Origin of the sequence: Brachybacterium sp. (assembly GCF_036379615.1) — a bacterium.
Classification (GTDB): Bacteria; Actinomycetota; Actinomycetes; order Actinomycetales; family Dermabacteraceae; genus Brachybacterium.
Genome location: NZ_DASVGJ010000069.1, coordinates 56,852 through 147,051 on the forward strand (window position 1 = coordinate 56,852; position 90,200 = coordinate 147,051).

Sequence of the window (90,200 nt, forward strand, 5' to 3'; positions counted from 1 at the left end):
GACGAGCTGCTGGAAGTAGCGCACGATCCGCTCCGTCTCGTTCCCGAACCGGCCGTCGACGGCGAGGTTGTAGCCGCGCTCGCGCATCTGCCGCTGCCACTTCATGAGCCCGTTGGAGCGCCAGCGGCCTCCGACCTTGACCACGTCGGCGGGCACTGCGGTGTTCAGCCCCATGCCCGACACCGACGTCTTCGGACCGTCGGCGGGCCCGTAGAAGAACATGGCACCCTTCCGGCGCGGGAGCGGGAACGCGGGAGCCTTCGCCGCCGGCTTGAGCGAGGGCTTGGGCTTCGGGGCCGGGACGCTGGTCCCGCCCGAGGGGATCGACGGGATCGCCACTCCCCCGCCCTTCATCGTCTGGTAGGTGTCCGCGCCCGGGATCCCGTCGGCGGCGAGGCCCTTCGACCGCTGCCAGGACTTGATCGCGGCCATGGTCTTCGGACCCAGATCCCCGTCGACCTTGATGCCACCGACGGTCTCCTGGGCGAGCTTCACCATGCCCTCGGTGACGCCGTAGAACGGGTGCAGGGTGCCGTCGACCGTGTCGTGCGTGCGCTCGTTCTCCGCGACGAACACGCCGTCGGCGAAGCTGCCGCCCTGGCCTCGCCACGAGGTGTTGAACCCGACGCACCAGAACCGCTTGCCGGAGGTGCGCACCACGATTTCGACGTGCTTCCCGCCGCGGAAGGTCATGATGTCGCCGACGCGCACGTCCGACTTCCCCACGGACCAGCGGCCGCGCGCGCGGCCCCAGACGCGGTAGTCCGGGACCCAGGCGGTGCGGGGGCCGTAGATGCCGACGTCGAGCCCGGCCTGCGCCATGACCCAGGTGACACCGATCGCGCACCAGGGCACGCCGTTCATGCCGTACCACCTGCCGTACTTCGTGATGTTCGAGCCCCGGGGGTGCTCCGCGGGCGACCGCGACACCTCTCCCTGGGCGACGTCGACGACCCGTGCGATCTGGATTTCACGGTTGCTGGACATGGTGACTCCTTCCGCCCGGGATCCGGGCATGAAAAAGCCCCCGGACCGTGTGGTCTCGAGGGCTGTAAGGGGATCGTGCAGGGTCAGGTGAATGCGAGGTCGTCGGCCATGGTGGTGCTCCTGTCTCCCCGGTGTGGGGGTGTTCGGTAGGCTCGTGCGCATGAGAGACGACATGACCGACCTGCTCGGGACTCGCGCCATGACCCTCACCCCGGAGCAGTGCGAGGAGTATGAGGATGAAGCGCTGGCGTACTTCATTGGTGATCCGGACGCCAACGACGAGGGCCTGCACGCGATCCTGGACCGCATACAGGCCCGGTGAAGCCCATGCCGTGCGCAGTGGATCCGGGATGAGAGCGTCGGAGCGGCCCGCTTCCAGTGCGGCCGTAAACTAGGAAAATGCCGCCACCGCCTGAACCTTTGTCAGTTGCCGACCTAGACGCGACGGTTACGGGCCGCCATTCCATTGGTGTGTCGTATGAGCGTCCCCGCAACCAGGACGCCTTGATGGCTCTGTTGCGCAACGGAGGTCTTTCTCTTCCGCCGCAGCCGGTTTGGACCGGTGACACGACGAACTGGACGGCCGACCCGTTCAGTGACCGGAACTGGAGGTTTCAGCACCACACACTCCGATGGCTGAACCCGCTGCGATGGGCTGCGCTAGAGGGCGACAACGAAGCCCGCGCAGAATGGATCCGAATCGTCCGCTCATGGGGCGAGGCGAACGTGCCCGCGTCCGCGTCCAAGTCGGACTTCGCATGGAAGGACATGGCCGACGGCAACCGCGCAATCCAGCTGGCCCTCGGCATCCCCTTCGTTAGCGGTGATGACGACTGGTTCGTGGAGTTGCTCGAATATCATCGCGACTGGCTCATGGACGAGTCGCACATTGTGGGCAAGAACCACGGTCTCCATCAGCATCAGGGCCTAATCGTTCTCGGCGCGGGGCTCCGGGACGTCTCCGCGATCGAGACCGCAGTTGCGCGGATGCGGGAGCAGTTCAAGTCGTCGTTCGACCATCAGGGAACGAACGATGAAGGGTCAGTCGCGTACCACCAGCTGAATCTTGCGTGGTGGAGACGGGGCTGGGAGCGCGCCGAGTTGGAGGGTTTCACCGCGCCCGAGGATGTCCGCGAGCGTCTCGCCGCCGCTGGTCGCGTTCTGGCGCATGTCGCCATGCCCAACGGCGCTTTGCCACAGATCGGCGACTCCCCTCGTGTACGCGCGCGGAGGGGGTACTCAGCCGCGTCGGATTTCGTCGCATCCAACGGCGAAGAAGGTGATGCGCCAGCCGAGCACGCCGCGGTCTTTGACGGCGGGTTCATCACGAGCCGTAGCGGGTGGGGTCAGGAGCGGCCTCTGCCGGATGAGTCCCATGCGGTGATCCGACACGGGGTCGAGCTTGGCGCGCACTCTCACCGCGACCGTGGGAGCATCCACATCTATTCAGCCGGACAGCCATGGCTTGTCGACTCAGGATTCCACAGCTATCAGAGGGACGCGCCCGAGCCGGAGTACCTCAAATCTCGCGAAGCCCACAACGTTGCTTTCCTAGTTGGAGCGAGACACATCTCCAACGCCCCGGTCGAGCTCGCTAGCCACAGCATCTCCGAGGACGCTCACGACTTCAGTCTGAAGGACCACGGATACGGGACTGCCGATGTTCGCCGTCGGATTATCTATCTCCCCGGCCCCGACTGCTGGATCGTTATCGACTCAGCCGATCCCGCAGTCGGTCAGCAAATCAGGCAACATTGGCACGTTGAGCCGGACTTGCAGGTCCGCATGCTCGATAACGGGTACCGCTTGGTCGGCCAAACATCCGAACTCCTCATGTACTGGCTGGGCCGGGGGTCAACATTGCGGCGAGACGTCGCGGCGGAATCTTCGCTAGATGGGTGGATCGGTACGAAGTGGAAGACGATGCGGCCGAGCACGCGACTCGTCGCCGAATCCAGCCTCCAGCGACCACGCCTAGTCACACTCATCGCACCTCGGCGCAGCGTGCCACTCGGGATCGTGAGCAGCTACGTCACGTCCATCGGCGACGTATCGGTGACGGTGGTGCGCGGCCAGGACGAGTGGCGAATACGGACTTTCGGTGATGGCCTGACGGTGCGCCAGCAATAGTCTGCGTCGAGGTGGCCATCGTGGTGCTCCGTTCGCCCGGTGTGCGGGCATGAGGAGGGCCGCTCTCGGTAGAGCGACCCGAGGGGTGTTGCAGTCAGTCGATGCGGGTGCCGTTGATCCAGACACCATCCGGGGCGGCGAATTCGATTCGGCCACCCGTGACCGAGACAACCTGCGAATTCATGAGGACTGACGCGGTGTGGACACCGTCAGCGACCACTACCTCGATGTCGTGGCCGAGTGTCCGGAGCCATGCCTGCTGGCCACTCGTGGTGCGGGCGTGAAGGATCGCGTCGCCCGGCCCGGCATACACGCGACCCGATGCGTTGATCCTGTCGCCGCCGAACAGCCCGATCCCACCCGGAGCGACGGACGGCATGTCCGCGATCCAGTCGATAGGGGCACCGAGCGCGGCGACGCCCGCTGCGGAGTGGAACGCCGCGCCGGGCTGACCCTCGAACGCCTCTTGAGCGATCTCGATTCGGTCGCCGTCGGGGTCTCCCACGACGATCGGTTCGGTGGACACGTCGATGCGGTCAGCCGATACCGGCGTGTCGTTCCACCCGCCCACGGCGGGGCCAGGGTCCTCGTCGGGCACCACGGTCGGTTCTGGAATGACAGGCGGCTGAGTTTCTTCCTCCACGGTGGGATCTCCTTCGGGTCAGAGCAGCTGCGCTTCGGCTAGGATCGGGACCTTGCCCAGTGACGAGTCGATCTTGATTCGGGCGGACCATTCGCCCCGCTGTGCCCTCGCCCCCATGATGTCGACGTAGAAGTCGAGGTTGCTGCCTCTCGTCGAGAACGCGACCGGCTGAGAACCCATCCCCTCCGACTGGATTACGGCCGTGTTGTTCAGCGTGAATGCGTTGCCGCGCATGAACAGGGTCGTTCGCGTCTCAGCGGCCTGTGCCCCGGTCAGATGGATGCGAGCAAGCCAGTCGAGACTCACCCGGTACTCGACATTGTCCGAGGGGGCGCGGAAACGGAATCGGACCGTGGAGCCGGAAGGAATGTCTGCGTCCGGGATCCAGTTCGAGGGGATCGTGTCGCGGGAGGCGAGCCACGTCTTCGACGTCACGCCCTGGTCGCGGTAGCTGTCGTGCGCGATCAGCCCGGTCTCGTCGATGTCGCCGAGCACCTGGCCGTGGCCGAGCGAAATGACTCCGCCGCTGTTGGTGCTCATCGGGGTGTTCCCTGTGGGCAGGCCACCGTAGTTCGCACTCAATGCTGCGCCCCACCGCGCCGCGATTCCGATGTCGTTGCCGGTCCCGGTGTTCGATGAGGTGAGGTACACCTGGGACTGGTAGTTGGAGCGGATTCCGTACCGCTTCCCGCTGAAGTCGCAGCCAGAGACTCGCACGATCGAGCCGTAGTCCGCGAGGAACCCACGGGTCTCCCCAAGGGGTCCGCCGGCATCTGGTGTGCACGCGAGGTTGGTTGCGAACATCATCGGCCCCGATGCGCGGAACTCGAAGGACCGCTCCCCCGGGGTGTCGTTCACGGTCGAGACCATGTTCTCGAGCTGGAGTTGCCCAAGGACTCGATCTACGGTCATCGTGCGCACGCGGTACAGATCGCGCTCAGCAGTGGCCCCACCGACCGTGATGATTCCGTTCGCGATCTTGTTCGCGATTCTCGCGTCCTCCGGGTATTCGCCGGGGTGGAGGATGATGCGGTGATGGTGGGTCAGCCGTACGTGGTCCGGGATCTGCTGAGCGGCGTAGGTGATGGTGCGGTACGGGTTAGATTCCGTGCCGTCGCCGGTCTCGTTGTCACCGCTAGGGGATACCCAGTGCTCGACGCTCTGGGATGACGCGATCCCGGTCTCCTCCGGCGTCGCGAGGTGTGCCATTACAGCCGGCGGGAGCACGCCCTCAGCGGTGGCTCCGACGAGCTTGTCGAAGGTCGACATGGGTTCCCCTTTCGGGCATAGGAAAGGCCCCGACGATGCCGGGGCCGGACAGTCGTGAATGGGTCAGTGCGGGATGGTTTCTTCATCCACGTCGTACAGGTCGAAGCCGCCGTCGAACGCGTCCTCGGGAGCGGTTAGCGCGTCTGTCAGCGCCGCCTCATCTCCGCCACCCTCCCGGTACACCTTCGCGAGCGACTTGATCTGCTCCGGGATCGCGGCGAGGTTCGCCCGCCGCTCCTGCTCGTTCAGAATCGATCTGCGATGTTCATCTAGCGCTTCATCTGACCAGGTTCGATACGCGTCCATGGTTGTGCTCCTGTCAGGCTGCCGAGCCGGGTGGGATCGCTGGCGCGAAGTCATCAGTGGGGAATGTGAGAGAGGCGTAGAACGTCATGAGTGAGCTGCCGTTGTAGAGCGTCACCTGCCCGCTCCCGCCGACGATGCGCACACGGCCGACCGTGCCTCCGTTCTCGGCAGGAACCATCGGGAGGTGACCGCGTTCGGGTCGAAGTCCTGCCGGCATGTAATTGCCGAGGTGGAGGAAGGATGATCCGCTGGGCCATTCGCTGACGCGCACGCCGTAGAAAGTCGTGGTCACCATCCGACCCACACGAGAGGAAACGACCGAGCCCGTGGTGATCTCAGGGAAGAGGGCTGTGATGTTGCGGGGTCCGCTCTTGTACTCGAGCGCGGCGAGACGTGCTTCGATCCCGTTATCCACGGTGTCGTACAGGCCTGGCACCGCAGTCTCGACGAGGGCACCGAACCCGCCACCGTCGCCCTTCCGCGCGACCAGGCCCCAGTCGGTTGCCGAGCCGCCGGGCTCGCCCGTGCTACCGGCCGTGAGCCTCGCCCACGAGTCACCGCCGTGGGTCACCACATCGTTGATCCGGTAGACGCGGTCGAGCTCCCACGCACCGACATAGGACATGCCCTCCATGCCCTCGATCTGCGCAGCCAGATCGGTAGCGCTGGCGCGAGCCTCAGCACGCGTGAACCCGAGCAGAGCATCAGTCGACGCGCCCAGCATCCGCATCTCCTGCACACCCGACGCGCTGATCTGGTCGCCCCTCGCAGGTATCACCACGCCATTCGGCAGTGTGTTTGCCATTACTCCTCCTCCAGCGGGTCAGATGCCCATGCTTCCCACGTGTCCGGCTGCTGCCGCTGTCCCCACGTTTGCCACTGCTGCCCCGCCATCGCAGAACCCCAGTCCTGCCAGTCGACACGGTTCTTCGACACGGAGACAGGCCGCACCGCGACCGCATGGCTCATCGCCATGTCGGCATCGACCGACCGGGAATCAGCGACGACCAGACCCCGCACCGTGAGGTAGGTGACGTGGTCGTCCTGCACCTCGACCATGTCGCCGAGCTGCAATCCCGGCACAGCGATCAAAGCGATGCTGGACAACACCGGCTGCTGCACCGTGAGCCGTGCGCCCGCGAAGTCCGCCGTGTACTGCGCCTGCTCGGCGTCCTGGATCCACCACCCCGCATCGATCTGATGCTCTGGAGCTGTGGCCGGTCCGGCCTGGGCGCTGTAGGTGATCCGGTCGATGAGCGTCACCCGGGCCTTGCCGCGAATGATCGGCAGATCCTGGTTCCGGCGCGCAAGGAACAGGGACGAGGACATGCGCTCCGATGGTGTCCGCTGCTGCGCCGTTTCCGACCCGGTCCACTGCACCCACCGCTTGAACGCGCGGTCGGTGACTCGCTCGATGCTCATCAGCAGCGAGCCTCTGGTCTGCGCCCATACCTCCACGTCGTCATCCTCCGTGACGATCCCTCCATACCAGGAGCCGATGCCGAAGTTGTAGTCCCGGAAGTTGTCGCCGACTCTCCCCAGGATCAGGTCGGGCATGATCCAGATTTCGTCGTCAGGCACGCTGAGCCAGTCCTCGAGCATGTCGCCGGGCTGCAGCGTCGCGCCGTTGCCCTGCCACAGGTCGATGCTGGTGCGCCAGGACATTGACACGGCGGGGTCACGCCACTTCACGGACACGCGCGACTTCACAGAGGACTGCTCGTGGGACCACGAGAATCCGCTCTCTTCGATGTCGTCCGCGCTGGTGAGCGTCGCGGCCGTCGCTCGATCCTCGAGGCGCGCCAGGTCCCACCAACGCAAGACGCCCGTCTCGTCGATCCAGTACGTGGCGCACTCCGCTTCGCACTGGGCCTTCAGCAGGTCCACGCAGTTTTCACCCTCGATGGATGGACGCACTCGCAGCGTGTTCCGGTTCGCGGAGCGCGGGTAGAGCACCGCATTCGGGGCCCAGCCGGTCAGGGTGCCGAGCTGACCGGGCGCGGCGACCATGAATCCACCGCCCCGGCCCTGACCCCAGATCCGTGCCTCGTGCATCTCCCCAGACGTGAGCCCCGCCGCGACCGCCACCACTTCCGTGACCACGTTGCTGCCCGACCGGATCGTGCACCTGATCGACGTTGCCGACACGTACTCCACCACCGCATACAGGAGCCCGTTCACGCGCGGAACCGACGCGGCGGTGACGTAGTCACCCCCGGGGTTCCGTAGCCGCAGGAACGCATGATTGTCGGTCCACGACAGCCGCAGCCGTGCCTCGCCAGCATGCACATCGAGGTACATCGTCCCCGGCGAGGACTGCTGGCTGGCCTGGGTCATCGCCGTGAGCTCCACCCCACCACGACCCGCGATCGTGTACCCACCGCCTTGCAGCGTGTACGTGGCATCCACGTCAGCAGCAGCAAGACCCCACTGGGAAAGCGCCCAGTACGGGTACCCACCCTCGCCGAACCGGTTGCTGGTGTCGACGTAGCCGCGCTCGGGCCACATCGTGCCCTGCGCCGGCACGCTCAGCATCACGTAGTTCGTCAGCGGCGGAGTCGAGTACCAGCCGCAGTGCCGCAAGACCATGTCCGTGATCGACAGCGTCTGCATCGACACGTACCGCGGCAGAACAGCTTCCTGCGTGTGCGGCATGATCCCCATGACCGCATCCCACGAAATCGTGCGGTCGAGAGACTGGTACTTGTCCGCCGCCTCGAGCACAACCTCGCGGGACGAGGTGCCACCGTCGACCGATGTCACGCGGCCCTGCCGCAGCACGGACACCATTCCCGCGCCGGTGTCCATCGACACCGATGCCGGTGACTCCGGGACCGGCGGCCACTGCGAATCCCGATCCCACGGAGTGACAACGGCCGCCGCAACGTCCGGCCCCTCGGTCGTAGTCAGAGTGACGGTCGCTGCGGTCAGTGAGCCCGACGCGAGAGGATCAGGCAGCTCACGATCCACGGACATCGATTCAACGTCCACACCGCGGCCAGCAATCGTCGCCGCCACTCTCGGGGTGTAGATGTCACGTCGCGAGATTCCCTGCTGCATGTCATCCCACCTCCGTGATCGTTACGCTGATCGATCCGTATGCGTCGTCCTGGCTGATCACCGTCAGCGCCTCAGAGAGGCCATGGACGACGGATGCGGGGCATCCCCGGCCGGGGCGGTCCACAGCGGACTCGCCCCACGAAACGACAGGCCGCGCGTACTGCATCCCGCCCGCGAGGTGGAGCTCTACGTACGCCGCTCCGGGAGGCGGGGTCAGTGTCGCCTGGTGCCATCCCCAGCCGAGATGCGCGGTCGCCTCGTCCGCCCAGTTCGTGATCGACGTGCCGGCGGCGTCGCGCCAGAACCCTCGAAAGTGCTGCCCACCGATCGACCAGGCCCCCACCGTCACGAGCTCTCCGGCGCGCACTGGCACCATCTCGTACGCGCCATGAGCGGATCCGACACGCACCACGGACTCCGCTACCACAGACCTCGCGACCGTCCCGTCCGGGAGCTGCACGAGCCCCGCATCGGTGGCATTCGCGGGCGTAGAGCCCCATCCCGAAGCTTGCGGCGACAGCATGTTCCCGGCCACAGCATCGGCCGGGTACCACATCAGCGAGTCGTTCGACTGCGCAACCGCGACCAGCCCGTGTGTGTCTCGCGAGCCGATGAGGCTGAAGGACACGTCCCACTCGCGGCGACCCACAGGGCCGAGCATTGCCTTCCGCTTCCCACCCATCGTGCGCGAGAAGCGGGCGGGGCGGTCTGTCCCAGTAGACAAACCGCCCCGGTACGACAGCTCGACCAGAGCGCCAGGGGTGCCGAGGTAACCGATCACCACTTCCCTCCCATCGATCGTCGAGTCTGAGCCCCGGCCGCCGCGAGATGCCCCGCTTGACGGCCGCCGATCCGTAGCGGCCGCTTCTCGATCGCGTCGGCAAGGCGCTCGATCGCCTCATCGGAGATTCCGACCTCGTCATCCCGACCGCCGCCGGCGCGCTGTTCGGCGAACCCTTCGGACAGCAAGTCCCACTGGGCTCCGGTGAACACCGGCTCCGGGCGATTCGAGAGGTTGACCGCGGTGCCGCCCGGGGGCAGCCATCCGCCGTCGTCGTAAATCCCGCCCTCGCTGAACCCGACGTGTACGTGGTTGTAGTGCCCACGCTTCGTCGCGCCCGACGTGTCCGCCATGCGGCCCGAGCGTCGCCACTGCCGATGCCCTGCCGGGCTGTACAGCAGCTCCGTCGGCTGGAGGCCGTGCATGGCGTTGAAGAACGCCATCATCTGCGGCGTCGGACCCGAACTGTTGGAGAAGTCCATCGCCCTGCCCTGCGCGTGCAGCGACAAAGACCCGGACCCGGCGGTGCGAGCACCCGGGCGGCGGAAGCTCGTCATCGTCAGCCCGTAGGACGACGCGACCTGCTGCGCATAGCTCAGCGACCGCGATCCACCAGGTGGCGGCGGACCAACGTCCCCGCCACCGAATGCGCCCGTGATAGATCCGATGACACCGTCCAGCAGCTGCTTGCCGCTGGCCTTCGCCACGTCGGTGACGAGCCCGGCTGCGGGAATGTTCCCGATCACCGCGTCGAACACCCTCGTGAACTTGCTCATCGGATCCGAGATGGCCTCAGCGACGAAGTCGACGCCCTCGAGCACCTTGTCGAGCGCATCGCCCGCGAGACCCTTCGCGCCCCGCCAGGCATCACCGAAGATGCCGCCCCCGGCGAACCCGCCCTGCATGAGCGACGCGAACCCGATGCCGCGCCGCCCAGCAGCGTTCGCCGCCAGGAACGCCGCACGGTCCGCCGCCGTGCGCAGACCCTCAGAGACGAGGACACCCTCACCGCGCCGCAGCGGCACGAGCTGGTCGTCCCCGTCGCTCATCCGGGACATGCCCGGCAGGATGCCGCCGCCCCAGAACCCGGACGGCAAGGACACCTCGTCGAGCGTCTTCACGCCGAGCTTGCCCGCGACCTTGTTGAAGTTCTTGATGAGAGCGTCATTCACGACGGTCTCGACCACGAACCGGATCGGAGCCTTGGCCGCTTCCTGGATGCCCTCCCACGCCGTCTTCACGCTGTCCTTCATCGTGGAGAACGCATCACCGATCCCGTCGGTGACGGTGTCGAAGATGGGCTTGACCGTGTCTCGGAACCAGGTCACCACCGGGTTGATGATGTTGTCCTTGATGAAGGTCCACGCCGTCTGGAGCGCGTCGCGCATGACGTTGAATCCGGTCTTGATGCTGTCGAGCACCGAGCTGATCAGCGGCCAGGCCGTGTTCTGGAACCAGGACACGACGGGCTGGATCACGCTGTCGCGGATGAACGCCCACGCTGCCGCCAGGGCATCGCGGAGGATCCCGAATCCGGTTTGGATCGCGGCGATGGTCCGCTGGATTAACGGCCACGCCGTCCCCATGAACCACTGGACAACCGCGTCGATAGCGGCGCGGATCCCCGCCCAGACCGGTGCGAGCACGTTCTGCCAGAGCCAGACCGCGGCGGCAGCGACCGCGTCCCAGGCGGCCTTGAGGAGCGGCCACGCGGTCCCGGTGAACCAGTTCACGACCGCACCAATCGCGGCCATGATCCCGTCCCACGCGGGCTTGATCACGGTGTTGTAGAGCCACATCGCGACGGGCGCGAGGATCTTCTCCCAGTACCAGACGAGGAGGTCGACGTACGTCATGACGATCGCGGCCGCCACGGCGATCGCGACCTTGATGCCGTTCCACACCGGGACGAGGACGTTCTGCCAGAGCCACATCGCGGCCCCGGCGACGGCGTTCCACGCACCGACGATGCCGGGCACGAGCGTGCCCGTCACCCAGGTGCCGACGGCCCCGATGGCGGCCTTGATCCCGTCCCATGCGCCCTTGACGCTGTTCCACAGGCTCACGGCCGTGTCGGCGACCCACGCGAACGCGCCAGGCAGCTGGTCGGCGACCCACTGGAGCGCCACGGTCAATGCCCCGGCGACGACGTCGGCGACCCCCGCGAGGACGTCAGCGAGCCACCCGATGACGGGTGTCAGCTTCTCGACTGCCCACAGGACGCCTTCGAGGAGCACCCCGACGAGCGCCCACACTGGCTCGAGGATCGCGACGAACACGTCCAGCAGCGGCTCGAGCACGGAGGCCAGGAGCCCCAGCAGCGACTCGACGAGCGGCATCACCGCGGCGACGAGCCCGGCGAACACCTCGCCGAGCTTCGCGAGGATCGGTGCGAGCATCTCGCCGATCTGCGTGATCAGCGGCGCGATGGCGTCGACGACCATCCCGAACACCGGCAGCAGCGTCTCGAGCAGGGTCGCGAGGATCCCGCTCAGGACGCCCACGAAGGTACCGGCGACGGGGATCAGTGCCCCGAGCACGTCGAGGAGCGCCCCGCCGAGGGAGCCGACGAGCTTCCCGATGGCCTCGCCGATGATCGGCAGGGACGGGGCGAGCGCCTGGAACACGAGCGACAGGGGCGAGAGGTTCGCCCACGCGTCGAGCAGCGCGGGACCCAGATCCTTGAACCCATCGACGAGCGGGGTCAGGAATCCGCCGATGGCGCTCCAGTCGATGTTCCCGAAGAGGTCGGACACCGCGGTCCATGCGTCGCGGACCGTGAAGGCGAGCGCGACGAGGGGCGAGTCCTCCTCGACGCCTTCGGCCCACTTCGAGGGGTCGAAGTTGCCGGTGGCGAGCACCTCACCGATGCCGCCCACGGAGTCCGTCAGGGTGGTCACCCACTCGAGTGCCGCGCCCGCGGCGGCCTGCATCCCGGGCGTGATCGACTCGATGAGCGGACTGATCGCGCTCGTCGCCTGGTCGATGACGCCGGTGATCGCCGAGAAGAACGGACCGAACAGGGGGTAGACCCCGGCCATCGCCTCCGCGCCGAAGCGCGACAGGGCCGCGCCCATGTTCTTGAACGCGCCGGTAGTGGTGTTGCCACCCTCGAGGGCTGCGCCCTCCATGGACGACATCGCGGCCAGGAAGTCGTCGGTGCCGACCTTGCCGGCCGCGCCGAGCTTGTAGACCTCCTCGGCGGTGACGCCCATGGTGTCGGCCAGCAGGGACACGATCGGGATGCCGGCGTCGCCGAGCTGCGCGAACACGTCACCCTGGGCCTTGCCCGAGGTGGCGACCTTGTTGAAGATCGACCCCATGCCGGCCATGTCGGTGCCCGCGATCGTTGCGGCGTCGCCGACGAGCCGCAGGTACGACTCGAGCTCCTTGCCGGGCTTGATGCCGGCGGCGGTCGCGGCCGCGGCCGTGGTCGCCGCCTCGTCCATTCCGAACGCGGTGCCGCGCACGGACGCCAGGGCGTTGTCCATGATCGAGCCCACGTCCTCGGCAGAGTTGCCGAGGCCTCGCAGCTTCGCTTCCGCGTTCTCGATGGACGAGAGGCGACCGAAGCCCTTCACCAGCGACGTCGCGAGGACACCGCCGGCGGCGATCCCGACGCCGATCGCGGACTTCTTCAGCAGGGACCCGAGACGGTTCGAGAACCCCTTCCCAGCACGATCAGCGGCCTTCTCGCTGGTCTTCTGGTCCGGGAAGATCTCTTCCTTGGTCTTCTGGCTGATGCCCTTGGTGACGGGGATGATTTCGACGAATGCCCGGGCGAGCTCGATATCGGCCACGGTTCACCCCCGTCCTGGTATTCAGTTGTCAGAGGTCGCGGAGAGTCATTCGCTCGCCGGACTGTTCTCGTGCTTCTCGTTCGGCGACTCGCGCGTGGTAGCGCTTCTTCGCCTCTGTGTTCCGGGCCTCGCGCGCCTCGCGTTCGCGCTTGCCGACGGGGAGCTCCCAGGCCTTGGGCTTGTCGCCCTTCTTGCCGGAGAGCGACCATCCGAGCTGTCGGATCGTGAGGTCGACCTGGGCAAGGGCTTGGAACTCTTCAGTCACGGCGTTCGCCCCACCGAGCTCCCTGCCCACGGCGCATGCCGCGGGCAGGTGCTCGACGAGTGCGGCCACCAGGCCGGGCCGGATCTTCCTCGCGTACATGTCGGCGAGGTCGATCTGGTAGTACCGCCAGAGGTCGGCGATCAGCGCGGTCCGGTGGAACGTCGCGAAGTACGCGAGGCCGATCAGTTTCCCGAGTTCTGAACCTTCTGCATCTGCTCGAGCAGCGCGGTCAGGAATGCCTCAGCCTCCGAGTAGGGCACGCGAGTGCCCACGCGGTGGCGGGCCTTGAACACGTCCCACTGCGCCCCGCCGAGGAGGCGGACGGCAGCGGAGACCTGCTTGCCCTGCTCGAGGTCGAGGACGAAGTCGACGTCGTCGATCGCCTCGCGCTCGATGGTGTAGGTGTCGCCGTTCCAGTCGAGCGTGACCTCATCGGCGAGGACTCGCACGTTCCGGATCTTCTTCGCCTCGGGGGCGGCTTCCTTGCGGTCGGCGGGTGCCTTCGCGCCCGTACTCTTCGCGCGCTGCGTGGTGTTGGTGGTCTTGGTCGTCTTTGCGGCCATGGTCTGGGGCTCCCTTCAGGTTGGCTCCGGGCAGGTTTGGGAAGGGGCGCGACGGGAGGGAGCCACCCCCGCCGCGCCCCAGTCAGAGGGGGTCGGTCAGACGCCCGCCCCGGCGACGGCTTCGACGTACGCCGGGTGGTTGGTGATGATGTACGCGTCGCCACGGATGGCGAGCGTCATCTGGTGGGTCGTGGGATCCGCGTGGGAGTGCGAGACGCTGCCGCGGTCGGTGATGCTGACCAGGGGCGCGACGTAGTACTTCACGACGTCGTACGCCACGGACTTCACGACGGCCGCACCCTCGATGGCGCTCATGGCACCCGGGAGGTCGATCCGTGCAGCACCAGCGCCGGCGGACACCGGATCGCTCGCGCCGTAGAACATCTTGGCGACGAGCGGGGTGTCCTCCATCGCGGTGAACTGGAACGACTTGCTGGACCCGGTGACGGGGAACGCCACCGCGGTGCCGCCCTGCCAGGCGATGATTTCGCCCGAGTCGACGGACACCTCGATCGAGACGCCGTCCTCGTTGATCCATCCCACGTCGTGCAGGAGCGGGTCGATCGCGTCGTCGAGCCCCTGCGGGAGGGTGAACGCGTCACCCTTGAACCCGAACAGGACGGCCGAGTCCTCGCCGCCGTAGATCTTGATGTTGTCGAGGTTCTTCGCCATGTCGCTCAGCCCTTCCGCCGGGCGTCCGGCTTGGTCGTGGCTGCCGGCGCGTCAGTCGCTCCGGCGGCGGTGGGGACGTCGCCCGCGGCGGGCTCGTCCTTGGGGATGTCGGCGTTGCCCGGGATCGCCTCCGGGACGGTCTCGCCGCTCGCGGTGGCGGTCGAGTCCTCGACCTTCACGCCAGCGCCGAGCGCGACCAGCAGTCGCGCGTCTCCGGGGGCGACGTCCACGACGTCACCGGCCTTGTACTTCCTGTCTCCGACCTCGCGAGTGTCCGCGAGCTTGACCTTCACACCCATGGGGGTGCCTCCTCCTCTATCGAGAGACCCCGCGGACGCGGAGCCTGATCATTGCGGTCGCCCTATGGACGTCGGGGAACCGCGGGTCTGGTTGAGCGGCGATGCCGCCCGGGTTGCCGGTATCGAGCACCTGCCAGCCGTCGAGCTGTCCGCCCTCGAGGGCCAGCACCTCGTTGATCGCGTCGCCGACGATGCGTTCCGCGACGGTGGGGCGTGTGGGATGCCAGCCCGCGAGGTCGATGCGCACGTCCTCGGTGAGGCGCGTGCGTCCCCCTCCGGTGCGGGCCAGCTGGAGGAATCCGGCGGTGGGCCACGGTGCGGGCAGACGGAGTCCCGCGTCGATGGCGAGACGGGCGGCCAGGTGAGCGCGCACGAGCTCGAGGGTGTCCGGGAACCGGGTCAGCTCCCCCATGGGTCACCCCTTCCCGGCGTCGATGGCGCGCGACAGCGTCCCGTACTGGGCCTGGTTGCGGTCGGCTTCCTCCGTGGTGGTGGCGACGCGTGCGCGAGTGCGGTCGAAGCCGTCCCACACGCGCGCGTCGACGCCAGGTCCCGCGGCGGTCGCGATCCGGTCTGCACGCTTCTGAAGGTCTGCTCGCACGCCCGGGGAGCGGAGCAGCTGGGCGACGCCCTTCTTGTTCAGCTGCCACTTGATGCGTCCACGCGCCATGTCAGCGCACCTCCCACTTCGTGAGGACCAGCTGCACGTGCGAGAGCGCACCGGTCGGAGACCGCCACCGCTGCCCGTCGGCCGCGAGCCCGAACACGCCCGCGCCGACGACCTCGACGCGCGCCGACTGCGGCACGGCACGGCGTCCTCGAGCGAGGAACGTGCCCGTGACCTCCACGGCGTATGCGCCGGCGTCGACTTCGCCGGGACCGGGCTCGAACAGCCCGCTGAGCTCGAACACGGCCGCAGGGTTGTCCCAGTCGTCGTACTGCGTGCCACGCTCGACGAACACGCCGGGCACGGTGACGGTGGCCTTGTCGCTGGCCCACGACACCGGGCTCACGGCGCAGCCTCGAGCCGGTATGCGTTGATCGTCGCCAGGTCCCGGTCGAGCAGGGACAGGCCACCGGAGACGCCGATCTGGGTCTGGGACCAGGTGATCGCCACTTGGCCGGCCTGCTCCCGGATCGCGCCCTTGGGAGACGCGAGCGCGAGCACGGACACCTGCACGACGACGGCCGCGAGGTCCGGCACCTCCTTGAGGTGGTAGCCGTGCTCGACGTCGACTTCGATGCGGTGCGGTCCGTTCGAGAGCGTCCCGGCCCAGATCGCTCCGGACTCGTCCCAGGCGAAGTCACGCACGGCCCGGCCGTCCACACGGACGGCGGTCACGGCGCGTAGCCGCCCGGAGGGGACGAGCACGTCGAGACGCCCGCCGCCGTAGTGATCAGTGACGGTGATGGTGTCGCGCACGACCGGAGCGATGTGCCAGCCGCAGTGCCGGCGGACGGCGGCCGAGGCTCCGTCCATGAGGAGCTTCAGCCGAGGATCGTCCGACTCGACGTCGTCGGCCCACTCGCTGATCGTCTCCGCGCCCGCGAGGGGCGGGAGCAGCACGAGGTCGCTGGGCGGCTCGACTATCTCCACGACGTCACCCCCGCCCGGCTACTTGTTCGCGACGGTGCGTCGCTGCTTGTTGGCCGGGGTCCGAGCCTTCCGGGCGGCCGGCTTGTCCTCGGTCTTCTCGTCCTCGTCAGCGGCAGTCTCGGGGGCCGGGGCGGCCACGCCGGGGAGCTTGATCCCCAGCGCGGCCGCTTCGTCCCTGCGCACCCGGATGCCGTTGACGACGACGGTCACGTCGTCGCCCGCCATGCTCAGGCCGCGGCTTCGCCGAGGATGAGCAGCCGGGACGGCTTCCAGATGACCTGCTCCGCGCGCAGCTCCGCGCGGACGTAGGTCATGTTCCGCTGGGCGTAGTCCTTGTGCTGGTTGAACGCCAGCACGGACAGGCCCTCGACGTCGAGCAGAGCGATCTGCTTGAAGTCGCCGAGGATGAACTGCCCCTCCGGGACGCGCTCCGACTCGACGATCGGGCGACCCCACAGGGTGCCGGGGCCGGACCCGAACGGGCCCTGGCCGTAGAACCGGCCGTCGGCGTCCTGGAGCAGGTCGACCTCAGCGGCGTCGATGGGGTTCAGCACGATCGCCTGGACGGTGCCGCCGGGGAGGCGGGTGATCCGGGTGATCGCGCGACGGATCGCCTTGACCTTCTCGATGAAGTCCGCGCCGAGCGCGTACTCCACCTCCTGCACACCGGTGGTGTGCAGCAGGCCCTTCGGCTCACCGTTAGTGCCGGTGCCGTTGAGCAGCTTGTCCTCGATGAGGGAGTCCAGCGAGTAGCCGAGCTCCTGATTCATGTACGACGCGAACGCCGGGGCGTCGGCCAGGAGCTGGTTGGTGACGTCGTAGCCGTCCGCGTAGGTGTACGGCTTGGCGTCGGCCATGTTGGTGCTCAGGCCGGAGGTCGGCTTGAGTGCCGCATCGTCGGTGCCGGAGGTGGCCTCCGGGACGATCGCGGCGTTCCGCTCGACGCTGATGATCTGCACGTACTCGAACGCGCCCGCGGCGGTGCCCCGGCTGATCAGGTCGAGGAAGGTCAGCCGGTTCCGGTCGACCTGGTCGATCGTCGGGAACCGGGTCGGCTGCACGTGCGCGACCGGCGAGGTGAGCGCCTTCGTGCCGAAGTGCTCCTCGAGGGTGCCGACCTTGACCTTCCCGATGTTCACGGGAGAGCCGGAGCCGACACCGGTCGGGAACTGCTTCTGGAACGCGCCGTACGCGGCCGACTTCGTGAACCGTTCGCCGAACGAGCGGGCGGCCTTCACGCCCGACTCGTCGGAGTCGCCGCCCTGGTCGCCGTCACCGACGGTGCCGGGCTCGTCGCCGAGGCCGGCGAGACGGTCGAGCGACGCGCGGGACTTCTGCGCGGCCTCGATCTTCTTGTCGAGCTCGCCGACCTCCGCGATCTTCGCATCGATCTGCGAGACCTCGTCGTCGGTGAGTTCGCGGCCGTCGGCCTTTGCCTTCGCCGCGATGTCCTGTGCCGCCTTGAGCGCGGCGGCGCGCTGCTGCTTGAGGTTCATGTCCTCAGTCCCCTTCCGGGTCGTCGTGGTTGATTCCTGCGAGTTCGAGGAGGGTGAGTCGCCGCGCCGCCGCGCCCGGGTCGGCCTCCGACTTGCGGGTTTCCTGGCCCGCCTCGTCGTTACCGCCCGCCGTTCCGTCGGACTTCTCGGGGGGATCGGCCAGGGTGATCGCCTGGTCGATCGCATCGCGCACTCCTCGCAGTGCGTCGATGGTCTTGGTGGGCAGCTCGCGTCCATCGCGGACGGCCGCCGTCATCTGCTCAGCCATGCCCTTCACGGCGAGCACTTCGGTCTCCTGGTTCGCCCCGATGGGCACCACGGACACCTCGTAGAGCTTCAGCTCGCGCAGCTCGTACACGTCGTCGCCGTCGCGCTCAGCCATCGCGGCGTCGAGCACGTCGAACGCGAACGACATCTGCGAGACGCGGCCGGCCTTGAGCAGCCGGTACACCTGCGCGGCCTTCGGGGACTCCAGGTCGAGTTCGGCGCGGACCTTCAGCCCGTGCTCGTCCTCGGAAGCCTCGACGACGTGGCCGATGTTGTAGTCCGGGTCCTGCATGTTGTGGCCCCAGAGGACCGGCAGCGCGAGCCCGGAGGCGTCCCACTCCTTGAGGGACTCCGCGAACGCGCCCTTGACGACGACGTCGCCGTAGGAGTCGACGTTCCCGAACACCGAGGCGTAGGCCTCGAACTGTCCGTCCTTGAGTCCGGCGTCGCCACCGGCCTTGACACCGACGAGCGGCATGTTCTTGAACCGCATGAGCGGCCTCCTGTTCTCTCAGGTCTCGGGGGTGATGACGAGGCCGCACTGGCATCCCGCGACTTCATCCGGGCCGCCGTCGGCGTCGCCCGGCCACTTCATGCCGTTCGAGAACCGCTCGTCGATGCCGACGGTCTGCCCGCTCATCGCGGCGTGCGAATCGCGGGGGTCACCGGATCGAGTCACCCAGGTCTTCGTGGCCTTCGACCCGAGGTTCTGTTTCGCCGCTTCGTGCTGCGCGAACGATCCGACGGCCGTGACGAGCGCACCCGCCGCGGCGATCGAGCGTGCGTTCACCGCGGTGTCGAACACCCCGTCGGGGGGCTCGTCGGCGGTGACCGCGGCCTCGAGCTGCTCGTGCGTCGCGGAGTTGATCCACTTCGCGCGGGCGGCCATGACCTTCTCGAGGTATGCGAGGGTCCGGGCGACCGAGTAGCGGGCGTCGTCCCGGAGCCGGAGCGCGGTCGTCGCGCCGATCGTGGACGACAGCGCGATCGCGGCGTCGTACAGGTCGGCGGCGAGCTCTCCGTCCCACCGTTCGGCGTCCCACCAGTCGTCGGACCCACCGTCGATGAGCGGCGAGACCGCGAGCCGCTGTCGGTCGAAGTGCCGGCGCAGCAGTGCGGCGAAGGCAGCCCGGTCGCTGGCGTCTCCCCCGACTTCATCGGCCTTTGTCTCGACCTGCCGCCCCGGCACGGTCACTCCCGAGCCCTTCGGAGGCGGGGCCGAGTCCGTGGGCGAGGCCTGCCCACCGACGAGGACGTTCAGGGGCGTGATCAGCTCATCCCCACCGTCTACCGCCGGTAGATTCATGCGGGCACGGGCCTCGTTGCGGGTCATCCACGGCGCGCCCGTACTCGTCTGAAGCTGGGATCCCTGCTCCTCGAAGCTGCCACGCATCTTCGCCTGCACGTTGGCCTCGATGTAGAGACCGTCGCCGGGCTCGAGCATGGACACGAGCCGCCCGATCACCTGCTCCGTGCCGCTGATGTACGGGCCGAGGTTGATCGACCAGAGCATCGTGCGGAACGCGTTCAGGTTCGCGAACGTCCCCTCCCGCGACCCGACCATCTCGGGGGCGATGTGGTACGCCGCGGAGACCTCGACGTCGGTGAGCTTGCGCGACTCGACGTCCGACACGTCCTTGGGGCTGATGCCCGTCAGGGGCCGGTACGTCATCCCGTCTTCGAGCAGCAGCATGGACCCCGCCCGGGTCCCTCCCTGCTTGAAGCCGCGCAGGCCCGACAGGAACCGGTTCCGCGCCTCGCTGTTCGGCCACTTCGTGTCGCGCTCGACGACGCCGCCGAAGGCGGGGCCGCGCTCGAACAGCTCCGAGCGGTAGGCGGCCTCCTTCAGCCACTCGTCGATGGGGACGCGCAGCGACTCGAGGGGCGAGCTGCCCTTCCCGCTGGAGCGCGGCGAGTAGCCGACGTCGACGAGGAAGTCACCGGGGTCGCGCTCCGTGGTGCGGCCCTGCGCGTCGATCAGCACCACGGCCTTGAGCCGGTGGAGCCGGTCGAGCTTCGGACGCCACGTGTGCGCGGGGAGGCGCACGAGGCGCGGCCCCTCGTCGGTCTGCACGACCTCGATCGCGAAGCGGTCGAAGATCAGCCCGTCGAGCACGACCGCTTCCCAGAACCGGAACGGCGTTTCCGTGGGGTCGGTGCTGGGCCATGCGAGCACGTCGGAGACCGCCCCGTCACGGACCCGCTCCCGGTCGGTGTCGGCGACGCGCCTGTACACGTGCCAGGGCAGGGACGCGATGTGCCGCGCGATGAACGTGGTCACCTTCCGCACGCTGGGGTGCGCGGCGAACACGCGGTCGACGGTCATGTCCGCGACGTCGGTCCAGTCCGACAGCGGGACGCCCGGGTCCGGGGTCAGCACGCCGTCGACGGTGGAGAACGGGACCATGGTGGGCTGGTCGGTCAGCGCCGGACCGTAGTCCGCCGGCCACACGAAACGGCTCACGGGATCACCGCCGCCCACACGATCGAGGACGTCGCGACGACGACCGGTCCCGGCAGGTCAGCCTCACCGTCGGCGGCGAGCGCTCGCGCGTCCCGCAGGGACACGGAGTCCGCGGACACGTCGACGAGCACCCCGTGGAGGGTCACGCCGTCCAGATGGAGGTTGACCGCCTGGCCCCGATGGATCTTCAGCAGACGCACAGCGCCACCTCCTTCGTTCACACGACCGCGACGTCGTAGTCCTCGTACGCGGACGATTCGTCTTCTTGGGGTCGCAGCACGTCCCACACCGCACCGGACGCGGCCATGAGGACCGCGCAGCCGTACGGGGATCCCGTCGCTGACCACATCCATGCGTCACCACCCGCCATGGGGCGGGTGACGACCGTTCCGGCCACGAGGTCCAGGACCGGCGAGGGCCGGTGCCAGAGCCGTGCCGGCTGGTCCTTGTTCGTCTCGTCCTCGTCAGCGTCCGGTTCCCAGTTGTGGGCCACGACCGCGTCGAACAGCACGCCGCACGCGCTTCCGAGGTTCGCGCCGCCCCAGTCGATGACCTCGACGCCTTCCATCGCCTCGAGGTCGTCAGCGACGGACACGACGGCCGCACCGCGTCGTCGCGCGACGACGCGTAGCTGCTGCCCGGGCTTGACCCGCTCCTTGAACCACGCCGTGATCCACGACGTGCCCGGCCGGGCCGCGATCGGCTCGACGTGAACGTCCCCGTCGTCCCGATACCCCGCGGCGACGATGTACGAGTTCGCGCGGTCCGGCTCGACCTCGACACAGAACGTCACGGGGTTCCCGTTCGCGATCGCGCTCGCCCGGTCCTGCCCGGCGAGCCACGACCCATCGGGGAACACGCTCTCGGTCGCGCCGTCGTTCCACTGGCACAGGCACTCCGTGCGGTACACCCACTCCGGATCCGTGGTCGCGGCCGACGCGAGCGCGCGGTGCATCTCGACGTGCCCGTAGCTGGGGTTCGCGTCCAGCCAGCCCTCGAGGTCGTGCACGTCGCATCCCGGCGGTGCCGACCACTCGAACCAGCCGAGCGCCGCGTCACCCTTCGTGATGTCGTCGTCCGGGGCGTTCTCGTCCTCGACCGTGGCCGAGAGGATGTCCGCGACACCCTCAGCGGCCCGCACGATCCCGTCCGGGTCGCCCAGATCGCGGTGCGCCATGAGCCGCAGATGCCGCAGCACGATCGACGCCGCGTCGCCCGCGTTGGACATCCCCACGATCAGGGCGTCCGGCCGGGCCATCGTCGTCTTCGTGACCGCGGACCATGCGTCCCAGGTCGAGTGCTCGCGCAGCTCGTCCAGGAGGATCAGATCGCCGGAGAGGCCACGCCCGCCCCGGCGCGTCGCCGGCTGCACGCGGTACCGCTCCCCCGTCTCGAGGACGAGCGCCTTCTTCCCGTTCGAGCGGTGCACGGCCTTGATCAGATCCGCGAGCTCGTCGACGCCCTCCGCGAGGTCGACCGCGCCGTCCCACACCTCTTCCGAGATGTCGAGGTTCTGCGCCGTGCCGATCACCAGGCCCGAGCCGCGGACGTACATCGTCCACAGCGCGAGCACCTGCGACAGCGTCGACTTCCCGTTCTGCCTCGCGACGGACAGCATCACGGTCCGGAACCGCAGCCCGCCTTCCTCCCGCAGCTCGAGCGCGTGGATCAGGAACCACTGCTGCCAGGGGTACAGGCGGATGCCCAGCAGATCGTGAGCGAAGTCGATCACCGCGAAGCCGAGGGACGTCTCTGCCGTCAGCTCCCGCAGCGGGGGCGTGAAGATCCGCGGCTCAGCAGAGCCGAACCGCTTACGTGCCGGTGCGGCCCGCTTGCTCCGCACGGAGGACCGAGAGCTTGCCACCCTTGGCCTCCTTCCGCTCAGGCAGAACCGACCGGCCGGCGACCGTCAGTCCCAGCTCGCGGGCGGTCTTCACGTACAGCCCTTCGGTCACGTTGTCGAAGCGCCCGTCGATGTACGGGAAGTCCACGTCGTCCATCCGCTCAGCCATGCGCAGCAGGACCGTCGCCGTGCCCTCGTCCATGTCCGTGATGACGTGCGCGGCCCGCGCGGCCCGGATCGCCTCGACGGTCGCGTCGACCACCGAGCTCGCGACGCCGTCGTCCGCGTCCAGGGAGTTGAAGCGGTCGACCGCGTCCTGGTCGTCGTTGCTCAGCGCCATGCCCAGCCCCCTTCCACTCCGAGTAGATGCGGCGGCATGCGCGCGCGCACGCGCGAGGACCCGGTGCAGGGTGCAGGAGAGAGAGAGCCCTACCCGAACCCCACACTCGGGCACACGCTCGGGTCAGGAATCCGACCCCCCTCCTCCCCGAGGGGAGAGGGTGGGGAGGGATCACCGGCCCGAGCGTCGAGCGATCACCAGTCCCGTGACGGTTCGCCGAGCGCGAGCTTGGCGTGCACTTCGTCGGCGGGCTTGTTCGATCGTCTCCGGTTGCATCCGTGGTGTGAGGCGCGGAGGTTGGAGCGATCCATGCGTAGGTGCGGGTATTCGGACCAGGTCTTCGCGTGGTCGGCTTCGAAGGCTCCGTCCGGGATCGGCTTCCCGGGTCGGTGTCGGAGTCGGTAGTCGATGGGGTGTGAGCAGAGCCAGCAGGGTGCGGATGCTTGTTCGCATTCGGCGCGGAAGGTGCGGATGAGTGCTTTGTACCGTTGGTCGTCGCGCGTGATGTGGACGGGGGGTCCGTTCATGGTCACCCCCGGGCATGAGTGCGGCCCGCCCGCTTGTTGAGCGGGCGGGCCGTGTTCCCCACCAGCGGACACACTTCCGCCACTGCGCTTGAGTATGTCACATCGGAGACGGTGCGTCTTGCATTCGTGGACGGTGGTGTGGGTCTCGTGGGTCTGGGGTGTGGGGGCTGGGGTCTGGGGTCTACCTCCAGGGGTGGGGTCTACCCCTTCGGTTCGTGGGTCTGGGGTCTACCTCTGGAATCCCGGGGGCTGGGGTCTACCCCCTGGGATTTGGGGTCTACCTTCGCGGGGCTGGGGTCTGGGGTCTACGTGCTGCGAGGCGGTATACGTCGTCGAGGGCGTAGAGGGTGCGGCCTTGCTGGTCCTCGCCCTGGCGGGCGAGCTTCCCGCGCGCGGCCCAGGTGCGGATCAGTGCGGGCTTGACCCGGGCGGCGTGGGCTGCGGCGAGCGTGTCGACGAGGCGGGGCATGGTCAGTCGATCACCACCGTCTCGCGGTCTCGCGTGATCGCGCTGATCCGGTCGATGGTCGTGACGTCCCGTCCGTCGCCGATCATCTGTCGGTATCCGTCGATCACGACCACGTCGGCTTGGGCGTGGTCGACCATGCCGGCGCGGATGGACGTGAACGTCGCGGCGATCTTGGTGCGCTCGTCGCGCAGCCACTGCCCGCCGTTGAAGAACGACCAGCGGTATCCGGTGGGGTCTCCCCCGCTGACGGTGTAGGCGTGGTCGAGCAGCTGGGCGTGTGCGTGCTTCGCCTGCGTGAGGGACGGGGACACGACGAGCACGGATCGGCCGGCGGTGAGGTCTTCGAGGATCCCGCGCGTGATGTAGCGGTTCATGGTGTCAGTCCCTTCCGGCGTGGAATGTCTGGGCGGCGCGGCCGTCTCGATACCCGCGCGTGTAGGCGCTCGCGCCACGCCCGATGGCGAGCACGTACGCGCTCTCTGCCCGGTCGGCGCGGCGGTCGAGGACCGCGGAGTATCCGGCCCAGAGCGCGACGAGGAGCCACGCGGCGACGGCGTCCCAGTTGCTCGAGAGGATCGCGAGGACGGCCGCGGTGATGAGTGCGACGGCGATGACGGCGTACATGCCGATGCGGATGACCTTCATGTCGTCCCGTCCTTCCGGCCCTGGATCGCGTCGCGCACCTCGTCGCGGCTGTGGCGCGCGGCCCAGTCGGTGAGGGCGTCGGCGATCGCGCGGGCGTCTCCGATGGGGAGGTGCAGCGTGACGCTGGTCAGTCCGGAGAGGTGCGCGGCGCGGGTGCGCTGCTTGAGCGTGGCGGCGATGTCGGCGACGCTCGTGCGGCGGTGCTTCGCGGCCTGCTCCTGGATGAACGCGGTCGCGGCGGCGGTCTTCCCTGCCCGGCGGGTCACAGGATCGCTCCCCAGATCGCGGCGAGCGCCCACACGCCGAGGGAGCCGACGATCCCGATGACGAGGGCGACGATCGCGAAGCCGAGGGCGAGGCCGGCGAAGTGGCCGGGTCCCTTCCGGGTGGGCTTGGGTCGGTGGGGCGGGTAGCTGTTGTCGTGCTGCATGGTGGTCTCCTGTTCAGCGGCGGGTGCGGCCGCGGGGGGTCTTGGCCTGGTAGCGGTCGCCGATGCGGGCGAGCTCGCGGGCGGCGTTGTTCTTGATCGCGATGGCGGGGTTCTCGACGGGTGCGCCGCGCGCGTCTTGGACGAGGACGCCGTGCTCGCTGACTTTCGCGGTCGCTGCGCGGAGGTCGGCGGTGATGGCGCAGTACGCCTCGAGGCCGGGCCCGATCTTCCGGGCGATGGAGTCGTCGCCGGCGTCGCGGTGCGCGTCGACGACTTCGCCCCAGATCGCGGCGACGTCTTTGGGCATGTCCTTCGGGGGGTCGAGCTCAGTGGTCACGGTGCCTCCAGGGGTTCAGGGTTGGGCGTGGTGACGTTCCCGAGCGCGGCGAGGGCCTGCTCAGTCGTGACCATGCCGGCCGAGACGGCTATGGCGATCGCGGCGGTCCGGCGCATGAGCCCGACCGTGAACCTCGCGTAGTCCAGCGCCTCGCCCCGGGTCGCGAAGTCGCGGCGGATCACTTCGGTGTCCGGGTCGGCATCGAGCTCCGCCCGGAGAATGGCGGGGGTGGCCGGTGAGCGGCGGGCGGCGTAGTACACGTCGACGTACCAGCGCCGACCCTGGTCTCGCCAGTCCTCCGAGCCCGCCCACACGGAGGCGCGGATGCGCGAGTCGGTGATGCTCATGCGCCCATCACCCCGATCCCGCTCATGGGGCGTGCGCCGAGGCTGCTGCCCGTGGAGTCGATGCGGTCGAGCTGCTCCGCGCCGCGGTCTGGGTGCCAGCCGGGGTCGATCCCGCCGAACAGCTCGTCGGCGACGCGCGACCCGAACTCGACCATGCCGGGGTCGTTCGTGACCGTGAACCACTCCGCGCGCTTGTTCTCGTTGAGGTTCGCGCTCGAGAGGATCACGAAGTCGTGAGCGCCGCCGCGGACGATGACGTTCTTCGCGTGAGTGCGGGTCGTGCGGATCGCATCGAGCCCGAACACGTCCTCGAGCACCGCGGCGTACGACGTGCCATCCATCGCGTTGTTGCCCCGGTTGTTGCGGAAGCTGACGTCGAGCACGAGCCGGAACGAGGTGATGAGGTCCGAGGTGATGAACCGGTTCAGCACCTCCATGTCGTACAGCCCAGCGGACCAGGTTTCGACGGTCACTTCCGAGGGGCCGGCGGTGTCGAGGAGCACGAGGATCAGGTCGAGGAGCGAGAAGTCTCCGGTGGTGCGCCAGAACTCGAACCACGACGCGTCGGGCTCCCGTTGTACGTCCTCGAGGAACGGGCCGAGGGCGAGGCGCGCCGAGTTGGTGCGCAGCATGCGGTTGCGGCGGCGCGCGGGGTCGACCTTCACGCGGTGCCCGGCCGAGGCGACGGGCTGGGTCGCACGGTGTGTGCCCGTGCCCTGCACGTCGCCTGCCTGGCCGAGCTTCCCCGCGGGGTCGACGTTGAGGGGCAGCTGGTCGGCGTCACGGAAGTGTGCGCGGGTCGCGGGGTCCCAGTGCTCAGAACGGCGGGTCGTCATGGCGGGCACCCCCTGCCCCGTATCCGAGCTCGGCGGGCTGCGCGCCGCCCTGCGTGGTCGCCCCGGCGGCCGGGGCCGGCGGTGCGGCCTGCCCGGCGCGGCCCGTGCCGGTCGGCTGCTGGTCGCGGTCCCTCTTCGGCCATGCCTTCGGTGTCCCGTCGGCGCGGAGCTTGAGGGTCTGCCCGGGCGTGCCGTCGCGGCGCGTGTACGAGTCCATGTACAGCATCCCGGTCACGCGGATCAGTGCCCCGGACTCGATCGCGAGGTCGGCGGTGTGCTCAGCGGCCTTGCCCCACCACTCGATGGTCAGCCAGGTCTCGTGCTCCTTGAGCCAGCCGCCGACGCCGTCGGGCTTGTCCTGCGACCAGACGCCGCGGACCGAGCAGACGCCGGTCCCGTCGTTGAGGAACCGCAGCTCCGGCTCGCCGCCGGTCCGGGCGACGACCGTGACGATCGGGGCCTTCATGCCTGACCCTCCGCACGGCCGGTGTCGGCGTCGGCGATGAACGCCGCGATGTCGACCATGTCCTGTACGCCGACCATGGGCACGGACGTGCCGGGAGCGAACAGCGAGGACAGCACTCCTCCACCGCTGCCGGTGCGCGGTGAGCGCCGAGACTCGAGGATCCGCACGGCCTGCTCGAGCGCGGCGACCCGCTCGCGCTGGAACTCGTCGAGGTGGAAGCCGGCGGCGTCGATCGCGTCCGCGGCCTCACCCGCGACCTTCGCGATCTTCTCGACGAAGCCGTCGGTGTCCGGGATGACGCGGACGTGCACGTGCCCGACCGTGGTCTTCCCGTCGTCCTCGTCCGGGTCGGCCGTGATGCTGTCATCGTCGGTCTCGTCGGCCTCGTCGGCCTCGTCGGCCGGCTCGTCGGCGTCCGACCCGGCGAAGTCGTCGGCGGTCACGCCGAGGCCCGGCAGGTTGTCGGAGTAGAGCACGAACCCCGCGGTCTTCGTGTGGTCGTCAGCGAGCACGCCGCCCACGCGCCAGGAGCCGCTCTCATCCTTGACCAGGTCGGCGACCCGGTACTCACGACCGATGCCGAGGCGGGGCGCGCCGTCCGCGAAGTCACGCGGCTCGTCGAACGTGAGCGACGACCCGGCGGGCAGCGCCTCGAGCGCGTCCGCGATCGCGAGTGCGTCGTCCTGGTCGACGTCGAGGCCGATCCGAGCGAGGTCGCGGGAGTACATGAACCCGTGCACTTCGTGGTTCCACGGCAGCGAGTCGGCTCCCCCGTCATGCTTCAGCACGTCACCGGGTCGAAGGTAGGTCGGCGCGCTGTCGTCGAGGGTGCTGGCGTCGAAGTCGTGCGGCATCGTCCAGCCGTCCGGGACGGTGACGGTGTCACCCCTCCCTGCGTCCTCGAGGCGGGCGAGGCGGGCGTCGTAGTCGTTGGTGGTCATGGTGGGGGCTCCGTTCAGCGCCGGGCGGCGCGGGTCGTGCGGATGAGTAGTGCGGTCAGGGCGGCACCTGCGAGGAGGTGTCGTCCGTCGATCGGCCCGCCGGGCGGGTCGGTGATGATCGCGAGGGCGATGCCCATCGCGAGCAGGGCGAGGATCAGGTCGAGCAGCGGGACCGTTTCGTCTCGTGTTCGTAGACGGTCAGGGCACGCGGAAGACTGCGCAGTGCGCGCGCGATCCTCCCGGGTGTGCGTCATGCGAGGTCTTCCGCGAGTGCAGCGAGCGCCTCGGCGAGCGCGCCGAGGGTTTCCCTGTCCAGCGGCTCGTCAGGTGCGGTGATCTGCGCACCCTGTTCGGTGCCGTCTTCGTCGGTGACGGTCACGAGGTTGATCGTGACGTCTCCGGGAAGGTGGAACACCCTCGCGTCAGCGGTAGGCATGGTGACTCCGTTCGTGGGGGTGGGTCGCATGGTGGGTTCTGACTCCTTCGTCATCGTCTACTAATCATAGACGGTGCGTCAATCTTTGGCGTGTCGCGGCTCGCCGCCCATATGGGGACGGCGATGTCGCCGACCGTCCATTCCGAGCCGCAGGTCTCGACTCCGCACTTCACGATGCCCCGGCCCGGGTGGACCCACAGGGAGGGCAGGGTGCAGTCCGGGCAGGGTGCGTCGACGGGGAACGCGGTCGACACTTCGCCGACGAGGCGGCGTGCTCGCCAGCGCAGCTTCGCCGCTCCGCCTTCGACGTCTGTCGCGATGGTGGGGTCTGCGAGTGCGGCCTGTCCGAGCATGTTGCCAACGTACGAGAGCGCCCCGACTGTCGAACGTGTGTTCGAACGGCCTGCGCGTAACGTTCCGGCAACGAGACCCGCGTACCGGTTCGCGAACGCCTCGACGTCGCGGGCGAGGTCGACCACGTCGACGCGGATCGGCACCGATGGCCCCGCGGGCGTGCGCCGCCCCGTGGCCTCTCCCCTGCCGGGCGTGACCATCCCGCCGAGCGCGAGGTACCGCACCGCCAGGTCGTCGAGGTGGACCTGCGCGCGGAGCACCAGGTCCCGCAGACGCTCGTCGAGCTCGTCCTGCCAGTTCTCCGTCCAGTCAGCCACGCCGCTCCTCCTTCTTCTTCGCCTGCTCGAGCACGCCACGGACGCGCGCTGCCGTTGCGGGGTCGACGGGCTCTCCCGTGTCCGGCGGTGCCGGCGGGAGGTACCGATCGGCACCGACCCCGCCCGCGGCGAGCTCCAGCGCCGTGTCCGGCTGCTCACCGTTCCCGACCGCGATCCAGTACCAGCGCCGGAACCGCTGCTCGCCCTTGAAGTCGAGCCCGGCGGGCGGCACCGGCTCCGGGGCGCGGTCATGCCGAGCCCGACGGATCGCCTTCGCGCGCCGGACGACGTCACGCGCCGTGATCCACGACCGCTCACCGATCCCGCCAGCGACGAGGTCCCGCACCGCGGCCTCCGCGTCGGCCGCCCGCAGCTCGTTCAGCCCGAGGCCCCACCACACCTGACCGATGCCGTCCTCACGCCGGGCCATGCCCGCCATGACGACGCTCGCCGCGATCTGCGACGCCTGGACAGGGCACATCAGCACGTGCGGGTGGCTCTGGTCCGCGCACTCTCGGGGGCCGCCGCTCACTGGCGACCACCGCCCGAGGCGAACGCTGTCGCGCGCTGCATCTCGCGCTCGACCCATCCGCCGCGCGCCTGGTTCGCATCCCGCCGAGCCTGCCCGACGAGGGTCGGCCACTTCTCGCGCAGCTTCGGCACGGACAGGATGTTCGGCGACCAGAACGATGACGCTGTCACCCACGCCATGACGGCCCGGACCTGTTCCACGGTGTGCCCGTCGGCGTCGAGCATGAGCCGAGCCTGCGTCTCCCACCGCTTCGACCACAGCGGCCGCTTTCCGGTCACCTGGTAGACGTGCTCCGAGACGACCTGACAGACCGCCTGGACGTCAGGCCGCGACGGCGGGGTCGTGGTGACGACTTCCCCGACGAGCGGCGCATCGGCGGCGGGATCGCCGACGTGTTCTACGGACGGTTCACTGGACGGTTCATGGACGGTTCTGTCGGAAGCAGTGTTCCGGTCGTTCGTGCACCCTGCTTCCGGTCGTGAGTGCACCGTGCTTCCGGTCGTGGTGTCGTCGCTGTTCCGCCCGGAATCTGCTTCCGCCCGTCGCATGGCCTTCGTGACGCCCATGCAGAGGTCCCAGACGAGGGGGCGACGGTCGGCGCGGAGGTGCGCGACGAGCTGGTCGTCGCCGGGGCGGATGAGGCCCTCCTCCTCGAGGAGTCGCAGCTTCGTGCGGATCGTGCGGTCGGTGACGTTGACGTACTCCGCGAGACGCTTCTGGGACGGTCGAGCTTCGCGCCCGTCCGGTCCAGCGTGGTCGGCGAGGCCGATCAGCACGAGGTGCGCGAGCGGATCGCTCACCGGGGCGTGCTTGAGCGCCCACACCATCGCGTCGAGGCTCATGAGGCACCTCCGATGCTCTCGAGGGTCACGGTGAACACGACGGACCCGCTGCGGGCCGTGCGGCCCTTCAGGGCGGGGTTCACGCCGCCGTGGTCGATGTACGGTCCTTCGACGTGCCGGTGGTCGTCGTCGACGAGCACTCCGGCGTCACGGAGCCCGTCGACGATGGCTTTCGCGGTGGGGTACAGGTTCTGCGGGTCGTAGTGCGACGCGCGGCCCTTCCACACGGCAACGGTGATCCGGACCTTGACGGTGCCGGGGACGGCGAACATGGTGCGGCCCGCGATCTTGCCGAGCATCCGGATCTGCGCGGTCCGCTCCCCTTCAGGCCGCCAGTGCAGCCGATCATTCGAGCTGAGGACGACCGACGCGGGGACCCGCACGTCGACGGTCTGCCTCACAGCAGCGCCCCTTGCGCACGTTCCGTCTCGCGTTCGTAGACGCTGCGGGCAACGTAGAGACCTGCGGGGTTGCCGTACCTGGACCTCCCGCGCTCGTCCGGGAGCGAGAGGACGAGCTGGTCCTTCTCGAGCTCGTTGCAGCGCGAGCGGATCGAGGAGTCGGTCGCGCCCGGGCGTGCCTGCCCGTTCATCTGCCAGCGCCGGTACTGGGCGATGAGCTGGTCGTGGGTCATCGGCTCGTCGGCGTCCTCGAGGATCGAGTACACGGCGGCGCGGACGGTGGGGAGGTTGCGGCTCGCGACGGCGGCCGCGGCGTGGGAGGTGAAGGGGTCGCTGGTGCGGGCGCGGGCCCGGCGGTTCTCGGGGGCGGGGGTCGTGGTCACTGGTCTTCCTTCCGGGTGGTGCGGGCGTGGTCGCGGATCGCGTCGCTGACGTCGAGGAGTGCGTGCGCGATCGCGAACAGGGCGGCGGTTCTAGCCTGGTCCGGCAGCATGACCGTCGTGGAGAGGTGCTTCGCTGACGCTTCGACGCGGGCGGCGTAGGGCCGTTCCCGCTCGAACCGCTTCTGCGCGTTCACTGGTCGGTCCCTTCCTGGTGGATGACCTCGCCCGTCGCGGCGTCGATGAGACCGCCGACGTCGGCCCGGTACTCCGTGATCCGCTCGTCGGCGCGGGTCGCGAGCGCCATGGCGGTCGAGGCGGGGAGGTCCGGCGCGAGCGCACGGATGCCCGTCTTGCGGATCATCGCGTCGCGGTCCGTGGCCCAGGGGCCCTTCGCCCCGGCTGCGCCGCGGTCCCGGCGAGCGTCGACCGCGTCGATCGGCGTGAACCTGGTCTGGACGGAGCCGGTGTCGATCAGCGTCGCCCACGCGAGCACCCCGATCGGGGGCCGCTTCTCGTCATGGTCGGCAGGTCGCCAGGTCGTGTACTCGCCACCGCGCTGCGTATCGAAGCCCTGATCGAACAGGTCGCCGTCGCGGATGATCTGCGCCTTGACGGTGCCGACCTTCCCGGATCGGCGGGAAAGCTCGACGAGGCCCTTGTAGCCGATGATGGGGACGACGTTCATCTCCCCCTTCAGTCGACGCGGGGTGAGGTACAGGTGGCCGAGCGGCCCGCCGGGCTCGAGGCCGAGCTGCGCAGCGAGCATGAGCGAGCCCAGCAGGGACCCGGGCGTGCACGCCTGGAGGTCCGTGTTCCGCTGGAGCTCCGTCAGGGCGAGGCGCAGGAACGTGTCGACCGGGACGGCCTCCGGGAGCACCTTCCCGAACTCCGGGATCATGGATCGGATGAGGTCGTGGGCGGTGCGCTTCTCAGCGCTCTGGTTCGTGGCGATGGTGCCGGCGAGGTCGGTGGTCATCAGTCGTCGTGTCCCTTCACAGGCCGGAGCACGACGGCCCCGGGGGTGGTCTTCGTGTACTTCGTGAGCAGGTCCGGGTGGTCGGCCCCGAACGTCTTCTTGTCGAACGTCTGCCCGTCCTTGTTGCGCTTCCACGTGGCGAGGAGCTGCCCGTCCTCGCGGGCGATCGCGTTCGACCCCGCGGCGACCATCGCGTCCTTCATCGCGACCTCCGCGGCCTTGACGAGCTCGCCAGCACGCTTCGCCTGCTCCTTCCCGTCGAGCCACGTCGCGACGGTCGCGGTCAGCACGTCATCGGCCGTGACGGGGTCGGCGTCGAGGTTCGGCACCTGGAGGCTGTTCATGAGCGGCGCGTCGTCGATCACGGCCGGCGGTGGCGTCTGCCCGACGATGTGCCGGTCCCACCACGCGCCGGCGTAGGTCACGAGCTGCTCGTGAACGGCCGGGTCGGCGTCGATCCGGTACGGCTCTTTCAGCGCCTTGTCCGGCTGTTCGTCCCGCACCCAGCAGGCGACCCAGCCGGTGTCGAGGCCCGACACTGCGAGCTGCTGCTGGACCTGGACCTGGACGTACCCGGGAGGGACGCCGTCGACCCAGTTCTGTTCGTAGTTCCAGCGCGACGTGGACTTGACTTCGAGCACGCCGAGCGGGTCAGCGGCGCGGGTGCCGCGTGGGTAGAGGAGCCGGTCGAGGGTCGCGAGCATCCATGCGTGCTCCGAGTGCGCAAGCAGTCCGGGGGTCGCGCCGATCTTCCCGAGCTCCGGCCATTCGCGCATGGTCCAGCGCGCGATCATGTCCTCCATGTCGGTCCCGATCTGCGCGGCGATCGACGGTGCCTCGTCGACGACCGGGGACGTGTCCATCTTGTCGAGGTACACGCCGAGCGGTGTCTTCCACTTCGAGAGGCCGAGCACGGCGGCGGTCTCCGATGCGCCGAGGCCGAGGCGGCGCGCCTCAAGCCATGCCCGGCGGGAGCGGGCGTAGTCGCTGGCAGGCAGGATCAGTCGGCCGGTCAGGCCTCGCATGCGGTCCGGGGCGGTCACAGGGCACCTCCGATGGGGTCGCCGTTGGGGTGGCAGAACAGGGCGTCGACGGGCTGGCCGAGCGCGTCGGCGATGCGTTGCGCCTTCGCGAGCTCGATGCGGGGCACGTCCTGCGGCGGGTACTCGTGGATCCGCTGCTGCTTGCGCACCGTCTCGACGGCGAGGCCTGCTCGGCGGGCCAGGGCGGTGCCGCTGATCCCGTGCTTGTTCGTGAGGGTGGTCTGGTCGAGTGCGTATGCCCGCGCTCGAACGTAGGTCGCCATGTTGGGGGCTCCTCCAGTGTGGAATAGACGGCTCGTCTCTTTTTTGTAGACGGCATGACCATACCGCCAATATTGCCGAGCCGTCTACTAGCGATAGACATTTGTCGGTGCCCACCGGTAGATTCAGGGCATGACCTCACCGAAGAACCTGCGCGACCTGGTGCGCGACCACATCGACCGCACCGGCGACTCCTATGCGCAGATCGCCCAGAAGACCGGCCTGTCGAAGCCGCTGATCGGCGCGATCATGACCGTCCAGGACCACCGCTCGTACCGCTCCGAGACCGTGGAGAAGATCGCCCGCGGCCTGCGCCTACCCGTCGACATGGTGTCCCGCGCGGCCGCCGTGTCCGCCGGCATGGAGGTGGACGCACGCCACGAAGCGTCGGACCGCGAAGACGCGCGCGTGATCACCGAGGCCCTCGAGGTGCTCACCGATGAGGAGCTGGCAACGCTGCGCGTCATGGTGCAGGCCCTCGCCGATCGCAATGGCCGGTAGACCCCCCCTCCCCATCGGCACCTGGGGGTCCGTCCACACGCGCAGAGTGTCCGGCGGATTCCAGGCGCGCACGCGCTTCCGTGACGTCGACGGGATCACGCGCTCCGTGACGCGCACCGGCAAGTCCGCCGGCGCGGCGCGCAGCGCGCTCACCGACCACCTGAAGGACCGCCTCGCCCCGTCCGGCGATGACCTGTCCGCAGAGTCCCCGATCGAACAGGCCGTGATCATCTGGCTCGCCGACCGTGAAGCCGCGGACCTGGCATCGAACACGATGCGCCGCTACCGAGAGGTCGCGAACGATCACGTGGTGCCCGCTCTCGGCGCAGTACGCCTGCGCGAGGCCACGGTTCCGCGCCTCGAGGCGTACCTGCGCGTCCTTGCCGGCAGCACCGGCGCGGCGACGGCGCGACTCGCGCGCACCGTGCTGTCCGGGACGTTCAGCATCGCGACGCGCCACGGCGCGCTCCGGCAGAACCCCATGCGAGACGTCGCGGGCGTCACGGTCACGCGCAAGGATCCGCACGCCCTGACCGTCGACCAGGTCCGTGCCGTGCGCACCGCGATCCAGACGTGGCAGAACCCGCCGGAGAAGCGTCGCGGCCGGCCCCGCACAGCCTCACTCCTCGACCTCATCGACTTCATCCTCGCGACGGGCGTGCGGATCAGCGAGGCCCTGGCCGTTCGCTGGGCCGACATCGACCTCGAGGCCGGGACCGTCATGATCGCCGGGACCCTGTCGTGGACGGACGCGAAACCGCCGGTGCTGTACCGGCAGGCGTACCGCAAGGGCGACGCCGCGCACGTCACGCACACCCTCCCCCAGCACGCCGTGGACATGCTCACGCGCCGCCGGATCCACGCGGACGGCAACGCGCACGACGTGGTGTTCCCGACCGTCACGGGCACGCTCTGGGACTCGACGAACGTGCGCAAGACTCTGCGGAAGGCGCTGCTGCCCGCGCACCTGGAGTGGATCACGCCCCACGAGCTGCGGCGCACCGTCGCGACCGAGGTCGACCGCGAGCACGGCACGCGCGCTGCTGCGGACACGCTGGGCCACGGGGATGAGTCCGTGACGCGCCGGCACTACATCCAGCGCAACACCCTCGCGCCCGACGTCCGGAAGACGCTCGACGCGTTCTTCTCCTAACCGTCTACCGGTAGTAGACGATCCGTTCCGATCCGTGTACGCTCGAGTCTGCCCCCACCGTCTATCAACTCAAGACGCACCGTACACGGAGGAACCATGCACCCCGACCCCGATGACACCGCGCTGAAGCACAGCCACTTCGCGTGCACGATCCCCGCCTGGGCCGCCGCGACCCGCATCGGCCGCGCCTACGCCCGAGCCCGAGTGCGCCGCATCGTCGCCCGCGAACTCAGCGAGAAGGGCTACGAGCTCGCCGGACGACTCTGCATCCACTTCGGCATGGTCGACGGCACCGCCATGGCGATCGCGCACTTCACCAGCCGCGACACCCTCGCCGCTGCGTACGCCGACAAGGGAGCGGAGCAGTGAAGTGCGCGCACGTCGGCTGCCGGGCGCGACGGGTCCGCTACGGACTGTGCTCAACGCACCTGCTCGAGCTGTGCGCCCGCGCTGGCGTCTCGCCGACCGAACACCAGCCCGCATTGCTCGCCACCCCGGCGGCCGCGTGATGGCACTCGTCGACCGTGAACAGATGGTGGACGCGACAGGTGCCGTGCACCTCTACCGACCCGTCCCCGACAACACCCCGGGCGTCCCACCGGAGTACCCGCACCCGGACGCCATCCACCAGGCCCGCACCTCAGGGAGGGGCATCCACCCGTGCTTCCACCTCCACCCCCTCGTCGACCTCCTCGCCTACTACGAGGAGCGAGGCGAGGAGCCAGACATCCCCGTCGACGGGGATCAGACGGCGCGGTGGCGGGCCTTGCAGTGCTGGGACGACCAGACCGGCCGCCAGCCCGACCGGAAGTTCTTCTCTGGATCCGAGCCGTGCGAGAACCCGGAATGCCCGCACCCGCAGCCGCACTGCGCGGGGCAGTGGTTCTCCGAGCGCTGGCCCCGGTTCCGCGACATCGCGCACGTCCTCTACCCCGAGGGCCGCGTCCCCTGGCCGGTCGGCTTCAACGGACCCCGCATCTACGGAGCGCATCCGCAGTGGCAACCGTTCAAGGCGATCGCCCCGCCGCCGGAGCCGGAGCCGCCGGCCACCTCTGAACCCGAGCAGCTGGACATGCTCGCCTACCTCGAGGAGTTGACCTCATGACCTTCACCCGTTTCAACCCCGACCCCGACAAGCCCTACGGATCCTGCGTCACCTGCGGGCTCGAGCTCGCCACGACGGAGGACGCCCAAGCGCACCGGAGCGCCACCGTGGAGCCCGTCAACGATGGCGCAGTGGTCGCTCGCGGACACCGGACCCAGGGCACGAACCCGCCCCGTGAGGAGCGGGTCCGCCGCTACATCGAGCGGGTCCTCGAGGACGCCGCCGAGGACAACCACGACATCGACTTCTCCACGCGGACCTTCACCGTCACCGACAGTGCCGTGGACGAGGCGATCGAGGCACTACTCCGTGACGCCGAACGCGGCGATCTGGCCTATCCGGAGATCACGGCGAACCTCAAGCACGAGCACGAGTTCTACGACGCCTGGCTCGAGGCGATCGAGGAGCACGAAGACGCGCCCGATCCCGTGCACCCAGACCAGCTGGACCTCCTCGAAGAACTGTCGTCATGACGCTGCCCGAGACCTACGACTACGCCGAGCTTGGTGCGCTCGCTCCCGAGCCGGACGACGGCGAGCCCCGTCCCTGCACCTGCCGGTCGCTGTTCTGCGACTGGTGCGGCGACGAGGCCTACAACCCCGGACGACCCCCACGAGAGGACACACCATGACCACCACACCCGAGCTGCTCGCGATGCTGCGCCACCACTACATAGCCGAGAGCACGGATCCACACGCCCGCGCCGGCGGCGTGTTCGCCGACGAGGTGTCGCCGAACGGATCGTGGGGCGGCCCGGGCATCCGGCGCGCGGACGCGATCTACGCCGGCTTCACCTCCGCATCCGGCCGGATCCTCGTCGGCCACGAGCTGAAGGTGTCTCGCGCGGACTGGCGGGCCGAGCTCGCGAAGGTCGGCAAGGCCGATGCGTGGGCGGACGCCTGCCACCAGTGGTGGATCGTCGCCCCGTCGACCGACATCGTCCCGCCCGAGGAGCTGCCCGAAGGCTGGGGGCTTCTGCTCCCGCCCCGCTCGTCTCGGGGGCGGAGGATGCAGGTCGCGGTGAAGGCCACGGTCAAGCCCGACCACAACCCGCCCTGGTGGGCCGTGCGCTCCGTCATGGCGCGCCTCGAGACGCTCGAGCATGACCAGCGCCGGCAGGAGATTCAGCGCGTCGTCCAGGCCCAGGTCGAGGAGCGCATGAAGCACTCCGAGCGATACCGCCGGCCTGACCCCGTGAGCCACGAGGACCGGGTACGGCTCAGCACCCTGGACAGCCTCGAGAGAGAGCTGGGCTTCAAGATCCACGACTGGCGGTCCAAGGTCGAGGACCAGCAGATCAGCGCGAGCGACCTCAAGCGCGCGCTGCACATCGCCGGCACCACGCACGGCCCCGTGCGCACGCTCGAGCACACCGACCGTCTCCTCGCCGATGTCCAGCGCGCCGCCGCGGAGCTCGCCGAGGCCATCCCCGCCGCCCTGGCACTCGCCGGGGCCAAGCCCGAAGGAGCCACCCGATGACCACCCGTGTCCCCCGCTACCTCACCCGCCGGCCCGCGCCGAAGCCGTGGCGGCCGCTGCTCGACGCGCTCGAGGCGTACGGCGTGACCGACTACGTGCCCGAGACGGCGACGGTCACGCACGGCCGGCGCGGGATCACGATCGACGTGATGATCCCCGATCCCGAGGCGGAAGACCTGCCGATGATCCACGACGACACGTTCGAGCCCGTCCTCCGCCGCCGCTTCTATCCCCACCCGACCCGATGAGCCGTCTTCGCGTCATCCTCGACGTCCTCCGGCTCGCCGTACTGCATCCGAACTGGACCGTCGACGCCGACTCCACGCTCCGCGCTCTCGGGGCGGACGCCGCAGAGCGCACAGCGGCGCGAGACGCGGTCACCGAGGTGTTCGGCCGCGCTCGCGTGCACCCCCACGGCGAAGCGGCGAACACCGCAGTCATGCTCACCGCCGCCGGCGTCGGCGACGAACCGGACCTCCGCAGTGCGCTGCGCGCCGTGAAGACGCTCGCCGCGCTCGCCGGCGTCCCGCTCGAGGACTCCTGCACCGTCGTCTGTAAGACGCTCGCCACGGACCGCTTCACCTCCGACACGGCGTACGTCATCCAGTCCTGGGGAGTGCCCATCCACCGGATGCTCGCCGACGTCCGCGGCGAGCACCCCGCCCAGACCGTCATGTCGATCGCCGTCGGCCGCGTCACCGCGCTCGACCTCCTCGACGCCCTCACCGACCCGAAGGGGACCCCATGACCGTCCGCCCCCGCTACACAGTCCGCGCGAAGGTCCGCGACGTCGCCATGTTCTGCGGCCTCGCCGCCGGGGCGATCTTCCCGACGCTGCGCGCGATCGCTCAGCAGATCATCCCGGCCGTCATCGCCGAGACCCGCCGCATCGCCACCACCCGCTACACCGACCCGAAGGATCCACGATGATCAGCACGAACCATGCCCGCGCCGCTTCCGGGCTCGAGCCCGCCCCGGCCCTGTACCTGTTCACCGGCGAGACGAACGTCGTGACCGCCCGGCGTGAACGGTACGGCCACGGCGGGACCAAGAACTACCACTCTCCGGCCGTGACGGTGAGTGTTCTCGCCGCCGACCAGGACGACGCCGAGCGGATCGCCGCCGCGATGCTCAGCACCCCGGAAGACACCCCCGAGGACGGCTACAGCGACCACGTCGACAAGCACACCCGGCGCTTCAGTTGGACCCATGTCGATCACGCCCCGGCGGGTACCGCCGAGGCCGAGCAGATCCGGCAAGAGCTGGCCCGCACCGTCGCGCAGCTCGACGAGGCCCAGTCCGCGGGCCGGCTCGCGCTCCAGCAGGCCGAGGCCGAACGGGAACTCGGCGAGTACACGCAGCAGAAGATCGCGAGCGTGTACGCGCTGCACATGCCGGCAGGGTCGCCCGCGGTGTGCCAGCACTGCCAGGGCTCCCAGGGCGGGCACCCGGCCTACCCGTGCGCAACGATCCGCGCGCTCGAGGAGGAGACGTGAGCACCTGCACCGGACCCGAATGCGATCGGCCGGCCAGCGCCCGGGGACTCTGCGCCACGCACTACGCGCAGCTGCGCGCGGGCCGGGACCTCGCTCCGATCCGTCGGCAGTCGCCGCGCTTAGAGCGGACGGTCGCATGCCCCGACTGCGGCGCTCGTCCCGGCGAGGGCTGCTGGCAATGGCACGTGAGCGTTAAGAGCCGCCACGAGCGCTCCGGCTTCCACGCCGCCCGCGCCCGCGCAGCATCGTCGGCGGCATCATGAGTCCCCGCCCGCACCTCACACTGATCCGGCGCACGCCCATCGCTGCTGACCGCGCTCACGACCTCCCGCCCCTATGGGACGGGCACCCCGTCCGGTGGGAGCCGTGGCGACAGCAGGAGGCGGCGTTCATGTGCCAGATCGACGACGCCGGCAACTCCGAAGCCGTACCGTCAGCATGCACGCGCTGCGGGACCGTCCAGACCGTCGACATCATCGCCACCGGCCGAGTCCTGTCCTCGACCGTCGGGCCGTCCGGGGCGCAGCGAGACGGGACACCGCTCGCCCACCTCACCGCGGTCCGGTGCGCCGACTGCGGCCGGGACACCGTCCACGAATTCGCCGCCGGACAAACCTGGGACCTCGACCCCGAGGACTACAGCGACACCGGATCATGGGACCCGGCGTCCCAGTAGTCCACCGCCCTCACTCAGTCACCATCGGCCGTATCGGACTCGGCAGAAGATTCTGGCTCCACGCTCTGTTCGATTGCGGCAGGAGCTCGCAGATAGTCCAGGATCAGCTCGCTACCCACCTCAGTACCGATCCCCTGGATGACCGGGATACCGACCACCGCGAAGAACATAATCGCGCCGACCCTCGAGAACCGGTCTACAAGAGTCTGGCCCTGCTCGGACGTACGCACCGCTGGCTCGAACATGACGGCCCCAACCGCCTGATGGAACTTTGCCCGCGCTGCCATCAGGTCCGGCCGCTCCCCTGCCAATAGCGCCACAGCAGCGTCGATCAGGTCTGCAATGTAGACCCGGTGCGCTTCCGGGATACCCGGAACCGATTGCAGCGCGGTACTCGCTTCCGCCAGAGCCTCTCGCGCAGCTTCGATATCAGCAGCTTCGAGTGTGAACTGTGGCTGCGCCCCGTCTAGGAGCCGCGCCCACGTTGCCAGAGAGCCCATCTGTTCAGACGTAGCCGCCTTAGCGGACGCCTGGTTCGACCACGCCTGCTCCGGAACGAAGATGGTGGTGGCGATGGAATCGAGCATCCTCCTGTTCGGCTCGAGCAGCTCAAGCGACGCCAGACCCCGCCTTGTCTCATCGAGGAGATGCACCGCCCGGAGCATGCTGTCCCACAGGTCTGAGGTCGCCCCGTTGCGGTTGGGCGTGCCGCGCACCTGAAACAGGGTGCCCTTCTCCTTCCCTCCCCATTGTCCAAGGAGGGTGTGTAGCTCGCGCGCGGGATTGCTCATACCAAAAGACTAGCGAATAAGCGGCCAATAAACGGCCAATCGACCCATAGAGACGCAAAAAAGAACCGGCCCCGACCTGGTGTAAATCCAGGTCAGGGCCGGTTTCCTCGTAGCGGGGGCAGGATTTGAACCTACGACCTCCGGGTTATGAGCCCGGCGAGCTACCGAACTGCTCCACCCCGCGGCGACATGGATTACTCTACGACGCCCCCTCGCTCGAGTCCAACCGGATCCCGGAGAACGTGTGCCATGACACGTTCATAGGCCGTTCACCTGCCTGAACGCCGGAACGCCCGGCCGGTTCCGGCGGTGAGCCGGCGCCGGTCGGGCGTCCTCGATGCGGGTGAGCCGCTGTGGATCAGCCGCCGCCTCCGTCGGAGGGTTCGGCCGGAGCCCCGGTGCCACCGAGCTCCTGGTTCGCCTCGACCGCTCGATTCAGAGCGTCAGCGAGACGCTCCTGGGCCTCGCCGTACGCCGCCCAGTCTCCGTTCTCCATCGCCGTCTCGGAATCGACCACGGCCGTGTCCATGTCCTCGAGCGCCATGTCGAGCCGCTCCTGGGCGCTGCCGTCGGCGGCCGGGGGCGGGCTCTGCTGCTCGTCCTCCCCCTCCGCCGGGGCCTCCTCCGCGTCCTCCTCGACCGAGCCTTCGCCGGTCTCGGTGTCTGCGGTGCCCGAGGGGGCATCGGCGTCCTCGACCGAGGCGTCGCCGGCGCTCGCGCCGGAGTCACCGCCGAAGACGAGGTCCAGGGCCTCGTCGAGCGTCGGCGCGAAGCCGATCTTCTCACCGAAGGAGACCAGCACCATCTGCAGCAGCGGGTACTGGGTGCCACCGCCGGTCTGCGAGGACTGCAGGTACACGGGCTGGACGTAGAGCAGACCGCCACCCACAGGGAGGGTGAGCAGATTGCCGTTGATGACTTCGGAGTTGCCGGACTTCAGCAGGTTCAGGGCCTGGGAGACATTCGGCTCCGCGTTGAAGGTGGCCTGCACCTGACCGGGCCCGTTGACCGGGTTCGAGGCCGGGAGCACCAGCAGCGTCATGTCCCCGAAGCTGTCCGCCGGGTTGCCGCTCTCGCTGCCCGTCTCCGAGTCCACGGCGAGATAGCCGGTGAGCACGTTCTGCCCCTCGGAGGGGATGAAGCTCGAGGAGAGCATGAAGCGCGGCTCGTCAGCGTCCGGCATCTGCATGGTCAGATACATCGGCGGCTGGGCGGGCTGCTGACCGGCGCTGCCGTCGGGGTTGGTCGGGGCGGGGACGGTCGGATCCGGCGGGATCTGCCAGAAGTCCTGCTGGGTGTAGAAGTCGTCCGCCACAGTGACGTGGTAGGTCGACAGGATCTCGCGCTGGGCCTTGAAGTAGTCGGCCGGGTAGCGCAGATGGGACATGAGCTCGCCGCTGATGTCGGAGGCGGGCTGCAGAGCCTCGGGGAACACCTCTGCCCAGGACTTGAGGATCGGGTCCTCGGTGTCCCAGGTGTACAACGTCACCGAGCCGTCGAAGGCGTTCACGGTGGCCTTGACGGAGTTGCGCATGTAGTTCGCCGAGCGCTCCCGGTTCGGGGCGGTGGCGCCCGGATCGGTCTGGGAGTCGTTGACGGTCTGGTCGAGTTCGACCGACTGCGCGTAGGGGTACTCGGTGGTGGTCGTGTAGCCGTCCACCACCCAGACCAGCTGGTCATCGACCACGGCCGGGTACATCTGGGAATCCAGGGACAGGAACGGGGCGACTTCGCGGACCCGCTCGTGCGGCTCGCGATCGTAGAGGATCTGCGACTCCTCGTTGAGGTAGTCGGAGATCACGATGTTGGGGTCGCGGAACTTGATCGCATAGAGCAGCTGGTTCATGAACCCGCCGACGGAGGGCCCGCCGTCGCCCTGGAAGGTGTTGTAGACCTGGTCGCCGCCCTCCTCGTCATCGGTGCCGCCGCGCTGGTAGTCGAACTCCTCGGGCTCGCTGCCCTCGGGGGCGCCGACGATCGAGTAGTCCGGGGAGTGGCGGCCGAAGTAGACCCGCTCCTCGTGCTCGCCGAAGGCTCCGTCGCCGGGCACGCCGGACTGCAGGAAGCTGGGCTCGCCGTCCGCGTTGCGGCGGTTACCGTAGGCGGCGGCCGTGCCGTAGCCGTGGGTGTAGATGATGTGCTGGTCCACCCAGGAGCGATCGGCCAGGCCGAACTTGTCCGGGCGCAGCTCGCGCACGCCGATCACGGTGTCCTGCAGCTCGCCGTCGATCTGATAGCGATCCACGCTGAGCACGTCATCGAAGCCCCAGTATCGACGGTTCGCCTCTCGCTGCTCGAACGTCGGCGAGATGATGTTGGGATCCATCAGGCGGATCTGCGCTGTGGTGGAGGCATCCTCGCGCAGCGCTCCCGGCTCCGCGTCGGTGGAGGCGGTGTACGGGACCTCGTTGACCTCATCGACGTTGAAAGCGGCGCGGGTCGCGTCGATGTTGTGCTGGATGTAGGTCTGCTCGAGCGCGCGCTCATTGGGCTGGACCTGGAACTGCTGGATCGCCCACGGGTAGAGGTTGCCCACCACCAGGGTCGACAGGATCATCAGGCCCGCACCGATCGCCGGGATCCGCCAGTCGGAGCGGAAGATCCACACCACGAACAGTGCCGCCACCGCGATCGAGGCGATCGCGAGGATGGTCTGGGCGGGCAGGATCGCGTTGACGTCCGCATAGGAGGCGCCCTCGAAGCGGGAATGGACCGCGGTGAGGAGGTCATAGCGCTGGAACCAGTGGCCGGCGCCGAGCAGCAGCACGTAGATCGCGGCGAGGATGCCGAGGTGGCGACGAGCGGACTGCGTGACCTCGAGACCGTTCTCCTGGCCCCAGCTCACGCCGCCGTAGATGAAGTGACCGATCACGGCACCCACGATCGCGACCAGCAGCACGAACTGCCCGAAGGAGATGATCAGGTCGATCAGCGGCAGCGTGAAGACGTAGAACGAGATGTCGTTGCCGAAGATCGGGTCGCTCTGGCCGAAGTCCTGCGGGTGCAGGAAGAGCTGCACGTCCTGCCAGCGACGGGACAGCGCGAGGCCGCCGAAGGCGCCGATCACGACGGGTGCACCGTAGGTCAGTCCTCGCCGCAGCGGGTCCACGGCCGCGCGGAACTGTTCGAGAGCCTCCTGCTCCCGCGTGACCGGCGGATACACCGGGCGCTTGGTGTAGGCAAGGCGCAGGCTGAGGAACAGCGGGATCGCGAACACCACCGCACCGGCCAGGAAGAGCACCGCCTGGGTGCCCCAGCGGGTGATCAGCACGTCGGTGAACTGGAGCTGCTCCATCCACAGGTACTTGGTCCAGACCTCGGATGCGACGACCAGCAGGATCACCAGCGCGGCGATGACACCTGCCGTGATCGCCAGCGGCGATATCCGGCGGGGACCGCTCGTGCTCGCATCGGGGGCAGGTCGTGGGCGCGGCCGGGGCATGTCGCCGAACGGGGCGGAGAAACTCACAGATATCCTCTGGTGCGTCATTGCCGGAGCCGACGGTCCCGCCCGCCGCTGCGCAGGCAGTGGATCCAGGGCTCCGGGTACAGTGTGGTGCCGCCGCGACATGCGGCGGTCCATCCCATTCTGTCAGGCCGAACCTGTAAGGGACCTCTCGATCCGATGACGACTCCGGCTCCGGACCCTCTCGACGCCCCGACGGCCGCTCTGGCGGCCGCTGTCCTCGAGGTCGCACGCCATGTGGAGGACGGCCCTCTGCCCGCTCCTCGACTGTTCGCGCTCGCTCGCAGCGCCGAGCTGATGGCGGCCTCGCCCTCGCTCGCTGCCCTGCTCGGTGCGGAGGGCGAGGGCGCGAGCGCGCCCGATGACCTGCATCTGACCCCGATCGATCTCGAGGACGGCTCCGCGACGCCGAGCGACCCGCTCATGGCGCTGGAATCGGCGCAATGGCCGGAGCTCGCGGCCGGCGGCGCGATCGCCTGCGATCTCGCCGCGTCCGCCTGGAGCGTCCGTGACGGTGAGAGCGGCGGGCAGCTGCCCGCGGATCGTCCGCTGCGGGTCGTGGTCGGTGCGCTGAGCGATGGCGCCACCTGGTCTGCCGTGCATCGCGGCGACGAGGACGGCTACGTCCTCGGCGCCGCGCTGCTGCCCGACATCTCCCGGGCCCTGGTGCAGACCCTGCAGAGCACCGACTGAGCTCGACGCCCGAGCACGCTCAGAAGGCCGGCGCGTAGGACTCCTCGCTCGCGGTCTCGTCCGCGCTCGTGTCGTCAGCGTCGGCGTCGGTGTTCCCGGAGGAGGTCAGCACCTCCCCGGTGTCGGGATCGATGTTGGGAACCTCCGAGGCCCGCATGGGACGGGTGAAGGTCGAGGTGCCGTAGGTGAGGTCGTGGCCGACGGCCTCGGCCTGGAGGTTCAGCGAGTACCGCGCGACGTTGTCCTCCCCGGTCCACTCCGAGGTGTTCAGCCGGCCGGTGACGATGAGCGGCTGCCCCTTGTGGACCGAGCCGAGCAGATTGCGTGCCAGCTGCCTGCGGGCGAACACGGTGACGAATTCCGTCTTGCGATCCGTGAAGTCCTGCGCGGAGGAGCTGTAATAGCGCCCCGTGACCGCGACCCGCACCTTCGCGGTGACCGATCCGTCCTCCTGCGGATGGGCGGTGGGATCGGCGGTGGCGTTGCCCATGATGGTGGTCTGAATGTCCCGCATGGCGGTGTCCTTCCTCAGGTGCCGGGACTGTCCCGGCCTCGGCTCCCTGCCGATGCCCTCAGCGTCGCGGGCCGCTCCCCTGCGTTCCATCCCCTGTCTATTCCTGTGGACGACCCTGCCCTGTGGAGGAACCGTCGCGACGGTCAGCCCATGGCGAAGGGAGCGGTCTCCGCCCGTTCTAGGCGCGAGCACTCGTCTCGGACGTGTCACGGAAGGGCCCATAGCGGCACGAACTGGCGATATCGCCAGCTTTCATCGCTATAGGCCCGCTCAGGTCGGCTGCTCCATCGGGCCCGCCGCCGACGGGTGCACTTGTCGCCGACAGGCGCGCCTGCCGCCGATGGCCGCACCTCTCACCCTGCCTCGTGGCACCCGACTCCCGCCTCCCGGCGCCCCAGTGATCAAGACCCCGCACCCCGCACCCGGACAACGCAGCGGCCGGCCCCTCCTACGAGGGACCGGCCGCTGGAGCTCCGCAGACGAGGCGCATCGCCCGCCCGACGGATCAGCTCATCAGAGCGAACGGATCAGACCGAGGGGATCACGAGGCCGGTCGCGGCGCTGCGCGCGGCCTCGAACCGTGCCTGGACATCGGCCCAGTTCACGATGTTCCAGATCGCCTTGACGTAATCCGCCTTCACGTTCTGGTAGTCCAGGTAGAAGGCGTGCTCCCACATGTCCAGCTGGAACAGCGGGATCGTCGCCACCGGCACACCGTTCTGCTGATCGTAGAACTGCTCGATCACCAGGTTCCCGCCGAGCGGCTCGTACGCGAGCACTGCCCAGCCCGAGCCCTGGATGCCCAGCGCCGCGGCCGTGAAGTGCGCACGGAACGCATCGAAGGAGCCGAAGAACTCTTCGATCGCCTGCGCCAGCTCACCGGTGGGCTTGTCGCCGCCCTCGGGCGATAGGTTCTTCCAGAAGATCGAGTGGTTCGTGTGACCACCCAGGTTGAACGCCAGATCCTTCGAGAACTGGTTCACCGTCGCGAAGTCGTTGTTCTCTCGCGCCGCGGCCAGCTTCTCCAGCGCCGTGTTCGCACCCTTGACGTAGGTCGCGTGGTGCTTGGAGTGGTGCAGCTCCATGATCTTCCCCGAGATCGAGGGATCCAGCGCCCCGTAGTCGTAATCGAGATCAGGAAGCGTGTACTCCGCCATGTGGATCATCCCTTCGTCGTGGTGTGCGCGGGCCCGGTCGATACGGGATCCGCCGTGCCGTCCATCCTGCCACGATGGCCGGTGAGTTGGCAGGGCGGGTGCTGGGCGCGGGCACTGCACGGGACGTCCGGGCCGCCTGTCGGCGGCGCGGTCCACAATGGGGGGATGGCCACGACCGCTCGGGCGCTCCCGTCGTCCTTCTCCCCTGCCACGGCGACGTGGTTCGAGGAGTCCTTCGACGTCCCCACTCCGGCGCAGTCCGCGGCGTGGGAGGCGATCGAGCGGGGCGATGACACGCTCGTGGTCGCTCCGACCGGGTCGGGCAAGACCCTGGCCGCCTTCCTCACCGCGATCGACTCGCTCGCCGCCGAGCGCCCGGCCGAGCGCCCTGCCGCGCCGACCGCCCGGCCGGTCGGCGCCACCTCCCGCCGGAAGACGCCGGCGGGGACGACGAGGGTCCTGTACCTCTCGCCGCTCAAGGCGCTCGGCGTCGACGTGGAACGCAACCTCACCTCTCCCCTGGTGGGCACGGCGCGCACCGCGGAACGCCTCGGCATCCCGCACGCGCCGATCAGCGTGGGCGTGCGCACGGGCGACACCCCGGCCGCGGAACGTCGGCGTCTGATCGCGCATCCGCCGGACATCCTCATCACCACCCCCGAGTCGCTGTTCCTCATGCTCACCTCGCAGGCGCGGGAGACGCTGCGTGACGTGGACACGGTGATCCTCGACGAGGTGCACGCGGTCGCGGGCTCGAAGCGCGGCGTGCATCTGGCGCTCTCGCTGGCCCGCCTCGACGCCCTGCTCGCCGCGCCTGCGCAGCGGATCGGGCTCTCGGCGACCGTCGAGCCGGTGGACGAGGTCGCCGCCTTCCTCACGGGCACCGGGCGTGCCCGGGAGGTGACGGTGGTGCGGCCCGAGTCGACCAAGCGCTGGGATCTCTCGGTCTCGTTGCCGGTGGCGGATCTGCAGGCCATCGAGCCGCCCGCGGACGCGGTCGACGACGAGGACGTCTCCGGCACCATCTGGCCGCATGTCGAGCGGGCGGTGCTCGAGCGGCTCCTCGCGCACCGCTCGACGATCGTCTTCACCAATTCCCGCAGCCAGGCCGAGCGGCTCACGGGGAAGCTGAACCGGCTCCACGCGCGCCGCCTCGCCGCCGCATCGGGCACCGGGGACCCGGGGCGCGAGGAGGCGGAGGAGGGGGGAGAGGTCGAGGACATCGCCCGTGCCCACCACGGCTCGATGTCCAAGGAGGTGCGGGCAGGGATCGAGGAGCAGCTGAAGGCCGGGACGCTGCGCTGCGTGGTCGCGACCTCCTCCCTCGAGCTGGGGATCGACATGGGCGCGGTGGACCTGGTGCTGCAGGTCGCCGCCCCGATGTCCGTCTCGAGCCTGCTGCAGCGGGTGGGCCGCGCCGGGCACGACGTCGGCGCGATCTCCACCGGGTCGCTGCACCCGCTGCATGCTGCGGACGTGCTGCGCTCCGCGGTGGCGGTGCAGGAGGCCGTCGCCGGGCGGATCGAGCCGCTGACCGTGCCGCGCAACGCCCTGGATGTCCTCGCCCAGCACACCGTCTCCGCCGCCGCGATGGACGATCTGCAGATCGACGACTGGTTCGACCTGGTCCGCACCGCCCATCCCTACCGGGCCCTGCCGCGCTCGGCCTTCGACCAGACGATCGACCTGCTCGCCGGGCGCTACCCCTCCACCGACTTCTCCGAGCTGCGGCCGCGCCTGGTCCACGATCACGAGACCGGGATCCTCGCGGGCCGTCCCGGCGCCCAGCGCCTCGCCGTCACCAGCGGCGGCACGATCCCGGATCGCGGGCTGTACCCCGTGCACCTGGTCGCCGGGGACGACGACTCCCAGCCCCGACGGGTGGGCGAGCTGGACGAGGAGATGGTCTACGAGTCCCGCCGCGGCGACGTGATCACGCTGGGCACCACGAGCTGGCGGATCGAGGAGATCACCGCCTCGCGGGTCACCGTCTCCCCTGCCTTCGGCCTCTCGGGCCGGATCCCGTTCTGGCACGGGGACGGTGACGGCAGGCCTGCGAGCCTGGGCCGGGCGATCGCCACGGCTCAGTCCGAGCTCGCCTCCCTGGACCGGGCCGAGGCGGAGGAGCAGCTCGGCGCGCTGGGTCTGGAGGCGAACGCCCGCACCGTCCTGCTCGACCATCTCGCCGAGCAGCGTCAGGCCACGGGCACGGTGCCGGGCCCGCAGCAGCTCGTGGTCGAACGCTTCCTCGACGAGCTCGGCGACTGGAGGGTGGTGCTGCACTGCGCCTACGGGCAGCGGATCACCGGGCCCTGGGCCCTCGCCGTCGGCGCCCGGGTGGAGGAGCGCTACGGCCTGGACGGCCAGGTGATGGCGGCCGACGACGGGATCGTTCTGCGCATCCCCCACGGCGAGCAGCCGCCCGGCGCGGACCTGTTCGTGTTCACGCCCGAGGAGATCGAGGAGGAGGTGCGCCGTCTCGTCGGCTCCTCCGCCCTGTTCGCCGCTCGGTTCCGGGAGTGCGCGGCCCGGGCGCTGCTGCTGCCGAGGCGGAACCCGAACCAGCGCTCGCCGCTGTGGCAGCAGCGCCAGCGCTCCTCGCACCTGCTGGAGGTGGCACGGCCCCATCCCGACTTCCCGATCATGCTCGAGGCGGCGCGGGAGTGCCTCCAGGACGTCTACGACCTGCCCGCCCTCGTGGAGCTCATGACGCAGGTGGGGCGGCGCCGCATCGAGGTGCGCGAGGTGGAGACCCCGGCACCCTCGCCCTTCGCGCGCTCGCTGCTGTTCGGCTACCTCGCCCAGTTCATCTACGACGCCGACGCACCCCTCGCCGAGCGCCGTACCGCCGCCCTGGCGCTGGACCAGTCGCTGCTGGCCGAGCTGCTGGGCTCGGTGAGCCTGCGCGAGCTGCTGGACGCCGGCGTCATCGCCGAGGTGGAGCAGCGCCTCCAGGGCCTCACCGAGGAGCGGGCCCTGCGCGGCCCCGAGCAGATCGCGGACGCGCTGCGCCGCCTCGGTCCGCTCCCCCGGGGCGAGCTCGCGCGGCGCGGCGCCGAGGAGCTCGACCTCGACGCGGCGATCGAGGAGCTCGAGCGCTCCCGCCGGATCCTCACGGTGCGCCTGGCCGGGGTGGAGCACCTCGCCGCGATCGAGGACGCCGGCCTGCTGCGCGACGCCCTGGGCACCGCGCTGCCGCCCGGGATCCCCGAGGCGCACCTGGCCCCCGTCGACCGCGCCGTCGCCCAGCTCCTCTCCCGCTGGGCGAGAGGCCGCGGTCCCTTCCCCGCGCACGCCCCGGTGGAGGCCTTCGGTCTCGCCCCGGGCGTGGCACGGGGCGCGCTCGAGCAGCTCACCGCCGAGCGGGTGCTGCAGCAGGGCGAGTTCACGCCCGGCCGCGAGGGCGAGGAGTGGGTGGACGCCGAGGTGCTGCGCCGCATCCGGCGGGCGAGCCTCGCCGCCTCTCGCAAGGAGATCGCCCCCGTCGAGGGGCCCGTGTACGCGCGGTTCCTCGGCCAGTGGCAGCACCTGACGGGCCGGCGCGAGGACGGCCGACGGGACCGCGCGACCTGGCACGGCCAGGACGGCCTGCTCTCGGTCATCGACCAGCTCGCCGGGGTCTCTCTGCCGCTGTCGGCCTGGGAGTCGCAGGTGCTGCCGGCCCGGTTGCCGGATCTGACCCCCGCGATGCTCGAAGCCGCCTTCGCCTCGGGCGAGCTGGTGTGGACCGGGCACGGCCGGCTCGGCGGGGACGACGGCTGGATCCGTCTCCATCTCGCCGACGCGCTGCCGCTCGGTCTCGACGCCGCCGCGCTCGAGGAGGCCGCCGACTCCCTGGCCGAGGGCTCGGTCTCCGCGCGTGTGCTGGCCCTGCTGCGCGGGACGCCCGGGGCGCTGCGCCACGGCGAGATCCTCACCGCCCTGGCGGACGACGGCGCGGCGGTCGCCCCGCCGGAGCTGCACGAGGCCCTGTGGGACCTCGCCTTCTCGGGGCTGCTGACCAACGACTCCTTCGAGGTGCTGCGCTCCTACGGCCAGGGCTCCGGGACCTCCCGCGTCTCACGGGCTCCGGCGCGCTCGCGGTCCCTGACCCGTCGCGGTGCGGCGCGGCTGTCCGCGGCGATGATGCGCCAGGGCGTCTCCTCCGTCTCCGAGCTCGCGACCGGCACCGCCGGGGCGGGCCGCTGGTCGGCGGTGCGAGTCGAGGCCGTGGATCCCTCGGCGCGGGCCGCGGCGCTCGCGACCCTGCTCCTGGACCGGCACGGGGTGGTCACTCGCGGAGCGATGGACGTCGAGGACATCCCCGGAGGCTTCGCCGCTGTCTACCGGGTGCTCGCGGTGCTCGAGGAGAACGGCAGCTGCCGCCGCGGCTACTTCGTCGACGGGTTGGGGGCCTCGCAGTTCGCCCCCGCCGAGGCCGTGGACCGGCTCCGCGACCGGGAGCGGGAGGCCGAGAGCGGCGAGGCCGCCGGAGCCGGCGGCGGGACCACCCTCGCTCTGGCGGCGACCGATCCGGCGAACCCCTACGGCGCCGCCCTGCCCTGGCCGTCGCTCGGGATCCCGCCGCCCGAGGGCGCCACCGTGCGGCCCGCCCGCCGGGCGGGGGCGCTGGTGCTGCTGCGCGAGGGCGAGGTCGTGGCGGTGGTGGACCGGGGCGCGAAGCATCTGCTGTGGTGGGCCGAGGAGGAGGCCACCACCGCGGTCGCCGCGCACCTGGTGCGCGCCGTCGCCGAGGATTCCCGACTCCCACAGCTGAAGATCGAGCGGATCAACGGCCATCCGATCGACGCCGAAGCGGTCGCGCCCGTCGGCGCCGCCCTGGTGGAGGCCGGCTGCTACCGCTCCCCGAAGTCGATCCGCCTGCGCGCAGGTGGCCGCTGATGCCCGAGGGGGACACCGTCGCCAGGCAGTGCCGGATCCTGCACGAGGCCCTCGCGGGCGGCACGCTCACGCACTGTGACCTGCGCGTCCCGCAGGCCGCGACCGCGAATCTCACCGGCTGGAGGGTCCAGGAGGTGCGGCCCCGCGGCAAGCATCTGCTGATCCGCCTGCACTCGCCGTCCCCGGGCACGCCGCCGTTGACGCTGCACAGCCATCTGATGATGGACGGGATCTGGCACGTGGACGGCAAGGCGCTGCGCTCGAGCGACACCAGCGCCGGGCCCCGCCCGGCGGACACGATCCGGATCGTCCTGACCGCTCGGCACGAGGATGGTCGGGAGTCGCGGGCGGTCGCCTACGACGTCAAGCAGGTGCGCCTGGTGCGCACGGCCGACGAGGATTCCCTGGTGGGGCACCTGGGCCCCGATCTGCTGGATCCCGCCTGGGGCGCGGAGCATCGCGCGCAAGCGGTGGAGAACCTCGGCGCGGAGCCGGAACGGCCCGTGGGCCTCGCTGTGCTGGATCAGCGCAACCTCGCCGGGATCGGCAACATCTACCGCAGCGAGCTGTGCTTCCTGCGCCGTATCCACCCGGCCGCGCCCACGGGCGAGGCCGGGGATCTCGGGGAGCTGGTCGACCTCGCCCACCGCCTGCTGGTGCTGAACCAGGATCGCACGGTGCGGGTCACCACCGGAGGGATGCTGGGACGCGATGGAGACCTGTGGGTGTACGGGCGGGGCGGGCAGCAGTGCCGACGCTGCCGCACCCGGATCGAGCGCGGCGAGCTCGCCGATCCGCGCCTCGAGGGGACCGAGGCGCGGGTGCTGTGGTTCTGCCCCCGGTGCCAGGCGGGACCGGGCGCGCCCGCCCGGCAGCACGGGCAGGACCGCCGCGGTGAGCGGCGTCGCTGGTCCGGCCGATGAAGCTGCACCGCCCGGTGCCGGATCCTCGGTAGACTCGTGCGCCGTCAGCCTCCATAGCTCAATGGATAGAGCAACGGCCTTCTAATCCGTAGGTTGCAGGTTCGAGTCCTGCTGGGGGCACCGCCCACCCGTCACCGATCCAGGAGCCCCGGTCATGCTGCGATTCCTGACGTTCGGCGTGATCGCCCTGCTGCTCCTGCTGCGCCTGGCCCGCACCCGGTTCGGGGCGCGCCTGCTGGGGCTCTCGCTGCGGGTGCTGAACACCATCTATCTCGTGGCGCTGCTGCTCGCCGCGGTGCTGGCCGTGGTGTTCGAGCAGTGGATCCTGCTCACCGTCGTGGGCCTCCTGCTCGTGATCGCGCTCGTGGAGTGGCTGAGGGCCCGTTCGTCGCAGCAGCGCGGCGAGGCCGTCAGGCGGCGGTGACCTCCAGCGTAGTGGTGACGGGGGTCGGGTTCTGGAAGAGGTCGAGCACGGGGCAGTGCGCGTCCACCGCGGCGCGCAGCTCCTCGTAGCGTTCCGCGCTCTCGGGACCGGACAGGCGCACGTCCAGTCGCACGGACGTGAAGCCCGCGCGCACGGTCTCGTCCTTGCCGAACAGTCGGGCCGCGTCGAGGTCGCCCTCGGCGGTCACGTCGATGTCGCCGACCTGGATGCCGAGCGCGTGGGCGTACAGCCGGTAGACGACCACCTGGCAGGAGATCAGGGCGCCGAGCGCCACCTCGACCGGGCTGGCGGCGCTGTCGTCCCCCGCGAGCGCGGCCGGCTCGTCGACCGCGAACTCGTGGCGGCCGGCCCGGACGGCGGAGGCGACGGCGCCGACGCCGCTGCCGTGGACCGTGTAAGTGAGGCGGGCGGCCTCGCGGCGGGCGTCGATGCGCTCGCCCCAGGCCGTCCCGGCGGCGGTGAGGCGGTCGGCGCGCTCGCCCGCGGCGGCGGCGAGATCTGCATCGGAGAGGGTGGTGGGGGCGGTGTCGGAGAGCGTCATGGGCTCACCGTAGGGTCGCGCCGCGCGTGAGGCCACGGTCCTGTCACAGACCGTCATCCGGGTGGAGACCGTCCTCGTCCAGGAGGAGCTGCGCGTCGATCTCGAGCCGCTCGAGGAACGCCTCGTCATGGCTGACCACCAGCAGCCCGCCGTGAAAGGCGCTGAGCACATCGACCAGCGCGTCGATGCTGGCGAGATCCAGGTTGTTCGTGGGCTCGTCCAGCACGATCAGCTGCGGGATCGGATCGGCGAGCACCAGCCGTGCCAGCGCCACCCGGAACCGCTCTCCGCCGGAGAGGCCCCCGATGCGGCGCTCCACGGCATCCCCGCGGCAGCGGAAGTGGGCGAGCAGCGATCGCAGCTCTCCGTCCGGGACAGCGGGCGCCGCCTCCTGCACGCAGTCCAGGATCGTCTGCTCCTCCGTCAGATGATCCAGCCGCTGCGGCAGCACGCCGATCCGCCCCGTGGACGCCCTGGCGCGCACGCCGTCCTCTGCGGGTCTGTCGATGAGCTGCTGCAGCAGGCGGGTCTTCCCGATGCCGTTGCGGCCGGTGAGGGCGATGCGCTGCGGACCCTGCAGCACGATCCCGCGACCGCGGGCATCCCGCAGCTCCGCCAGGCGGCGCCCGGCGGGCACGTCCGGATCGGGAAGCGGGATCGTGATCCGCCTGTCCTCCCGCAGCTGCCCCTCCCGCGCGGCGACCGCCTGCTGGGCCGAGGCGACGGCGTCGTCGTGGCGGCCCCGGAGCTTTCCGGCCGAGACCTGCGCCTCCTGGCCGCGGGTCTTCATGATCATCTTCGGACGGCGTCGGTTCTCGAAGTCCGAACGGGCATAGCGCCGGCGACGAGCGAGCTTCGTCTGCGCCTCGGCGCGTCGGCGCCGCTCGGTCCGCAGGCGCTGCTCGGCAGAGCGCAGGTCCTGCTCGACAGAGGCCTGCTCCGCGGCGAGGTGAGCGAGGTGACCGCTGTACGGGCCTCCGAACACCGTCAGCTCCCCGTCGTGCAGCTCGGCGGTGGCGTCCATGAGCTCCAGCAGCTCGACGTCGTGGCTGACCACCACCAGGGTGCCGCTCCAGGCGGAGATCGCGTCGTAGAGCTGGTGGCGCCCGCGGCGGTCGAGGTTGTTCGTCGGCTCGTCGCACAGCACGATCCGGTCCCCGGCGAGCTCCATCCCGGCGAGCGCGACGAGCACCGCCTCGCCACCGGAGAGCGTTCCCACGGTGCGGTCCAGGCCGATCCCTCGAAGCCCCCTGCGGGCCAGGGCGGCGAGGCCGCGAGCCTCGACGTCCCAGTCCTCGCCCACGGCGTCGAAGAGCGCCGGGTCCGTGTCTCCGCCGCCGATGGCGCGCAGCGCGGTGTACGCGCTCCGGACGCCGAGCAGCTCGGCGACGGTGGTCCCGGCACGGAGCGCGACGTGCTGCGGCAGGTGGCCCACCGTCCCGGTCACGGTGACGGTGCCGGTGGTGGGGTGCAGCTCTCCCGCGATGAGGCGCAGCAGAGTGGTCTTGCCGGCTCCGTTGTCGCCGATGAGCCCCGTGCGCCCCTCCCCCAGGGTCGAGGAGAGGCCCTGGAGCACCGGGGTCCCGTCGGGCCAGGCGAAGGCGAGCGAGGTGAGGGTGATGGCAGGGGCGGGCGATGCGGTCATGGGACTTCTCGAGGGTCAGCGGGTGGCTGACGGCGGAGCCCGCTCGCAGGCGGCAGACGGCGTCAGCGCGGCAGGGGCGCGTGAGGTCGGTCGTCGATGAGCATCAGGGGTGTCCTCGTCTCTGCAGAGGCTGGAAGGCTACTGCGTCCCTCCCGGTTCGGCGAGGGGATATCGGTCGTGCCCGGGGAGCTCAGAGCTCGCGGCCGTGGCGTGAGGATCCCTCGTTCCACTCGGTGACCCAGTGCGGGACCTCGAGATGCTCCGGCACGGACCCCACCAGGCCCAGCACCTCCTGGACGTCGACCGAGCCGCCCGAGGTGCGCAGGAAGCGGGCGCGCACGATCGCGTCGGCGATGACCGTGCTCCCGCGCCGGAAGACCTGCTCCATGTAGATCCATCGCTCGTCGTACCCGATCACGCGGGTGGCCACCTCGAACCTCTGCCCCAGCGTGAGGGACCTGCGGTAGGTGATGGTCTGTCCGGCCACCACCGGGTACCAGCCCTGGTCGGTGACCTGCTTCCAGAACCCCGAGCGGAGCATGAGGTCCATCCGCCCCAGGTCCATGATCGAGAGGTACCGGCCGTTGTTCATGTGGCGCTGCACGTCGAGATCCGCGAGGTTCACGCGGAAGCTCGCGTGCGAGGTGTCCCAGATGCTCAGCGGTGCCTTCCTCCGCACGCGCAGGAAGAACAGCAGCAGGCGGAAGTACATGTTCACAGCGGGGTCCTCCCGGAAGCCTCGTCGGCTCGTCGTCGAATCCGGATGACTGAAGAGTAACCTTCTGCACCGCCGTCGCGCCCACCGCCGGAGCCGCTCGCGAGCGCGCCCGCGATACTGTTGTCCGGTGACCTCCAGCTCCACACGTGCCATCAATGACCGCATCATCTGGGTCGACTGCGAGATGACCGGCCTCGACAAGCAGCGCGACGCGCTGGTCGAGATCGCCGTGCTCGTGACCGACGCCGACCTGAACATCCTCGGGGAGGGTGTCGACGTCGTCATCAAGCCCCCGGCCGAGTCCCTGCAGGGCATGGATCCCTTCGTGGTGAACATGCACACCGTCTCCGGGCTGCTCGAGGAGCTCGACGGCGGGATGAGCCTCGAGGAGGCCCAGGCGCAGTGCCTGGAGTACGTGCGCCAGTACTGCCCCGAGCCCGGCAAGGCGCCGCTCGCGGGCAACAGCGTGGGCACCGATCGCGTGTTCCTGGACCGCGACGTGCCCGAGTTCGCGAACTGGCTCTCCTACCGCACGATCGACGTCTCCAGCCTCAAGGAGCTCGCCAAGCGCTGGATGCCGCGGGTCTACTACAACATCCCCGCCAAGCACGGCGGCCACCGGGCGCTCGCCGACATCCGCGAGTCGATCCAGGAGCTGAAGTACTACCGCGAGGTGTTCCTGGCGCCTGAGCCCGGCCCCACCACCGCCCAGGCCCAGGAGGCCTCGCGCGCCTTCGAGCTGCGGGAGGACCCCCAGGCTCCGGCCTCCTCCGCCCCCGGCCCGCACCTGCCCTGGCTCGAGCGAGCCTCGCACCGCAGCTGGCTCGAGGGCGAGGGCGACGAACTGCTCCAGTTCGCCTCCGAATCGGTGCGCGAGGACGGCGGCTTCGCCTGGCTGGACGAGGACGGCGAGCCCGATCTCTCCCGGCCCTCAGAGCTGTGGATCACCTGCCGGATGACGCACTCCTTCGCGCTGGGCCATCTGCTGGGCCGGCCGGGCCTGGGGCGTCTGGCCGATCACGGCCTGGACTCCCTGCGCGGCGTGTTCCACGACGACGAGCACGGCGGCTGGTTCTCCGCCGTGGCCGATGGCGCCGCGGTGGACGACTCCAAGCAGGCCTATGCGCACGCCTTCGTGGTGCTCGCCGCCGCGAGCGCGACCGCCGCCGGTCGTCCGGGCGCGCGAGAGCTGCTCGACGAGGCGCTCGCCGTCCTGGACGAGAAGTTCTTCGAGGAGTCCGCGGGCATGAGCGTGGACACCTACGACCGGGCCTTCGCCGCCTGCGAGGAGTACCGCGGGATCAACGCGAACATGCACACCGTCGAGGCGCTGCTCGCCGCGGCGGACGTCACCGGCGAGCGTCGCTGGCTGGACCGTGCCGTCGGCATCGCGACCCGCGCGATCGACGAGTTCGCGCGCTCCAACGACTGGGCGCTGCCCGAGCACTTCGACGTGGACTGGTCCCCGCTGCTGGACTACAACAAGGACCAGCCGGCCCACCCGTTCCGCCCCTACGGCGCGACGATCGGGCACTGGATCGAGTGGTCGCGCCTGGTGCTGCATGCGCGCGCCGCGCTCATCGCGGCCGACGGAGAGGCCCCGGAGTGGATGCTCGAGGCCGCCACCGCGCTGATGGAGAAGTCCGCCGCGGCCTTCGGGGCCGACGGGCAGCCCGGCTGGGTCTACACCGTGGACTGGGACGGCACCCCCGTCTCCAGCGAGCGCATGCACTGGGTCGCGGCCGAGGCGATCGGCGCCGCGGCCGTCATGCACCAGGTGACCGGTGAGCGGATCTGGGCCGAGCGCTACGAGCAGTGGTGGGAGTACATCTCCACCTACCTGCTGGATCCCGAGAGCGGCTCGTGGTTCCACGAGCTCGATGCGGACAACGAGGTCCAGGGCGTGACCTGGCCGGGCAAACCCGACATCTACCACGCCTTCCAGGCCACGCTCATCCCCCGCCTGCCTGTGACGCCCGTGCTCGCCGCGGCCCTGCGGGACGGCCTGCTGGACCACGACCTGCACAGCTGAGCAGACGGCGAGGACCACCTCGCACCGCGGGCCCCGCTTTTCTCCTCGTGGAGGCGGGCGGGGCCCGTTCGTCGTGGCGGCGCCCGTTCGTCGTGGCGGGGCCGGGCGCGCCCGTCGGCCGCCTGCACCGGAGCCGCTGGCCGCGCGATCCCCGCGTACCCTCCCCCTGTGCCCCCTTCCCCCGATTCCCGCGGTTCCGCGTTCCTGGACCTGCGTCCCTTCCGCGCCAGCAGCGCCTTCACGAAGCTGTGGATCGGGTCGACCCTCGCGGGCCTCGGCGGTCAGCTCACGATCGTCACCGTGATGCTGCACGTTTTCGCCCTGACGGGCAGCACCTTCGCCGTCTCCCTGGTCGCCGTCGCGGGCCTCGTGCCGATGATCGTCGCGGGGCTGTACGGCGGGATGCTGGCCGATGCCTTCGACCGTCGCCGCGTCGCGCTCGCCGCAGCCGTGGTCACCCTGCTCTCCACCGCGCTGCTCGCCGGGCTGACCTGGGCCGGGCTGGAGACCATCGCCTGGCTGTACCTGCTCAGCGTGATCAACTCGGCCGCGAACTCGGTGGGCATGGCCACCCGCACCGCGATCGTGCCGCGACTGATCCCCGCGGACCTGCTGGCGGCGGCGTCCGCGCTGAACGGCATCACGATCGGCGTGATGGTGATGGCGGGCCCGGCGCTTGCGGGCGTGCTCGTGGCGGCCACCGGCTACGGACTCACGTACACGATAGACGTGGTGCTCATGCTGGCGATGTTCCTGGGCCTGTGGAGCCTGCCCGCGCTGCGACCCGAGGGCGAGATCGTGCGGCCCGGCCTCGCCTCTCTCGTGGACGGCTGGCACTACCTGCGCCGCTCGGCGAACATCCGCACCCAGTACCTGATGGACATCATCGCGATGACCTTCGGCAATCCGCTGACCCTGTTCCCGGCGCTGGGCACCGTGCTGCTGGGCGGCGGCGCGATCACCACCGGGGTGCTGACGGCCTCCGTCGCGGCGGGCACCTTCCTCTCCAGCGTCTTCTCCGGGAGGGCCTCCCGGTACCGCTGGCACGGTCGCGGGATCGCGCGCGCGATCCAGGTGTACGGCGTCGCGATCGCGATGTTCGGCGCGGTGCTGCTGGTGGGCACGTTCTTCCCGGGCGCCGACGCGAGCACCCCGCACCTGGCGCTCATCGCGGCGGCATGCCTGGCCCTGGCCGTCTCCGGTGGGGCGGACAACATCTCCTCGATCTACCGCAACACGATGATGCAGGCCGCGGTGCCCGATGCGATGCGCGGCCGCCTCCAGGGGATCTTCATCGTGGTGGTGGCGGGCGGGCCGCGGGTGGGCGCCCTCTACGCCGGCGCCCTCGCCTCGCTCACGGCGCTGTGGTTCCCGCCGCTGCTGGGCGGGCTCGTGGTGATCGTGCTGGTCACGGTGCTCCTGCGCCGGCTGCCCCGCTTCCGGGAGTACGACGCGCTGGCACCGGTGGCGTGATGACGTCCCAGAACGCCGACGCGACGCCGACCCCAGAGGACGACGCCGTGCAGGACCATGCCGCGATGCAGGACATGGCACGAGCCGCGATGGAGACCGCCAGGGCATCGCTCCGTCCCGGCCAGTCCCTCCACGAGCTCCGCGGGCTGTGCGAGGACACGCTGCGAGAACTGGGGGCAGATTCCTTCTGGTACTGGGGCATCGGTGCCTTCGTCGTCGCCGGCGAGGACACCGTCCTGTCCGTGTCCGGCCGGGAGTACCGCACCCCGGAGCACGTCCTGGGCGAGTCCGAGCTCATCACCGTCGATCTCAGCCCCCAGCGCCGCGGCATCTGGGGCGACTTCGCCCGCACCCTCGTGCTCGAGGACGGCGTCCCGCTGGCCGACGCGCGCGAGAGCAGACGGTCCGAATGGAGCGACGCCGTAGCGGTCGAGCACGCGCTCCACGACGAGCTGCTGCGCATCGCGCAGCCCGACATGACCTTCGAGGATCTCGCCCGAGCCATGAACCACCGCATCGCCGCGCACGGCTTCGAGAACCTCGACTTCCGCGGCAACCTGGGCCACTCGATCGCGCGCGAGAGCTCCGCACGGATCTACCTCGAGCACGGGAACCGAGCGCGGCTGGACAGCGTGGAGCTGTTCACCGTCGAACCGCACATCCGACCGCTCGGCGGCCGGTACGGCGTCAAGCACGAGAACATCTACCGCTTCGTGGACGGGACCCTGTCGGCCCTGTGAACAGCCCGGGTGGAACGGCAGGGCAGAGCCCGGACCCGATCGGGGTCGGCGGACTTCAGGCCTCCGAGCCGCCGAGGACCTGCTCGATCCGCTGGACCTTCCCGTCCAGCTCGCCCTCGTGGCCGGGACGGATATCCGCCTTCAGCACGAGCGAGACGCGGGATCCGTAGCGCCCGGCCTCCTCGGTCGCACGGCGCACCACCTCCATCACCTCGCCCCACTCCCCTTCGATCTCGGTGAACATCGAGCTGGTGCGCGTGGGCAGTCCGGACTCCCGCACGATCCGCACCGCGGCGGCGACGGCGTCGTGGACGCTCGCGGCGTCGGACCCGTCGGCGAGCTCGCGCACGAGGGTGGGGTCGGAGGGCTCACCGGTGGGCTGGACGGAGAAGGCGACGATCATGGCGCCAGTCTGCGGGAGCCCTGCTGGGCGATGCAATGCGTCTCACACTCCCGCAGCGCTCTCACGGGCGAGATCGCCCCGCGGAGACGGTATGCTTGTCTCTCGTTGCGGGTCTCGATCCGCACATGGTGGTCGTAGCTCAGTTGGTAGAGCTCCTGGTTGTGGTCCAGGCGGTCGCGGGTTCAAATCCCGTCGATCACCCCGAGAAGATGAAGGCCCCGGTGAGTGTTCATCGGGGCCTTCGTCGTCATGTCCAGGCCCGGTGTCCGTGGGGTCGCGAGCCCCGTCGGCCCGCCTCAGCGGCGCCCTCCGAAGAGCCGCTTCAGACCGCCGAGCATTCCGCCCGGAGCGTCGACCACCATCGGCTCGGGAGCCGACGGGTCACCGTCCAGCACCAGCAGGGCGGTGCGAGGGATGTTCAGCAGCTCGAGCAGCTGGGCGAGCGGATCACCGTCGACATCGTGCGCGCCGCACAGCTCTCTCAGCTGCTGCTGTCCCGCCACCGGGCCGAAGGCCGCAGCCAGCGCGTCGCAGGCCGCGGAGCGCTCTGCGGTGTCGTCGAACTGCCCCACCCAGACGCTGTTCCAGTGGATCGCCTCCAAGAGGTCGTCGCGATCCTCGAGGACGACGCCCGAGCCGCCGCCGCGGGACAGCTGGAGCACCGGGCGGTCCGTGCCCGGCGCACTGCCGACGTCGAGGGCACCAGGGCCGAGCCCCGGGGCGTCAGGGTCATGCACCGTGAACCAGTCTCCACCGATCTCCGTGAGCACCCATCCTCTGTCGTCGCGGGCGAACTCCTCGGCGAGTCTGCGGCGCCGCTCTGCGTCGCCGCGGTCCAGCAGGACATCCCGCTCGGTGAGGTCCTCCAGCTCCGGCAGCCCGCTCTCCTCACCGTTGACGGCCTCGGCGACCTGGGAGAGGGCGAGCTCCTCCTCCGCCGTCGTCTCCCCGAGCAGGTGCTCCTCGAGGGCGAGGCGGAACGGCTCCGCGACCTCGGGCATCCTCAGCGTCGCGGCGATCGCGGCGGGAGCCTCCGCCGGGATGCTCCCGTCGTGGGCGTCCCAGACGAACCTCTGCTCCGCTCCCCCGGCGCGCACGCGCACCACGCGCGGATCCCCGACCTCGCCGAGGACCACCCGGTCCCAGGACCCCGGGAGCGCCGCCTCCTCCTCGACCCAGGCGGCGGTCCACCCGTTCGGCGCGGTCGGACCCACTCTCCACATCCGGGCAGAGTCATCAGGAACGGGAAGAGGGGCGAAGGCGGCGAGGATCTCGTCCTGCGACGCCCGGGCGATGAGCAGCATGGGCTGATCCTAGAGGTCCCGTGTCCCGATGGTCGCAGCGGCCCGAACGGCGCCTCTCCACCGAGCCTCCTCGGATCGTGCGGTCCCGCCTCTGGGCACAGCCCGACTTCGCGACTACCGTGGGAGGGCCACGGGCAGGTCGGAGGACGCCATGGCACAGTTGCCGGACCGCGCAGACATCGTCGTCATCGGAGCGGGGGTGGTGGGCAATGCCGCCGTCGCCCACCTCGCGGAGCGGGGATGGCGCCGCATCGTGCAGATCGACAAGGGCCCCCTGCCGGATCCGGGCGGCTCCACCGGGCACGCCTCGAACTTCGTGTTCCCGGTGGACCACTCCAAGGAGATCACCGACCTCACCGTCGACTCCCTGCACCAGTATGGAGAGCTCGGGGTGCTCTCCCGGTGCGGAGGCATCGAGGGCGCCCGCAGCGCCGAGCGGATGCAGGAGCTCACCCGTCGCCTGACCTCCGCCCGCTCCTGGGGCGTGGAGGCGCACCTGCTCTCGCCCGGCGAGATCCAGGAGCTCGTGCCGCACTGCGAGGCGAACCTGTTCGTCGGCGGGTTCTACACCCCGACCGGGGCGATCGTGGACCCGTTGCGCGCCGGCGAGCTCTTCCGCGAGCGCGCGGCGGCCCTGGGGGCGCTGACCACTCTCGAGGAGACCGAGGTGACCGGCATCGAGACGGCCTCCGGCCGGGTGCGGCGCGTGCTCACCGACCGCGGCGAGGTGGAGACAGAGCTCGTGCTCATCGCCTGCGGCGTGTGGAGCCCGCAGGTGGCCGCCCTCGCCGGGGCCGCGATCCCGCTCACGCCCGCCGTGCACCAGATGCTCGACGTGGGCCCGATCCCGGCCCTCGCCGAGACCGAGGAGTGGGTGAGCTTCCCGCTGCTGCGCGACATGGACAACCTCATGTACGAGCGCCAGCGCGGCGCGGACCTCGAGATCGGCTCCTACGCGCACCGGCCGCTGCTGCACGACCCCGGCGAGATCCCGCCCGTGGGGAACCACCCGGGGCAGGCGAGTCCCACCAGCTTCCCGTTCACCGAGGAGGACTTCACCGCCCAGATCGCCCACGCGCGCGAGCTCTTCCCCTCCCTGCTCACCGATCCCGAGCCCCCGCGGCGCACCGCGCTCAACGGCCTGCTCTCCCTGACACCGGACGGCGGCGCCCTGGTGGGCGAGACCCCTGAGGTCGCCGGGCTGTGGTCCGCCGCCGCGGTATGGATCAAGGAGGCCGCCGGGGTGGGGCGCATGGTGGCGGAGCTGCTCACCGACGGCACCAGCGAGATCGACGCCCACGGCTCCGACATCGCCCGGTTCCACCCTGCGCAGCGCACCCGCGAGCACGTGCGAGCTCGCGCCGCAGAAGGCTTCCCCAAGGTGTACGGCATCAGCCACCCGCGCGAGCAGTGGCTCTCGGACCGCCCCATGCGCACCGGTCCGCTGCACTCGCGCACCGCGGCGCTCGGCGCGGTCTTCCACGAGGCAGCCGGGTGGGAGCGCCCGCAGTGGTACGAGTCCAACCGGCCGCTGCTGGAGGAGTTCGGCGACCGGCTCGAGGAGCGCACCCACGAGTGGGACGCCCGCTGGTGGTCGCCGCTCATCGAGGCCGAGCACCTCGCGATGCGCGAGCGGGTCGCGCTGGTGGACCTCGCCGCCTTCGCGATCCTCGACGTCACCGGGCCGGGAGCCCTGGCGTTCCTCGAGCATCTGGCGATGGCGCGGATCGACGTGCGCCTCGGCCGAGTGGTCTACACGCCGCTGCTCACCGCGACGGGCACCTTCCGCAGCGACCTCACGATCGTGCGCCGCGGCGAGCAGGAGTTCCGCGTGATCACCGGCGGCGCCGAGGGCGGGCGCGATCTGGCCTGGCTGCGCCGCCACCTCCCGGCCGACGGATCGGTGCACCTCACGGACTCGACCTCGGCCCTCTCCACGATCGGGGTGTGGGGGCCGCACTCCGCGGACCTCGTCCAGGGCCTCACCCGGACCGACCTGTCCGCCGACGCCTTCGCCTTCGGCACCGCGCAGGACGCGGTGATCGCCGGGGTCCCCGTCTCGATGCTGCGCATCAGCTACGTGGGCGAGTCCGGATGGGAGCTGCACACCGCCACCGAGCTCGCCCCGCGGCTGTGGGACCGGCTCTGGGAGGCCGGTGCGGGGCTGGGCGCCATCGCGGCCGGGATCGGCGTGTACGGCACGACGGGCCGACTGGAGAAGGGGTACCGGCTGATGGGCGCCGAGCTCACCGGGGAGCACGATCCGGTCGAGGCGGATCTCGCGCTGCCGAAGGTCAAGCGCACTGACTTCATCGGCCGGGACGCCTATCGGTCCGCCCGCGAGCGCGGGCCGGCGGCGATGCTGTGCACTCTCGCCCTGACCGGCGCTCCGAACGAGGCGGGCGCGGCCCGGTGCCCGAGCGGCGGGGAGCCGATCCTCTCTCCGGACGGCGAGGTGCTGGTCGATGCCCGAGGGCGGTGCTCCTACGTCACCTCCGCCGGCCCGGCGCCGTCGCTCGGGCGGTATCTGATGCTCGCCTACCTGCCGATCGAGCAGGCTGTGCAGGGCGCGCCCGTGCAGGTCGAGCTGCTGGGCTCGCGCATGCCGGCAGAGGTGGTGTGCGTGGGCCGCACTCCTGCCTTCGACCCCGAGGACTCGCGCATGAAGGGTTGAGCGGGAAGGCGCGGGGCCGCGCGCGCGGAGCTCATCGCGTTCCGGTGACCTCGGGGCGGTGCCCCAGGCGCCGGGAGACCTCGGCGGCGGCGCGCCGCACCTCGGCCGCGACGTCCGGGAGCCGCGCGCTGGTGAGCCGGTAGGCGGGACCGGCCATGGACAGCGCCGCGACCACGTCCCCGTCGACGCCGCGGATCTCGGCGGCCACGGCGTTGAGCCCTTCCTCGAACTCCTCCTCGGCGAGCGTCCAGCCGCGCTGCGCCGCTTCGAGAAGCTGAGTGCGCAGGGCTGCGGGATCGGTGAGGGTGTGCGCCGTGAAGCGTTCCAGCTCTCCGGCCAGGACGTCCTCGCACTGCGCCTCGGGCAGGTGGGCGAGCAGGATCTTGCCGCTCGAGGTGGCGTGCAGGACGGTCGCATCTCCCACCCAGTTGTGCAGGGCGACGGTGCGGGTGCCCTGGGCCTGGTAGACGTTCACCGCCGCGCCCGAGCGGTAGACGGCGAGGTTGACCGTCTCCCCCAGGCGCTCGGCGAGCGCGTCGCAGACCGGTCCGCCCTGCGCGGCGAGGTCGAGCCGGGGCCGGGTCGCCGCAGCGAGACGGAGGATCCCGATCCCGAGCTGCACGGGGCCGCCCTCGACGGGCCGCTCGACCAGGTCGTGCCGCACGAGCGCGGCGACCAAGCGGGACGCGGTGGACTGGTGCACGCCCAGCTCCTGCGCGATCCGACTCACGCCGCAGCGTCCCTCGCGCGCCAGGATCTCGAGCACCTGCGCCGCCCGTTCCACCGACTGCACACCACCTGCCGACATCTCCTGCCCTCCTCACCCATGCGCATCGTGCATGCCATTGCGTAGAACGCACCCTAATGCCACAGTGAGCTACGGACACGATTCCTGGAGGCCACGATGACCGTGAACCCGAATCCCCATGTGCTGCTGTACCCCCGCATCCGCAAGTCCCCGTTCTTCTACGCCTCGAGGCGTCACGGGGTCGCGATGTACAGCGTGTACAACCACACCTATCACCCCCGGCACTACGGCGACCCGGTCGCGGAGTACTGGGCGCTGCTGGAGGGCGTCACCCTCTGGGACGTCGGCGTCGAACGGCAGATCGAGATCTCCGGCCCCGACGCCTTCGACTTCACCAACCTGCTCGTCACCCGGGACCTCTCGAAGTGCAAGGTCGGGCAGTGCAAGTACGTCTTCCTCACCGATCAGCACGGAGGGATCCTCAACGACCCGATCCTGCTGCGGCTGGAGGAGAACCGCTTCTGGCTCTCGCTCGCCGACAGCGACATCCTGCTGTGGGCCCGTGGAGTCGCCGTCCACGCCGGGATGGACGTGCAGATCGAGGAGATCGACGTCGGCCCCGTGCAGGTGCAGGGCCCGAAGTCCTATGCCCTCATGCGCGACCTGCTCGGCGAGGCCGTCACGGACATCCGCTACTACTACCTCCACGAGTTCACGATCGACGGGATCGACGTGATCGTCTCCCGCACGGGCTACACCGGCGAGATCGGCTACGAGATCTACGTCAAGAACGCCTCCCGGGACGCAGAGCGGCTGTGGAGGCTGGTGTGGGACGCCGGCCAGGCGCATGGTCTGGAGGTCATCGGCCCCTGCCACATGCGTCGCATCGAGGGCGGGATGCTCGCCCATGGCGCGGACATCACCGTGGACACCAACCCCTTCGAGGTGGGCATGGGCTACGACTGGATGGTCGACCTCGACCAGGAGGCGGACTTCATCGGGAAGGATGCCCTGCGCCGGATCAAGGCCGAGGGGCCTGCCCGGAAGCTGGTGGGCCTCGAGCTCGGCGGGGCACCGCTGGGCACCTACAACGACGGCTCGATGATCGATGCCTTCCCCGTCCTCCACGACGGCGAGGTCGTCGGGAAGGTGACCTCCGCCTGCTTCTCGCCCCGGCTGGAGAAGAACATCGGCCTCGCCCTGGTGCCCGCCTCGCTCTCGGAGGTCGGCACCCGCTTCACCCTCGATGTGGCCGAACGGCCCGGCACGCAGCTGCTCTCGGGAGAGGATCTGGTGGAGGCGCAGGTGGTGCCCAAACCGTTCATCGATCCCACGAAGGAGCAGCCCAAGAGCGATGTCTCCTCCCTCGACACCGCCTCCTGACCAGCGGCGCCCTGCGGGACCGCAGCATTCCGTGCCGCAGGAGCGCGCCGCCGGACCGGAGCAGGCCACCCAGTTCGAGGTGATCCCGTTGCGCGGCATCGCCGACGAGGTGATCGCGCAGCTGCCTCGCGGCGCTCGCATCACAGTCACCGCCTCCCCGGCCCAGGGTCTGCCGGCGACGATCGAGGTGGCGTGCACCCTGGCCGCACAGGGCTTCCACGCGATCCCGCACCTGGCCGCACGAATGCTGCGCGGTCCGGGCGAGGTCGAGGAGCTGCTGGAGAGGCTCTCCGCGGCCGGGGTGCGCGAGGTCTTCGTCATCGCGGGCGACGCCCCTCAGCCCGCAGGCCCGTATCCCGGTGCGCTCCCCCTGCTCGAGACCCTCACCGCTGCGGGCTCCGGGGTGCAGATCGGGATCGGCGCCCATCCCGAGGGGCATCCCTTCCTCGAGACGGCGGAGGCGCTGCAGCTGCTGCGGCGGAAGGCGGAGCACGCCTCCAGCCTCGTCACCCAGATGTGCTTCGAGGCCCCGCCGCTTCTGGAGTGGGTGCGCTCGGTGCGCGAGGCCGGAATCTCCCTGCCCGTGAGACCCGGCATCGCGGCTCCCGTCAGCACCGCCCGCCTGCTGCGGATCGGCGCCCGGATCGGGGTGGGCCGCTCCCTGCGCCTGCTCACCGAGGGGGATTCCGGGGTGCGGCACCTCCTGGGACGAGGCACCTGGGACCCGGCGCCCCTGTTCTCCCAGCTGGACGCGGCCGCCGTGGCGGAGCCGGAACTCGCGCTCGCAGGACCGCACGTGTACACCTTCAACGCCGTCCGCGCCGCCCGGGAGTGCGTGGCGGCGCGCTGACCAGGCCCTCCGCAGTCCGACACCGGCACTCCACCGCGGCTCCACCACCTCTCCAGCCTGGTCTGGCATCGTCGGGGCATTGATCCTCTCCCGAAGGAACACCTCGACATGGATGACTCGGACTCACGCGGCACAGGCGCCGCGCCCCACGACAGCGCCCCGGACCTCACCGCCACCCCGGTGAGCGCGGGCACCGCGGACGGTGCAGGCGCCCTGGAGCGCGCGGGCACCGCGGACCCCGCAGCCACCTCGACGGAGCCTGCCGGGGACGACGCGAGCACCACGCCCGATGAGGTGGGTGCGCTCATCGCGGCCCGGCAGCAGCAGCTCCTGCACGAGGAGCCTGATCCCGAGGAGCTCGCCGCCCGGATGCGGCAGGTGTACGAGGAGCTCACCACGTTGCGGATGCACTACCAGTTCGGCATCGACGAGGTGCAGACGAAGGTGAACATCCTGCGCCAGGAGTTCGAGCTGATCCACGACTACAGCCCGATCGAGCACGTCCGCACCCGGCTGAAGTCCACCGAGAGCCTGGTGAACAAGGCGATGCGCACCGGCGGCGACATGACGGTCCCCGCCATCCGGCAACGGGTGATGGACATCGCCGGGATCCGGATCACCTGCAGCTTCGTCTCCGACGTCTACTGGATCGCGGAGATGCTCAGCCGCCAGCGAGATCTCGAGGTGCTCACCACAAAGGACTACATCGCCGAGCCCAAGCCCAACGGCTACCGCTCGCTCCACCTCATCGTCCAGGTGCCCGTCTATCTCTCCGAGCACACGGAGCTGGTGCCTGTGGAGCTGCAGATCCGCACCATCGCGATGGACTTCTGGGCCAGCACCGAGCACAAGCTCTCGTACAAGTACCGCAGGAATCTCCCTCTTCCTCTGCAGGAGGAGCTCGATGATGCCGCCCGGGTGGCGGCAGACCTCGATGACCGCATGGAACGGCTGCGCACCGAGATCCGTCCGCGCCCCGTCTCTCCTCCCTCCCCCGCCCCCAGGTGACCACGGGCACATAATGGAGGCATGACGGACTCGACGCCCACCCGACGCGTGCTGATCACCGGAGCCACCGGGGGTGTCGGCTCGCACCTGGCCACCACCCTGGCCGACCGCTACGACCTGGTCCTGCACGGACGCCGCCCGGAGGACGCCCCCGAAGGGGCCACGCTCAAGATCGCCGAGCTCGACGAGTACGCCCAGGTGCTCGCCCTCATGGACGGCGTCGACACCGTGGTGCACATGGCCGGGGCGGCCTCACCGGAGTCCAGCTGGGAGGCGGTGCTCGAGGCGAACCTCATCGGGGTGCGCAATGTGCTCGAGGCGGCCCGTGAGGCGGGCGTGCGCCGCGTGGTGCTCGCCTCCTCCAACCATGCGATGGGCATGTACGACCGCCACGAGGAGTGGCCGGTCTATCCGCACCAGCTCCCGCGCGGGGACTCGCTCTACGGGGTCTCGAAGATCTTCGGTGAGACGCTGGGACGCTTCTATCACGACGAGCACGACCTGGACGTCATCAACCTGCGCATCGGCTGGTTCGCCGAGGACCCTCTCGCCGCCGAGGAGGACATCCTGCGCGCCATGTGGCTGAGCCCGTCGGACTGCACCCGGGTGGTGGAGTGCGCGATCGAGGCGGAGGTGCGCTTCGGCCTCTTCTACGCGATCTCCGACAACCCCAACCGTCGCTGGTCCCTCACCAACACCCAGCTGGAGCTGGGATACCGGCCCCAGGACTCGTGGACGGCACTGCCCGGGGCGACCGAGCACGTGGTCGAGGGCGGCGCCGATGTGCGGGACGACTGGCCGCGCGGTTCATGACCCGTCTCGCTGCGGCGACCCGGGCGGTGCTCGCACTGCTGATCCTGGCAGCGCTGCTCAGCAATGCGGTGCAGGCCGCCCGCGACGGACTGCTCGCGCAGAACTTCTCCTACTTCACCAACCAGTCGAACCTCTTCTTCGTGGTCCTGCTGCTCGTCGGCCCCGTGCTCGGAACGCGCAGGCCGCCCTGGTTCGAGGACGTGCGCGGCGCGGTCGCCTTCTACCTGGCGATGACCGGCATCATCTACGCACTGCTGGTCGCACCCCTGGACGAGCTCCTGCGCTGGGACATCGGCTGGACGGGGATCGTGCTGCACCGCCTGGCGCCCCTGGTGGCGCTCGCCGACTGGCTGCTCGCCCCGCGGCGGCGGGTGCCGTCCGCCCGACGGATCCTGTGGTGGCAGCTGTTCCCGGTGGTGTTCCTGACGCTGACCTGGGTGCGCGGCGGGGTGACCGGCTGGTACCCCTATGGCTTCCTGGATCCGACGCTCACCTCCTGGGGGCAGGTGCTGACCACCACGGCGGTGGTGCTGGTGGCCTTCTTCGCGATCGCGACCGCGGTGCACCTGCTCGGCGGCCGGCTGGCCCGGACCTCGCACAGGACCTCGGGGGCGCCGGCCCCGCGTCGCTGAGGCCCCGCGGCGCGTCCCTCGCCGCGGCGCAGGTCAACCGCGGTGCGGCTCGGCGCCGCGGTTCAGTCGTGCCCCTCGGCGATGAGTGCCTCGAGCGCCGCGATCGCCGCCGGGTCCCCCTGGATCTCCACCGTCCCGGCGCCGTCGGCGAGGTGGTCGAGGGCCTGTTGTCGCCCCCACCCCCACAGGGCGAGCGCCAGCACCGTCCCGGCGACGGTGGCGCGGGGCAGCCCTTCCGCCTGGGCCGGATTCTCCAGGCGACGTGCCACGACGCCGTCGAACAGTTCTCCGTCCCGGGGGCGGGTTCCTGACCAGCGGCTGATCCCGAGCAGGGAGCGGGCACCGTCCTCGGGGCGGATCTCGGCGATGGCGAGCAGCTCCACCTCCGCCCAATCCGGGATCCACTCGAAGCCGGCCGGCCACATCACGTCCAGCACGTGCTGGAGGGACGCGGCGGCGCGCTCGGCATCGATGGGCGTGACCGCTCGGCCGGCGGCGAGCTCGGCGTCGACCCGGTGGATGGTCGCCTCGTGGGTCTGCATGCGGCGGGTCACGCCGACGGTCTGCTCCGCGGAGTACCAGAACCAGGCCGGCTCCTCGTCGGCGTGCTGCGCGAGCTGGGCCAGCAGCGCTGCGGTCGCGGATTCGCGCCGTGCGAGCAGTGCGTCCGTGCCCTCGGCTCGCGGTGACTTCGCCTCCTCGATCGCCATCACCTCCTCATCCGTGGTGGCACCGCCGGCGAGGATCGCGGTCCAGAACTCCTGCACCTCGACGAGATGCCACAGCAGGTCCGAGGCGGTCCATTCCGGACAGGTGGGGACCTTCTGGTCGGGGTCGGTGGTCGCCAGTGCGTCGGCCGAGCGCTGGGACTCGGTGCGGATGGTGTCGAGGGCGTCGATGCTCATGTCCCCCATCGAAGCACTCACCTGTGACTGGGGACACCCCTTTCCTCCGTCGGCATCCTCTTGCGCGAGATACCCCAGAGGGGTATAAAGGCGGGGAGGCATACCCCTGGAGGGTATCTCTCGATGATGACCACCACAACTGAAGGAGCACCCCATGAGCGCCACCACCACCGAGTTCCAGGTGACCGGCATGACCTGCGGCCACTGCGAGATGTCCGTGCGTGAGGAGGTCAGCGAGATCGCCGGCGTCCAGGGCGTCGAGGTGAGTCACGAGACCGGCCTGCTCAGCGTCTCGGCCGAGCATGGCGTGGACGACGCGGCCGTGCTCGCCGCCGTGTCCGAGGCCGGCTACTCCGCGGTGCGGGTGGTCTGATGAGGGCCGGTACCCGGGTGGCGCTGTACGGCCTGCTCCTGGCAGTGCTGTTCGCCGTCTCACTCGTGCTGGGAGACCTGCTCGTTCCCGCCTCGTGGGTGGAGGGCTTCTCCGCACCGGGGCACTGACATTCCGCTCCGTCCTCCGCCGCCCGCCCCGTCCTCCGCCACCACGAGCATTCCGCTCGTGAGAGAGAAGACAGCATCATGACCACTCCCCCAGCCCCGCTCCAGCCCGTCCCCGGGGTCGACATCGAGCTCGAGATCGGCGGGATGACCTGCGCCTCGTGCGCGAATCGGATCGAGCGCAAGCTCAACAAGCTCGACGGAGTCACCGCGGCGGTCAACTACGCCACCGAGAAGGCACGAGTCTCCGTGCCCACCGGATATGACCCGCACGACCTCGTCACGGTCGTGGAGCAGACCGGGTACACCGCGACGCTCCCTCGAGCGACGGACGAGGCGGTCTCCGGCGGGGAGGGCGCGGAGCAGGAGGACCCGGAGCTGGTCTCGCTGCGTCAGCGGCTGATCGGCTCCGTGGTGCTGGCGGTGCCGGTGATCCTGCTCTCGATGATCCCGGCCCTGCAGTTCACCTACTGGCAGTGGGCGGTGCTGGCCCTCAGCGGACCGGTCATCGTCTGGGCCGCCTGGCCCTTCCACCGGGCAGCGGCCCTGAACCTGCGCCACGGCGCGGCGACCATGGACACCCTGATCTCCGTGGGCACGATGGCCGCCTTCCTCTGGTCGCTGTACGCACTCTTCCTGGGCACCGCCGGCGAGCCCGGCATGACCCACGAGTTCGCCCTCACCGTCGGCCCCTCCGACGGGGCGGCGAACATCTACCTCGAGGTCGCCGCAGGGGTGACCATGTTCCTCCTGCTGGGCCGCTACATCGAGAGGCGCTCGAAGCGACAGGCCGGCGCCGCGCTGCGCGCGCTGCTGGACATGGGCGCCAAGGACGTCGGCGTGATCCGCGACGGCCTGGAGACCCGGATCCCGATCGGCGACCTCGCCGTCGGGGACGAGTTCGTGGCCCGTCCCGGGGAGAAGATCGCGACCGACGGGGTGGTCTCCTCGGGCAGCTCGGCCGTGGATGCCTCCATGCTCACCGGCGAGTCCGTGCCGGTGGAGGTCGGCGAGGGCGATGCGGTCACCGGCGCGACCGTGAACGCGGGAGGCCGGCTGCTGGTCCGTGCGACCCGGGTGGGCGGCGACACCCAGCTCGCCCAGATGGCGAAGATGGTCGAGGACGCCCAGTCCGGCAAGGCCGAGATCCAGAGGCTGGCCGATCGGGTCTCGGGGATCTTCGTGCCCATCGTGATCGCCGTCGCCGTGATCGTGCTCGGTGCCTGGATCGGGGCCGGCTTCCCGCTCGAGGCCGGGTTCACGGCCGCTGTCGCGGTGCTGATCATCGCGTGCCCCTGCGCCCTGGGCCTCGCGACCCCCACCGCCCTGCTGGTGGGCACCGGGCGCGGTGCACAGCTGGGCATACTCCTCAAGGGCCCCGAGGTGCTGGAGTCCACGCGCCGGATCGACACCGTGCTGCTGGACAAGACCGGCACCGTCACCACCGGCCGGATGGCCCTCGTCGGCGTCATCCCCGGCGACGGGGTGGACCGCGCCGTGATGCTGCGGCTCGCGGGCGCGGTGGAGGACGCCTCCGAGCACCCGATCGCCCAGGCCATCGCCCAGGGCGCCGCCGCCGAGGCGGGCCCGCACCCGGCCGTCGCCGACTTCGAGAACCTCGAGGGCCGCGGCGTGCGCGGTACGGTCGAGGGCCGCACGGTCCTCGTCGGCCGCGCCACCCTGCTCGAGGGTCAGGCGCTGCCCGAACGGCTGGCGGCGGCGAAGACCGCTGCGGAGTCCCGCGGCGAGACCGCCGTCGTGGTGGTCGCCGACGGCGCGGCCCTCGGCGTGCTCGCAGTCGCCGACACCGTCAAGCCCACCAGCGCGCAGGCGATCTCGCAGCTGAAGGGCCTGGGGCTCACCCCGATCCTGCTGACCGGCGACCACAGTGCCGTCGCCGAGCACATCGCCGACGAGGTCGGCATCGACGAGGTCATCGCCGAGGTCATCCCTCAGGACAAGATCGACGTGGTCACGCGCCTGCAGGACGAGGGCAAGGTGGTCGCGATGGTCGGTGACGGCGTCAACGACGCCGCGGCCCTGGCCCAGGCGGACCTGGGCCTGGCGATGGGCACCGGCACCGACGTCGCCATCGAGGCCGGGGACATCACCCTGGTGCGCGGGGATCTGCGCTCCGCGGCCGATGCGATCCGGCTGTCCCGCCGTACCCTGGGCACGATCAAGGGCAACCTGTTCTGGGCCTTCGCATACAACGTCGCGGCGATCCCGCTGGCGGCGCTGGGCCTGCTGAACCCGATGCTCGCCGGCGCGGCCATGGCCTTCTCGAGCGTGTTCGTGGTGGGCAACAGCCTGCGGCTGCGCTCGTTCCGCAGCCGCACGCACGACGAGCAGCCGTCGGCCGCCCCCGCCCCGCAGTCCGTCCCGGTGGCCTGACCACCCCGCCTCCTGGAGGAGACCCCCATGACCACCACCGATCCCACGGCCACCACGGACCCCGCGGCCGCCCCTGGCACCGCACTCTCCTCCGTCGAGAGCGCCGAGGAGCATCATCACGGATACATCTCCGACAAGTCCCGCTACCTCGCCCGCCTCAAGCGCATCGAGGGCCAGGCCCGGGGCCTGCACCGGATGGTCGATGAGGAGAAGTACTGCATCGACATCCTCACCCAGATCAGCGCGCTGAAAAGCGCTCTGGACGGGGTCGCGATGGGCCTGCTCGACGACCATCTCCAGCACTGCGTGGTCGATGCCGCGCGCGCTGGGGGCCCCGAGGGCGAGGAGAAGATGAAGGAGGCCTCCGCCGCGATCGCGCGGCTGGTGCGCTCCTGAGCCCGTCGATTCCCGACTCGCGGGGTCACGTGCAGAGGTCGGTGAGCGCCGAGCGCGCCCCGCGCTGCCGTCCGTTCTCTCGCGGCGCGGTGTCCGCTCGGGTCACGGGGTCGGGCTCCCTCCCGTGACCGCGAGCGTCTCCCCCAGCACGTAGCTGGATTCGGACGAGGTGAGGAAGACGTAGGCCGGGGCGAGCTCGGTGGGCTGGCCCGCTCGGCCCAGCGGCGTGCTCTTCCCGAACTCGGGCAGCTTCTCCTTGGGCTGACCGTCCGAGACCTGCAGCGGAGTCCAGATCGGACCGGGCGCGACCGCATTGACGCGTATCCCGCGGGGTGCGAGCTGCTGGGCGAGGCCCTTGGTGAAGTTGTTGATCGCGGCCTTGGTGGAGGCATAGTCCACGAGCGTGGGCGAGGGCTGGTACGCCTGGATCGAGGTCGAGTTGACGATCGTGGAGCCCGCCGGCAGATGCTTCAGCGCGGCCTGGGTGATGCGGAACATCGCGTGGATGTTCACCGCGTAGGTGTCTTCCCACTGCTGGTCGTCGATCTCCTCGAGGGACTCCACCGCGATCTGCCGCCCGGCATTGTTCACCAGGGCGTCGAGGCCGCCGAGCCCCTCCACAGCATCCTCGACGAGGCGCCGGCAGAAGTCCGCGTCGGCGAGATCTCCGGGCAGCAGCACGGCGTTCCGTCCCTCCGCGCGGATCACTTCGGCGATGTGTCGGGCGTCCTCCTCCTCCTGCGGGAGATAGTTCAGCGCGACGTCGGCACCTTCGCGAGCGAAAGCGATCGCGACCGCCCCGCCGATGCCGGAATCCGCACCGGTGATCAGTGCTCGCCGACCCGGGAGCCGGCCGGTGCCGCGGTAGGACTCCTCTCCGCGGTCGGTGCCGGGGATCAGCTCCGCGTCCAGGCCCGGTTCGGGCTGGTCCTGCTTCGGCGGGGTGATGTCGGGGAAACGCGTGACGGGATCGGTGAAGGTGAGCTGGTCTGCCATGGTGCTGCTCCTCGGGGTCGAAGGGTCGGCGCTCGTCGACACGGGAGGCCGGGACGGCTGCCGGGCAGGTCTCATGGGGTGGAGGTGACGCCTGCCAGGTCACCGCTCTCGTGCTCCCCCCGGGTTCTTCGCCGGGTGGTGTCCTTCCACGCTAGGGGTGGCCGGCGCTCGTGTCGTCAGTGTCGACCGAAAGGTCTGCCTGTTCGACAGCTCGGGCACAGGCTCACTGGCTAGAGTGCTCCGGGACACTCCACCGTGAGAAAGACACTGATGCCTGCTCCCTCCCGCCTCACCGCCAGCTCCCTGCACGCCGGATATCCGGGCGAGGAGGTGCTTCGCGGTGTCGACCTCACCATCGGGGCCGGGGACCCGCCGCTGGGCCTGCTCGGCGCCTCCGGCGCCGGAAAGACGACACTGCTGGCGACGCTCAGCGGCGAGCACCGGCCCTCCGCGGGCCGGGTCACCTGGGACGGCCGTGATGTGGCGAAGCTGCGTGGGAAGGACCGGCGCCGGTTCCGGGCGGCGGTCCGTTTCGTCTCGCAGTACGCGATGACGATCGCGGATCCTCGCGAGACGGTGCGCTCCCGCCTCGAGCTGGCCGCGAAGGAGGCGCGCAAGGGCGGACGCACCCATGCCGTCTCCCCCGCCGAGCTGCTCGACTCGGTGGGACTCGCCGAGCATCACCTGCCGCGCACCATGCGCACCCTCTCCGGCGGGGAGACCCAGCGGGTCGCGCTCGCCACCGCCCTCGCCACCCGGCCCGAGATCCTGGTGCTCGATGAACCGATGACCGCGGTCGACCCCACCACCCGGAGCCGGATCAGCGCAACGCTCGCGGCGACGATCCAGCGACTGGGCATCGGTGCGCTGATCGCCTCGCACGACGTCGAGCTGCTGCAGCGTCTGTGCCCGCAGGTCGCGTTCCTCGGAGAGGGCCGGCTCCTCGCCCAGGGCCCGCTCGCCGACGTGCTCGCCCGCACGGAGCACGCGGACATCCGTGACCTCGCCGAGGCTCAGCCGGTCGCGGTCCAGCGCTTCCGGTGATCACGGCGCCCCGTCGCGAGCACCAGCACTGTTCGCTCGCTCACAGAGCGCCTGCTCGAGTTGGACTCGAGAAGACTTGGGGGTAAAGTTCTTTCCTGTTCGCGCCATTAGCTCAGTTGGTTAGAGCAGCTGACTCTTAATCAGCGGGTCCGGGGTTCGAGTCCCTGATGGCGCACCTGGAGAAGAAGCCCCACCGGTTACCCGGTGGGGCTTCTTCGTGTCCCGGAACAGTCCGAGGCCGTCGAAGAGGTCGCCCACGGGCACGTCGAAGTATCGGGCCAGGCTTGCGACCTCACTGGCCTTCCATGACGTCTCGCCCTTGAGTTTCGCGAACACGGACGCTCGGTGAATCCCTAGCACCGGTGCCAGCTCTGCGTTCTTCAGCCCGGTACCGGCTGCCAGCGCCCGCACTGCTGCGGAGATCCGCGCGTCGTCGTCAGTCTCGCCTGCCTGGGGTCGTTCATTGATAGCACTCATGCAGGAATCCTACTCGCGATGAGAGCTCTAGGCGAGAGATGTCGTCCAGACGTGTTGCTGAGTCGTGAAAACACGACTAGGGTCAGTTCTCATGAGAAGCCAGGCACCGTACGCAGACCTTCTCCTCCGCCAGTCCGGCCACGGAGGGCTGTGGGAGTGGGCGATGGAGCAGCGCCGTTCAGTCCGGCCACTGAGCTGGGCCAAGCTCGCGGAACGACTCGCGGCGGAGACTGGGGGCGCGATCGTGATCAAGGGCGACATGATGAGGAAATGGTTGCTCGCCGCTGAGGACGCTCGCGCTCGCTTTGGCGAGGACGCGGCCAGCGGGGTGAATCGGCCGTGACCGAGGGCAGGGGAACTGAAGATGCGGAGTTCCGACAGGTCATGGAGTCTCTGGCCTCGGACTCCGAGGGGTGGAGCGGGCCGGCTGGGGACGACTTCGTTGCGCTGATGCAGCGCGTGTTCGCTCGCATGATCGCAGGGCGGGGCCGTGGATCGCGCGGCGGTTCGTTGCTGGTCGATCCCACAGATGCCGTCGCTGAGGCAGTGCTCGTGGTGGAAGGGCCTGATCGACTGTCTCGGTCGCAGAACGTGAATCGGATCTTGGCGATGGAGCGGCCGCTCGGCTATGTGGTGGGGGCAGTGGCCGCGAACTTGTCTCGCGCCGATTTGGCGGGACGCATGGGCGCCGGCTCTCGCCAGGTGTCGCGCGGATCATTGCGGATCCTCCACTTCGACGAGCTTTCCCGCGCGCTGGATGGCGAGCCGCTGGACCGGTTGTCCGCTCAGCCTGCGTGGGCTCGCGGGCCTGACGGAACCTCACCGGAAGCGCGGATGGTCGTTGGCGTGTTCGTCGGTCTGCTCGCGCAGAGGTTCCACGTCCGGTCCGAAGCGATCTGCCGTGGCCTTGAGGTGGCTGGTACGGCCGCACTGGCAGGGGACGCCGGGGCGGGGATGACCCCCGCGACGTCGCGGCGGCGGGTCGGTCGGTTCATGAAGGAGCTGCCCTCGCTGCGGGGGTCATTCGACCGGGCGCAAGCGCAAGCGTTCGCGTGGCTGTTGTTCGGGACCGAACGGCACCCGGAGTGGTCGTTGCTCGCGGAGTGCGCTCGGGCGGTACGTGAGGGCGACGCGGTGAAGGTCTCTCCATGGCACGCCCGAAACGCACGCACGGTGGCCGCGCGGCCTGGTCAGGGTCGGCGCGAGCCGGGCCGCCAGCCCGCACTCTTCGCTCCCCCGGTCGAGACGGCACGGCCTAGTCGAATGACGGCATAGACAAACGAAGCGCCGACCCGTGGGTCGGCGCTCCGGAGAAGCGGAGTCGGAACGATCAGGTTTGGCGGCCTGTTCCGAGTCCTGAACCCCACCAATCAAGAGAGGTACGTGGCACATGGTACGACGGCAAACACCGTCAGATCAAGAATCCCAGTGGGCGCTGGGCCTGCTCATCGCGGGGCGGTCTCGCGTCCGTATCGGGCGGTGGGATGGCCGGCGGGGCAAGTGGCAGTACTCCACACGCGATGAGCGGGACCTGACGGCTGAGGTGCCGAGCAAACCTGCGGCGGTGCTGCTGTACAACTCGCAGGCGCGCTGCCGGACGCTGGTGGTCGATGCGGACGTGTCCGGGGCGGACGGGCTGGAGTTGGTGCATCAGGTGGTGGCGTTGCTCGAGCGTTGCGGAGCCAGAGTCGTTGTTGACCACTCCCCCGCTGGAAAGCATCACGTCTACGTGCCGTTGCGCGAGGGTCTGAGCGTGGAGGACGCGGGTGCACTGGCGAAGGCGCTGGCGCTTCGGTTCCCAGGCATCGATCCTCTGCCGCACACCACCGGGGCGACCTCGGGCTGTATTCGCACGCCGGGCTCTCCCTACAAGGACGGCAGCGGCTTCCAAGAGCTGGTCACGCCAATGGACACTGCGCGCCGGGTCTTGATGATGCGCAATGGCTCCGAGGTGATCGGGGCGCTTCGGCGTGAGTTGATCGAGGAGCTGGCCACCGGAGCGCGCGAGGCGATGACGCTGGCGCGGCCTCTGGAAGAGCTGGAAGACGAAGCAGCTGTGCTCAATGCGCCGTTCGTCGGCCACGTCATGGCTCCGCGCCTGTTGGCCCTCGCCCAGGAAGGGCTGTACCAGGAGGCGGGCTACGGGGACCGGTCCACGGCCCGCATGGCGGTGCTGTGCGCTGCGGCTCGGGCCGGGCTGCGGTTCGAGGATGTGGCGGCGCGCGTGGAGGACGGGCGCTGGGCGGGACTGGTCGAGCTGTTCCAGAACGCGAACAAGCCGGGCCAGCTGCTCGGGAAGGAGTGGCGTAAGGCGATTGCCTTCGTGGCGAACAGCCAGCGCACGAAGAAGTCTGTCCGTCACTGCAACACAAGCGAGGACGTAGAAGTCACGAGGGGGGCACCCCGGGCTCGCACGAACGAAGAGATCACGATTGACGAGCATCGCTTCATCCGACGTTGGAGGGCTGTGCTGGGTGAGGTGGAGGCGCTGGAGCTGTCGGGGCCTCGGGGGATGCACGCACGGTTCCTGCTGCGGGCTCTGGCGGCTGCTGCTCATCAGAAGGGCTCGCGGCACGTCGAGTTCGGTGTGCGGTCACTGTCGCTGTCTCTGCCGGTCCAGCCCTCGACCGTCTCTCGTGTCCTGGCGGAGCTGCGGGCTGAGGACGATCCGTGGATCTCGCTGGTGCGTGAGGGAGAGGGCACTCGGGCTGACCTGTACGAGCTGCGACTTCCGGAGCGCCACATCGAGCGTGCCGAGCGGGTGGAGCTGCCGAGCGGGAAGATCCATGCGCTGCGACCGGTGTTCCGTGAGCTTGGCGTAGTGGCGGCGCTGGTGTTCGAGGCGATTGAGCAGGGAGCCCCCTCGGTCGAGACTGCCCGGGTGCGCGCTGCGGTGTCGAGGTCAGCGGCCTATGAAGCGCTGGAGCTGCTGGTGGCGTGGGGATTGATCGAGCGCGACGGCAGGGGCCGGCTGTTGGCGGTGCCGTCCCGATTGGGAGAGGTGGCCGAGCGCGTGGGAGCGGCCCTCGTAGTTGGGGTGCTGGTCGAGCGGTTCCGTGCCGAGCGGCGCGCATGGATTGAGCACCTGTCCCGGCACGCGGTCTCGGCCGAGTGGTGGGCTGCCGTCGTGCGGGACGGTCCTCCGCCCGATGTGGATCTGGAACCGGAGCTCGTGAGCGTTGCCTAGCGCCGTGTCGTGGTGGGCGCGCTTGTCGATGAGGACAGAGAGACGAAGGAGCTGCCATGTGGATTTTCAGGGTGCGCAAGGTGCAGATCGCACTGGCTGCTGTGGGGGTGATCGTCCTCGTCATCGCCGGACTGGCGGTGGTGGGGCACTTCTCCAACGTGCCGGATGACGAGCGGATCGAGGTGAGGCCGACGAGCGAGGAGCCCAGTGTGGTCGGGGCAGATGACCCGACACTGGAGGCGAACCCGGTGGTGCTGCCGCTGCCGAGCACGAGCGAACCCCAGGAGCTAGCTCCCGCGGTCGCGGAGGTGCTGGGTAGTGCGGACACGGCCCGGTTCCAAGAGGCGTACTACGTGGCGACCATCGCCTCGGCTGCGCCGGAGATTCCGAACGAGGGCGAGGCCCCGACGACGCCCCAGCAGTGGGCGCAGCAAGTCGTCACCACGGCATGGGAGCAGGACCCGTGGGCGGATCGGGCGCAGTACAAGACGACCGACACGTTCACGGCGCAGAAGGTGACCACGGCCGACAACGGGGAGTTCCTGGATGTCTTCGCGCCGCCCTCGGCAGAGGGGTCGGCCGAGGCGCGGGAGTACTTGACCGGGGAGGGCCTGGTGGTGATGGAAGTCGAGGGGACACTGCTGCGCGAGCTGACCGATCCTGCGGACGGGCAGCGCAAGCAGAAGGACATGGGCACGGTGAGCTGGACGGTCGCCATGCTGTGCACCGAAGGGCAGGACTGCACGGTGTTCCTCGCGCTTCCTGGCTCTCTTTCGGAAGCTGCGGAGGAGGGCTGAGCGATGGGTGACCTGTTGAAGGATCTCGCGGGAGTGGGTTTCGGGTTGCAGACGGCCCCTGCGAAAGCAGGGGCGACTGCTGCTGCTGGGGGGATGACCCTGGTGGGCGATGCGGCCAAGGAGGCTGTGGGAGACGCGATCCAGGGCAAGGCCGAGGAGTTCCTGTGGGATCTCGCCCAGAGCGTCGTGGATGGGACGCAGATGCTCTTCCACATAATCATCGACCTTTTGCTCCAGCTGTCGGAGCCCCAGGTGACCGGTGAGTTCATCTACACGATGGGCGGGCGGATCTTCTTCATCAGCCTCCCGCTGATCGTCGCGTTCGCAGCGATCCGCATCATCGCGGCATCCCTGCGCGCGCAGGCGCTCACCGGGGCGCGGGACGCTTTTTTCGGCGCAGCCGTGTCGGTGTTGGGAACAGTGGCGCTTGTGCCATTGACGGCCGTCGCGGTGCGAGCGGTCGATGCTGTCGCCAACGGGATGATCACAGCGACTCTCAGCGACGGCGACGAGTTCGTTGACGACGTCATGGCTGCGGTCGTACAACTGGGGACGATGATGGGCAACACGGTCAGTGGGGCTGAGGTCTCTGGCCCGGTCCAGCCCTGGGAGGTCGCCGCGGGGGGCGTCATCACTACCTCACTGATCTGCATCACGGCGGCGGGTCTGCTGTTGATCGCGAGCCTCGTCATCGGTCTGGCGCTGGTGGCGCGGAACATGCTGCTGTACATCGTGATCGTGGTCGGTCCGCTGTGCCTTTCGGGGATCGCCTGGGGGCCGACCCGGCGCTGGGCGTCGATCTGGCTGGGCTGGATGGTGGCGCTGATCTTCACGAAGCTCGCGATCGTGGTCGTGATGGGTCTGGGGGTCCTCGCGGTCACCGCGACGATTCAATCCGGTGAGGTCACCGCCGATCCGCTGCCGGGGCTGACCACGGTCCTGTCCGGGGTCTTGATGTTGATCCTGGCGGCGTTCATGCCGATCGCGTGCTTCGCCTTGTTCGGCTGGATGGGTGAGGCCGGGGTGCGGGAACTCCAGGGAGCTGCCGACGGCGCTCAGGGAATGCTGACCTCAACTCCCGCGGCGGCGCTGTCTGCCTCGCAGAGCGCAGGCGGGCGACTGTCCTCACTGCTGGAGGGATTCGGCTCGGACAAGGGCGGCGACGCGGGCCTGGCCGGTGGAGAGACTGGCGGGGCCGGTGGTGCCGCCGAAGCGGCCACGACCGCACAGACGGGCGCGGAAGCGGGTGCGGCCGTGGGTACGACGGCCGCGACCGGTGGACTCGCTGCGGGCGCTGTGGTCGCGGCCGAGGCAGCAAATGGGGCCAAGGACGCCGGAGAAGCGGTCGCGGACGGGGTGCAGGACAACATCAACGGCGCGGTGTCGGAGACGACCGAGAGTGGCGGGGATGCCTCTTCCAGCGCACCGAGTAGCACTGGCGGTGGCGGCGGCGAGCAGCCCTTCTCCTGGGAACAGTCCGCACCGGGTGAGGGCACCGAGAACGGCGGCAGCGCCGCTCCCGTGGTGGCCGATGAGCCGATCCGCGGCGAAGGGCCGGCTGCGGCTGAGCCCGTGCCGGTCGATGCCGCACCTGGGGAAGTCCCCGAGAGCGGAGCGCCGGTGGATTCGGCGCCATCGGCGACTCAGACGCCGCTATCCGAACCTGCATCGGTCCCTTCAGACATGGGAGCTGCGCCGGAGGCGACAGCGGGAGGGGATCCGCCTGCTCCTGTGAGCGTTCCGCTGGATGCTCCGGTCACCGGGGAGAGCACGGAAGGGGGTAGGTGATGGAAGAGGTCGAGACACCGCCTGCGAGACCGTTGGTGCCGGTGAGCGACGGCATGGACTCGGCGCGCGAGCTGCTGGTGTCGGTCGCTGGGACGATCGCCAACGCGGCGATTCTGGCGACCGTCGCGGCGCTCATCATCGGCGCGATTCTGTGGGGTGTCGGGGTCGCACTCCAGCGTCCCGGCATGAGCCAGAAGGGGGTGCAGACCCTCGTTGGCGCGGTCGCGTGCGCGATCGTCGCGGCAGGGCTGAACACTTGGATCGCGTGGTTCGGGCAGCAGGCCATCTCCATCTGGCACTAGCGCGACTCGAGGAGCAACGGGGTGTCTCGGCGGAAGCCGGGGCACCCCTCGTTGTGTGTCGTGACGGGCTGGCTTGTCCCTTCATGAGCGGTGAGAGGCACCGCGGGTGAGTCGTGAAGGAGCCTGAGATGCGAGACGAGCTGGTGGCAGGAACCGACCCGGGGGTCACGCCGACGTGGGATGCACTGCCCCCGGGGGTGCGGACGTTCCTGGTCGATGTGGTGGGAACGCTGATGAACGTCGGCATCCTCGCGGCTGTGGCCGTGGTGATCATCGGAGCGATCGTGTGGGGCTTCGGCTCGCTGAGCAATCGTCCCGGCGTCGGCAGCATCGGCGTGAAGATCCTCGCTGTGGCTGCGGCCGTGGCGATCATCTGTGCGGGTGCCAACGCACTGATCGGCTTCTTCGCGGGCCAGGGCGTGACGATCTTCTCCTGACCAGGAGAGCGTGAGAAGGAGGAGACCGGCATGACTGTGGATACACGCGAGGAACGACGGATCACTGCCCGGTTCCCGAGGCTGTCTGGCCGCGGCCTCATCATGGGCCTGGGCACGGCCCAGCTGGTGCTGGTCGGCGTCGCGTTCGTGAGTCTGATCGCGGCGTTCACGACGGGGCGGTGGATGTTCTTCGCTGCCGTCATCGTTGTGTCGCTGACGCTGGTGCCGACCTGGTTCACCGGTCGGCCGCTGATCCAGTGGGTGCCGTTGATGGGGCAGTGGGTCCGTCGCAATGTGCGAGGCCAGGCGTCCTACCGGGTTCGGCCGCTGGCCCCTCGTCCTGCTGGAACGCTGGGTCTTCCCGGTGATGCGGCGCGGCTGCGGGTGTTGGTCGATGAGCGCACCGGGGCGGGGCTGCTGCATGATCCGAGCACTCGGACGCTGACGGCGATCGCCAAGGTTGAGCCGATGGATTCCTTCGCGCTGGCAGAGGGGTCTTCGCAGGACGTGGTGGCTGGGGCGTGGGGGTCGCTGCTGTCGAGCTTCTGCACTGACTCCTCCAATGGCGTGACGCGGGTTGGGGTGCTGCTGCGAGCGGTCAGCGACGGCGGCGAGGAGATCAACGCGTGGTTCCAAGAGCACGGCAGCGATCAGATCTCCCCGGCGGCGTACGAGGCGTATGCCGACTACCTCTCGCGCTCGCGTACCGATTCGATCCGGCACGAGTCGTTCATCTCGATCACGCTGGATATGAAGGCGGGCGGCGTGGCGGCGCTGATCCGGCAGGCCGGTGGCGGTGTGACGGGCGGTGCTGAGGTGCTGCGCAGTCGCATGGAGTTCGTGCGGGGGCAGTTCACTGAGGCGTCGCTGTCGTTCGTGTCCTGGGTCGGTTCAGGCGATGTGGCACTGCTGGCGCGCACGGCCTATGACCCGGACGTGCAGCCGGAGTTGGAGGCTCACCGGGAGGTCGGCCGGTCCCTGGCGGGGGCCGGTCCGATGGGGCTGGATGAGTCCTTCACGTATCTGCGGACCGAGGCGGGGTATCAGCGAGTGCTGATGGTGGTGGAGTGGCCGCGTAAGGCGACCACGGCTGGGTTCCTCCAGCACCTCGTGGTCGCCCAGGTGCGCCACACCTTCGCTCTGGTCTGCGAGCCGATCCCGACGAAGAAGGCCATGGCGCAGGCTCGTCGCGCCTCGACCTCGGCGGAGACGGACCGGATGTGGGAGCAGAAGTCCGGGGCGGTGGACAGCGTGGAACGCAAGCGTGAGCGGTCCGCTCTGGCGCGTGAGGAGGAGGCGCTGGAGTCCGGGCACGGGGCGTTGAACTTCGCGGGCCTGGTGACGGTCTCGGGGCACACGCTCGATGAGCTGCGCATGGCGACAGAGCAGGTCCGCACGGCCGCGCTGCGGTCGGGGTGCGAGCTGCGGGTCATCGGTGGAGAGCAGGCGTCGGCGTTCATCGCAGGGGCGCTGCCGTTTGGAAGGGGCCTGTGATGGTGGAGGAGCGCACGAAGCGCCGGGTGATGCGGTCCCGGTTCGGGGATCTGTCCAAGCAGGAGCTGCGCGAGCTGCGCAAGGCTGAGCGTCGGTTGGTGACGGATGCGTACAAGGAGGAGGCGGCACAGCGCGCGCGGGTGGCGGAGCAGGAGAAGGCCGCGTGGCGATCGCGAGACTTCCTCCCTGCCGCTGGTGAGGCGGGGCCGGCTGCACTGCACACCCCGCGGTCGTTCGTTGCGCCGTCGCACCGGGCCGACTCAGGGATTCTGGGGCTGGCGTATCCGTTCCTCGCGGACCCGGGCCTGGGGACCAAGGGGACGATGGTGGGACGGAACCTGCTGGGGGGCAGCGCGTTCGTGTACGGGCCGTTTGACCTGTACAAGGCAGGGATCATCTCTGATCCGAACATCATCATCAGCGGCAAGGTGGGCGAGGGGAAGTCGACCCTGGTCAAGGTGCTGACCTCGCGCGGGGCAGCGTTCGGCTACCGGTCCTATGTCCCGGCTGATGTGAAGGGTGAGTGGACCGGGCCGTGCCGGGCGATCGGAGGATCGGCGTTCGAGATCGGGCCGGGGATGCTGGCGCGGATCAATCCGCTGGCCAACCCGATCCATCGGCCCCCGTCGATCAGCGAGCAAGAGTGGGTCATCACCTCCCGGAACCGGCGCGCGATGCTGCTGGAGTCGATCGCTGAGCGGCTGCTGAATCGGGAGCTGTGGGCGATGGAGCGCAGTGCCCTGTCCTACGCGCTGGAGCAGGTGGAACGGCGCGAGCAGGAGGAGCCGACTCTGGCTGAGGTCGTGCACGAGCTGTTCAATCCGGAGAAGAACAGCCACGGTCGCGTGCCGGAGGGGTTCGGCCGCATGACTGAGGTCGCCGCGCATTCGCGGGAGGTGGGGCACTCGCTGGCGCGGCTGACGACGGGCGCGCTGAGCGGGGTGCTGGATCGTCGCTCCGAGGGGGTGCAGTTCGATCCGTCTGCCCCGATGGTCTCGGTGGACGTGTCGCGGCTGCGGGGCAGTGAGCTGCTGGACGTGGTGATGACGTGCACCTCGTCGTGGATGGAATCGGCGCTGATGGACGGCACCGACTCGCAGCGCTACATGATCTATGACGAGGGGTGGAGGGTGTTCGCTCGGCCCCCGCTGCTGCGCCGGATGCAGGAGCACTGGAAGGTCGCCCGGAACTGGGGGATCTCCAACGTCTTGGTGATGCACGGCTTCGGGGATCTCCAGACAGCGGGCGACGGCGGGGAAGCCTCTCGCGCCATGGCCGCGAACCTCGTCAACGACTCTTCGACCGTGATCTCTTTCCGGCAGTCCGGAAAGGCTGTGGCGGCTGCTCAGGACATGTTGGACCTGACCGACACGGCTTCGAGCTTGCTGACCCGGCTGCGGCGCGGGCAGTCGCTCTGGCGGATCGGGCAGCGGATGAGCCTGGTTCAGGTCACCCGCAACGCACGCGAAGCGGCCCTGTTCGACACTGACGAGCGGATGGTGACTCATGGCGCGGCGTGACACTAGAGAGGAGATGCGGCGTCGAGCTGGAGGGCTCGAGGCCGCGTTGCCATATCTGCTGCTGGTGGTGATGGTTCCTCCGGCGCTGCTGTGGGGGGCCGGTTGGATCGTCGCCAGGCTCTCGGGCCGCACGTACAGTGCCGGTCCCGGTGAGCTGTGGGCAGCGGTCACCGGTCCCGGACGGGCCGGTGCCGCTCTCGGCGCGGGCTCCACCATGGCCGTTTGGGCGGTATTCGCCGTACTGCTGGCGGTGGTGGGGTTCCTGGCGGTCGCGATGTTCCGCACTGTGCGGGGGCAGCGCGAGCAACAGCGGCAAGAGATTCAGAATGAGAAGGGGCTACCGGACAAGCGCGTGGTCGCACGCGAGTACGGAGAGCGCTCGGTCATGGCGCGCCGGACGCAGATCCGGCCGGACTTCGTGCCCGAGGGGCGGCGTCCTCGGGTCACGGACTACGCCTTCTATGACGGTCGGTGCCAGGGCGTGAAGATGTACACCACGTTTGAGACGCCGACGATGCTGCTGGCTCCGAGCCGGGTGGGAAAGACGCAGAACGTCATCGCACCGCGGGCAATCGAGGCCCCCGGCCCGGTGCTGTCCACGTCCACCAAGACGGAGCTGGTGCGCCTGACGTGGGAGCACCGGGAGAAGCTGGGCGGTCCCATGCTGATCTGCGACCCCGAGGGCGTGGGCGCGGAAGCAGGATTGCCCGGCACCGTGCGGTGGTGCCTGTGGTCCGGGTGCGAGGACGTGACCGAGGCGCTATCGCGGGCGAAGGTGCTCGCCGCGGGCGGTGCCAGCGGCGTGCAGAACGGAGAGTTCTGGGAGAACGTCACCAAGCGCGTGTTCACGCCGCTGCTGCACGCCGCAGCCGTTGACGGTGGCGTGCGCATGAGCGACTTCCAGCGCTGGTGCTTCGATCCGAAGTTCGCGGAGGACGCGCTGACGATCCTCCAGGACCGGCCCGGCGCGGAGGATCTGGCGTCGATGCTGGAGTCCGTGGTGAAGATGGACGACCTGGAGACCCGCGCGAATATGTGGGCTCCGGCCGCGAACCTCGGCACTGCGCTGGTGGACCCGCGTATCCGAGACACGTTCGGCCCTGACGGCGAGCAGCTGAACATCGATGACTTCCTGCGCCGTTCGGGCACGATCTACCTGATTGCTCAGGAGAACGGCAACGCTTCGGCGCTGGTGCTGACTCTGGTGGATGCGGTGTGGCGGCGCGCGGTTGTGCAGGCCAATGGTGCCCCGGGTGGGCGGATCGAGCCGCCTATGCACCTCAGCCTCGATGAGATCGGGAACATCGGCACGCTGCCGGTGCTGCCGCGAATGATGAGCGAGGGCGGCGGTCTGGGTGTTCAGACCACGGCCGGGTTCCAGTCCCTCGCGCAAGCGGAGCTGCGCTACGGCGCGGCCGGTGCGCGTGCGCTGTGGGAGGCGGTGACACAGCGGTTCGTCCTCGGTGGTGTGAGTGACGACAAGGTACTTGCAGAGCTGTCGCGGATCGCAGACACGCGGACTGTGGTCCAGGAGTCGGTTAACAGCGCCCGTCGCGGGGAAAGCCCGGGACGGGGCTACTCCGACCGCGTGGAAAACGTGCTGGAGAAAGCCCAGATCGAAAAGATGCGGCGCGGCCTCGCCTGCGTGGTGGAGGCGACGAAGCCGCTGATTGTGGTGGAGCTGGAGCCAGCTTTCCGCCGCTACGCGAAGAAGAAGGACCGGGAGAAGGGGGGCTCACGTCCGGTAACTGCGGGGGCAGTGCCAGGACCGACCGAGACCAGTACAGAGACCCCGAAGGGTGAGCAGTGATGCCGAAGCAATCGCGCGAGGAGTACCTCGCAGACAGAGCCCAGAGAGTCGAGCAGCTGACCGAGGCCATGGCCGATCGCGTCTCGGCGATCGCGACCGGCACGGAGGCGCAAGAGCTGGTGGCGTTCGTAGCTCAGTTCCGCTCCCGTTCTCCCCGAAACGCGATGCTGATCTTCCAGCAGTGGGAGGCACGCTGTCAGGCTCAGGAGGACCCGGCACAGCGGCCGGAGCGTCCCAGCATGATCGCCGGATACAAGCAGTTCCAGGAGATGGGCCGACAGGTCCGCATGGGCGAGAAGGGCTATCAGATCCTCTCCCCCGTCACGGCGCGATTCGCCTCGGCCACACCCAAGGTCGCGGAATCGTGGCGTCGGCTCGCTCCTCGCGAGAAGCCGAACCCGGGTGAGCGAGTGGAGTCCAAGATGGTCGGGGTCAAGCCCACGACCGTGTTCGACATCGCGCAGACGGACGGGCCGGAGATCCCGGCGCTGCCCTCGTGGGAACCGCTGGCCCCCGGTGTCGTCCCGGAGGGACTGCGCGAGGCCGTAGAAGCGGAGATCGCGGCGGAGGGGTTCAAGCTCTCGGCCACGGCCGATGGACAGATCGGTGCGGAAGGATCGACCAACTTCGGCACCAAGGTGGTGACCTTCGATCAGAGCCGCGGTGAGAACGAGCAGCTGGCGACCTTGCTGCATGAGTTGGGGCATATCAAGCTGCACTCCCCAGGTGAGGGCGCGCCAGAACTTTCGACCCATCGCGGCCAGATCGAGTTCGAGGCGGAGACGTTCGCTCACGTCATCGCGGGGTTGCACGGCATGGATACCTCGGCCTCGTCAGATGCCTACGCGGCAGGCTGGACTTTCGGACAGAACCGGGCCGATCCGAGCCTCACCGCAGAGATAACGGTCAACGCGGCCGATCGAGTGATGAAGGCCGTCAACGGCACCCTGGATCGGATGCCGGTCGGTGGCGATCTGGGTACCGGAGCTCCGCCGAAGCCAGAAGGGAAGGACGCACCCACCAGCGACCAGCGGCGGGTGCGCAATGCGCTGCGCATGGAGGCGCAGGCACCGGCGAAGATCCGTGAGGAATCGCCGGTCGATGAAGGCCCGCGGCCCACGCTGCGCGCCCACCGATGAAGGTTAGGAGACCGGGCGATGAAGATTCCGTCAGAGAAGCCTGCCGATACGGCCGAGAGCGTAGGGCAGCGTTGGCCGCTCCGCGTTGAGGACGAACATCGGGAACAGTGGGAGTGGTTCAAAGCTCGTTGGAACGCCCACAGCGAGGCGGTGTCGGGGCCGCTGGAGGTCCGGTGGGCACAGCTGGATCGTGAGCCTCCCTTCGCTGTAATCGGCCGGGAAGGGGCGGAGGAGAGCATCACGGTAGCGCTGAGTCGGGACGGCGCCGCGCTGCGGTTCATCCGCACCGAGGGAGGGCGGAACATGACGCTCCCGAGCGCTGCGCGAGTCCTCGAGGTTCGTCCCGTTGAGATGGATCGGGCGCGGGCGGCGATCCTTGACGGGCTAGAGCAATCAGAACGAATCGCCGGCCGAACGCCTGTGCAGGCCGCGTTGAACGACTGGGTAGATCTGAGCAAGCTCGCCCGTTACCGGGATGCGATCGAATCGGGCTATATGACGGCCACGAGCACCCTGCTGAACGAAGGCATCAACCCGGACGGAGTGTGGACAGACGAACATCTGTCCCTCTCTGACGAAGCGGTGCAACGGTTCGCTGTGCTCGGACGTAGCGCGACGGCCAACGCGGCTGCGGTGCTAGAGCACGGGGACAGGGCCGAGGACCTGATGGTGGCTGTCGAGGTTTTGACGGGCAATCCGTGGGAGTGGTCGGTCGAGCGCAAGGAGTTGGAAGATCAGCTCGACGAGCGGTTACGCGGAATCGGGCTCCATACGATCGCAGAACAATCGCGGCGAGACTTCAACCGCGCGCGGGTGCGAGGAGTTGCGATTGCAGGCGGTCAGATCAGCAATCTGGTGGCTGAGAGACCTCGTGTCGAGCGGCTTAGTTCTCGGAACGTCCAGCAACGCAACGAGGAGCGTATGGAGCGCCAAGTGACTGCCCGGATTCGGGATGAGGACCCAACGGCAGCGCTGCGCTCGAACAGGCCGCGACTGAGTCGATGAGGAGAGTTCGAGCTCACGCCGTGGTGGGCCAACAGCGGGCGCGCCGCCGACGCCAGTACGCCGAGTACATGGCCTCGGCGGCGTGGCATATGCGGCGCCGTCGCTGGGTCGAAGAGGAGGAGCAGCGCACCGGGAAGCCGGTGTGCTGCGCCGTCTGTGACAGCGAGGAGTGGGACGACTTGCACCATCTGACCTATGACCGGATGGGGCAGGAGCGCCACACGGACATGGTGGCGCTGTGCCGTCCTCACCATGACCAGGTGCACCGGGCCTACGATGCTGGCCGGTGGCGGAACATAGGCTACGAGGCGGTGATGCGACGGTTGCTGCGGCTGGCGCGCGAGGAGCACGGACGGCGGAGAGCATGACGCGATGGTGGATGCGCGACGGGGCGGGGTTGGTCGAGGACCAGAGCCGTCCCGCTGTGCCGTTCCCTGCGCTG

General features: G+C 69.7%; 101 protein-coding genes, 4 tRNA genes and 1 pseudogene (1 of these 106 cut by a window edge). 48 read left to right on the forward strand and 58 right to left on the reverse strand.

Features of this window, described 5'->3' with window-relative positions; translation table 11 throughout:
- On the reverse strand, nucleotides 1-987 hold the 5' portion of the coding sequence (locus VF289_RS15860) for a peptidoglycan-binding protein (RefSeq protein WP_330884872.1). The gene continues 69 nt to the left of window position 1, outside the view; 987 of the gene's 1,056 nt are visible here — the first part of the coding sequence; the start codon lies at nucleotides 985-987; the stop codon falls past the left edge of the window.
- Between the two features lie 160 nt (nucleotides 988-1,147).
- On the opposite strand from VF289_RS15860, the gene VF289_RS15865 reads away from it, so the two are divergent.
- A complete protein-coding gene (locus VF289_RS15865) occupies nucleotides 1,148-1,309 on the forward strand; it encodes a hypothetical protein (RefSeq protein ID WP_330884873.1) in 162 nt (53 codons plus the stop codon).
- Nucleotides 1,310-1,494: 185 nt separating this feature from the next.
- On the forward strand, nucleotides 1,495-3,117 hold the full coding sequence (locus VF289_RS15870; RefSeq protein ID WP_330884874.1) for a heparinase II/III domain-containing protein: 1,623 nt from the start codon (nucleotides 1,495-1,497) through the stop codon (nucleotides 3,115-3,117).
- Between the two features lie 94 nt (nucleotides 3,118-3,211).
- Here VF289_RS15870 and VF289_RS15875 read toward each other — a convergent pair whose 3' ends face one another.
- The 43 genes from VF289_RS15875 to VF289_RS16085 form a co-directional block, all read right to left on the reverse strand.
- Nucleotides 3,212-3,760: a hypothetical protein gene (locus VF289_RS15875; protein WP_330884875.1), complete on the reverse strand. Its 549-nt coding sequence runs from the start codon at nucleotides 3,758-3,760 to the stop codon at nucleotides 3,212-3,214.
- Nucleotides 3,761-3,778: 18 nt separating this feature from the next.
- A complete protein-coding gene (locus VF289_RS15880) occupies nucleotides 3,779-5,029 on the reverse strand; it encodes a hypothetical protein (RefSeq protein WP_330884876.1) in 1,251 nt (416 codons plus the stop codon).
- 63 nt (nucleotides 5,030-5,092) lie between these two features.
- Nucleotides 5,093-5,335 carry a hypothetical protein gene (locus VF289_RS15885; RefSeq protein WP_330884877.1) on the reverse strand — a complete coding sequence of 81 codons (243 nt, stop codon included), beginning with the start codon at nucleotides 5,333-5,335 and terminating at the stop codon, nucleotides 5,093-5,095.
- A gap of 13 nt (nucleotides 5,336-5,348) precedes the next feature.
- Nucleotides 5,349-6,140: a hypothetical protein gene (locus VF289_RS15890; protein ID WP_330884878.1), complete on the reverse strand. Its 792-nt coding sequence runs from the start codon at nucleotides 6,138-6,140 to the stop codon at nucleotides 5,349-5,351.
- Nucleotides 6,140-8,395 (reverse strand): hypothetical protein, encoded by a 2,256-nt coding sequence (locus tag VF289_RS15895; protein ID WP_330884879.1) that lies wholly within the window; start codon nucleotides 8,393-8,395, stop codon nucleotides 6,140-6,142. The genes VF289_RS15890 and VF289_RS15895 overlap by 1 nt, the downstream gene beginning before the upstream one ends.
- A gap of 1 nt (nucleotide 8,396) precedes the next feature.
- Nucleotides 8,397-9,176 (reverse strand): hypothetical protein, encoded by a 780-nt coding sequence (locus VF289_RS15900; RefSeq protein ID WP_330884880.1) that lies wholly within the window; start codon nucleotides 9,174-9,176, stop codon nucleotides 8,397-8,399.
- Nucleotides 9,173-12,976, reverse strand: coding sequence for a tape measure protein (locus tag VF289_RS15905; protein ID WP_330884881.1), 3,804 nt, complete (start codon nucleotides 12,974-12,976; stop codon nucleotides 9,173-9,175). Before VF289_RS15905 ends, VF289_RS15900 begins: the two co-directional genes overlap by 4 nt.
- A 28-nt stretch (nucleotides 12,977-13,004) precedes the next feature.
- A complete protein-coding gene (locus VF289_RS15910) occupies nucleotides 13,005-13,340 on the reverse strand; it encodes a hypothetical protein (RefSeq protein WP_330884882.1) in 336 nt (111 codons plus the stop codon).
- Between the two features lie 83 nt (nucleotides 13,341-13,423).
- Nucleotides 13,424-13,804, reverse strand: a complete 381-nt coding sequence (locus VF289_RS15915; RefSeq protein ID WP_330884883.1) for a hypothetical protein — start codon at nucleotides 13,802-13,804, stop codon at nucleotides 13,424-13,426.
- Nucleotides 13,805-13,900: 96 nt separating this feature from the next.
- Entirely contained in the window at nucleotides 13,901-14,476 is a 576-nt protein-coding gene (locus VF289_RS15920; protein ID WP_330884884.1) for a hypothetical protein, read from the reverse strand.
- Nucleotides 14,477-14,481: 5 nt separating this feature from the next.
- Nucleotides 14,482-14,775, reverse strand: coding sequence for a hypothetical protein (locus tag VF289_RS15925; protein ID WP_330884885.1), 294 nt, complete (start codon nucleotides 14,773-14,775; stop codon nucleotides 14,482-14,484).
- Between the two features lie 16 nt (nucleotides 14,776-14,791).
- The gene (locus VF289_RS15930) at nucleotides 14,792-15,187 is read right to left on the reverse strand and encodes a hypothetical protein (RefSeq protein WP_330884886.1); all 396 of its coding nucleotides are present in this window, start codon (nucleotides 15,185-15,187) and stop codon (nucleotides 14,792-14,794) included.
- Between the two features lie 3 nt (nucleotides 15,188-15,190).
- Nucleotides 15,191-15,445, reverse strand: a complete 255-nt coding sequence (locus tag VF289_RS15935; protein WP_330884887.1) for a hypothetical protein — start codon at nucleotides 15,443-15,445, stop codon at nucleotides 15,191-15,193.
- Between the two features lies 1 nt (nucleotide 15,446).
- The gene (locus VF289_RS15940) at nucleotides 15,447-15,788 is read right to left on the reverse strand and encodes a hypothetical protein (RefSeq protein ID WP_330884888.1); all 342 of its coding nucleotides are present in this window, start codon (nucleotides 15,786-15,788) and stop codon (nucleotides 15,447-15,449) included.
- Nucleotides 15,785-16,372 carry a hypothetical protein gene (locus tag VF289_RS15945; RefSeq protein ID WP_330884889.1) on the reverse strand — a complete coding sequence of 196 codons (588 nt, stop codon included), beginning with the start codon at nucleotides 16,370-16,372 and terminating at the stop codon, nucleotides 15,785-15,787. The genes VF289_RS15940 and VF289_RS15945 overlap by 4 nt, the downstream gene beginning before the upstream one ends.
- Nucleotides 16,373-16,390: 18 nt before the next feature.
- Nucleotides 16,391-16,597, reverse strand: a complete 207-nt coding sequence (locus VF289_RS15950) for a hypothetical protein (protein WP_330884890.1) — start codon at nucleotides 16,595-16,597, stop codon at nucleotides 16,391-16,393.
- A 2-nt stretch (nucleotides 16,598-16,599) separates the two neighbouring features.
- Nucleotides 16,600-17,868 carry a phage major capsid protein gene (locus VF289_RS15955; protein WP_330884891.1) on the reverse strand — a complete coding sequence of 423 codons (1,269 nt, stop codon included), beginning with the start codon at nucleotides 17,866-17,868 and terminating at the stop codon, nucleotides 16,600-16,602.
- Between the two features lie 4 nt (nucleotides 17,869-17,872).
- Entirely contained in the window at nucleotides 17,873-18,628 is a 756-nt protein-coding gene (locus tag VF289_RS15960) for an HK97 family phage prohead protease (RefSeq protein ID WP_330884892.1), read from the reverse strand.
- 18 nt (nucleotides 18,629-18,646) lie between these two features.
- Complete coding sequence (locus tag VF289_RS15965; protein ID WP_330884893.1) at nucleotides 18,647-20,599, reverse strand: phage portal protein; 1,953 nt, start codon at nucleotides 20,597-20,599, stop codon at nucleotides 18,647-18,649.
- Nucleotides 20,596-20,799, reverse strand: a complete 204-nt coding sequence (locus VF289_RS15970) for a hypothetical protein (protein WP_330884894.1) — start codon at nucleotides 20,797-20,799, stop codon at nucleotides 20,596-20,598. Before VF289_RS15970 ends, VF289_RS15965 begins: the two co-directional genes overlap by 4 nt.
- 17 nt (nucleotides 20,800-20,816) lie before the next feature.
- Nucleotides 20,817-22,463 (reverse strand): hypothetical protein, encoded by a 1,647-nt coding sequence (locus VF289_RS15975; RefSeq protein ID WP_330884895.1) that lies wholly within the window; start codon nucleotides 22,461-22,463, stop codon nucleotides 20,817-20,819.
- Entirely contained in the window at nucleotides 22,411-22,782 is a 372-nt protein-coding gene (locus tag VF289_RS15980; RefSeq protein WP_330884896.1) for a hypothetical protein, read from the reverse strand. Before VF289_RS15980 ends, VF289_RS15975 begins: the two co-directional genes overlap by 53 nt.
- Before the next feature lie 804 nt (nucleotides 22,783-23,586).
- Nucleotides 23,587-23,778, reverse strand: coding sequence for a hypothetical protein (locus tag VF289_RS15985; RefSeq protein ID WP_330884897.1), 192 nt, complete (start codon nucleotides 23,776-23,778; stop codon nucleotides 23,587-23,589).
- A 2-nt stretch (nucleotides 23,779-23,780) separates the two neighbouring features.
- On the reverse strand, nucleotides 23,781-24,152 hold the full coding sequence (locus tag VF289_RS15990) for a hypothetical protein (RefSeq protein ID WP_330884898.1): 372 nt from the start codon (nucleotides 24,150-24,152) through the stop codon (nucleotides 23,781-23,783).
- A gap of 4 nt (nucleotides 24,153-24,156) precedes the next feature.
- Nucleotides 24,157-24,423 carry a hypothetical protein gene (locus tag VF289_RS15995; protein WP_330884899.1) on the reverse strand — a complete coding sequence of 89 codons (267 nt, stop codon included), beginning with the start codon at nucleotides 24,421-24,423 and terminating at the stop codon, nucleotides 24,157-24,159.
- Nucleotides 24,420-24,689, reverse strand: coding sequence for a hypothetical protein (locus VF289_RS16000; RefSeq protein WP_330884900.1), 270 nt, complete (start codon nucleotides 24,687-24,689; stop codon nucleotides 24,420-24,422). Before VF289_RS16000 ends, VF289_RS15995 begins: the two co-directional genes overlap by 4 nt.
- Nucleotides 24,686-24,853 (reverse strand): hypothetical protein, encoded by a 168-nt coding sequence (locus VF289_RS16005; RefSeq protein WP_330884901.1) that lies wholly within the window; start codon nucleotides 24,851-24,853, stop codon nucleotides 24,686-24,688. The genes VF289_RS16000 and VF289_RS16005 overlap by 4 nt, the downstream gene beginning before the upstream one ends.
- Before the next feature lie 13 nt (nucleotides 24,854-24,866).
- The gene (locus VF289_RS16010; RefSeq protein WP_330884902.1) at nucleotides 24,867-25,190 is read right to left on the reverse strand and encodes a P27 family phage terminase small subunit; all 324 of its coding nucleotides are present in this window, start codon (nucleotides 25,188-25,190) and stop codon (nucleotides 24,867-24,869) included.
- On the reverse strand, nucleotides 25,187-25,537 hold the full coding sequence (locus VF289_RS16015) for a hypothetical protein (protein WP_330884903.1): 351 nt from the start codon (nucleotides 25,535-25,537) through the stop codon (nucleotides 25,187-25,189). The genes VF289_RS16010 and VF289_RS16015 overlap by 4 nt, the downstream gene beginning before the upstream one ends.
- Nucleotides 25,534-26,373 carry a hypothetical protein gene (locus VF289_RS16020; protein WP_330884904.1) on the reverse strand — a complete coding sequence of 280 codons (840 nt, stop codon included), beginning with the start codon at nucleotides 26,371-26,373 and terminating at the stop codon, nucleotides 25,534-25,536. The genes VF289_RS16015 and VF289_RS16020 overlap by 4 nt, the downstream gene beginning before the upstream one ends.
- Entirely contained in the window at nucleotides 26,354-26,839 is a 486-nt protein-coding gene (locus VF289_RS16025; RefSeq protein ID WP_330884905.1) for a single-stranded DNA-binding protein, read from the reverse strand. The genes VF289_RS16020 and VF289_RS16025 overlap by 20 nt, the downstream gene beginning before the upstream one ends.
- On the reverse strand, nucleotides 26,836-27,780 hold the full coding sequence (locus VF289_RS16030) for a hypothetical protein (RefSeq protein ID WP_330884906.1): 945 nt from the start codon (nucleotides 27,778-27,780) through the stop codon (nucleotides 26,836-26,838). Before VF289_RS16030 ends, VF289_RS16025 begins: the two co-directional genes overlap by 4 nt.
- A 14-nt stretch (nucleotides 27,781-27,794) precedes the next feature.
- Nucleotides 27,795-28,034 (reverse strand): hypothetical protein, encoded by a 240-nt coding sequence (locus VF289_RS16035; protein WP_330884907.1) that lies wholly within the window; start codon nucleotides 28,032-28,034, stop codon nucleotides 27,795-27,797.
- The gene (locus VF289_RS16040) at nucleotides 28,031-28,159 is read right to left on the reverse strand and encodes a hypothetical protein (protein ID WP_330884908.1); all 129 of its coding nucleotides are present in this window, start codon (nucleotides 28,157-28,159) and stop codon (nucleotides 28,031-28,033) included. Before VF289_RS16040 ends, VF289_RS16035 begins: the two co-directional genes overlap by 4 nt.
- Before the next feature lie 107 nt (nucleotides 28,160-28,266).
- Nucleotides 28,267-28,887, reverse strand: a complete 621-nt coding sequence (locus tag VF289_RS16045; RefSeq protein ID WP_330884909.1) for a hypothetical protein — start codon at nucleotides 28,885-28,887, stop codon at nucleotides 28,267-28,269.
- Nucleotides 28,880-29,374, reverse strand: coding sequence for a hypothetical protein (locus VF289_RS16050; RefSeq protein WP_330884910.1), 495 nt, complete (start codon nucleotides 29,372-29,374; stop codon nucleotides 28,880-28,882). The genes VF289_RS16045 and VF289_RS16050 overlap by 8 nt, the downstream gene beginning before the upstream one ends.
- Nucleotides 29,375-29,415: 41 nt before the next feature.
- On the reverse strand, nucleotides 29,416-30,261 hold the full coding sequence (locus VF289_RS16055) for a helix-turn-helix domain-containing protein (protein WP_330884911.1): 846 nt from the start codon (nucleotides 30,259-30,261) through the stop codon (nucleotides 29,416-29,418).
- Nucleotides 30,258-30,662, reverse strand: coding sequence for a hypothetical protein (locus tag VF289_RS16060; RefSeq protein ID WP_330884912.1), 405 nt, complete (start codon nucleotides 30,660-30,662; stop codon nucleotides 30,258-30,260). Before VF289_RS16060 ends, VF289_RS16055 begins: the two co-directional genes overlap by 4 nt.
- Nucleotides 30,659-31,045, reverse strand: a complete 387-nt coding sequence (locus VF289_RS16065; protein WP_330884913.1) for a hypothetical protein — start codon at nucleotides 31,043-31,045, stop codon at nucleotides 30,659-30,661. Before VF289_RS16065 ends, VF289_RS16060 begins: the two co-directional genes overlap by 4 nt.
- On the reverse strand, nucleotides 31,042-31,239 hold the full coding sequence (locus VF289_RS16070; RefSeq protein WP_330884914.1) for a hypothetical protein: 198 nt from the start codon (nucleotides 31,237-31,239) through the stop codon (nucleotides 31,042-31,044). Before VF289_RS16070 ends, VF289_RS16065 begins: the two co-directional genes overlap by 4 nt.
- Nucleotides 31,236-32,021, reverse strand: coding sequence for a recombinase RecT (locus VF289_RS16075; protein ID WP_330884915.1), 786 nt, complete (start codon nucleotides 32,019-32,021; stop codon nucleotides 31,236-31,238). The genes VF289_RS16070 and VF289_RS16075 overlap by 4 nt, the downstream gene beginning before the upstream one ends.
- The gene (locus VF289_RS16080) at nucleotides 32,021-33,064 is read right to left on the reverse strand and encodes a lambda-exonuclease family protein (RefSeq protein WP_330884916.1); all 1,044 of its coding nucleotides are present in this window, start codon (nucleotides 33,062-33,064) and stop codon (nucleotides 32,021-32,023) included. The genes VF289_RS16075 and VF289_RS16080 overlap by 1 nt, the downstream gene beginning before the upstream one ends.
- Nucleotides 33,061-33,327: a hypothetical protein gene (locus VF289_RS16085; protein ID WP_330884917.1), complete on the reverse strand. Its 267-nt coding sequence runs from the start codon at nucleotides 33,325-33,327 to the stop codon at nucleotides 33,061-33,063. The genes VF289_RS16080 and VF289_RS16085 overlap by 4 nt, the downstream gene beginning before the upstream one ends.
- Before the next feature lie 130 nt (nucleotides 33,328-33,457).
- Between VF289_RS16085 and VF289_RS16090 the strand changes: the two genes are divergently transcribed.
- From VF289_RS16090 to VF289_RS16145, 13 genes are all read left to right on the forward strand, one after another.
- Nucleotides 33,458-33,826, forward strand: coding sequence for a hypothetical protein (locus VF289_RS16090; protein ID WP_330884918.1), 369 nt, complete (start codon nucleotides 33,458-33,460; stop codon nucleotides 33,824-33,826).
- A 46-nt stretch (nucleotides 33,827-33,872) separates the two neighbouring features.
- On the forward strand, nucleotides 33,873-34,979 hold the full coding sequence (locus tag VF289_RS16095; protein ID WP_330884919.1) for a tyrosine-type recombinase/integrase: 1,107 nt from the start codon (nucleotides 33,873-33,875) through the stop codon (nucleotides 34,977-34,979).
- A 96-nt stretch (nucleotides 34,980-35,075) separates the two neighbouring features.
- The gene (locus VF289_RS16100; protein WP_330884920.1) at nucleotides 35,076-35,348 is read left to right on the forward strand and encodes a hypothetical protein; all 273 of its coding nucleotides are present in this window, start codon (nucleotides 35,076-35,078) and stop codon (nucleotides 35,346-35,348) included.
- 163 nt (nucleotides 35,349-35,511) lie between these two features.
- Nucleotides 35,512-36,084 carry a hypothetical protein gene (locus VF289_RS16105; protein ID WP_330884921.1) on the forward strand — a complete coding sequence of 191 codons (573 nt, stop codon included), beginning with the start codon at nucleotides 35,512-35,514 and terminating at the stop codon, nucleotides 36,082-36,084.
- Complete coding sequence (locus VF289_RS16110) at nucleotides 36,081-36,557, forward strand: hypothetical protein (protein WP_330884922.1); 477 nt, start codon at nucleotides 36,081-36,083, stop codon at nucleotides 36,555-36,557. The genes VF289_RS16105 and VF289_RS16110 overlap by 4 nt, the downstream gene beginning before the upstream one ends.
- Nucleotides 36,554-36,715: a hypothetical protein gene (locus VF289_RS16115; protein WP_330884923.1), complete on the forward strand. Its 162-nt coding sequence runs from the start codon at nucleotides 36,554-36,556 to the stop codon at nucleotides 36,713-36,715. The genes VF289_RS16110 and VF289_RS16115 overlap by 4 nt, the downstream gene beginning before the upstream one ends.
- Nucleotides 36,712-37,563 carry a hypothetical protein gene (locus tag VF289_RS16120; protein ID WP_330884924.1) on the forward strand — a complete coding sequence of 284 codons (852 nt, stop codon included), beginning with the start codon at nucleotides 36,712-36,714 and terminating at the stop codon, nucleotides 37,561-37,563. Before VF289_RS16115 ends, VF289_RS16120 begins: the two co-directional genes overlap by 4 nt.
- Nucleotides 37,560-37,811, forward strand: coding sequence for a hypothetical protein (locus VF289_RS16125; protein WP_330884925.1), 252 nt, complete (start codon nucleotides 37,560-37,562; stop codon nucleotides 37,809-37,811). The genes VF289_RS16120 and VF289_RS16125 overlap by 4 nt, the downstream gene beginning before the upstream one ends.
- Entirely contained in the window at nucleotides 37,808-38,311 is a 504-nt protein-coding gene (locus VF289_RS16130; RefSeq protein ID WP_330884926.1) for a hypothetical protein, read from the forward strand. Before VF289_RS16125 ends, VF289_RS16130 begins: the two co-directional genes overlap by 4 nt.
- The gene (locus VF289_RS16135; protein WP_330884927.1) at nucleotides 38,308-38,493 is read left to right on the forward strand and encodes a hypothetical protein; all 186 of its coding nucleotides are present in this window, start codon (nucleotides 38,308-38,310) and stop codon (nucleotides 38,491-38,493) included. The genes VF289_RS16130 and VF289_RS16135 overlap by 4 nt, the downstream gene beginning before the upstream one ends.
- Complete coding sequence (locus VF289_RS16140; protein ID WP_330884928.1) at nucleotides 38,490-39,059, forward strand: hypothetical protein; 570 nt, start codon at nucleotides 38,490-38,492, stop codon at nucleotides 39,057-39,059. Before VF289_RS16135 ends, VF289_RS16140 begins: the two co-directional genes overlap by 4 nt.
- Nucleotides 39,056-39,322 (forward strand): zinc finger domain-containing protein, encoded by a 267-nt coding sequence (locus tag VF289_RS19620; protein ID WP_422652982.1) that lies wholly within the window; start codon nucleotides 39,056-39,058, stop codon nucleotides 39,320-39,322. Before VF289_RS16140 ends, VF289_RS19620 begins: the two co-directional genes overlap by 4 nt.
- A 128-nt stretch (nucleotides 39,323-39,450) precedes the next feature.
- Entirely contained in the window at nucleotides 39,451-39,735 is a 285-nt protein-coding gene (locus tag VF289_RS16145; protein WP_330884929.1) for a hypothetical protein, read from the forward strand.
- Between the two features lie 14 nt (nucleotides 39,736-39,749).
- Here VF289_RS16145 and VF289_RS16150 read toward each other — a convergent pair whose 3' ends face one another.
- From VF289_RS16150 to VF289_RS16160, 3 genes are all read right to left on the reverse strand, one after another.
- On the reverse strand, nucleotides 39,750-40,526 hold the full coding sequence (locus VF289_RS16150) for a hypothetical protein (RefSeq protein ID WP_330884930.1): 777 nt from the start codon (nucleotides 40,524-40,526) through the stop codon (nucleotides 39,750-39,752).
- Nucleotides 40,527-40,636: 110 nt separating this feature from the next.
- Nucleotides 40,637-40,710: transfer RNA gene (locus VF289_RS16155), tRNA-Met, on the reverse strand.
- A 174-nt stretch (nucleotides 40,711-40,884) separates the two neighbouring features.
- Nucleotides 40,885-43,995, reverse strand: coding sequence for a UPF0182 family protein (locus VF289_RS16160; RefSeq protein ID WP_330884931.1), 3,111 nt, complete (start codon nucleotides 43,993-43,995; stop codon nucleotides 40,885-40,887).
- A 156-nt stretch (nucleotides 43,996-44,151) separates the two neighbouring features.
- Here VF289_RS16160 and VF289_RS16165 point away from each other — a divergent pair, with 156 nt between their 5' ends.
- On the forward strand, nucleotides 44,152-44,685 hold the full coding sequence (locus VF289_RS16165; protein ID WP_330884932.1) for a PPA1309 family protein: 534 nt from the start codon (nucleotides 44,152-44,154) through the stop codon (nucleotides 44,683-44,685).
- 19 nt (nucleotides 44,686-44,704) lie between these two features.
- On the opposite strand, the gene VF289_RS16170 is transcribed toward VF289_RS16165, so the two are convergent.
- Together VF289_RS16170 and VF289_RS16175 are read right to left on the reverse strand one after the other, a co-directional pair.
- The gene (locus VF289_RS16170; RefSeq protein ID WP_330884933.1) at nucleotides 44,705-45,199 is read right to left on the reverse strand and encodes a single-stranded DNA-binding protein; all 495 of its coding nucleotides are present in this window, start codon (nucleotides 45,197-45,199) and stop codon (nucleotides 44,705-44,707) included.
- A gap of 527 nt (nucleotides 45,200-45,726) precedes the next feature.
- Nucleotides 45,727-46,356, reverse strand: coding sequence for a superoxide dismutase (locus tag VF289_RS16175; RefSeq protein WP_330884934.1), 630 nt, complete (start codon nucleotides 46,354-46,356; stop codon nucleotides 45,727-45,729).
- A 165-nt stretch (nucleotides 46,357-46,521) separates the two neighbouring features.
- Between VF289_RS16175 and VF289_RS16180 the strand changes: the two genes are divergently transcribed.
- From VF289_RS16180 to VF289_RS16195, 4 genes are all read left to right on the forward strand, one after another.
- Nucleotides 46,522-51,237: an ATP-dependent helicase gene (locus VF289_RS16180; protein WP_330884935.1), complete on the forward strand. Its 4,716-nt coding sequence runs from the start codon at nucleotides 46,522-46,524 to the stop codon at nucleotides 51,235-51,237.
- Nucleotides 51,237-52,160, forward strand: coding sequence for a DNA-formamidopyrimidine glycosylase family protein (locus VF289_RS16185; RefSeq protein ID WP_330884936.1), 924 nt, complete (start codon nucleotides 51,237-51,239; stop codon nucleotides 52,158-52,160). Before VF289_RS16180 ends, VF289_RS16185 begins: the two co-directional genes overlap by 1 nt.
- A 47-nt stretch (nucleotides 52,161-52,207) precedes the next feature.
- Nucleotides 52,208-52,280: transfer RNA gene (locus VF289_RS16190), tRNA-Arg, on the forward strand.
- A gap of 34 nt (nucleotides 52,281-52,314) precedes the next feature.
- Nucleotides 52,315-52,584, forward strand: coding sequence for a hypothetical protein (locus VF289_RS16195; protein ID WP_330884937.1), 270 nt, complete (start codon nucleotides 52,315-52,317; stop codon nucleotides 52,582-52,584).
- Here VF289_RS16195 and VF289_RS16200 read toward each other — a convergent pair.
- The 3 genes from VF289_RS16200 to VF289_RS16210 form a co-directional block, all read right to left on the reverse strand.
- A complete protein-coding gene (locus VF289_RS16200) occupies nucleotides 52,571-53,146 on the reverse strand; it encodes an OsmC family protein (RefSeq protein ID WP_330884938.1) in 576 nt (191 codons plus the stop codon). The two genes, VF289_RS16195 and VF289_RS16200, sit on opposite strands and share 14 nt — an antisense overlap.
- 43 nt (nucleotides 53,147-53,189) lie before the next feature.
- Nucleotides 53,190-54,791 carry an ATP-binding cassette domain-containing protein gene (locus tag VF289_RS16205; RefSeq protein ID WP_330884939.1) on the reverse strand — a complete coding sequence of 534 codons (1,602 nt, stop codon included), beginning with the start codon at nucleotides 54,789-54,791 and terminating at the stop codon, nucleotides 53,190-53,192.
- A gap of 190 nt (nucleotides 54,792-54,981) precedes the next feature.
- Entirely contained in the window at nucleotides 54,982-55,503 is a 522-nt protein-coding gene (locus VF289_RS16210; RefSeq protein ID WP_330884974.1) for an acyl-CoA thioesterase, read from the reverse strand.
- 133 nt (nucleotides 55,504-55,636) lie between these two features.
- Here VF289_RS16210 and orn point away from each other — a divergent pair, with 133 nt between their 5' ends.
- The 3 genes from orn to VF289_RS16225 all read left to right on the forward strand — a co-directional run bounded on the left by orn (nucleotide 55,637) and on the right by VF289_RS16225 (nucleotide 59,754).
- Nucleotides 55,637-57,541 carry an oligoribonuclease gene (gene orn / locus VF289_RS16215; RefSeq protein ID WP_330884940.1) on the forward strand — a complete coding sequence of 635 codons (1,905 nt, stop codon included), beginning with the start codon at nucleotides 55,637-55,639 and terminating at the stop codon, nucleotides 57,539-57,541.
- 168 nt (nucleotides 57,542-57,709) lie between these two features.
- The gene (locus VF289_RS16220; protein ID WP_330884941.1) at nucleotides 57,710-59,014 is read left to right on the forward strand and encodes an MFS transporter; all 1,305 of its coding nucleotides are present in this window, start codon (nucleotides 57,710-57,712) and stop codon (nucleotides 59,012-59,014) included.
- Complete coding sequence (locus tag VF289_RS16225; RefSeq protein WP_330884942.1) at nucleotides 59,014-59,754, forward strand: M24 family metallopeptidase; 741 nt, start codon at nucleotides 59,014-59,016, stop codon at nucleotides 59,752-59,754. The genes VF289_RS16220 and VF289_RS16225 overlap by 1 nt, the downstream gene beginning before the upstream one ends.
- A 55-nt stretch (nucleotides 59,755-59,809) precedes the next feature.
- Here VF289_RS16225 and VF289_RS16230 read toward each other — a convergent pair whose 3' ends face one another.
- Nucleotides 59,810-60,157, reverse strand: coding sequence for a thiamine-binding protein (locus VF289_RS16230; RefSeq protein ID WP_330884943.1), 348 nt, complete (start codon nucleotides 60,155-60,157; stop codon nucleotides 59,810-59,812).
- 128 nt (nucleotides 60,158-60,285) lie between these two features.
- On the opposite strand from VF289_RS16230, the gene VF289_RS16235 reads away from it, so the two are divergent.
- A tRNA-His gene (locus tag VF289_RS16235) sits at nucleotides 60,286-60,358 on the forward strand.
- 95 nt (nucleotides 60,359-60,453) lie between these two features.
- On the opposite strand, the gene VF289_RS16240 is transcribed toward VF289_RS16235, so the two are convergent.
- Nucleotides 60,454-61,461, reverse strand: a complete 1,008-nt coding sequence (locus VF289_RS16240; protein ID WP_330884944.1) for a hypothetical protein — start codon at nucleotides 61,459-61,461, stop codon at nucleotides 60,454-60,456.
- 151 nt (nucleotides 61,462-61,612) lie between these two features.
- On the opposite strand from VF289_RS16240, the gene VF289_RS16245 reads away from it, so the two are divergent.
- Nucleotides 61,613-64,135 carry an FAD-dependent oxidoreductase gene (locus VF289_RS16245; RefSeq protein WP_330884945.1) on the forward strand — a complete coding sequence of 841 codons (2,523 nt, stop codon included), beginning with the start codon at nucleotides 61,613-61,615 and terminating at the stop codon, nucleotides 64,133-64,135.
- 31 nt (nucleotides 64,136-64,166) lie between these two features.
- Here the strand turns inward: VF289_RS16245 and VF289_RS16250 are convergent, their stop codons facing one another.
- The gene (locus tag VF289_RS16250) at nucleotides 64,167-64,943 is read right to left on the reverse strand and encodes an IclR family transcriptional regulator (RefSeq protein ID WP_330884946.1); all 777 of its coding nucleotides are present in this window, start codon (nucleotides 64,941-64,943) and stop codon (nucleotides 64,167-64,169) included.
- A gap of 96 nt (nucleotides 64,944-65,039) precedes the next feature.
- Between VF289_RS16250 and VF289_RS16255 the strand changes: the two genes are divergently transcribed.
- The 5 genes from VF289_RS16255 (at nucleotide 65,040) to VF289_RS16275 (ending at nucleotide 69,569) form a co-directional block, all read left to right on the forward strand.
- Nucleotides 65,040-66,266 (forward strand): glycine cleavage T C-terminal barrel domain-containing protein, encoded by a 1,227-nt coding sequence (locus VF289_RS16255; RefSeq protein ID WP_330884947.1) that lies wholly within the window; start codon nucleotides 65,040-65,042, stop codon nucleotides 66,264-66,266.
- A complete protein-coding gene (locus VF289_RS16260) occupies nucleotides 66,238-67,116 on the forward strand; it encodes a methylenetetrahydrofolate reductase (protein ID WP_330884948.1) in 879 nt (292 codons plus the stop codon). Before VF289_RS16255 ends, VF289_RS16260 begins: the two co-directional genes overlap by 29 nt.
- Nucleotides 67,117-67,224: 108 nt before the next feature.
- Nucleotides 67,225-68,124, forward strand: a complete 900-nt coding sequence (locus VF289_RS16265) for a GTP pyrophosphokinase family protein (protein WP_330884949.1) — start codon at nucleotides 67,225-67,227, stop codon at nucleotides 68,122-68,124.
- 21 nt (nucleotides 68,125-68,145) lie between these two features.
- Nucleotides 68,146-68,937: an NAD(P)-dependent oxidoreductase gene (locus VF289_RS16270; RefSeq protein WP_330884950.1), complete on the forward strand. Its 792-nt coding sequence runs from the start codon at nucleotides 68,146-68,148 to the stop codon at nucleotides 68,935-68,937.
- On the forward strand, nucleotides 68,934-69,569 hold the full coding sequence (locus tag VF289_RS16275) for a Pr6Pr family membrane protein (protein ID WP_330884951.1): 636 nt from the start codon (nucleotides 68,934-68,936) through the stop codon (nucleotides 69,567-69,569). Before VF289_RS16270 ends, VF289_RS16275 begins: the two co-directional genes overlap by 4 nt.
- 62 nt (nucleotides 69,570-69,631) lie before the next feature.
- Here VF289_RS16275 and VF289_RS16280 read toward each other — a convergent pair whose 3' ends face one another.
- Nucleotides 69,632-70,474 (reverse strand): maleylpyruvate isomerase family mycothiol-dependent enzyme, encoded by an 843-nt coding sequence (locus tag VF289_RS16280; RefSeq protein WP_330884952.1) that lies wholly within the window; start codon nucleotides 70,472-70,474, stop codon nucleotides 69,632-69,634.
- A gap of 154 nt (nucleotides 70,475-70,628) precedes the next feature.
- On the opposite strand from VF289_RS16280, the gene VF289_RS16285 reads away from it, so the two are divergent.
- The 4 genes from VF289_RS16285 (at nucleotide 70,629) to VF289_RS16300 (ending at nucleotide 73,762) form a co-directional block, all read left to right on the forward strand.
- Nucleotides 70,629-70,847: a heavy-metal-associated domain-containing protein gene (locus VF289_RS16285; protein WP_330884953.1), complete on the forward strand. Its 219-nt coding sequence runs from the start codon at nucleotides 70,629-70,631 to the stop codon at nucleotides 70,845-70,847.
- The gene (locus VF289_RS16290) at nucleotides 70,847-70,975 is read left to right on the forward strand and encodes a hypothetical protein (protein ID WP_330884954.1); all 129 of its coding nucleotides are present in this window, start codon (nucleotides 70,847-70,849) and stop codon (nucleotides 70,973-70,975) included. The genes VF289_RS16285 and VF289_RS16290 overlap by 1 nt, the downstream gene beginning before the upstream one ends.
- Nucleotides 70,976-71,053: 78 nt before the next feature.
- Nucleotides 71,054-73,366 (forward strand): heavy metal translocating P-type ATPase, encoded by a 2,313-nt coding sequence (locus VF289_RS16295; RefSeq protein WP_330884955.1) that lies wholly within the window; start codon nucleotides 71,054-71,056, stop codon nucleotides 73,364-73,366.
- A gap of 27 nt (nucleotides 73,367-73,393) precedes the next feature.
- Nucleotides 73,394-73,762, forward strand: coding sequence for a metal-sensitive transcriptional regulator (locus tag VF289_RS16300; RefSeq protein ID WP_330884956.1), 369 nt, complete (start codon nucleotides 73,394-73,396; stop codon nucleotides 73,760-73,762).
- Between the two features lie 102 nt (nucleotides 73,763-73,864).
- Here VF289_RS16300 and VF289_RS16305 read toward each other — a convergent pair whose 3' ends face one another.
- The gene (locus VF289_RS16305; protein WP_330884957.1) at nucleotides 73,865-74,758 is read right to left on the reverse strand and encodes an SDR family oxidoreductase; all 894 of its coding nucleotides are present in this window, start codon (nucleotides 74,756-74,758) and stop codon (nucleotides 73,865-73,867) included.
- Nucleotides 74,759-75,028: 270 nt separating this feature from the next.
- Here VF289_RS16305 and VF289_RS16310 point away from each other — a divergent pair, with 270 nt between their 5' ends.
- Both VF289_RS16310 and VF289_RS16315 read left to right on the forward strand, forming a co-directional pair.
- Complete coding sequence (locus tag VF289_RS16310) at nucleotides 75,029-75,802, forward strand: ABC transporter ATP-binding protein (RefSeq protein WP_330884958.1); 774 nt, start codon at nucleotides 75,029-75,031, stop codon at nucleotides 75,800-75,802.
- 101 nt (nucleotides 75,803-75,903) lie between these two features.
- Nucleotides 75,904-75,977: transfer RNA gene (locus VF289_RS16315), tRNA-Lys, on the forward strand.
- Nucleotides 75,978-76,054: 77 nt separating this feature from the next.
- On the opposite strand, the pseudogene VF289_RS19605 reads toward VF289_RS16315, so the two are convergent.
- Nucleotides 76,055-76,279, reverse strand: a pseudogene (locus VF289_RS19605) (helix-turn-helix domain-containing protein); the annotation flags it as partial.
- Nucleotides 76,280-76,618: 339 nt separating this feature from the next.
- On the opposite strand from VF289_RS19605, the gene VF289_RS16320 reads away from it, so the two are divergent.
- The 12 genes from VF289_RS16320 to VF289_RS16375 all read left to right on the forward strand — a co-directional run bounded on the left by VF289_RS16320 (nucleotide 76,619) and on the right by VF289_RS16375 (nucleotide 90,126).
- Entirely contained in the window at nucleotides 76,619-77,554 is a 936-nt protein-coding gene (locus VF289_RS16320; protein ID WP_330884959.1) for a hypothetical protein, read from the forward strand.
- 289 nt (nucleotides 77,555-77,843) lie between these two features.
- Nucleotides 77,844-79,466, forward strand: coding sequence for a hypothetical protein (locus VF289_RS16325; RefSeq protein WP_330884960.1), 1,623 nt, complete (start codon nucleotides 77,844-77,846; stop codon nucleotides 79,464-79,466).
- Between the two features lie 56 nt (nucleotides 79,467-79,522).
- The gene (locus VF289_RS16330) at nucleotides 79,523-80,263 is read left to right on the forward strand and encodes a hypothetical protein (protein ID WP_330884961.1); all 741 of its coding nucleotides are present in this window, start codon (nucleotides 79,523-79,525) and stop codon (nucleotides 80,261-80,263) included.
- 3 nt (nucleotides 80,264-80,266) lie between these two features.
- Nucleotides 80,267-82,051 (forward strand): type IV secretion system protein, encoded by a 1,785-nt coding sequence (locus VF289_RS16335; protein ID WP_330884962.1) that lies wholly within the window; start codon nucleotides 80,267-80,269, stop codon nucleotides 82,049-82,051.
- Complete coding sequence (locus VF289_RS16340; RefSeq protein WP_330884963.1) at nucleotides 82,051-82,353, forward strand: hypothetical protein; 303 nt, start codon at nucleotides 82,051-82,053, stop codon at nucleotides 82,351-82,353. Before VF289_RS16335 ends, VF289_RS16340 begins: the two co-directional genes overlap by 1 nt.
- Before the next feature lie 128 nt (nucleotides 82,354-82,481).
- Entirely contained in the window at nucleotides 82,482-82,790 is a 309-nt protein-coding gene (locus VF289_RS16345; RefSeq protein WP_330884964.1) for a hypothetical protein, read from the forward strand.
- A 30-nt stretch (nucleotides 82,791-82,820) separates the two neighbouring features.
- The gene (locus tag VF289_RS16350) at nucleotides 82,821-84,284 is read left to right on the forward strand and encodes an SCO6880 family protein (RefSeq protein ID WP_330884965.1); all 1,464 of its coding nucleotides are present in this window, start codon (nucleotides 82,821-82,823) and stop codon (nucleotides 84,282-84,284) included.
- Complete coding sequence (locus VF289_RS16355) at nucleotides 84,284-85,804, forward strand: ATP-binding protein (RefSeq protein ID WP_330884966.1); 1,521 nt, start codon at nucleotides 84,284-84,286, stop codon at nucleotides 85,802-85,804. The genes VF289_RS16350 and VF289_RS16355 overlap by 1 nt, the downstream gene beginning before the upstream one ends.
- The gene (locus tag VF289_RS16360; RefSeq protein ID WP_330884967.1) at nucleotides 85,791-87,614 is read left to right on the forward strand and encodes a type IV secretory system conjugative DNA transfer family protein; all 1,824 of its coding nucleotides are present in this window, start codon (nucleotides 85,791-85,793) and stop codon (nucleotides 87,612-87,614) included. The genes VF289_RS16355 and VF289_RS16360 overlap by 14 nt, the downstream gene beginning before the upstream one ends.
- Nucleotides 87,614-88,753 (forward strand): ArdC-like ssDNA-binding domain-containing protein, encoded by a 1,140-nt coding sequence (locus VF289_RS16365; protein ID WP_330884968.1) that lies wholly within the window; start codon nucleotides 87,614-87,616, stop codon nucleotides 88,751-88,753. The genes VF289_RS16360 and VF289_RS16365 overlap by 1 nt, the downstream gene beginning before the upstream one ends.
- A gap of 18 nt (nucleotides 88,754-88,771) precedes the next feature.
- Entirely contained in the window at nucleotides 88,772-89,758 is a 987-nt protein-coding gene (locus VF289_RS16370; protein ID WP_330884969.1) for a hypothetical protein, read from the forward strand.
- Nucleotides 89,755-90,126 (forward strand): hypothetical protein, encoded by a 372-nt coding sequence (locus tag VF289_RS16375; protein WP_330884970.1) that lies wholly within the window; start codon nucleotides 89,755-89,757, stop codon nucleotides 90,124-90,126. The genes VF289_RS16370 and VF289_RS16375 overlap by 4 nt, the downstream gene beginning before the upstream one ends.
- Nucleotides 90,127-90,200 lie beyond the last annotated feature (74 nt).

What these genes read in the sequence shown, in the direction of transcription:
- VF289_RS15980 (WP_330884896.1), bottom strand. Translation starts at nt 22,782, where the DNA reads ATGGCGCTGAGCAACGACGACCAGGACGCGGTCGACCGCTTCAACTCC.
- VF289_RS16370 (WP_330884969.1), top strand. Translation starts at nt 88,772, where the DNA reads ATGAAGATTCCGTCAGAGAAGCCTGCCGATACGGCCGAGAGCGTAGGG.
- VF289_RS15910 (WP_330884882.1), bottom strand. Translation starts at nt 13,340, where the DNA reads ATGTACGCGAGGAAGATCCGGCCCGGCCTGGTGGCCGCACTCGTCGAG.
- VF289_RS15890 (WP_330884878.1), bottom strand. Translation starts at nt 6,140, where the DNA reads ATGGCAAACACACTGCCGAATGGCGTGGTGATACCTGCGAGGGGCGAC.
- VF289_RS16330 (WP_330884961.1), top strand. Translation starts at nt 79,523, where the DNA reads ATGTGGATTTTCAGGGTGCGCAAGGTGCAGATCGCACTGGCTGCTGTG.
- VF289_RS16140 (WP_330884928.1), top strand. Translation starts at nt 38,490, where the DNA reads ATGATCAGCACGAACCATGCCCGCGCCGCTTCCGGGCTCGAGCCCGCC.
- VF289_RS16120 (WP_330884924.1), top strand. Translation starts at nt 36,712, where the DNA reads ATGACCACCACACCCGAGCTGCTCGCGATGCTGCGCCACCACTACATA.
- VF289_RS16260 (WP_330884948.1), top strand. Translation starts at nt 66,238, where the DNA reads ATGTCTCCTCCCTCGACACCGCCTCCTGACCAGCGGCGCCCTGCGGGA.
- VF289_RS16340 (WP_330884963.1), top strand. Translation starts at nt 82,051, where the DNA reads ATGGAAGAGGTCGAGACACCGCCTGCGAGACCGTTGGTGCCGGTGAGC.
- VF289_RS16005 (WP_330884901.1), bottom strand. Translation starts at nt 24,853, where the DNA reads ATGCAGCACGACAACAGCTACCCGCCCCACCGACCCAAGCCCACCCGG.
- VF289_RS15920 (WP_330884884.1), bottom strand. Translation starts at nt 14,476, where the DNA reads ATGGCGAAGAACCTCGACAACATCAAGATCTACGGCGGCGAGGACTCG.
- VF289_RS16145 (WP_330884929.1), top strand. Translation starts at nt 39,451, where the DNA reads ATGTGCCAGATCGACGACGCCGGCAACTCCGAAGCCGTACCGTCAGCA.
- VF289_RS15935 (WP_330884887.1), bottom strand. Translation starts at nt 15,445, where the DNA reads ATGGCGCGTGGACGCATCAAGTGGCAGCTGAACAAGAAGGGCGTCGCC.
- VF289_RS15880 (WP_330884876.1), bottom strand. Translation starts at nt 5,029, where the DNA reads ATGTCGACCTTCGACAAGCTCGTCGGAGCCACCGCTGAGGGCGTGCTC.
- VF289_RS16170 (WP_330884933.1), bottom strand. Translation starts at nt 45,199, where the DNA reads ATGCGGGACATTCAGACCACCATCATGGGCAACGCCACCGCCGATCCC.
- VF289_RS16375 (WP_330884970.1), top strand. Translation starts at nt 89,755, where the DNA reads ATGAGGAGAGTTCGAGCTCACGCCGTGGTGGGCCAACAGCGGGCGCGC.
- VF289_RS16360 (WP_330884967.1), top strand. Translation starts at nt 85,791, where the DNA reads ATGGCGCGGCGTGACACTAGAGAGGAGATGCGGCGTCGAGCTGGAGGG.
- VF289_RS16135 (WP_330884927.1), top strand. Translation starts at nt 38,308, where the DNA reads ATGACCGTCCGCCCCCGCTACACAGTCCGCGCGAAGGTCCGCGACGTC.
- VF289_RS15895 (WP_330884879.1), bottom strand. Translation starts at nt 8,395, where the DNA reads ATGCAGCAGGGAATCTCGCGACGTGACATCTACACCCCGAGAGTGGCG.
- VF289_RS16270 (WP_330884950.1), top strand. Translation starts at nt 68,146, where the DNA reads ATGACGGACTCGACGCCCACCCGACGCGTGCTGATCACCGGAGCCACC.
- VF289_RS16075 (WP_330884915.1), bottom strand. Translation starts at nt 32,021, where the DNA reads ATGACCACCGACCTCGCCGGCACCATCGCCACGAACCAGAGCGCTGAG.
- VF289_RS16020 (WP_330884904.1), bottom strand. Translation starts at nt 26,373, where the DNA reads ATGACGACCCGCCGTTCTGAGCACTGGGACCCCGCGACCCGCGCACAC.
- VF289_RS16200 (WP_330884938.1), bottom strand. Translation starts at nt 53,146, where the DNA reads ATGACGCTCTCCGACACCGCCCCCACCACCCTCTCCGATGCAGATCTC.
- VF289_RS16350 (WP_330884965.1), top strand. Translation starts at nt 82,821, where the DNA reads ATGACTGTGGATACACGCGAGGAACGACGGATCACTGCCCGGTTCCCG.
- VF289_RS15930 (WP_330884886.1), bottom strand. Translation starts at nt 15,187, where the DNA reads ATGGGGGAGCTGACCCGGTTCCCGGACACCCTCGAGCTCGTGCGCGCT.
- VF289_RS16090 (WP_330884918.1), top strand. Translation starts at nt 33,458, where the DNA reads ATGACCTCACCGAAGAACCTGCGCGACCTGGTGCGCGACCACATCGAC.
- VF289_RS16130 (WP_330884926.1), top strand. Translation starts at nt 37,808, where the DNA reads ATGAGCCGTCTTCGCGTCATCCTCGACGTCCTCCGGCTCGCCGTACTG.
- VF289_RS15985 (WP_330884897.1), bottom strand. Translation starts at nt 23,778, where the DNA reads ATGCCCCGCCTCGTCGACACGCTCGCCGCAGCCCACGCCGCCCGGGTC.
- VF289_RS16055 (WP_330884911.1), bottom strand. Translation starts at nt 30,261, where the DNA reads ATGAGCCTCGACGCGATGGTGTGGGCGCTCAAGCACGCCCCGGTGAGC.
- VF289_RS16100 (WP_330884920.1), top strand. Translation starts at nt 35,076, where the DNA reads ATGCACCCCGACCCCGATGACACCGCGCTGAAGCACAGCCACTTCGCG.
- VF289_RS16365 (WP_330884968.1), top strand. Translation starts at nt 87,614, where the DNA reads ATGCCGAAGCAATCGCGCGAGGAGTACCTCGCAGACAGAGCCCAGAGA.
- VF289_RS15990 (WP_330884898.1), bottom strand. Translation starts at nt 24,152, where the DNA reads ATGAACCGCTACATCACGCGCGGGATCCTCGAAGACCTCACCGCCGGC.
- VF289_RS16210 (WP_330884974.1), bottom strand. Translation starts at nt 55,503, where the DNA reads ATGTACTTCCGCCTGCTGCTGTTCTTCCTGCGCGTGCGGAGGAAGGCA.
- VF289_RS16225 (WP_330884942.1), top strand. Translation starts at nt 59,014, where the DNA reads ATGACGTCCCAGAACGCCGACGCGACGCCGACCCCAGAGGACGACGCC.
- VF289_RS15870 (WP_330884874.1), top strand. Translation starts at nt 1,495, where the DNA reads ATGGCTCTGTTGCGCAACGGAGGTCTTTCTCTTCCGCCGCAGCCGGTT.
- VF289_RS16110 (WP_330884922.1), top strand. Translation starts at nt 36,081, where the DNA reads ATGACCTTCACCCGTTTCAACCCCGACCCCGACAAGCCCTACGGATCC.
- VF289_RS16015 (WP_330884903.1), bottom strand. Translation starts at nt 25,537, where the DNA reads ATGAGCATCACCGACTCGCGCATCCGCGCCTCCGTGTGGGCGGGCTCG.
- VF289_RS16195 (WP_330884937.1), top strand. Translation starts at nt 52,315, where the DNA reads ATGCTGCGATTCCTGACGTTCGGCGTGATCGCCCTGCTGCTCCTGCTG.
- VF289_RS16250 (WP_330884946.1), bottom strand. Translation starts at nt 64,943, where the DNA reads ATGTCGGCAGGTGGTGTGCAGTCGGTGGAACGGGCGGCGCAGGTGCTC.
- VF289_RS15865 (WP_330884873.1), top strand. Translation starts at nt 1,148, where the DNA reads ATGAGAGACGACATGACCGACCTGCTCGGGACTCGCGCCATGACCCTC.
- VF289_RS16335 (WP_330884962.1), top strand. Translation starts at nt 80,267, where the DNA reads ATGGGTGACCTGTTGAAGGATCTCGCGGGAGTGGGTTTCGGGTTGCAG.
- VF289_RS15915 (WP_330884883.1), bottom strand. Translation starts at nt 13,804, where the DNA reads ATGGCCGCAAAGACGACCAAGACCACCAACACCACGCAGCGCGCGAAG.
- VF289_RS16165 (WP_330884932.1), top strand. Translation starts at nt 44,152, where the DNA reads ATGACGACTCCGGCTCCGGACCCTCTCGACGCCCCGACGGCCGCTCTG.
- VF289_RS16230 (WP_330884943.1), bottom strand. Translation starts at nt 60,157, where the DNA reads ATGATCGTCGCCTTCTCCGTCCAGCCCACCGGTGAGCCCTCCGACCCC.
- VF289_RS15995 (WP_330884899.1), bottom strand. Translation starts at nt 24,423, where the DNA reads ATGAAGGTCATCCGCATCGGCATGTACGCCGTCATCGCCGTCGCACTC.
- VF289_RS16240 (WP_330884944.1), bottom strand. Translation starts at nt 61,461, where the DNA reads ATGCTGCTCATCGCCCGGGCGTCGCAGGACGAGATCCTCGCCGCCTTC.
- VF289_RS16285 (WP_330884953.1), top strand. Translation starts at nt 70,629, where the DNA reads ATGAGCGCCACCACCACCGAGTTCCAGGTGACCGGCATGACCTGCGGC.
- VF289_RS16030 (WP_330884906.1), bottom strand. Translation starts at nt 27,780, where the DNA reads ATGACCACCAACGACTACGACGCCCGCCTCGCCCGCCTCGAGGACGCA.
- VF289_RS16290 (WP_330884954.1), top strand. Translation starts at nt 70,847, where the DNA reads ATGAGGGCCGGTACCCGGGTGGCGCTGTACGGCCTGCTCCTGGCAGTG.
- VF289_RS16180 (WP_330884935.1), top strand. Translation starts at nt 46,522, where the DNA reads ATGGCCACGACCGCTCGGGCGCTCCCGTCGTCCTTCTCCCCTGCCACG.
- VF289_RS16125 (WP_330884925.1), top strand. Translation starts at nt 37,560, where the DNA reads ATGACCACCCGTGTCCCCCGCTACCTCACCCGCCGGCCCGCGCCGAAG.
- VF289_RS16355 (WP_330884966.1), top strand. Translation starts at nt 84,284, where the DNA reads ATGGTGGAGGAGCGCACGAAGCGCCGGGTGATGCGGTCCCGGTTCGGG.
- VF289_RS16275 (WP_330884951.1), top strand. Translation starts at nt 68,934, where the DNA reads ATGACCCGTCTCGCTGCGGCGACCCGGGCGGTGCTCGCACTGCTGATC.
- VF289_RS16185 (WP_330884936.1), top strand. Translation starts at nt 51,237, where the DNA reads ATGCCCGAGGGGGACACCGTCGCCAGGCAGTGCCGGATCCTGCACGAG.
- VF289_RS16280 (WP_330884952.1), bottom strand. Translation starts at nt 70,474, where the DNA reads ATGAGCATCGACGCCCTCGACACCATCCGCACCGAGTCCCAGCGCTCG.
- VF289_RS16035 (WP_330884907.1), bottom strand. Translation starts at nt 28,034, where the DNA reads ATGACGCACACCCGGGAGGATCGCGCGCGCACTGCGCAGTCTTCCGCG.
- VF289_RS16305 (WP_330884957.1), bottom strand. Translation starts at nt 74,758, where the DNA reads ATGGCAGACCAGCTCACCTTCACCGATCCCGTCACGCGTTTCCCCGAC.
- VF289_RS16175 (WP_330884934.1), bottom strand. Translation starts at nt 46,356, where the DNA reads ATGGCGGAGTACACGCTTCCTGATCTCGATTACGACTACGGGGCGCTG.
- VF289_RS15960 (WP_330884892.1), bottom strand. Translation starts at nt 18,628, where the DNA reads ATGCGGTTCAAGAACATGCCGCTCGTCGGTGTCAAGGCCGGTGGCGAC.
- VF289_RS15925 (WP_330884885.1), bottom strand. Translation starts at nt 14,775, where the DNA reads ATGGGTGTGAAGGTCAAGCTCGCGGACACTCGCGAGGTCGGAGACAGG.
- VF289_RS15955 (WP_330884891.1), bottom strand. Translation starts at nt 17,868, where the DNA reads ATGAACCTCAAGCAGCAGCGCGCCGCCGCGCTCAAGGCGGCACAGGAC.
- VF289_RS15950 (WP_330884890.1), bottom strand. Translation starts at nt 16,597, where the DNA reads ATGGCGGGCGACGACGTGACCGTCGTCGTCAACGGCATCCGGGTGCGC.
- VF289_RS16255 (WP_330884947.1), top strand. Translation starts at nt 65,040, where the DNA reads ATGACCGTGAACCCGAATCCCCATGTGCTGCTGTACCCCCGCATCCGC.
- VF289_RS16265 (WP_330884949.1), top strand. Translation starts at nt 67,225, where the DNA reads ATGGATGACTCGGACTCACGCGGCACAGGCGCCGCGCCCCACGACAGC.
- VF289_RS16085 (WP_330884917.1), bottom strand. Translation starts at nt 33,327, where the DNA reads ATGGCGACCTACGTTCGAGCGCGGGCATACGCACTCGACCAGACCACC.
- VF289_RS16345 (WP_330884964.1), top strand. Translation starts at nt 82,482, where the DNA reads ATGCGAGACGAGCTGGTGGCAGGAACCGACCCGGGGGTCACGCCGACG.
- VF289_RS16295 (WP_330884955.1), top strand. Translation starts at nt 71,054, where the DNA reads ATGACCACTCCCCCAGCCCCGCTCCAGCCCGTCCCCGGGGTCGACATC.
- VF289_RS16300 (WP_330884956.1), top strand. Translation starts at nt 73,394, where the DNA reads ATGACCACCACCGATCCCACGGCCACCACGGACCCCGCGGCCGCCCCT.
- VF289_RS16115 (WP_330884923.1), top strand. Translation starts at nt 36,554, where the DNA reads ATGACGCTGCCCGAGACCTACGACTACGCCGAGCTTGGTGCGCTCGCT.
- VF289_RS16150 (WP_330884930.1), bottom strand. Translation starts at nt 40,526, where the DNA reads ATGAGCAATCCCGCGCGCGAGCTACACACCCTCCTTGGACAATGGGGA.
- VF289_RS16205 (WP_330884939.1), bottom strand. Translation starts at nt 54,791, where the DNA reads ATGACCGCATCGCCCGCCCCTGCCATCACCCTCACCTCGCTCGCCTTC.
- VF289_RS16310 (WP_330884958.1), top strand. Translation starts at nt 75,029, where the DNA reads ATGCCTGCTCCCTCCCGCCTCACCGCCAGCTCCCTGCACGCCGGATAT.
- VF289_RS16245 (WP_330884945.1), top strand. Translation starts at nt 61,613, where the DNA reads ATGGCACAGTTGCCGGACCGCGCAGACATCGTCGTCATCGGAGCGGGG.
- VF289_RS15885 (WP_330884877.1), bottom strand. Translation starts at nt 5,335, where the DNA reads ATGGACGCGTATCGAACCTGGTCAGATGAAGCGCTAGATGAACATCGC.
- VF289_RS16025 (WP_330884905.1), bottom strand. Translation starts at nt 26,839, where the DNA reads ATGAAGGCCCCGATCGTCACGGTCGTCGCCCGGACCGGCGGCGAGCCG.
- VF289_RS16105 (WP_330884921.1), top strand. Translation starts at nt 35,512, where the DNA reads ATGGTGGACGCGACAGGTGCCGTGCACCTCTACCGACCCGTCCCCGAC.